Origin of the sequence: Tepidibacter mesophilus, from assembly GCF_002724055.1 — a bacterium.
Taxonomy (GTDB): domain Bacteria; phylum Bacillota; class Clostridia; order Peptostreptococcales; family Peptostreptococcaceae; genus Tepidibacter_A; species Tepidibacter_A mesophilus.
Map to the genome: position 1 here is coordinate 1 of NZ_BDQY01000005.1, position 115,343 is coordinate 115,343.

General features: G+C 29.3%; 108 protein-coding genes, 3 riboswitches and 1 other annotated feature (1 of these 112 running past the window's edge). Of the genes, 14 read left to right on the top strand and 94 right to left on the bottom strand.

Features of this window, described 5'->3' with window-relative positions; translation table 11 throughout:
• Positions 1-356: 356 nt before the first annotated feature.
• Positions 357-1,490, bottom strand: coding sequence for an amidohydrolase (locus Tmeso_RS04950; protein WP_099188863.1), 1,134 nt, complete (start codon positions 1,488-1,490; stop codon positions 357-359).
• 150 nt (positions 1,491-1,640) lie between these two features.
• Between Tmeso_RS04950 and Tmeso_RS04955 the strand changes: the two genes are divergently transcribed.
• The 4 genes from Tmeso_RS04955 (at position 1,641) to dapD (ending at position 5,138) form a co-directional block, all read left to right on the top strand.
• A complete protein-coding gene (locus Tmeso_RS04955; protein ID WP_099188864.1) occupies positions 1,641-2,639 on the top strand; it encodes an aspartate-semialdehyde dehydrogenase in 999 nt (332 codons plus the stop codon).
• A gap of 14 nt (positions 2,640-2,653) precedes the next feature.
• Complete coding sequence (dapA, locus tag Tmeso_RS04960; RefSeq protein WP_099188865.1) at positions 2,654-3,532, top strand: 4-hydroxy-tetrahydrodipicolinate synthase; 879 nt, start codon at positions 2,654-2,656, stop codon at positions 3,530-3,532.
• 127 nt (positions 3,533-3,659) lie between these two features.
• On the top strand, positions 3,660-4,406 hold the full coding sequence (dapB, locus tag Tmeso_RS04965; RefSeq protein WP_099188866.1) for a 4-hydroxy-tetrahydrodipicolinate reductase: 747 nt from the start codon (positions 3,660-3,662) through the stop codon (positions 4,404-4,406).
• Positions 4,407-4,430: 24 nt separating this feature from the next.
• Positions 4,431-5,138, top strand: coding sequence for a 2,3,4,5-tetrahydropyridine-2,6-dicarboxylate N-acetyltransferase (dapD, locus tag Tmeso_RS04970; protein ID WP_099188867.1), 708 nt, complete (start codon positions 4,431-4,433; stop codon positions 5,136-5,138).
• A gap of 28 nt (positions 5,139-5,166) precedes the next feature.
• Here the strand turns inward: dapD and hpt are convergent, their stop codons facing one another.
• The 16 genes from hpt to pdaB all read right to left on the bottom strand — a co-directional run bounded on the left by hpt (position 5,167) and on the right by pdaB (position 21,657).
• Complete coding sequence (hpt, locus tag Tmeso_RS04975) at positions 5,167-5,706, bottom strand: hypoxanthine phosphoribosyltransferase (RefSeq protein ID WP_099188868.1); 540 nt, start codon at positions 5,704-5,706, stop codon at positions 5,167-5,169.
• A gap of 75 nt (positions 5,707-5,781) precedes the next feature.
• A complete protein-coding gene (locus tag Tmeso_RS04980) occupies positions 5,782-7,068 on the bottom strand; it encodes an L-cysteine desulfidase family protein (RefSeq protein ID WP_099188869.1) in 1,287 nt (428 codons plus the stop codon).
• Between the two features lie 181 nt (positions 7,069-7,249).
• Positions 7,250-9,019: a sigma-54 interaction domain-containing protein gene (locus tag Tmeso_RS04985; protein ID WP_099188870.1), complete on the bottom strand. Its 1,770-nt coding sequence runs from the start codon at positions 9,017-9,019 to the stop codon at positions 7,250-7,252.
• A 1-nt stretch (position 9,020) separates the two neighbouring features.
• Positions 9,021-9,164 carry a hypothetical protein gene (locus Tmeso_RS16345; protein WP_187296232.1) on the bottom strand — a complete coding sequence of 48 codons (144 nt, stop codon included), beginning with the start codon at positions 9,162-9,164 and terminating at the stop codon, positions 9,021-9,023.
• Between the two features lie 66 nt (positions 9,165-9,230).
• Entirely contained in the window at positions 9,231-9,809 is a 579-nt protein-coding gene (locus tag Tmeso_RS04990) for a class I SAM-dependent methyltransferase (RefSeq protein WP_187296233.1), read from the bottom strand.
• A gap of 266 nt (positions 9,810-10,075) precedes the next feature.
• A complete protein-coding gene (locus Tmeso_RS04995; protein WP_099188872.1) occupies positions 10,076-10,711 on the bottom strand; it encodes a single-stranded DNA-binding protein in 636 nt (211 codons plus the stop codon).
• Between the two features lie 296 nt (positions 10,712-11,007).
• Positions 11,008-11,880: a sulfite exporter TauE/SafE family protein gene (locus tag Tmeso_RS05000; protein WP_099188873.1), complete on the bottom strand. Its 873-nt coding sequence runs from the start codon at positions 11,878-11,880 to the stop codon at positions 11,008-11,010.
• A gap of 152 nt (positions 11,881-12,032) precedes the next feature.
• The gene (locus Tmeso_RS05005; protein ID WP_099188874.1) at positions 12,033-13,040 is read right to left on the bottom strand and encodes a proline racemase; all 1,008 of its coding nucleotides are present in this window, start codon (positions 13,038-13,040) and stop codon (positions 12,033-12,035) included.
• Position 13,041: 1 nt separating this feature from the next.
• Positions 13,042-13,512, bottom strand: coding sequence for a glycine/sarcosine/betaine reductase component B subunit (locus Tmeso_RS05010; RefSeq protein WP_099188876.1), 471 nt, complete (start codon positions 13,510-13,512; stop codon positions 13,042-13,044).
• 12 nt (positions 13,513-13,524) lie between these two features.
• Complete coding sequence (gene prdD, locus Tmeso_RS05015) at positions 13,525-14,286, bottom strand: proline reductase cluster protein PrdD (RefSeq protein ID WP_099188878.1); 762 nt, start codon at positions 14,284-14,286, stop codon at positions 13,525-13,527.
• A gap of 73 nt (positions 14,287-14,359) precedes the next feature.
• The gene (gene prdB / locus Tmeso_RS05020) at positions 14,360-15,085 is read right to left on the bottom strand and encodes a D-proline reductase (dithiol) protein PrdB (protein WP_099188880.1); all 726 of its coding nucleotides are present in this window, start codon (positions 15,083-15,085) and stop codon (positions 14,360-14,362) included.
• 25 nt (positions 15,086-15,110) lie between these two features.
• Positions 15,111-15,380 carry a CBO2463/CBO2479 domain-containing protein gene (locus Tmeso_RS05025; protein ID WP_099188881.1) on the bottom strand — a complete coding sequence of 90 codons (270 nt, stop codon included), beginning with the start codon at positions 15,378-15,380 and terminating at the stop codon, positions 15,111-15,113.
• Between the two features lie 22 nt (positions 15,381-15,402).
• Positions 15,403-17,262, bottom strand: coding sequence for a D-proline reductase (dithiol) proprotein PrdA (gene prdA, locus Tmeso_RS05030; protein WP_099188882.1), 1,860 nt, complete (start codon positions 17,260-17,262; stop codon positions 15,403-15,405).
• 14 nt (positions 17,263-17,276) lie between these two features.
• Complete coding sequence (gene prdC, locus Tmeso_RS05035; protein WP_187296234.1) at positions 17,277-18,578, bottom strand: proline reductase-associated electron transfer protein PrdC; 1,302 nt, start codon at positions 18,576-18,578, stop codon at positions 17,277-17,279.
• A 307-nt stretch (positions 18,579-18,885) separates the two neighbouring features.
• Positions 18,886-20,631, bottom strand: coding sequence for a sigma-54 dependent transcriptional regulator PrdR (gene prdR / locus Tmeso_RS05040; protein ID WP_099188884.1), 1,746 nt, complete (start codon positions 20,629-20,631; stop codon positions 18,886-18,888).
• A gap of 261 nt (positions 20,632-20,892) precedes the next feature.
• Positions 20,893-21,657 (bottom strand): polysaccharide deacetylase family sporulation protein PdaB, encoded by a 765-nt coding sequence (pdaB, locus tag Tmeso_RS05045; RefSeq protein ID WP_099188885.1) that lies wholly within the window; start codon positions 21,655-21,657, stop codon positions 20,893-20,895.
• A gap of 113 nt (positions 21,658-21,770) precedes the next feature.
• Between pdaB and Tmeso_RS16350 the strand changes: the two genes are divergently transcribed.
• From Tmeso_RS16350 to Tmeso_RS05055, 3 genes are all read left to right on the top strand, one after another.
• On the top strand, positions 21,771-21,935 hold the full coding sequence (locus Tmeso_RS16350; protein ID WP_187296235.1) for a hypothetical protein: 165 nt from the start codon (positions 21,771-21,773) through the stop codon (positions 21,933-21,935).
• A gap of 111 nt (positions 21,936-22,046) precedes the next feature.
• Positions 22,047-22,253 carry an alpha/beta-type small acid-soluble spore protein gene (locus Tmeso_RS05050; RefSeq protein WP_099188886.1) on the top strand — a complete coding sequence of 69 codons (207 nt, stop codon included), beginning with the start codon at positions 22,047-22,049 and terminating at the stop codon, positions 22,251-22,253.
• Between the two features lie 117 nt (positions 22,254-22,370).
• On the top strand, positions 22,371-22,904 hold the full coding sequence (locus Tmeso_RS05055) for a DUF4364 family protein (protein ID WP_099188887.1): 534 nt from the start codon (positions 22,371-22,373) through the stop codon (positions 22,902-22,904).
• Positions 22,905-22,913: 9 nt separating this feature from the next.
• Here the strand turns inward: Tmeso_RS05055 and Tmeso_RS05060 are convergent, their stop codons facing one another.
• Positions 22,914-23,780 (bottom strand): YncE family protein, encoded by an 867-nt coding sequence (locus tag Tmeso_RS05060; RefSeq protein ID WP_099188888.1) that lies wholly within the window; start codon positions 23,778-23,780, stop codon positions 22,914-22,916.
• A 151-nt stretch (positions 23,781-23,931) separates the two neighbouring features.
• Here Tmeso_RS05060 and Tmeso_RS05065 point away from each other — a divergent pair, with 151 nt between their 5' ends.
• Entirely contained in the window at positions 23,932-24,186 is a 255-nt protein-coding gene (locus tag Tmeso_RS05065; RefSeq protein WP_099188889.1) for a TIGR03905 family TSCPD domain-containing protein, read from the top strand.
• A 26-nt stretch (positions 24,187-24,212) separates the two neighbouring features.
• Here the strand turns inward: Tmeso_RS05065 and Tmeso_RS05070 are convergent, their stop codons facing one another.
• Both Tmeso_RS05070 and Tmeso_RS05075 read right to left on the bottom strand, forming a co-directional pair.
• A complete protein-coding gene (locus tag Tmeso_RS05070; RefSeq protein WP_099188890.1) occupies positions 24,213-25,514 on the bottom strand; it encodes a bifunctional folylpolyglutamate synthase/dihydrofolate synthase in 1,302 nt (433 codons plus the stop codon).
• A 133-nt stretch (positions 25,515-25,647) separates the two neighbouring features.
• Positions 25,648-28,314, bottom strand: a complete 2,667-nt coding sequence (locus Tmeso_RS05075) for a valine--tRNA ligase (protein ID WP_099188891.1) — start codon at positions 28,312-28,314, stop codon at positions 25,648-25,650.
• Positions 28,315-28,379: 65 nt separating this feature from the next.
• Positions 28,380-28,592 (bottom strand) — a binding site (T-box leader).
• 213 nt (positions 28,593-28,805) lie between these two features.
• Between Tmeso_RS05075 and Tmeso_RS05080 the strand changes: the two genes are divergently transcribed.
• Positions 28,806-29,696 (top strand): LysM peptidoglycan-binding domain-containing protein, encoded by an 891-nt coding sequence (locus tag Tmeso_RS05080; protein ID WP_099188892.1) that lies wholly within the window; start codon positions 28,806-28,808, stop codon positions 29,694-29,696.
• A gap of 16 nt (positions 29,697-29,712) precedes the next feature.
• Here Tmeso_RS05080 and Tmeso_RS05085 read toward each other — a convergent pair whose 3' ends face one another.
• From Tmeso_RS05085 to Tmeso_RS05095, 3 genes are all read right to left on the bottom strand, one after another.
• Positions 29,713-30,123, bottom strand: coding sequence for an FMN-binding protein (locus Tmeso_RS05085; RefSeq protein ID WP_099188893.1), 411 nt, complete (start codon positions 30,121-30,123; stop codon positions 29,713-29,715).
• A 12-nt stretch (positions 30,124-30,135) separates the two neighbouring features.
• On the bottom strand, positions 30,136-31,020 hold the full coding sequence (locus Tmeso_RS05090; RefSeq protein ID WP_099188894.1) for an aromatic acid exporter family protein: 885 nt from the start codon (positions 31,018-31,020) through the stop codon (positions 30,136-30,138).
• Between the two features lie 78 nt (positions 31,021-31,098).
• Positions 31,099-31,491: a hypothetical protein gene (locus Tmeso_RS05095; protein WP_099188895.1), complete on the bottom strand. Its 393-nt coding sequence runs from the start codon at positions 31,489-31,491 to the stop codon at positions 31,099-31,101.
• 272 nt (positions 31,492-31,763) lie between these two features.
• Between Tmeso_RS05095 and Tmeso_RS05100 the strand changes: the two genes are divergently transcribed.
• A complete protein-coding gene (locus Tmeso_RS05100; RefSeq protein WP_099188896.1) occupies positions 31,764-32,771 on the top strand; it encodes an ABC transporter substrate-binding protein in 1,008 nt (335 codons plus the stop codon).
• Between the two features lie 207 nt (positions 32,772-32,978).
• Positions 32,979-34,670, top strand: coding sequence for a SulP family inorganic anion transporter (locus Tmeso_RS05105; RefSeq protein WP_099188897.1), 1,692 nt, complete (start codon positions 32,979-32,981; stop codon positions 34,668-34,670).
• 47 nt (positions 34,671-34,717) lie between these two features.
• Here Tmeso_RS05105 and gdhA read toward each other — a convergent pair whose 3' ends face one another.
• The 7 genes from gdhA to Tmeso_RS05140 form a co-directional block, all read right to left on the bottom strand.
• Entirely contained in the window at positions 34,718-36,055 is a 1,338-nt protein-coding gene (gene gdhA / locus Tmeso_RS05110; RefSeq protein ID WP_099188898.1) for an NADP-specific glutamate dehydrogenase, read from the bottom strand.
• A gap of 196 nt (positions 36,056-36,251) precedes the next feature.
• Positions 36,252-36,905 (bottom strand): phosphate signaling complex protein PhoU, encoded by a 654-nt coding sequence (gene phoU / locus Tmeso_RS05115; protein WP_099188899.1) that lies wholly within the window; start codon positions 36,903-36,905, stop codon positions 36,252-36,254.
• 10 nt (positions 36,906-36,915) lie between these two features.
• Positions 36,916-37,671 carry a phosphate ABC transporter ATP-binding protein PstB gene (gene pstB, locus Tmeso_RS05120; protein ID WP_099188900.1) on the bottom strand — a complete coding sequence of 252 codons (756 nt, stop codon included), beginning with the start codon at positions 37,669-37,671 and terminating at the stop codon, positions 36,916-36,918.
• Positions 37,672-37,683: 12 nt separating this feature from the next.
• Positions 37,684-38,595: a phosphate ABC transporter permease PstA gene (pstA, locus tag Tmeso_RS05125; protein WP_099188901.1), complete on the bottom strand. Its 912-nt coding sequence runs from the start codon at positions 38,593-38,595 to the stop codon at positions 37,684-37,686.
• Complete coding sequence (gene pstC, locus Tmeso_RS05130; protein WP_099188902.1) at positions 38,595-39,470, bottom strand: phosphate ABC transporter permease subunit PstC; 876 nt, start codon at positions 39,468-39,470, stop codon at positions 38,595-38,597. The genes pstA and pstC overlap by 1 nt, the downstream gene beginning before the upstream one ends.
• A gap of 148 nt (positions 39,471-39,618) precedes the next feature.
• Positions 39,619-41,433, bottom strand: a complete 1,815-nt coding sequence (locus tag Tmeso_RS05135) for a methyl-accepting chemotaxis protein (protein ID WP_099188903.1) — start codon at positions 41,431-41,433, stop codon at positions 39,619-39,621.
• A 99-nt stretch (positions 41,434-41,532) separates the two neighbouring features.
• Positions 41,533-42,480 (bottom strand): PstS family phosphate ABC transporter substrate-binding protein, encoded by a 948-nt coding sequence (locus tag Tmeso_RS05140; RefSeq protein WP_207653826.1) that lies wholly within the window; start codon positions 42,478-42,480, stop codon positions 41,533-41,535.
• Between the two features lie 208 nt (positions 42,481-42,688).
• Between Tmeso_RS05140 and typA the strand changes: the two genes are divergently transcribed.
• Entirely contained in the window at positions 42,689-44,506 is a 1,818-nt protein-coding gene (gene typA / locus Tmeso_RS05145; protein WP_099188905.1) for a translational GTPase TypA, read from the top strand.
• Between the two features lie 165 nt (positions 44,507-44,671).
• Here the strand turns inward: typA and Tmeso_RS05150 are convergent, their stop codons facing one another.
• The 7 genes from Tmeso_RS05150 to Tmeso_RS05180 form a co-directional block, all read right to left on the bottom strand.
• Positions 44,672-45,946 carry a dicarboxylate/amino acid:cation symporter gene (locus tag Tmeso_RS05150; protein WP_099188907.1) on the bottom strand — a complete coding sequence of 425 codons (1,275 nt, stop codon included), beginning with the start codon at positions 45,944-45,946 and terminating at the stop codon, positions 44,672-44,674.
• 113 nt (positions 45,947-46,059) lie between these two features.
• Complete coding sequence (locus tag Tmeso_RS05155) at positions 46,060-46,896, bottom strand: response regulator (RefSeq protein ID WP_099188909.1); 837 nt, start codon at positions 46,894-46,896, stop codon at positions 46,060-46,062.
• Positions 46,897-46,900: 4 nt separating this feature from the next.
• On the bottom strand, positions 46,901-48,151 hold the full coding sequence (locus Tmeso_RS05160; RefSeq protein WP_099188911.1) for a sensor histidine kinase: 1,251 nt from the start codon (positions 48,149-48,151) through the stop codon (positions 46,901-46,903).
• Positions 48,152-48,162: 11 nt separating this feature from the next.
• A complete protein-coding gene (locus Tmeso_RS05165) occupies positions 48,163-49,260 on the bottom strand; it encodes an HD-GYP domain-containing protein (RefSeq protein ID WP_099188913.1) in 1,098 nt (365 codons plus the stop codon).
• A gap of 144 nt (positions 49,261-49,404) precedes the next feature.
• Positions 49,405-51,189, bottom strand: coding sequence for an oligoendopeptidase F (gene pepF / locus Tmeso_RS05170; RefSeq protein WP_099188915.1), 1,785 nt, complete (start codon positions 51,187-51,189; stop codon positions 49,405-49,407).
• A 19-nt stretch (positions 51,190-51,208) separates the two neighbouring features.
• Positions 51,209-52,048 (bottom strand): DegV family protein, encoded by an 840-nt coding sequence (locus Tmeso_RS05175; RefSeq protein ID WP_187296236.1) that lies wholly within the window; start codon positions 52,046-52,048, stop codon positions 51,209-51,211.
• 73 nt (positions 52,049-52,121) lie between these two features.
• Positions 52,122-52,778, bottom strand: a complete 657-nt coding sequence (locus tag Tmeso_RS05180; RefSeq protein ID WP_242967873.1) for an MgtC/SapB family protein — start codon at positions 52,776-52,778, stop codon at positions 52,122-52,124.
• 179 nt (positions 52,779-52,957) lie between these two features.
• Positions 52,958-53,141: riboswitch (cobalamin riboswitch) on the bottom strand.
• Between the two features lie 160 nt (positions 53,142-53,301).
• Between Tmeso_RS05180 and Tmeso_RS05185 the strand changes: the two genes are divergently transcribed.
• Complete coding sequence (locus Tmeso_RS05185) at positions 53,302-54,882, top strand: DUF342 domain-containing protein (protein WP_099188919.1); 1,581 nt, start codon at positions 53,302-53,304, stop codon at positions 54,880-54,882.
• A gap of 61 nt (positions 54,883-54,943) precedes the next feature.
• Here the strand turns inward: Tmeso_RS05185 and Tmeso_RS05190 are convergent, their stop codons facing one another.
• The 4 genes from Tmeso_RS05190 to Tmeso_RS05205 form a co-directional block, all read right to left on the bottom strand.
• Positions 54,944-55,777 (bottom strand): mechanosensitive ion channel family protein, encoded by an 834-nt coding sequence (locus Tmeso_RS05190; RefSeq protein WP_187296237.1) that lies wholly within the window; start codon positions 55,775-55,777, stop codon positions 54,944-54,946.
• Between the two features lie 116 nt (positions 55,778-55,893).
• Positions 55,894-56,055: an aspartyl-phosphate phosphatase Spo0E family protein gene (locus Tmeso_RS05195; RefSeq protein ID WP_099188923.1), complete on the bottom strand. Its 162-nt coding sequence runs from the start codon at positions 56,053-56,055 to the stop codon at positions 55,894-55,896.
• A 147-nt stretch (positions 56,056-56,202) separates the two neighbouring features.
• Entirely contained in the window at positions 56,203-57,120 is a 918-nt protein-coding gene (locus Tmeso_RS17035) for a Gx transporter family protein (protein ID WP_099188925.1), read from the bottom strand.
• Positions 57,121-57,261: 141 nt separating this feature from the next.
• The gene (locus Tmeso_RS05205; protein WP_099188927.1) at positions 57,262-58,302 is read right to left on the bottom strand and encodes a PTS sugar transporter subunit IIC; all 1,041 of its coding nucleotides are present in this window, start codon (positions 58,300-58,302) and stop codon (positions 57,262-57,264) included.
• Between the two features lie 424 nt (positions 58,303-58,726).
• Here Tmeso_RS05205 and Tmeso_RS05210 point away from each other — a divergent pair, with 424 nt between their 5' ends.
• Positions 58,727-59,260 (top strand): helix-turn-helix domain-containing protein, encoded by a 534-nt coding sequence (locus Tmeso_RS05210; protein ID WP_099188929.1) that lies wholly within the window; start codon positions 58,727-58,729, stop codon positions 59,258-59,260.
• A gap of 46 nt (positions 59,261-59,306) precedes the next feature.
• Here Tmeso_RS05210 and ptsG read toward each other — a convergent pair whose 3' ends face one another.
• The 53 genes from ptsG to Tmeso_RS05485 all read right to left on the bottom strand — a co-directional run.
• Positions 59,307-61,322 (bottom strand): glucose-specific PTS transporter subunit IIBC, encoded by a 2,016-nt coding sequence (gene ptsG, locus Tmeso_RS05215; RefSeq protein ID WP_099188931.1) that lies wholly within the window; start codon positions 61,320-61,322, stop codon positions 59,307-59,309.
• 298 nt (positions 61,323-61,620) lie between these two features.
• Entirely contained in the window at positions 61,621-62,574 is a 954-nt protein-coding gene (locus tag Tmeso_RS05220) for a carbohydrate kinase family protein (protein ID WP_099188933.1), read from the bottom strand.
• Positions 62,575-62,784: 210 nt separating this feature from the next.
• On the bottom strand, positions 62,785-63,756 hold the full coding sequence (locus tag Tmeso_RS05225) for an alpha/beta hydrolase (protein WP_099188935.1): 972 nt from the start codon (positions 63,754-63,756) through the stop codon (positions 62,785-62,787).
• A gap of 128 nt (positions 63,757-63,884) precedes the next feature.
• The gene (locus Tmeso_RS05230) at positions 63,885-64,799 is read right to left on the bottom strand and encodes a glycoside hydrolase family 73 protein (RefSeq protein ID WP_242967874.1); all 915 of its coding nucleotides are present in this window, start codon (positions 64,797-64,799) and stop codon (positions 63,885-63,887) included.
• A gap of 194 nt (positions 64,800-64,993) precedes the next feature.
• On the bottom strand, positions 64,994-66,856 hold the full coding sequence (locus Tmeso_RS05235; RefSeq protein WP_099188939.1) for a PTS fructose transporter subunit IIABC: 1,863 nt from the start codon (positions 66,854-66,856) through the stop codon (positions 64,994-64,996).
• Positions 66,857-66,872: 16 nt separating this feature from the next.
• Positions 66,873-67,787: a 1-phosphofructokinase gene (gene pfkB / locus Tmeso_RS05240; RefSeq protein ID WP_099188941.1), complete on the bottom strand. Its 915-nt coding sequence runs from the start codon at positions 67,785-67,787 to the stop codon at positions 66,873-66,875.
• Positions 67,787-68,536, bottom strand: coding sequence for a DeoR/GlpR family DNA-binding transcription regulator (locus tag Tmeso_RS05245; protein WP_099188943.1), 750 nt, complete (start codon positions 68,534-68,536; stop codon positions 67,787-67,789). The genes pfkB and Tmeso_RS05245 overlap by 1 nt, the downstream gene beginning before the upstream one ends.
• 153 nt (positions 68,537-68,689) lie before the next feature.
• Complete coding sequence (locus Tmeso_RS05250) at positions 68,690-70,444, bottom strand: GGDEF domain-containing protein (RefSeq protein ID WP_099188945.1); 1,755 nt, start codon at positions 70,442-70,444, stop codon at positions 68,690-68,692.
• Between the two features lie 298 nt (positions 70,445-70,742).
• Positions 70,743-71,735 carry a sulfite reductase subunit C gene (asrC, locus tag Tmeso_RS05255; RefSeq protein ID WP_099188947.1) on the bottom strand — a complete coding sequence of 331 codons (993 nt, stop codon included), beginning with the start codon at positions 71,733-71,735 and terminating at the stop codon, positions 70,743-70,745.
• A gap of 17 nt (positions 71,736-71,752) precedes the next feature.
• Positions 71,753-72,544 carry an anaerobic sulfite reductase subunit AsrB gene (asrB, locus tag Tmeso_RS05260; protein ID WP_099188949.1) on the bottom strand — a complete coding sequence of 264 codons (792 nt, stop codon included), beginning with the start codon at positions 72,542-72,544 and terminating at the stop codon, positions 71,753-71,755.
• Entirely contained in the window at positions 72,537-73,562 is a 1,026-nt protein-coding gene (gene asrA / locus Tmeso_RS05265; protein ID WP_099188951.1) for an anaerobic sulfite reductase subunit AsrA, read from the bottom strand. The genes asrB and asrA overlap by 8 nt, the downstream gene beginning before the upstream one ends.
• A 2-nt stretch (positions 73,563-73,564) precedes the next feature.
• A complete protein-coding gene (locus tag Tmeso_RS05270) occupies positions 73,565-74,344 on the bottom strand; it encodes a formate/nitrite transporter family protein (RefSeq protein WP_099188953.1) in 780 nt (259 codons plus the stop codon).
• 101 nt (positions 74,345-74,445) lie between these two features.
• Complete coding sequence (locus Tmeso_RS05275; RefSeq protein WP_099188954.1) at positions 74,446-75,117, bottom strand: Crp/Fnr family transcriptional regulator; 672 nt, start codon at positions 75,115-75,117, stop codon at positions 74,446-74,448.
• Positions 75,118-75,213: 96 nt separating this feature from the next.
• Positions 75,214-76,362 (bottom strand): double-cubane-cluster-containing anaerobic reductase, encoded by a 1,149-nt coding sequence (locus tag Tmeso_RS05280; protein ID WP_099188956.1) that lies wholly within the window; start codon positions 76,360-76,362, stop codon positions 75,214-75,216.
• Positions 76,363-76,384: 22 nt separating this feature from the next.
• Entirely contained in the window at positions 76,385-77,041 is a 657-nt protein-coding gene (gene saoL / locus Tmeso_RS05290) for a MerB-like organometallic lyase SaoL (RefSeq protein WP_242967880.1), read from the bottom strand.
• 42 nt (positions 77,042-77,083) lie between these two features.
• Entirely contained in the window at positions 77,084-77,836 is a 753-nt protein-coding gene (gene saoA, locus Tmeso_RS05295; RefSeq protein ID WP_099188962.1) for an ABC transporter ATP-binding protein SaoA, read from the bottom strand.
• Entirely contained in the window at positions 77,836-78,654 is an 819-nt protein-coding gene (saoP, locus tag Tmeso_RS05305) for an ABC transporter permease subunit SaoP (protein WP_239591055.1), read from the bottom strand. Before saoP ends, saoA begins: the two co-directional genes overlap by 1 nt.
• Positions 78,612-79,433, bottom strand: coding sequence for an ABC transporter substrate-binding (seleno)protein SaoB (gene saoB / locus Tmeso_RS05310; protein WP_408646050.1), 822 nt, complete (start codon positions 79,431-79,433; stop codon positions 78,612-78,614). Before saoB ends, saoP begins: the two co-directional genes overlap by 43 nt.
• A complete protein-coding gene (gene saoX, locus Tmeso_RS05320) occupies positions 79,393-80,484 on the bottom strand; it encodes an ABC transporter substrate-binding subunit SaoX (RefSeq protein ID WP_099188973.1) in 1,092 nt (363 codons plus the stop codon). Before saoX ends, saoB begins: the two co-directional genes overlap by 41 nt.
• 39 nt (positions 80,485-80,523) lie before the next feature.
• Positions 80,524-80,982 carry a Cys-Cys-COOH (seleno)protein SaoC gene (gene saoC, locus Tmeso_RS05325; RefSeq protein WP_099188975.1) on the bottom strand — a complete coding sequence of 153 codons (459 nt, stop codon included), beginning with the start codon at positions 80,980-80,982 and terminating at the stop codon, positions 80,524-80,526.
• Positions 80,983-81,003: 21 nt separating this feature from the next.
• Positions 81,004-82,098 (bottom strand): efflux transporter SaoE, encoded by a 1,095-nt coding sequence (gene saoE, locus Tmeso_RS05330; RefSeq protein ID WP_330400302.1) that lies wholly within the window; start codon positions 82,096-82,098, stop codon positions 81,004-81,006.
• Positions 82,085-82,348 (bottom strand): thioredoxin-like (seleno)protein SaoT, encoded by a 264-nt coding sequence (gene saoT / locus Tmeso_RS05335; RefSeq protein ID WP_252342676.1) that lies wholly within the window; start codon positions 82,346-82,348, stop codon positions 82,085-82,087. Before saoT ends, saoE begins: the two co-directional genes overlap by 14 nt.
• 304 nt (positions 82,349-82,652) lie before the next feature.
• Entirely contained in the window at positions 82,653-84,632 is a 1,980-nt protein-coding gene (locus Tmeso_RS05340) for a methyl-accepting chemotaxis protein (RefSeq protein WP_099188977.1), read from the bottom strand.
• A 447-nt stretch (positions 84,633-85,079) separates the two neighbouring features.
• Entirely contained in the window at positions 85,080-85,727 is a 648-nt protein-coding gene (locus tag Tmeso_RS05345) for a hypothetical protein (RefSeq protein WP_099188979.1), read from the bottom strand.
• Between the two features lie 297 nt (positions 85,728-86,024).
• Complete coding sequence (locus Tmeso_RS16355) at positions 86,025-86,171, bottom strand: hypothetical protein (RefSeq protein WP_187296240.1); 147 nt, start codon at positions 86,169-86,171, stop codon at positions 86,025-86,027.
• Between the two features lie 15 nt (positions 86,172-86,186).
• Positions 86,187-86,756, bottom strand: a complete 570-nt coding sequence (gene phnD, locus Tmeso_RS05350) for a phosphate/phosphite/phosphonate ABC transporter substrate-binding protein (RefSeq protein ID WP_099188981.1) — start codon at positions 86,754-86,756, stop codon at positions 86,187-86,189.
• Between the two features lie 202 nt (positions 86,757-86,958).
• Positions 86,959-88,068: a sodium ion-translocating decarboxylase subunit beta gene (locus Tmeso_RS05355; RefSeq protein ID WP_099188983.1), complete on the bottom strand. Its 1,110-nt coding sequence runs from the start codon at positions 88,066-88,068 to the stop codon at positions 86,959-86,961.
• A 26-nt stretch (positions 88,069-88,094) separates the two neighbouring features.
• The gene (locus Tmeso_RS05360) at positions 88,095-88,466 is read right to left on the bottom strand and encodes a biotin/lipoyl-containing protein (protein ID WP_099188985.1); all 372 of its coding nucleotides are present in this window, start codon (positions 88,464-88,466) and stop codon (positions 88,095-88,097) included.
• A gap of 12 nt (positions 88,467-88,478) precedes the next feature.
• Positions 88,479-88,784 (bottom strand): OadG family protein, encoded by a 306-nt coding sequence (locus Tmeso_RS05365; RefSeq protein WP_099188987.1) that lies wholly within the window; start codon positions 88,782-88,784, stop codon positions 88,479-88,481.
• Positions 88,785-88,797: 13 nt separating this feature from the next.
• On the bottom strand, positions 88,798-90,165 hold the full coding sequence (locus Tmeso_RS05370) for an oxaloacetate decarboxylase subunit alpha (protein WP_099188989.1): 1,368 nt from the start codon (positions 90,163-90,165) through the stop codon (positions 88,798-88,800).
• 13 nt (positions 90,166-90,178) lie between these two features.
• A complete protein-coding gene (locus tag Tmeso_RS05375; RefSeq protein WP_099189106.1) occupies positions 90,179-91,366 on the bottom strand; it encodes a pyridoxal phosphate-dependent aminotransferase in 1,188 nt (395 codons plus the stop codon).
• Between the two features lie 110 nt (positions 91,367-91,476).
• Positions 91,477-92,535, bottom strand: a complete 1,059-nt coding sequence (locus tag Tmeso_RS05380) for an asparaginase (RefSeq protein ID WP_099188991.1) — start codon at positions 92,533-92,535, stop codon at positions 91,477-91,479.
• Between the two features lie 36 nt (positions 92,536-92,571).
• Positions 92,572-93,996 (bottom strand): Na+/H+ antiporter NhaC, encoded by a 1,425-nt coding sequence (gene nhaC, locus Tmeso_RS05385; RefSeq protein WP_099188993.1) that lies wholly within the window; start codon positions 93,994-93,996, stop codon positions 92,572-92,574.
• 258 nt (positions 93,997-94,254) lie between these two features.
• A complete protein-coding gene (locus Tmeso_RS05390; protein ID WP_099188995.1) occupies positions 94,255-95,616 on the bottom strand; it encodes a sigma-54-dependent transcriptional regulator in 1,362 nt (453 codons plus the stop codon).
• Complete coding sequence (locus Tmeso_RS05395) at positions 95,600-97,633, bottom strand: transporter substrate-binding domain-containing protein (protein WP_099188997.1); 2,034 nt, start codon at positions 97,631-97,633, stop codon at positions 95,600-95,602. The genes Tmeso_RS05390 and Tmeso_RS05395 overlap by 17 nt, the downstream gene beginning before the upstream one ends.
• A 137-nt stretch (positions 97,634-97,770) precedes the next feature.
• Complete coding sequence (locus tag Tmeso_RS05400) at positions 97,771-98,574, bottom strand: histidinol-phosphatase HisJ family protein (RefSeq protein ID WP_099188999.1); 804 nt, start codon at positions 98,572-98,574, stop codon at positions 97,771-97,773.
• Positions 98,574-99,197, bottom strand: coding sequence for a bifunctional phosphoribosyl-AMP cyclohydrolase/phosphoribosyl-ATP diphosphatase HisIE (hisIE, locus tag Tmeso_RS05405; protein ID WP_099189001.1), 624 nt, complete (start codon positions 99,195-99,197; stop codon positions 98,574-98,576). Before hisIE ends, Tmeso_RS05400 begins: the two co-directional genes overlap by 1 nt.
• Before the next feature lie 11 nt (positions 99,198-99,208).
• Entirely contained in the window at positions 99,209-99,967 is a 759-nt protein-coding gene (gene hisF, locus Tmeso_RS05410; RefSeq protein ID WP_099189003.1) for an imidazole glycerol phosphate synthase subunit HisF, read from the bottom strand.
• Complete coding sequence (gene hisA, locus Tmeso_RS05415; RefSeq protein WP_099189005.1) at positions 99,949-100,668, bottom strand: 1-(5-phosphoribosyl)-5-[(5-phosphoribosylamino)methylideneamino]imidazole-4-carboxamide isomerase; 720 nt, start codon at positions 100,666-100,668, stop codon at positions 99,949-99,951. Before hisA ends, hisF begins: the two co-directional genes overlap by 19 nt.
• On the bottom strand, positions 100,665-101,267 hold the full coding sequence (gene hisH, locus Tmeso_RS05420) for an imidazole glycerol phosphate synthase subunit HisH (protein ID WP_099189007.1): 603 nt from the start codon (positions 101,265-101,267) through the stop codon (positions 100,665-100,667). The genes hisA and hisH overlap by 4 nt, the downstream gene beginning before the upstream one ends.
• The gene (hisB, locus tag Tmeso_RS05425; protein WP_099189009.1) at positions 101,268-101,846 is read right to left on the bottom strand and encodes an imidazoleglycerol-phosphate dehydratase HisB; all 579 of its coding nucleotides are present in this window, start codon (positions 101,844-101,846) and stop codon (positions 101,268-101,270) included.
• Positions 101,833-102,885 carry a histidinol-phosphate transaminase gene (hisC, locus tag Tmeso_RS05430; protein ID WP_099189011.1) on the bottom strand — a complete coding sequence of 351 codons (1,053 nt, stop codon included), beginning with the start codon at positions 102,883-102,885 and terminating at the stop codon, positions 101,833-101,835. Before hisC ends, hisB begins: the two co-directional genes overlap by 14 nt.
• An 11-nt stretch (positions 102,886-102,896) precedes the next feature.
• Positions 102,897-104,177, bottom strand: coding sequence for a histidinol dehydrogenase (gene hisD, locus Tmeso_RS05435; protein WP_099189013.1), 1,281 nt, complete (start codon positions 104,175-104,177; stop codon positions 102,897-102,899).
• A gap of 1 nt (position 104,178) precedes the next feature.
• Positions 104,179-104,808 carry an ATP phosphoribosyltransferase gene (gene hisG / locus Tmeso_RS05440; protein WP_099189015.1) on the bottom strand — a complete coding sequence of 210 codons (630 nt, stop codon included), beginning with the start codon at positions 104,806-104,808 and terminating at the stop codon, positions 104,179-104,181.
• On the bottom strand, positions 104,796-105,770 hold the full coding sequence (locus tag Tmeso_RS05445) for an ATP phosphoribosyltransferase regulatory subunit (protein ID WP_099189017.1): 975 nt from the start codon (positions 105,768-105,770) through the stop codon (positions 104,796-104,798). Before Tmeso_RS05445 ends, hisG begins: the two co-directional genes overlap by 13 nt.
• A 422-nt stretch (positions 105,771-106,192) precedes the next feature.
• Positions 106,193-106,939 carry a 4-hydroxy-tetrahydrodipicolinate reductase gene (gene dapB / locus Tmeso_RS05450; RefSeq protein ID WP_099189019.1) on the bottom strand — a complete coding sequence of 249 codons (747 nt, stop codon included), beginning with the start codon at positions 106,937-106,939 and terminating at the stop codon, positions 106,193-106,195.
• Between the two features lie 13 nt (positions 106,940-106,952).
• Positions 106,953-107,951, bottom strand: coding sequence for an aspartate-semialdehyde dehydrogenase (locus Tmeso_RS05455; protein ID WP_099189021.1), 999 nt, complete (start codon positions 107,949-107,951; stop codon positions 106,953-106,955).
• Positions 107,952-108,002: 51 nt separating this feature from the next.
• Positions 108,003-109,208, bottom strand: a complete 1,206-nt coding sequence (locus tag Tmeso_RS05460) for an aspartate kinase (RefSeq protein WP_099189023.1) — start codon at positions 109,206-109,208, stop codon at positions 108,003-108,005.
• A 20-nt stretch (positions 109,209-109,228) separates the two neighbouring features.
• Positions 109,229-110,530: a diaminopimelate decarboxylase gene (lysA, locus tag Tmeso_RS05465; protein WP_099189025.1), complete on the bottom strand. Its 1,302-nt coding sequence runs from the start codon at positions 110,528-110,530 to the stop codon at positions 109,229-109,231.
• Between the two features lie 143 nt (positions 110,531-110,673).
• A riboswitch (Lysine riboswitch) is annotated at positions 110,674-110,839 on the bottom strand.
• A 119-nt stretch (positions 110,840-110,958) separates the two neighbouring features.
• Positions 110,959-111,121, bottom strand: a riboswitch (Lysine riboswitch).
• Between the two features lie 223 nt (positions 111,122-111,344).
• On the bottom strand, positions 111,345-112,022 hold the full coding sequence (locus tag Tmeso_RS05470) for an ABC transporter ATP-binding protein (protein ID WP_099189027.1): 678 nt from the start codon (positions 112,020-112,022) through the stop codon (positions 111,345-111,347).
• Positions 112,022-113,659: an ABC transporter permease gene (locus Tmeso_RS05475; protein WP_242967876.1), complete on the bottom strand. Its 1,638-nt coding sequence runs from the start codon at positions 113,657-113,659 to the stop codon at positions 112,022-112,024. Before Tmeso_RS05475 ends, Tmeso_RS05470 begins: the two co-directional genes overlap by 1 nt.
• Positions 113,660-113,731: 72 nt before the next feature.
• Positions 113,732-114,784 carry a Fe(3+) ABC transporter substrate-binding protein gene (locus tag Tmeso_RS05480; RefSeq protein WP_099189029.1) on the bottom strand — a complete coding sequence of 351 codons (1,053 nt, stop codon included), beginning with the start codon at positions 114,782-114,784 and terminating at the stop codon, positions 113,732-113,734.
• Positions 114,785-114,985: 201 nt separating this feature from the next.
• Positions 114,986-115,343: the 3' portion of a GNAT family N-acetyltransferase gene (locus Tmeso_RS05485; RefSeq protein ID WP_099189031.1), read on the bottom strand. It continues 86 nt past the right edge of the window; 358 of the gene's 444 nt are visible here — the last part of the coding sequence; its start codon lies beyond the right edge, outside the window — the gene reads right to left on this strand; it ends in the stop codon at positions 114,986-114,988.

Below are 115,343 nucleotides of genomic sequence, written 5' to 3' on the forward strand. Positions count from 1 at the left end.
AAATGTTAGCTACTTTTGATTAATCTTTTACTATGAAACTTAGGTTGTATCGTTTAAATATCCGTTAAGAAACTTCGTTGTTTGACCGTAAGGGAGTTTAAGAAGTTTTAGGATATTTAATAAGATATAATCTGTAGTTTTATTAAAAGATTAATTAAGTAGCGGTATTTCAATTATCTTCATTTTCGCTTAAACACCTTTTTTAAGAAATTAAGCCCTAACTAGTACAATAAATCAACTTATCATTTATGATTATGGACAAAAAAAGAGATGTTAATTACTTGAAATTAACATCTCTTTGTCAACAGTCTGAGAGGTCAGCTAAATAGCTGACCTCTTTTTCGTATACCCATAAATTATATGATTTTCAAAACACCTTTATACTCTAACAATTCTACATATGCATTTATACCATTTAACAGTACCTTCTCATCAAAGTTAAACTTTATATTGTGGAGTCCATTTACAAATTCTTTATCAGTATTTCTAGATCCCAACATAAAAAACAACCCTTTTACATGCTGTTGATAATACGAGAAATCCTCAGATATCATCAAAGGCTCTAGTATTTTTATATATTTATTATTAATAGCTTCTTTGAATTCATTGAATAGTTCTTCATCATTGTTAACTGCTGGGTAGTCATCCTTTATATTGATATTTATATTACAGTTGAAAGATTTTTCAAATCCGCATGCAATATCACAAACTCTTTTCTTTATTTCGTCGTACACATCTTGCTTAAACGCCCTTATAGTACCTTCAAGTTTCACACTCTCAGCTATTATATTTCTTCTACTTCCGCCCTCCATTTTTCCAATGCTTAAAACACCTGCATCTAGAGGTCTTATATTTCTAGATATTATACTTTGTATAGAGTTTACGAAATTTGCAGCTATGATTATTGAATCAATAGAGTTTTGAGGCATAGCTCCATGGCCTCCCTTTCCTATTATTTCAATATCTATTTCTCCTGTTTGAGCTAAAAAATGATTCGGTTTAACTCCAACAAATCCTTCTTCTATATCCGGAAATATATGAAGTCCATATATTTCATCAACTTTATATTTTTCTAAAATTCCTTCTTTTATTAAAGGAAGTGCTCCACCAGGAGATTCTTCTGCTGGTTGAAAAATAAAAACTATATCATCTAACAATTTATCTTTATTAATAGTTAAATACTCTATAAGACCCAAAAGTATACTCATATGACCATCATGACCACAAAGATGCTTTATTTGTCCATCTATATTCAAAGCGTCCATATCTGCTCTAAATGCTATATTCTTTTTAGATTTTTTCCCTTTTATAATACCTACTACTGCGGTTTCTAGATATTCTTCATATTCTACTCCCAAAACATCTAGATATGTTTTTATATACTTAGATGTTTTATATTCCTTCATACCCAATTCTGCTAGGTTATTCAATTTATTTCTGTGATTATATACAATGTCTTTTAACACCCTAACGTCTGTTCTTATATCCATTTATATCTCCTTTCAAAAAACAATTATCACAACATCATATTTTGTTGAATATATTTATATTGAATGGTACTATATATTAAATAAAGTATTTATTTTTGCTTCATTATAAAATTTATAATATCATATATTTATGATAAAGGGGGTTTATCTATGAAAAAAGTAAACGTTGCTATAGTTGGTGCAACAGGAATGGTAGGAAGAACATTTTTGGAAATTCTAAAAGAAAGAAATTTTCCTATAGAAAACCTGTATTTATTTGCATCAAAAAAATCAGCTGGAGATGTTATAACCTTTAATGAAAAAGACTACATAATAGAAGAACTAACACAAAATTCTTTTGATAAAGATATAGATATAGCTTTATTCTCTGCTGGCGGAGAAATTAGTAAGACATTTGCTCCAATAGCTAAGGACAAAGGAGTTATAGTAGTAGACAATAGTAGCATGTGGAGAATGTATGACGATGTTCCTTTAGTTGTTCCAGAAGTTAATCCTGAAGATGTAAAAAAACATAACGGTATAATAGCAAATCCAAACTGCTCTACTATTCAAGCAGTAGTACCTTTAAAAATTCTTCACGATAAATTCGGTATAAGAAGAATAGTATACTCAACATATCAAGCAGTTTCAGGATCTGGTGTTAAAGGTATATCCGATTTAAAAGAAGGTATTAAAGGAAATGAAAATAAATTATATCCTCATCCTATAGCTTATAATGCTTTACCTCATATAGATGTATTCCTAGATAATGGTTATACAAAAGAAGAAATGAAAATGATAGATGAAACTAAAAAAATATTAAATGATCATACTATAAAAATAACAGCTACAACTGTAAGAATACCAGTAATGTATTCTCATAGTGAATCTGTAAACATTGAATTCGAAAAAGAATTTGATATTAAAGAAGTATTTGATATTTTAAATGATGCAGATGGAGTTGTCGTTGTAGATGATCCTAAAAACAATGTATATCCACTTGCATTAGATGCTGCAGGAAAAGACGAGGTATTTGTTGGAAGAATAAGAAGAGACTTTAGTTTAGATAATGGTATCAATATGTGGGTTGTTGCTGATAATATAAGAAAAGGAGCTGCAACTAACACAGTTCAAATAGCTGAACTTTTATTAAAATATAATTTAGTATAGAGAGGATGATTTTAATGCTATTTAAAGGTTCTGGTGTTGCTTTAGTTACCCCATTTAAAAATGGAAAAATAAACTTTGAAAAATTAGGAGAAATTATAGAATACCATATCAAAGAGGGAACAGATGCATTTATAGTATGTGGAACTACTGGTGAAGCATCTACAATGACTGATGAAGAGCAAATAGAAACTATAAAATTTGTGATAGATAAAACAAATAAAAGAATACCAGTTATAGCAGGAACTGGTTCTAATAATACTGCACATTCTATACACCTTAGCCAAAAAGCTGAAGAATTAGGAGCAGATGGACTTTTAGTTATAACTCCTTATTACAATAAGTCTACTCAAAAAGGTCTTATTTCTCACTTTAATGCTATAGCTGATGCTGTTAATATTCCTATAATAGTTTATAACGTTCCAGGAAGAACTGGAGTTAATATAAAACCTTCTACTCTAGCTCAAATAGCTAGGCATAAAAACATAGTAGCAGTTAAAGAAGCTAGTGGAGATATATCTCAAGTTGCTGAGATGGCAAGAGTTTGTCCTGATGGATTTGGAATATACTCTGGAAATGATGATATGATTCTACCTCTATTATCTCTTGGAGGATGCGGTGTTATATCAGTTGTTGCTAATATATGTCCAAAAGATACTCACGACTTAGTATACAAATATTTCGAAGGAGATATTGCGGGTTCTAGAAAACTTCAATTAGATATGAAACCTTTGATAGATTCATTATTTATAGAAGTAAATCCTATTCCAGTTAAAACAGCTATGAATTTATTAGGATTTAACATGGGTGAACTTAGACTTCCACTTGTAGATATGGATGATTGCAATTTAAGCGTATTAAAGAAAGAATTAACAAACTACGGATTCAAATTATAGTTTTTTATCCAAAAGCTAAAAATTCACTTGGAGTACGAACTTCATCTGAATTAAGTTTTACTTTATAAAATCCTATACTACATATGTGGTATAGGATTTTAAATAGCTTTATTATAGGAGGTGTAACATGATTAAAGTTATAGTTAATGGATGTCTTGGCAAAATGGGAAAAGTTTTGACAAAGTCTATATGCAATGATGACGCTTTTAAACTTGTAGCAGGTGTTTCTAGAGAAATTAATGAGACTACTGAATATAATGTATACCCTAACATACTAGATATTAATGAGAAAGCCGATGTTATAATAGATTTTTCTAATCCAACTACATTAAACGATATGCTATATTATTCTAAAAAAACTAAAACCCCGTTAGTTATAGCAACAACTGGGTATACTAATGAAGAACTCGATATGATAAGCGAGCACTCTAAAGAAGTTGCTGTATTTCATAGCTCAAATATGTCACTTGGAGTAAACTTACTTTTAAAACTTGTTGAAATATCAGCTAAAGCTCTAAATAATTTCGATATAGAAATAATTGAAAAACACCATAACAAAAAAGTTGATGCTCCTAGCGGTACCGCTTTGATGCTTGCAAATGAAATTCAAGCTATTTTAGATAATGAATTTAACTTTGGTAGACATGGTAAAAATGCAAAGAGAAAAGAAAATGAGATAGGTATTCACGCAGTACGTGGTGGAACTATAGTTGGAGATCACAGTGTTATATTTGCAGGTAAAGATGAAATAGTAGAGTTGAATCATATAGCCTTATCAAAAGAAATATTTGCTCAAGGATCTCTTCAAGCAGCTAAATTTATAATGAACAAAGAAAATGGATACTATAATATGAAAAACATAGTATCTTTATAATAACACTTAGGAGGTAATTTACTAATGATGAAATTAACAGACCCATATGAAATAGCAAAATTTATAAAGAATTCAACTAAGAAAACACCAGTTAAAGTATATTTAAACGGAACACTAAAAAATAAAGATTACGAGAACGTAAAAATATTTGGTAGTGATAATAGTTATATTTTAATAGGAGAGCAATCATCGATTAAAGATATTTTAGATGATAATAAAGAAACCATAACAGATTATCACTTAGAATTCGATAGAAGAAATTCTGCTATACCTACTTATAACTATTTACATGAAGATGCTAGAATCGAACCAGGAGCTATTATAAGGGATATGGTTTCTATTGGGAAAAACGCAGTTATAATGATGGGCGCAGTTATCAATATAGGAGCTGAAATCGGAGAAGGCTCTATGATAGATATGAACGCTGTTATAGGTGCACGAGGAACTATAGGTAAGAATGTACATCTTGGAGCTGGAGCTGTAGTTGCAGGTGTACTTGAACCCCCTTCTGCTACACCCGTCATACTAGAAGATGATGTTCTTGTAGGCGCAAATGCTGTAATATTAGAAGGAGTTGTAGTTGGGAAAGGTGCTGTTGTAGCAGCAGGTGCTGTTGTAACTCAAAACGTACCCGAAGGGGCTGTTGTAGCTGGATCTCCTGCTAAGATTATAAAAATGAAAGATGAAAAAACTAAAGAAAAAACTAAACTTATGGAAGATTTGAGAGGATAAAAAAAAGATGGCTAGTCAGCCATCTTTTTTATCTATCTTGATCAGTTACATTAAATACATATGGAACGTTTCTATAATAATCTCCATAGTTTAGTCCGTATCCAACTACGAATTTATCATCTATCTCAAATCCTACATAATTAGGAACTAAATCTACTTTTCTTCTAACTGGTTTATCTAATAATACACAACATTTAACACTTGCAGGATTTTTTTGTTTTAAATGATTCATAACAAAACTCATAGTAAGAGCCGAATCTGTGATATCATCAACTACTAAAACATCGTATCCAGAGATATCATCATTTATATCTGCAAGAACATTTATTTTCCCACTCGACTCTTCTGAATGCCCATAGCTAGATGTCGTCATAAATCCTAATTTAACTGGGATGTCTATCTTTCTCACAAGATCAGCAGTGAATATAAAGCTTCCTTTTAAAAGAGATATAACGAATAATTTCTTATCTTTATAATCCTCAGATATCTGCTTTCCAAGTTCAACAGTTCTTCTAGCTATATCTTCTTCAGAGCATAATGTTTCCCATACTTTAGTTTCTATATCCATTTATAATAAACCTCCTAGAGTAATTGTATTTTAAACTCTATTTTAATTAAAAAGTAGATTTTTGTCAACATTACTTTAGTTGTTATTCATACCATCCATAACTTTTATTATAACCTCATCTGTTATAGTCATTCCTTGTGCACTAACTTTTCCTAAATTTCTTATACTTTCTTCAACTTTATTTCCCACTATTCCATTAAGAGCCGGTACTATACAGTTATATTTTGCTATTACAGCACTTTGTACAGCAGCAGATGCAGCAGATGCAAGTTTTAGTGCACATCCAGCCTTTGCACCATCACATATCATACCACTTAAGTTTGCAATCATATTTTCAATGGCTCCATCTATTTGCTCATAAGTTCCATCCATAAGCCAAGTTATAGCTGCTGCTGAACCTGTTGATGCTGCTACTCCACATCCACAAACAGCAGATAATCTTCCTGTATAATTCTTTATATAGCCTGTAACTAAATGACTTATAGCTAATGCTTTTGATAATTTTTCTTTTGTTTGAGGATACATTTCATTATAAGCAGCTATTGGAAGTATAGCTGTAAGTCCATGATTTCCACTTCCATTAGAACTCATAACAGGCTTATTGACTCCGCTCATTCTAGCATCAGAGGCTGCTGCTGTTAACATCATAGCTTTGTTCATAAGGTCATCTGAAAGCATTTTATCATCCATAGCTTTCTTTATTCCATATCCTACACCAATACCAACCTTATTATCTATAGCAACGTTTGCCATATCTAGATTCATATCTATTCCTTCTAATAAAAATTCTAAATCAGATTCATCCATTTTTTCTATTTCTTGAATCAATTCTTTGATTGTAAGTTTAGCTGTTGGGCTATCAACATGTGTATATTCTACATCTAAGCTTATCTCTCCATTCAATATTACAGAATCATTCTTTTGAATATGAACAAAGTTATCATGCTTAGTCATTATTATAGTCTTTGACGTATTCTCTTTTCCTTTTAAGTTAACTTCTATGTAAACCTTTTCAGTAGTTTCTATAGGTGATATTTTAACCATATTTTGGTCCATGAATTTTTCTGATAAAACAACTTCTTCTTCTCCTAATTTTTCTAATACTCTAAGTCCGAGTTCAGAATCCCCTCCATTAAGTCCCATAGAAGCTGCTATTTTAAGACCTAATCTCGTTGTTCCAGGTATTCCAACACACATACCATTTTTATATACATTAGGGCTTACAAATATATTACATTCAACTATTTCTTCTCCTAATAATTCCTTAGCTTTAGCACAAGCTAGTGCTACTGCAACTGGCTCTGTACATCCTAAAGCTGGCTTTACTTCTGCTTTTAACATATCTACAAGTATTTTTTTCATTTTAAAACCCCCAATTCAATTTTATATCATTTATATATAGCACAAACTATGCCAACTTTTAAAAACCAGTTTTCCCAATACTTGTAGTTTATTATTTATCAATTTCATAGTTTATAAATCCCTGTTTGTATCTTTTTGAAATAAAATAATCTCAAATTGAGACTTACGTCTCAATTTGAGATTATTTTATTTCATATTCTTTCATTTTTCTATAAAGTGTTGCTCTAGATATCCCAAGAGCCTCACAAGCTCTTTCTTTGTCTTTCTTGTAGTCTTTAAACTTATGCAAAGCTTTAATTATTTCTTGTTTTTCTACTTCTTTAAGAGTAGTTATATCATCATTCATATCATATTTAAATTTTTTATTTTTCTTTATTATTTTTTGGGGTAAATTTTCATATTTTATAGTAGCTGAATCTGACATGTTTATACTGTACTCTATTACATTTTGAAGTTGTCTAACATTCCCTGGCCACGGGTAGTCCAATATTTTTCTTATTGCATCTTCTTCTATTTCATTTATATTTTTATTTAATTTTTTAGAATAATCTTTAATTATATTATCTACAAGTAGTACTATATCTTCTTTTCTATCTCTTAAGGGAGGTATATATATAGGGATAACATTTAATCTATAATATAAATCTTCCCTAAATTCACCTTTTTCAACCATCTTTTCTAAATCTCTATTTGTTGCAGCTATTATTCTAACGTCAACTTGTATATTTATTTTTCCTCCTATTTTTTCAACTTCTCTTTCCTGTAATACTCTAAGTAGCTTTCCCTGTAAATGTATACTCATATCTCCTATTTCATCAAGGAATATAGTTCCTCTATTAGCAAGTTCAAATTTTCCTACTTTACCTCCCTTTTTAGCCCCCGTAAATGCACCTTCTTCATATCCAAACAATTCACTCTCAAGTAGATTATCAGGGATTGCAGCACAGTTAATAGCTATAAATGAATGCTTACATCTACTACTATTATTGTGTATAGCCCTTGCAAACAACTCTTTTCCTGTACCACTTTCTCCAGTTATTAATACAGTAGATGATGTTTTTGATGCAACTCTAGCTTCATTCTTGACATTTTCCATAGACAAACTATCTCCTATTATGTTATTAAACCCTATATTATAGTTTGTCCCAGTTATTTCGTTAAAATTTTCTATAGCTGAAGAGTTATCTATAAAGTCAAATACATATCCTTTTATATCTCCATCTATTATTATTTTATTCGTATTGTATATACCTCTTAACGTATAATAGTTCTTTTTATAAGTGAATGATGTGCTTTTATACCTTTTTTCTACAGTTTTTATTTCATTTTTATTTATGAATTTAAGTATATCAAATATATTATTTTTATCTATTTTATCATCTAGTTTAAATATATTTTTGAATTTATCATTGTATTTATCTATGTTTCCATAAACATCGGTGGATACTACTGCCTTATCCATATTATTGAGAAGCATCTCTAATCTCTTTGCTTGTATTTTTATTTCATAAGACTTATTCTCTACCTTTATCTTACTTGATATTAAATCTGCCATTTTTGTTAAAAAACTCATCAATTGACTTTTGTTATTTTTTATATTATCACTTTGTTCTTGAGTAAATGCTATAAGACCTATAACTCCGTATATTTTTTCTTCTAATTCTATAGGACAGCATACCTCTGCAAATTCTTTACATTGATTTTTATCCTTACACATTTTGCATATTTTATCTTCTCTTGGATTTTCGATTATAAAACTTTCACCTGTATCTAGAGAATTCTTAAATGCAGAGTACAAACTTATCTTCTCTCCGATTTTATTCGCATACTTTCCAGTTCCTGCAATTCTTATCAAATTTTGATCAACTATAGTAACATCTACATTCAACACAGAAGATATAACATCTGCTGTATTTTTTATATCTTCTTTTATAAGCATTAAATCAACCATATTATAACCTGTCTTTCATTCTAAGTTGTACCAATACTTCTTTTATATCTCTTAGCAAAATAATAATTTTATTTATAGAGTACTGAATAGACATAAGTATAATAATAACTATCATCCAAACTATAGGTTCATAATAAATTTTCATTTTTTCCTCCTTTTTAGAAAAAAATTCGCTTCATCTTAGAGAAAAAAGACTAGGTGACCCTAGTCTTTAATCTGTTTTAATACCCATATAAATATAATTTTCACTGTCTATTTCTTTAAAAGTTCCACAAAATCCACTTTCATCAAATATCTTTACTATTTCTGTAGGTCTATAAAATTTACCATTATATCCTTTTATTTTATTTTGAAGTGATTTCAATTTTACAGATAAATTTTTAGGATTTTTATTCTCTATTATTACCTTTCCTTTATATTTCAAAACTCTATACAATTCACTTAAAGCATTTTTTTCATTCTCAAAGCAATTAAAATAATTTAAAAATATTACTTTATCAAAATAATTATCTTTAAATGGCATATATTCAACTGAGCCTTGAATTATGTTACAATTCCCATTATCCACAATCGCAGAACTGGTAACATATTTATCGTTTTCAAGTATAATAACTTCTACCCCTAGCTTTTTTAAGTACTTTCCATAGTTAGATATGTTCCCTAAAAGCAGGACTTTATCTCCAACAGAGCAATTTATGGTATCTAAGAAGTTATTTATATTATTTTGTTTTTTATTAGGACTTATACTACCTCTTATATAATAAGATGTATCTACACATATTTTTTCCAAGTAAATTCACCTTCTGTCTATTCTTTAGTTATCACTTATCTATTATAATAAATATAATTCCATTATTCAATATAAATACTCTTATTAATATATAAAAAATTTACCTATTTGCTACACACTGACTCATATTCTCAATGATCCCTACATTCTTTATTGCTCTAAATGGTTGCAAGTTCAGTTCTTCCATCAATATTATCTATAATTTAATAAGAATTTAATTTGCTTAAATGTATAAGATATTATTAGTAATACTGTTTTTTTATTTATTACTTAGCATTATTTTCTGATAATTTTTTCATTTTAGATACAGAAACCTCATATGCCACCTTTAAATCAACTTCTCCTTCTTCAACTTTTTTTTCATATTGCCTACTTTGAATTCGTCCCCATAATTGAACTCTATCCCCTATCTTTAGATTCTTACAAAACTTTGCATTTCTTCCCCAAGCTATAGATGGTATATAATCAGACTTATTATAAGCTCTATTCACTGCAAGCAATAAATCCGTGATTTCTCTTCCTAGAGGAGTTTTTCTATAAATAGGGTTCTTGCATACATATCCATCTAGAAATATGTTATTAGGATCTTTATTTTCTTCTTCTACAAAAACTAATTCCCTTGCAAATATAGTTAATATAAGTTTATTTTTCCCATCAATAACCTTATTGTATGATCTCAGCTGTCCTGACACTTCAACCTTTTTGCCAATATCCATATCTAAGTCTACAATCAGTCTTTCAGATACTGTAATAGGTAGTATATCTTGTGAATCACTAAGCCTTTTTATTTTTATTTTTGTAGTATAAAATTTTTCTCCAAATATTTCATGACTTACCTTAAGTTCTTCTGCAATCTCTCCTAACATATTCACAACATTCGTATCTTCTTTTATATTGATCATCATCTTACCCTCCATGTTCTTATGTATTATCTATATAAATATATTAGAATACAGCTTATTTTATTCAGGTTTTCAAAAAGAATTTAAGCATAAAACTCACATTTTTTCTATAACTTATGTTCATCTTATAATTAGATTTAAGAATTAAATTTATGTAAATATATTATATTTTTGTATTTTTTTGTTAATTACTTAACATATAGTAGGTTCATTTTTTCTGTATATTTAAAATCTTTATAATTTTTTAAATAAAAAAACTGTCGATATATATCGACAGTTTTTTTATTTAAACTTATTTATTCTGTTATTTCTTTATTCTTAGAAGCTGATTTTAACATAGTAGCAGCTGTGTAGAATATAACAGCTATAACTAACCAAGTTAATATTTTAATAGGTAAAGATTTTACAAGGTAAGCAGCTATTAAAACTCCTATAGTACCTCCTATAGTTATACCCATAGCAGCTCTTCTATCTATAGCTTCTTCTTTAACAAACTTAACTGATGCAACTGGCATTAAGAATGCACAAGAACCCATCATTATAGGGAATGCAACTTTTGGAGACATACCTAATAAGTAAACAAGCGCCATACATGGTGCGTAAAGACCTATTCCTGCAGTCATTAAAGCTCCTAATATGAAGTTTCCAACTACTGCGATTATAAGCTTAGATCCTGATAATCCAACAGCCTCTCCTCCACCTGGCATTAAGTTTAACTGACCTGCAAGCATTAGGAAAGCTGTAATAAATAAAGCAACTGCCATTGTTTTTTGAACCTTTTGTTCTGGAAGTTTAGAAACTATTCCAGCTCCAACATAAGCTCCTATAGTTGCTGCTGCAAGCATAGCTATTAATGTTGTAGGGTCCATGTTTATAACTGTTATAAATATGAAAGCTTCAAGTACAACTGGTATAGTATGAGAAGCATTTAATGTTCCTGGTAAAAGTCTATCTTGAGTTTGTTTCATACCTTTAAGTAGTGCTGTTGTAGGTGCAAATGAACCTATTCCTAAAGTATCGAAGAAATCTGTTATAAATCCGATGAAAAGAACTTTTCCCCAAGTATTATGTGTTTCTAAGTTATTTCTATGCTTCATAAAGTCCGATATAAATACTACTGCAAACCAAAGAGTTAAAACGCCTAAAACACCTAAGACTATGTTTATCATTATTTGTACCCTCCTTATTTTTTTATTTACATTTTATCATTACTTTGATAAAAAGTAAACAATTCGCATCAATTTCCAAAGTTATATATTTTTTTGTATATATTGTTATAGTAATTATTAATAATTACTATAACAATATATGTATATTCTTTTTATTTTAATATAAATCCATGCTTTAATGGATCTTCAGGATCTATTACAAAATGATTAAATCCTGTTATATAAGCTGATGCTGTTATTTCAGGAATTATAGCATTGTACTCAGCAACCTTATCAGTTCCAACTACTCTACCTTTGAATAGAGTTCCTAATATACTTTCGTATACGAATAGTTCTCCTTCTTTTAACTCTCCTTTAGAGTGAAGAGTTGCCATTTTAGCACTTGTTCCTGTTCCACAAGGAGATCTATCTACTTGTCCTTGTCCAAATACAACTACATTCTTATAAGTTGCTTCTGGATGAGATGGAGCATCATAGATTTCAACTAAATCAACAGTGTTTATATGAGATAAAGTTGGATGTTGTATCTCTACATCTTTGTTGATTATATCCCTTATTTTAAGACCTAAATCAGTTAATTTTTGAGCATTTTTAGGCTCAACTGAAAGTCCTAATTGATTAGCATGTATTATAGCAAAGAAACTTCCTCCAAAAGATATATCAAATGTTATTTTTCCTATTTCAGGAACTTCGATTTCTACATCCTTCTTGTAATGAAAAGCTGGGACATTAACTATAGATACTTCTTTAACTTTTCCATTTTCAACTTTAGCTTTAGATCTTATTATTCCAGCAGGAGTATCCATTACAACTTCTGTAATAGGTTCCTTAGGTTCAACCATACCAGTTTCTATCGCTACAGTTATAGCTCCTATAGATCCGTGACCACACATATTTAAATATCCGCCACCATCCATAAAAATTATTCCAAAATCAGCTTCTTCATTTACTGGAGCTGTTAATATAGAACCAAACATATCATTGTGTCCTCTTGGCTCAAGCATAGTAGCAGTTCTTAATGTATCCATATTTTTTTCTAAATATTCTTTTTTCTCAGCCATAGTTTTGCCTGGTATATTAGGTACTCCACCAACTATTATTCTTGTTGGCTCTCCCATAGTGTGCGAATCAACAGCGTGAATACTTCTTATAGCTTTCATATTATTTTCCCTCTTTTCTCATTTTTAATTTTAAAAACGCAAGTGCTTTTTTGGCATCCAAAACATCTACGTTGTTTTCTCCAACAACTTGTGTTTCTATACCTTCTTTAGATTTATTAAAATCTACAATTGTGTCCATATAATTATTAGTTACTACGAATTTTGCTTGAGTTCCTACAAAGCTAAGTCCTACTACAGGTATTCCTCTTTTTCCTATTTCTTCTATTGTATTTGCATAATCTACATGAGAGTTTCCCCATCCGTCAACCGAGATAATTACACCATCGGCTCTCATAGCTTCAGCCCAGGCTGCTGCTCTTTGCCCTACAAAATACTTTTCTTTATTATCTTGAGGTGTTCCTACTACCATGATACCTAAAAGATCCACATCTTTATCTCCACTTACAATATCAAGTAGCGGATCTCTAAAATGATGAAGAGATGTTTCTTTAGTTGATGGTCCTATACCCATAATATCACCGCCTTACGTCATGGCTCTTAAAGCGCCATCTCTGTATTCATTAGGAGATATTATCATAGGAACATTACCCATGTCTATAATAGATTTACCTCCTGAAACTCCACTTGGTTCATCTGAAAAAAGTTGGTTATCATACATGGCACCCTGACCTGCTATTTGTTTTACTATTACAACTTTTTTAGAATTAGGCCTTATTCTGTCTAGATATTCATGAGCCTCTGTTGAATCTCTTCCATCTAGTTCTTTTAAAACACATCTCATTCCTTGTATAAATTTATCACATGCCCTAAAAGCTGATAATGGAAGTTTTCTTTCATATGGAATATCTGACTTTAAAGTTACATCAAAATGAATTATGTAATCATCCTTAGATGGAGTACCTGCTTTTCCTAACACAAGCTGTTCTTTTAAAAGTCCTTCAGATGATCCAAATTCATGCATCTGCTTTCCTTTACTATCAGCTCCCGTTACCATAACATAAACTCCAGTCAAAGTGTGAGTTATACCTTCTCCTATTTTACCAAGTACCTTTGTAGATATTGGTACGATGTCCATAATAGTGTTTACATAAATATCATGTTGTCCAGGATTTATTATATTGATATTTATATCTTCTATCAATTCCTCACTATTGACTAAATGTTTTGACATTTCTTTGTCAATCGTAAGCAAACGATTACATATTGAGTTTTTTTGGCCAAATTTAACTTTATCTATATGAAAAGCTTTTATTACTAATCTTCTTAGAATTTTATCTTTATTCATATACATCACCTTTTGAAGGTATTTTTTGTTTTATAAAACTTCCCTCTTTGTTCAAAGAGGGAAGTTTTTTAAATTATATTTGAGCTACGTACTCATATGGTAAAGGTATTATTTTACCTGCACTTGGTATTTCTATAAGTTTAGTTAAAGTATCCTTTAATATATTAGTCTGCATATCAACATTATTTGGCTCACCTGCATTTGCTCCCATTGGAACTAACGGAGCAACTGCTCTTGGAGTACCATTTTGTCTTACTACTGGAGGAAGGGCTGCTATCATTATAGTAGGTATACCTATTTCCTCAATCGCTCTCTGCACGATCACGGCAGAGCGGTGGCAAGTACCTCAGCCAGCTGTTAAGACAACTGCGTCTACGCCTTCTTCTTTTAATTGTCTAGCTATTTCTGGACCAGTTTCGTCAGTGAATTTTTGTTGATCTCCACCGCCGCCCATGAATCCAAAGTGTGATGGAGCTACGTCTTTAATAAATCCAGCTTCTGCAAGCTCTCTTAATCTATCTATAGGGAACATACAGTTTATATCTTTATTAACATCTGCATTATCGTATCCACCATGTGATACCATCATGTCGCTAACTGGAGCATCTCCTGGAATTACTCTGAATCCAAAATCTCCTGCTAAGTTAAATCTCTTATCTGATTTTAAGTGCACACCAGCAGCTGTAGCTAAAGCTATTTTCATATCTTTTAATTCTTTAGTTACAGGTGTCCATACCGGTGGAGGTGTTATTGGTACAAATATTTCTGATTGAAGTCCTTTTATTACTGTAAGACTCATATTTATTACCTCTCTTTCCTGTTAGTTATTTATTTTTTTCTTGCTCTCGTCTTTGATTTTCTGCTATTATTTCAGCATATTTTTCATTAACTTCAGGTCCTAATACTTCAGGATAGCTTAATAAAAATCCAACTTCCATGCCAAGTTTTAATTCATAATCAGTGATTAACATTCTCTTTGGCATTTTAAATTGACCAAGTCTTCCTTTTAAATCAATAGTAACGCCACCATCTGTTATCTTAACTATTACACCTTCATACATTCTTTCTGTAGAAGAATATTTTAATCTATCCATTTATATCACCTTTTCGGGGATTTTATTTTTCGTAAATTTCTTTTCTTTTTTTACTTAATTCTAATGATTGCTCATTTTCAAGAAGTTCTACTTTCATTCCAGTTTCTTTTTCTATAAGCTCAACATTGTTTAATTTAACATTGTTGTTCCATTTTCTTTCTGCAGCTTTTATTTCTTCTCCACCCATAACAGATTTAACCATAGCTAATGCTCTTACTGCATCTTCTTTACACAACGTATTATTTGAAAGTATTTCATTTTCAATACCTTGCTTAGATTTGTTGTTGTCTATCATGTTTGTCATGTATTTATTACCAACAACTAGAGCTCCTTGAACTGCAGAGAAAGTACATCCAACTACTGCAACTCCTCTTTTACCTATTTGCTCATGGTGAGATGCAAAATCTATATGGTTGTTTCCGAATCCTTCTGTAGTTATTATAGCTCCGTCTACATCCATAGCTTCTACTATCATACCTAATCTATTAGATACATAGAATTTTTCAGAGTTAACTTGAGGAGATCCTACAAATATAACACCTGCTAAATCTATCTCTTCATCATTCATAGCTTCTATTACTAGAGGCTCTCTGTAGTAATGTCTTGAGTTTTCCTTAGAAGCAGGTCCTATACAAGTTAATGCATGGATTCCTCCATCTAATACTTCAAGTGGAGATAACATAACTGGAACGTTTCCAAGGTCAACGTTAGGCTTAGCTCCTAATGTTCCTACTGGCTCCATTGGTAATATTAAGTTATCGTGCATTGCACCTTGTCCCATTATTTCTTTAACTATAACTACTTTTTTCTTTCCAGGTCTTCTGTATTGAGTTAATTCTTCAGTTTCAACAACTAAAGACTCATCAGCAGTCTTTAAAGCTTCTCTTATTTCTTGAGTTATAACATCTGTAGCCATATGAGCTGCAAGAGGTCCTGGTCTTTCCATATTCATTCCAGCTTTAACTGTAACTTGAGTCTTTATGAATATGTCTCCTTTATCTGGAGCTCCTGGTCTTCCCCACATGATGTTCTTATCTAAGTCACCTTCAGAAGAACCAAATTCACCTATTTGAACTCCGTTTTCATCAGTTCCTGTTACCATAACGATAACACCATCTATTATTCTAGTTATACCTTCTCCTAGTTCTCCCTCTTCTTTAGTAGCTATAGGTTGAACATCCATTATAGTTTCACTGTAAGTGTTATACTTATCAGGAGTTATTATTTCTAATTTCATATCTACTACTAATTCTTGGCTTGATATTGCTTCAGGACAAATATCTTTTCTTATATAAAGAGTTGTTCCTTCTATTTTAGTTTCATCAGCAAGTTCAACTTTTTCTATTTTAAAGTGCTTCTTAGCTAATGATCTGATAGCCTTAGCTTCTTTAACTTCAGCAACTGGTGCAGCTACTGGAGCAACAGTTTGAGCTACTGGAGTAGCTATTGGAGCAAGGCCCATAGAAGCAGCTACATTTAAAGGTATTTCTAAGTCTATGTTTCTTCCTTCGCCTATGTGTATCTTAACAGATCCACCTGCAACTGGAGTAACAGCTGTTACAGGAGCAACAGTTTCAACTGGAGCTACCTCTTTAGCTTCTTCTTTAACTTCTTCAGCTTTTTCTACCTTATTAACACCTTCTAATAAATCAGCTGTAAGTGGAGTTAAAGCATCTACAGTTTTAGTTAATTTAGCTCCTAAAACCTCTTCAATAGTTAAACAATCTGCAGATATTTCTAATAATCCTGAATCCTCTAAATCAGCAAATATTGCTGGATCCTCTAAATTTGATGTTTCAATTACAGTACCAGCTTCGAATCTGCAGCAACAAACTGCTGGATCTTTAGCGTGAGCTTTAGCTGTTTCTGGAGTAATTGACATATAAATCGCCTCCCTTATTTTTTTCTTCTATATATTTTATGTCCTGCACCTCTTAAAACATGGTCTGTACTATGATATACTGGCACTCCTAACCTAGGAGCTACGTTCATGACTGTGTTAGTTCAGTCCTCACATGTTCCAGTAATAACTACTTCTGCACCTTGTTTTTTAAGGTATAAAACTTTTTCTGCTTGTCCTGGACACATACCAGGTAAATCACATCTATATCTTCCATTAGATTCTGTCATTCTCTTACACTTAGTCTCCGCTACAACTTCAGCGCCCATTCCAGCTGCTATTTCTTTAAGTCTATCTTCTTGCGCACCACATTCACACGCAATTATACCAACTTTTCTGCTTTCATTAGGGAATGGCATTGATACTAATATACCACCTAAAGTCTTAGTAACTGGAGAATCTTCTTCTCCACTACGACCTGTGAAAGGTCCTCCTATTACTATTTCTCCATATGGTAACTCATACCCACCACATTCTTGTATATAGTGTTTAATAGGCATACCTATTGGAACATCCAAGAAGCACTTTCCATCTTTAGCGTTTTTAACTCTTCCACCAACTGTAATATCTTTAGTTATAACAGGTTTTCTATCTTCTATGGCTAATACGATATTTTTTAATGTTTCAGTGTTACAAACTACAGCACCTGCTTCAAGTGGTAATTGTCCAGGCTTTAATTCTACGTTAAGTAGTTCTCTTATTATAACCCTTTCATCACCTGCTGGGTACATATCTGGTAAGTATTTGACTTCTATTTTTTCTTCATTTTTGCAAGCCTTACCAAGAGCTATTATAGCTTTTTTGTACTTTGGCTTTATAGCTATATATCCTTTAGAAGCGTTAGTCATTTCAACAACATATTTAAGACCCTTTACAATAATTTCTGGATTTTCCTCCATTACTGTAACGTTATGAGAAAGTACTGGTTCACATTCAGCTGCATTTGCTATAACATATCCACCTTTTAAATCTACATTTAGTTTAATATGAGTAGGAAATCCAGCTCCACCAGCACCAACTATACCAGCCTCTTTAACAGCCTCTAAATGATTTTCTGTTTCTTTTATTTGAACATATTCATTTGGTTGATTTTCATCAGCTTCTATGATTATATCAGTATCAGTTATTTCTGCTATTTTTCCATATACACTTGCATGTATATTAGCACCTAGTCCATTAGGTTCAGCTATTAACTGTCCCTTCTTAACTTCATCACCTATATTAACGATAGGTTTGCATGGTGCTCCAACGTGTTGTTTTAAACTTATAGTTAAATTCACATTCTCACCTCCTACCATTTTTTCTTCTCGCCATTAATTAAAGCAAGTAGTATGCCAATTTTTATTTTAATCGACATTTTTTTATTTTTTTTTTTGTAACGATTGGTTTACCTAGTATTTAATTTTTTTATATGTCATATATTTTGATTTTATTTTTTCTATATTAAATCTGTTAAGGTGCATGTGTCAATTTTTCGACTGTTACTTTTTTAATTCTATTAACTTATTAACCGTTACAACTCTCTTATTATCTACTGTTAAACTAAATTCCATTCATGAAAATGTTTTCCGTCAGTTTTTTGACACGCGTCTGTTTTCCGACGTCTTATTTAATTTTATACTGTTCCATCTTATAATATAGAGTACTCCTAGGTATGTTTAAGTACTTAGCAGCCTTCGCTTTATTACCATTTGACATATTCAAGGCTTTTTTTATTGTGTCTTGTTCAAGTTTTGATATCGCCTGATTTAAATCCATAGGATAAGTTTTACAATCAGTAGTTTTATTAACATTGTCAAGTATATATTTAGGAACTAGTTCTTTTTTTATACTTTCATCCTTGCTAAGTACAACTAAATGTTCTACTGTGTTTTTAAGTTCTCTTATATTACCCTTCCATTTATAGTTTCTGAGTATGTCCATAACTTCTTGATCTATTTCAGGCACAGGTTTAGAGTTTTGAGTACATATATCTTTTAAGAATTTGTGTATTAATATAACTATATCTCCATGTCTATCTCTTAACGGAGGAAGATTAAGCTCAACTACATTTAGTCTATAGTATAAATCTTCCCTAAATTCTTCTTTTTCAATCATATCTTTTAGGTCTTTATTCGTAGCAGATATCACTCTTACATTTACATTTATAGTTTTTTCTCCACCTACTCTTCTCACTTCTTTTTCTTGAAGCACTCTTAAAAGTTTAGCTTGCATTTGCATAGGCAGATCTGCAATTTCATCTAAAAATACTGTTCCATTATTAGCAAGTTCAAATATACCCATTTTCCCTTTTCTATTGGCTCCTGTAAAAGCACCCGCTTCATACCCAAAGAATTCACTTTCAAATAATTCACTAGGTATGGCACTGCAGTTTACAGGTACAAACAACCCTTCTCTTTGACTATAATCATGTATTGACCTTGAAAATACTTCTTTTCCCGTACCACTTTCTCCAAGTATCAATATGCTAGCATTAGTTTTAGCTACCTGCCTTGCTGTTTGAATAGCTTTTGTAAGTTTTTCACTTTTTCCAATTATATTTCCAAAATCATCACTTGAAAATTTCTTAACTTCATTTTCCAAAAATTTCAAAGTGTCATTAGCTTTTTGAAGCTGATTAGATAATTTTTTAACCTCCATTATATCTCTATCAGTAGATACGCCACCTGCAAACTCTCCATCTATAAATATTGGTTGAGCAGTAACTATTACATCGGTATCTTTTCTTGGTGGAGAATGATATACATCATCTACAGCTTTTTTAGTTTTTAAAACTTTTAATAATATTGCCTTTGGAAAAAAATCTTCTAACTTTTTTCCGACTATAATTTCAGATTTTACATTATACAGCTTTTCTGAGTTTTTATTCCATACTATAACATAACCTTCTGTATCTACTACACAAACAGCTTCATATATATTATCTATAATGTGATTAAGTTTACTACCTATTTCCTCCATTCTCATATAAAAATAATCTCTTATTTGTTCACTTCGTACGACTCCAATCAAATATCCATTTTCCACAACCGGAAGCCTTGCAATCTTATTCTTAATCATCATATTTCTACAATCAAGTAAGGATACATTTTTTGATATAGTATTTATATCCTTTATCATAAAATTTTTGATTGGATTACCATCATTTAAATCAGATTTTTTAGTTTTTGATATATCTGTTAAAGATAGTAACCCTATTAATTTTTTGTGCTCATCCAAAATGTATATATCATCTAAATTATTTTTTAACATTTTATCTAAACATACAGATAGTTCTTCTTCGTAGTTAACCTGTATATATTTATCACTCATAGCTTCTTTTACCAATATCTTCTTTGGTATTAAAAACACATAATCACCTCTTATCAAATTTATAAACAATATATATGATAACACAAAAAATTTGCTTCATGCTACCTCATGTTCTCAACAACTCATCTATACTCAAATTCTCAAAAGAACTGTAATTACAGTTCTTTTATTACCATTCCTTTATTACTTATAATATTTAAAATAATATACTTTTCTTACACATTAAAAATGATGCTCATAAAAATAACATTATATAACATTATTTTTATAAGCATCATTTTTTTTAATTAAACCTTTAAATTAATTATTCTTTTTTTGTCTTCCTGTTGAATCCATATTAAAATTTTCTTTATATATAAGTTCAGATACAGGAACTATTTCATAACCCTGTGATTTTAACTTTTTTAAAATCAAAGGCAAATATTCGCTTACGTATTTGGCATTATTATGAAAAAGTACTACCGATCCATTTTTTGTATTTTTAATTACTCTATCAACAACGTGTTCAACTCCAATTTCCTTCCAATCAAGAGAATCTACATCCCATTGTATTGTATAGTAATTTAAACTTGATGCTGTATCTATCAAAGTATCATTATAATCACCAAAAGGAGGTCTAAAAACTACAGGTCTTTTATTTATTATTTTTTCTATTTTGTCAGATGTAGTTTCAAGCTCTTCTTTGATTTGTTCTTTGCTTAAAAGACTCATTTTAGGATGTGTAGTCGAGTGATTTCCAATTTCATGACCTCTATCAGATATCTCTTTCACTAAGTCAGGGTGCTTATCCACCCAAAATCCAACTAGAAAAAAAGTTGTCTTAACATCATATTTATCTAACGTATCTAATATGTTTTTTGTATAAGCATCTCCCCAAGCAGCGTCAAAACTTATAGCTATTTTTTTTTCTTGTGTATCAACACAGTAAATAGGAAGTTTTTTTTCTGGAATTTGTGCCATAGCGTCTTTAATAACATAACAAGAGCACATAAGTACAGTAGAACATATAGCAAATAATACAATGCTTAATAAAAATTTTTTTATAGATATAATAATTACTCTCATATTTCCCTCCTTTAATAATAATGTTTATAATTAATTATATTTTTTTGTTTTTCAAAAAATTACTAGAAGATTTAATTTCTTAAATGGGAAAATTATTTTTAGGAGGTGATTTGATGTCTAATATAAGAAGTCATTACTCTAATTTAAACGGAAAAATAATAGAATCATCAAGAGAAACCTTAAAACTAGAACCTAGACATTATTTAAGAGAGTCTCACGCTGTAAGAGAAACCGATACAACAAAAAATATTAAAATAAAAATGCACAAAAAATATTAATAACCATAAATTAACATAATATTTTTTAAAATAATGGTTAAATTAATATTACAACATCTTACAGATGTTAGTACTCAAAATTTCAAAGACATTAAAGAGGAGGAATATACTATGGCAAGCAGAAATTCTAAAGTAGTTCCAGAGGCAAAAGCAGCTTTAAATCAAATGAAATTAGAGACAGCAAATGAATTAGGTTTATCTAACTATGAAGGCATGGACAAAGGAAACTTAACTGCAAGACAAAATGGTTATGTGGGTGGATACATGACTAAAAAGTTAGTTGAAATGGCAGAAAACCAAATAGCAGGAAAAAAATAAAAGTATAAAATAAAAAGGATATTCTAAATTCAGAATATCCTTTTTATTTTATACTTTTATTTTTCTTGTAAATAGTTTAATATATATGTAGATATATTTTGCGGAGGATGATGTATTATGTTTGAAAACTCATCTGAAGAGTTAGCGGTTAATAAATTAGTTTTATTATATATTTTGAAAAAAATAGAAATAGATTTAACTAATTCTCAGATTACTCAAGTTGTAATGGAAAACGAAATAATGAACTACTTTTCTCTTCAACAATTTTTATCAGAGCTTATTCAATCCAATTTTTTAAAAACCTATAAAGAGGACTTTAAAGAGTATTATTCATTGACTAAAAAAAGCGTACAAACTCTTGAGTATTTTATTTCTAGAATACCATCTGATTTAAAAGAAAATTTAGATAAGTACATATCTACTAACAAGGAAAAAGTTTTGAAAGAAACACAAGTTAAGTGCAATTATTCTAAATTATCAGATAATGAATTTATAGTAAATTTAAAAGTTATAGAAAATCAAATCCCCCTTATAAATATAGATTTAAATGTAGCTTCTACTAAACAAGCTAAACTCATATGTGATAATTGGAAAAAAAATGCACCTAATTTATACGGAGATATAATACAGGTTTTGATAAAAAAACCTTAGATAAAGAGCCTATCTACATATTACAGTAGTAGGCTCTTTATCTACCTTTATACTCTTTATTAATTCTAACGAGCTAGTTTCAAATACTTTTATTAGGTTGTTTTTTACATCTGATACAAATAATCTACTTTCGTCCTTTGATATATCTACACCTAAAGGTCTGCCTTCTATACTAACGCTTTTTATATGTTCATTAGTTTTATAGTTTAGCACCTCTATACTTTTATTACAAAAATCCGTTACATATATTTCTTTTTTTAAATAACTAATGCTTATCTCTACAGGAAATTTAAAACCTTTCAATACGTTCACTATTTCAAATTTAAACCTATCTAATAATATTATATTTCCGCTTTTATCTACTATATATATAATGTTTTCTTCTTTATTTATTTTTAAATGCCATGGCGCAAAATTTAATTTTATATTTTTCACAATACTTTTACTAACAATATCTATTACTAATAACGAATTCAAACAGGGAACATATAGTTTTCTTTGCTCTTCGTCAATGATTATCCCATGAGGCATACTATCTACGCAAATAAGACCTACAGGATTATTATTTTTTACATCTATTATATATATACTATTAGAATCTTCATTCGCTATATACAACTCTTCATCCGAATACAATGCAACCTGACTTAAATTTCCTCCTATTGAAATAGAATCTATGATAGATTTATCCTTTATATTCACGACATACAGTATCCCATTGAGTCCAGTAGGAATATATATTTTTTCATATTTTTCATCAATACAAAAATGATGAACGTGCATATTATCATCTAAACATATCTTATCTTCAATTTCTAACTGTTCATTTATAATAGATATATTATTTGACCCAAAATTAGAAACATAGATTTTCAATTTTATCCCTCCTTTCATTCACATTTTACCAAACTACTTATACTATAATAATATATTATTATTTACGGTATTGTGATACATTTTCATTGACTTTTTTTATATCCTATACTATAGTAGGGTATAGTTATTAGACTATAAGGAGGACTTTAATATGTATGTTTTTAAAACTTCTGGCGTTTGTGCTAAAGAGATAAGATTCGAAATCGAAGAAGACGTTATTAAATCCGTAGAATTCGTGGGAGGATGTCCAGGAAATTTAATCGGAATAAAAAGTCTTGTAGAAGGTTCCACAGTAGATGATGTAATCGAAAAACTAAAAGGTATAGGCTGTGGAGTAAAATCAACTTCATGTCCAGATCAATTTACTAAAGCTTTAGAACTTTATAAGAAAAAACAAAAAGCTTAGTATATTTTAATAAATAAAAAAGGTGATTAAAAATCACCTTTTTTCACTATTTTCCTAATATCTCCTATCATATATAATGATCCAGCACATATTATAACTGAATTCTTACCAGTTTTTTTAACAGCTAATTCCACAGCCTTTTTTATATCATCACAACTCGTACACTCTTTATTCAAATCATTTATTATTTCTTTTAATTCATCTGATTTCATACTTCTAGGATTATTGGGCTTTGTTGTAATTATATTTTTACATCTAGGTATTAATATTTCACAAACAGACTTTACATCCTTATCTTTAAGCATACCTAATACCAAAGTTATATCCTTATCACCCATATAATTATCTATTGTATTACATAAAGAATTAGCTCCATCTTCATTATGCGCTCCATCAATTATGAACAAAGGATCTTTTGTCAGAACCTCAATCCTACCAGCCCATTTAGTATTTTTAAGACCATTAAATACATTTTCATCACTTATTTTAAAACCATATTTATCCTTCAATATACTAATTACATTAAGAGCAACTATGGCATTATTAACTTGATGCTTTCCTATCAACTGTATTTTTAGATTTTTATATTCTTTATCTTTAACCTTGCAATTAAAGACTTGTCCCAAAACATCCATTTGAGTTATCTCTGCACATTCTATATCTGCTCTAGTAAGAGTACAGTTTTTATTCTTAACAATTTCCTCTATAACAGCTTCAGACTCTTTATTTTGAGGATACATAACAACTTCACAATTATCTTTTATTATTCCACCTTTTTCATAAGCAATCTTTTCCAAAGTATCACCTAGATAATCAGTATGATCTATACTAATAGGCGTTATAACATTTATAAGCGGTTTTTTTATAACGTTTGTCGCATCAAACCTGCCACCCAGCCCAACTTCTAATACAACAAAATCTACATTTTTTTCTTTATAATAATAAAAAGCCACAGCAGTTACTATCTCAAATTCAGTAGGATGATTAAACCCACTTTTAACCATATCATCCACCTTAGTTTTTACTATCTCAGTGACCCTTGCAAGTTCATCTTCTTCTATATTTTCAGAATTGATTCTTATTCTCTCAGTAAAAGTTTCTAAATAAGGCGAAGTATATAATCCAACCTTATAGCCCCCACTAATAAGCATCGAATTTATAAATGAACAAGTAGATCCTTTTCCATTAGTTCCGGCAACATGGATTATATTCAAATCATCCTGAGGATTATCAAGCAAGCTTAAAAGCTTAGTTATATTATCAAGGCCTAATACCCTTCCAAACTTATAAGTACCATGTATGTATTCTAGTGCTTCGTTATAATTCATCTAAATCCCCCATTCCCAACTTTTTTATTCTAGTATACCATTTATCATCACTGATTTGTGTAATTTTTAACACAATTTCCTTATAAATATAAATATCCAAGTTCAAAATGAACTTGGATATTTATAACAAACTCTATTTTAATTTAGACTGTAATTTTTCTAATCTTTCAACTACAGTTTTCATCATTTCTTCATACTTATCTTTTTTAGCTTTCTCTTCTTCTATTAAAGATTCTGGTGCTTTAGCTAAAAATCCTTGGTTAGATAATTTTCCAGATACTCTTTTTAATTCGCCTTCAATCTTTGATTTTTCCTTTTGAAGTCTTTCTATTTCTTTTTCAAAATCAACTAACTCATCAAGAGGTATATAGATTTGAGCTCCTTCTATAACAGTTGACATAGCATCTTCAGGAATCCCAACCTTATCCTTCAATATTTCAACTTCCGATGCAGATGCTAATGTTTCGAAATAATCTTTACCTTCTTCAATAGTGGATATTTTGTCCTCAGATGCAACTATTATAACCTTAGCCTTTTTAGAAGGTATAACATTCATTTCAGCTCTTATATTTCTTATATTTCTTATTCCTTCCATTATTAAACTCATCTTCTCTTCTTCTTCCTTCATACTATCTTCTTCTTTATATTTAGGCCAAGAAGCTAAAACTATACTTCCATCTACAGTTGGTAGATATTGATATATCTCTTCAGTTATAAATGGCATATACGGATGAAGGAGCTTTAATACATTCTCAAGTACATAAGTTAAAGTATATAAAGCAGATTTTTTAGCATCTAAATCTTCTCCATAAAGTCTAGGCTTAACCATTTCTATATACCAGTCACAGTACTCTGACCATGTGAAATCATAAACTTTTTGACTAGCCATTCCAAGCTCAAATTTCTCCATATTATCAGTTACATCTTTAGCTAAATCGTTAACTCTTGATATAACCCACTTATCTGCAAGAGTTAAATTACTTTTAACTGATTCTCTATTTAAACCTTCAACTAAATCTTCACTTAAATTCATGAACACAAATCTAGATGCATTCCAAAGCTTATTAGCAAAGTTTCTAGCAGATTCTACTCTTTCAATATAAAATCTCATATCATTTCCTGGAGTATTTCCAGTAGCTAATGTAAATCTTAATGCATCAGCTCCATACTGCTCTATTATTTCAAGAGGATCTATTCCATTTCCTAAAGACTTACTCATCTTTCTTCCTTCAGAATCTCTAACAAGTCCATGTATTAAAACATGCTTAAATGGAATTTCATCCATACAGTAAAGTCCTGAGAATACCATTCTTATAACCCAGAAGAATATAATATCGTATCCTGTAACTAAAACATCAGTCTTGTAGAAGAAATCCAATTCTTTAGTCTTCTCAGGCCATCCAAGTGTTGAGAAAGGCCATAGAGCTGATGAGAACCAAGTATCTAGTACATCTTCATCTTGCTTTAAGTTAGTAGAATTACACTTAGGACACTTACTTGGCATTTCTTTTGAAACAATAGTTTCCTCACAATCTTGACAATAATAAGCTGGTATTCTATGTCCCCACCATAATTGCCTTGATATACACCAATCTCTTATATTCTCTAACCAGTGATAATAAATCTTATTGAATCTTTCTGGAACAAGCTTTATTTTTCCATCTTTAACAGCATCTATAGCAGGTCCTGCAAGTTCATCCATCTTAACAAACCATTGCTTCGATACCATAGGCTCAATTATTGTATTACATCTATAACAGTGTCCTACATTATGAGTATGATCTTTTATATGAACTAAATATCCTTCTTTATCTAAATCTTCAACAAGACGTTTTCTACACTCATATCTGTCCATACCTTCGTATTTACCAGCTTTAGAGTTCATGGTTCCATCTTCATTCATAACTACCATTTTTTCAAGATTATGTCTTTCCCCAATTTCAAAATCATTAGGATCATGTGCCGGAGTTATTTTAACAGCTCCTGTTCCAAAATCCATTTCAACATAATCATCTGCAATTATAGGAATTTCTCTTCCTACTAAAGGTAATATAAGATTTTTTCCTATTAAATTCTTATATCTTTCATCATCTGGATTAACAGCAACAGCAGTATCTCCTAGTATAGTCTCTGGTCTTGTAGTTGCTATTTCTAAGAACTCATCAGACTCCTTAACCTGATATTTAACATGGTAGAAATGTCCTCCATGCTCCTCATGCTCAACCTCTGCATCTGATAAAGATGTTTTACAATCAGGGCACCAGTTTATTATTCTATTTCCTCTGTATATATGTCCATCGTTATATAACCTTACGAAAAATTCTGTAACAGCTTTATTACATCCCTCATCCATAGTGAATCTTTCTTTTTCCCAATCGCAAGAATCTCCAAGTTTTTGCATTTGCTCCACTATTTTTCTTCCGTATATGTTTCTCCATTCCCAAGCTCTTTTTAAGAACTCTTCTCTTCCAATCTCATACTTGCTCTTACCTTCATCATTTTTAATCTTCTCAACAACCTTAACCTCTGTTGCAATACTTGCATGATCAGTCCCAGGTTGCCATAAAGTAGCATGTCCATCCATTCTTTTCCATCTAACAAGTATGTCTTGAAGAGTATGGTCTAGTGCATGTCCCATATGCAGTTGCCCTGTTATATTAGGCGGAGGAAGCATTATAGAATAAGACTTTTTAGACTCATCAACTTCTCCTTTGAAATATCCTCTTTCTAACCATCCACTATAAAGTCTTTCTTCAAATTCTTTAGGGTCATAATTTTTAGGTAAATTTTTGATTTCCATATTAAATCCTCCTATATTTAAATTTATATAATTTCCTTAATAATAAAAAAAGAGCCCTTCATCCCTAAAAGGACGAAAAACTCGCGGTACCACCTTATTTTCAGAATAAATCTGACTCTCTTTATCTTTAACGACAATTTGCCGACCAAGTCTACTATTACTTCAACTCAGAAGCTCCAAAGCTACCTTCCAAAAGCTCATTCCTAGAAAACCTTTCAGCCACGGATTTTCTTCTCTAATAGTGAAACTTTTGTACTCCTCTTTTTCACAGCCTTTATCTATATTTAACTTACATCATTTTAATATATTATATATTTTTTTCAAGTTTTGTCAATATCATTATTATATCATTTAAATAAATATTTATTCAAACTTATCAAAATTACGCCTGTATAAAATCAAAAAAATATTGAAATTTATGTTATTTGTGGAACCACAACTTTTTAAGTTGAATAATATAAATTAGATTAATTAAGAAAGGGGATAAAAACATGCTTTATTATGTAAGAAGATTTGATACACTTCAAAGAATATCAAATAGATTTAATGTACCTAGCGAAGCTATAATTAAAGCTAATGTAATTTGCGACCCTAACTATATAACAGTTAACACTCCACTTATAATTCCCGAACCAAACATATCTCTCCCAAAATCACAAGGTCAACCACCTTATTATATAGTTCAATTCAGAGATACTTTTTTGTGTTTATCAAAGGAATTCAAGACTACAGTTAACAATCTAATCTATATGAATAGATTAAACCCTAATATGATTCCTACAGGTTATGAAATACTTATAGGCGACTATCTTCAAAACCCAGATGAATTAAGTAAATTATGGGAAGATACAGGAAATTCTAAGTGTGATGAATTATCACCAGACCAAGTTTATAATATATATTATAATGGCTCTTTTACATGGGAAGCTTTAGGAAGACAATCTATACCTTATCTAATGAGACTAATAAATAATCCTTGCGATATCGTTAAATACTATTCTATCGTAAGCCTAGGCAGAATAGGTTCTAACAACAACAAAGTAATAGGCGAACTCACAAAATTTATAGATTACGAAAATGAATTAATATCAAATGCAGCTAGATGGACATTGCTTAGAATAAGTCTTGTAAGAGATCATTCAAAACGAATGCATGTTACAACAGTAGAAAATAGAATATACGATAGTCCAGATTTAAATTCAAATTCATTCACAGTTCCAGCTGGAAGCCAAGTAATGTCTTTAAATTGGTCAATTCCAAGTCCTACAAATGAAAAGAATATATTCGGAGAAACACTCTTATATGACAGGGTTAGATTTTTTACAACAGGTCAAGATGGCTATTTGCCTAGACTTGGATTTAATGAAATTAATGTGATATAAGAAACCTTATATCGCATTAATTTTTAGCTTTTTCTAAAGCTCTTTCAACTGCTATTTTCCAATTTTCAGTAGTAACCGTAGCTCCAGATATAGAGTCAACCTCATATGTTTGCTTTTCAATCATTTCATCTTTCATACTAATTCTATATTTTTTTAGATTAGGAAATACCTTTCCATCTACATTCTGCCCAGTCCACATATTATAATCTACTTCATCTCCATTTTGGTCTAATCTTTTTAAGTTTATATTTTTTATCTTATGGTTTTCAATAGTAACAACAGCCTCTTCGCTTCCATATTCCCATTTATCTCCACTAGCTTTATAAACACCATTTTTGTATGTAATCTCTAAGTTAGCCTCTTTGGCACATCCAGCAAAAAACATAAGGCTCAATCCCAAAACTACTGTAAATATTAATTTTTTCATAATAATCACTCCTTAATTATGTATTTTGATATCATCGTTAAAATATATAATATCCTTCCCATATCCATCAATATTACTTATTGTTTTTCTCAAATGATAATTATATACAATTTCATTTTCCTTATGTTTTAGATGCTTTATTCTATCAAATTTTCCATATCTATTTATTAATTCTATATAATTCATATTGTTTAATGTATAATTTCGATTCATATTATCCATAATTTTTAAATTCAAACAGGCACTCTCGTAATTTCTTAATATACATTTAAATCTTTTTATCTTATCTTGATTCTTATAATTAATATATATATTATCTATATCTTTTTCAAACTTAAATATAGCATCCTCAACTTTTTTTAAATCTATATTTAAATTTTTAACTACTTTATTCTCTAATAATTTATTTAAATCATTTCCAATTTGAATAAGATTGTCCTCTATTTTATTATAATTATCCATAGGTGTTATTAAATAATTAACTAAAACAGCTATTATAATTCCTATAAACGTATCAATTGTTCTATTTATTGCATAAAAAACAGGATTTCTTCCATCTAAATTACTCATTATTACACAAAATACAATCCCAGCTATACTTATTGATTTATTCCATCTAAATAGATTACATATATATATAACTATCATTATCCCTATCCCCATAATAATTACACTACTTGGATTTATAACATAAAACACAACACCAACTACAGCTCCCAGTATAGTTCCAAGTATTCTATTTCTTCCAACTTTAAAGGATTCTCCTACAGTTGTTTGCATAGATATAATAGCTGCTATTGCTGCATAGAAAGGATATTCCATATTAAAAAAACGAGAAACAGCAACAGATAACGATACAGCTATTGCGGTTTTTATATTCCTCATGCCAACCTTCATAATAATCCCCCCCTAATTACATTATACCTCAATATTCTTCATATAAAAAAAAACTTGGCGATTAATCGCCAAGTTTTTTTAATAATAACCGTAATAATCAAATATTCTTCTTCTCCTTCTTCTTCTTCTCCTTTGAGGTACTCTTCTTCTATCCAAAAGTTCTCTAAGTAATAATATACTTATTATATCTCTTCCATATCTTCTTCTTCTAATCCTCATGAGATCTTCTTCGTCGCAATCTTCATCTCTACATAAACAACTTTTAGTATATTCTTCATATATATTGTCAACAATTTTTTCTATTTTTTTCTTACTTGGAAATGGATTCATATCAGGATTATCTTCTAAATCATACTTTTCACAATATCTGCATACATATGGATATACCTCATTATATATTTCAGGATACGATTTTTTAGCCTGATTATAACAATAATTCATATAATAGTTATTCATATAATAATTATACATATACTTCACCCCTTCACATTATAATATGTATATTCATCCCATTTCGTTATAACAAATAGACAATTTTTTACCACTAAGAATTATAATATTTTGGTTTTGTGGATACGTTTGGAAAAAATCTACACCTGCAACTGGTTTTGAGCAACGAAGCCCATAGGGATCGTTGGCGACATGAGTCACCCAGTTAGCGAGTAGACGAATTTTGTAACCATTCTTTTTTATGGTGAATATATTAAAAATACAACCAATCTTATGTTAAGGGGTGATATTTTATGAATATACGCAAAAACCTAGCACTAATATTATCATCACTAATGATATTAATGCTAGTTACTTCAGGTTGTTCAAATGATAATTTGACTAAAATAACACTTGCAGAGGTTACTCATTCAACATTCTATGCACCTCAGTATGTAGCTCTTACTGAAGGCTTTTTTAAAGAAGAAGGTCTAGATGTTGAGATAATAAATACAAAAGGCGCCGATAAAACTATGGCAGCTATTCTTTCAAACGAAGCTGATATAGGTCTTATGGGGCCAGAAGCTTCTATTTATGTTTACAACCAGGAAAAAGAAGATTATGCAATAAACTTCGCTCAATTAACCCAAAGAGATGGAAGTTTTTTAATCGGTAGAGAAAAAGATAACAACTTTACATTTGATAAATTAAAAGGAAAAAGCATATTAGGAGGAAGAAAAGGCGGGGTTCCTGAAATGACACTTGAATATGTTCTTAAAAAGAATGACCTAGACTTACAAAAAGATGTTAACATAAGAACAGATATACAATTTTCTGTAATGGCGGGAGCATTTGCAAGCGGAACAGGAGATTACGTAACATTATTCGAACCAATAGCTTCGTCTTTAGAAAAAGAAGGTAAGGGATATATAGTAGCATCTATAGGTAAAGAATCTGGGTATCTACCATATACTTGTTATAGTTCTAAAAAATCTTATATAGAAAAGAACCCAGATATAATTCAAAAATTCACAAATTCTATATACAAAAGCCAACAATGGGTAAAAACTCACTCTTCACAAGAAATAGCTCGTTCTATATCACCTGAGTTTCCAGATACTGATATAGAAGCTTTAACTATAGTTGTTGAAAGATATAAATCACAAGATACATGGTCAGAGACTACAATTTTGGAAGAGGAGAGTTTAAATCACTTAATGGATATAATAGATTTAGCTGGGGAACTTGATAAAAGAGCTCCATACAATAAGATAGTAACTACTGAATTTTCTCAAAATGCTATAGAAAATTTAGATAAATAAGTTAAGTTATTAAAAATATATCTGTGAATATATTAATATATTCACAGATATATTTTTGATTGACCTCAAATCTTTTGTTTTAATTTTCAATGAATTCCAAATCTATTATTTATATATAATTACCATAGACATATCTTTATCTTAGGTGTATGATTATATGTTGTATACAATATATAACAATATTTCAACGTCAAAGGGATGGTGTTTATGTTTATTCCAAAACTATTTACTTGTCTTAAATCATACAGCAAGGAACAATTCACAAAAGACCTTATATCAGGAGTAATAGTAGCAATTATAGCTCTACCACTTTCAATAGCTCTAGCTATTGCATCTGGTGTATCACCCGAGAAAGGTCTTTATACTGCAATTATAGCAGGATTTTTAATTTCCTTACTAGGAGGAAGTAAAGTTCAAATAGGGGGGCCAACAGGAGCTTTTGTTGTAATAGTATACGGTATTATACAAAAGTACGGAATAGAAGGGCTAACTATTGCAACTCTTATGGCAGGATTCTTTCTTCTTTTAATGGGTATTCTTAAATGTGGTAATATGATAAAGTACATACCTTATCCTATAACAACAGGATTTACAAGCGGTATCGCTATAACTATTTTCTCAACACAAATAAAAGATTTTTTAGGACTTAATATTGATGTTCCATCAGAGTTTATGGGTAAATGGATAGTATATTTCCAAAATCTAAACTCCATTAACACTCAAAGCTTATTAATAGGTTTAATATCTATACTATTAATAGTAATACTGCCTAAAATAAATAAAAAAATTCCACCTACACTTATTGCTATAATACTTTCTACATTCGCAACAATATATTTTAATTTGAATATAGATACAATTGGAAGTAAGTTTAGTAATATACCTTCTACGCTTCCTAGTATTCATATTCCAAACTTAGATATGAATATGATAATAACTCTTATTCCATCAGCCATAACAATAGCTATTCTTGCAGGTATAGAGTCTTTATTATCAGCAGTAGTAGCAGATGGTATGGTAGGTTCAAATCATCGCTCTAACATGGAGTTAGTAGCTCAAGGTATAGCTAATATAGGTTCTGCATTATTCGGTGGAATTCCGGCAACAGGCGCTATAGCAAGAACTGCAGCTAATATAAAAAATGGAGGCAGAACACCTATATCAGGTATAGTTCACTCAATTACTTTAATATTGTTTATGATGATTTTAATGCCTTATATAAAGTTAGTTCCAATGGCATCACTTTCAGCCATTCTAATAGTTGTTTCTTATAACATGGGAGAATGGGATGCTTTTAAAAGAATACATAAGTTCCCAAAGAGTGATTCTTTGGTATTTTTAACAGTATTTATATTAACTGTTTTCTTTGATCTTGTAATAGCTATATGTGTTGGAATTGTACTTTCTTCTTTCTTATTTATGAAGAGAATGGCAGATGTTACAGATATAAAACCGGTATCTTATACTTACGAACAAGTAGATGACAGTGAATTTGAATATAAAGTTCAAATTCCTAAGGATATTTATATATATGAGATAAACGGAGCCTTCTTCTTCGGAGCTACAGATAAATTTATAAAAACTATGAAAAATATCAATAATCTTCCTAAGGTATTGATATTAAAGATGAGCAATGTATTAGCAATGGATGCTACCGCATATAATGCCTTAGAATCAACTCAAGATTTATGCGATAAAAACGGAATAAAACTTTTAATATTAGATATTCAATATCAGCCACTTAAATTGTTAAAAAAGTGTGGATTTATAACTAATAAAAATCAAGATATACTGTTTAAAGACTTCGATAGTGTGTTTAATAAAGCCTTAAATATAGTAAATACTTATTATGATAGGCAAAAGGATATACCCGAGATACCAAAAACCCACACAGCATAGTTCAAATAAAAAAATACTGGAGATTTCTCCAGTATTTTTTATGTATATTAAACTATTCCTTGAGCCATCATAGCATCGGCAACTTTTAAGAAACCAGCTATATTAGCTCCAGCTACGTAATTTCCTTCCATTCCATATTCTTTAGCAGCTTCTTTAGATGCTTTGAATATGTTTACCATTATACCGTGAAGTTTAGTATCAACTTCTTCAAATGTCCAATGAAGTCTCATGCTATTTTGAGACATTTCAAGAGCTGAAGTTGCAACTCCACCAGCATTAGCAGCCTTAGCTGGAGCAACTAATATTTTCTTATCTAAGAATAAGTTAACAGCTTCATTTGTACAAGGCATATTAGCTCCCTCTCCCATAGCTATTACTCCATTGTCAATTAACTGCTGAGCTTCTTTAACATCTATATCATTTTGAGTTGCACAAGGAAGAGCTACATCACACTTAATAGTCCAAATACCTTTTTGACCATCATGATATTCTGCTTCTGGATGATCCTTTACATACTCACTAATTCTTTTTCTTTCAACCTCTTTAATTCTCTTAACTGTATCAAGTTTTATTCCATCTTTATCATATATGTATCCTGTAGAGTCACACATAGCAATTACTTTAGCTCCTAACGATTGAGCCTTTTCACAAGCATATATAGCAACATTTCCAGATCCAGAGATTACTACAGTTTTACCATCAAAACTATGTCCATGCTCTTTTAGCATTTCTTGTGTAAAGTAAACAAGGCCAAATCCTGTAGCTTGCGTTCTTGCAAGTGATCCACCATATGTAAGCCCTTTACCAGTAAGTACTCCACCTTCATATGCATTCTTAACTCTTTTATATTGTCCAAATAAGTATCCTATTTCTCTTCCTCCAACTCCTATATCTCCAGCTGGAACATCTAAATCGTGTCCTATATGTCTGTATAGTTCAGTCATAAAGCTTTGACAAAATCTCATTATTTCATTGTCGGATTTCCCCTTAGGATTGAAATCTGATCCACCTTTTCCTCCACCTATTGGAAGTCCAGTTAATGAATTTTTAAGTATTTGTTCAAATCCTAAGAACTTTATAATTCCAAGATACACAGACGGATGGAATCTTAATCCCCCTTTGTAAGGTCCTATAGCGCTGTTAAATTGTACTCTAAAACCTCTGTTAACTTGAGTCTTTCCATTATCATCTAACCAAGGTACTCTAAACATAATTTGTCTTTCTGGCTCTACGAATCTTTCTAAAAGACCAGCTTCTACAAACTCAGGGTGTTTTTCTATAACAGGCTCTAAAGAATGTAAAACCTCTTCTACTGCTTGGTGGAATTCTACTTCACCAGGATTTCTTTTTTTAACTTGTTCTAGAATATTTTCCATAACTGACATATAATATACCCCCAAATCAATTTTTTAATTTTTAATACCTTTTTCAATACCCCTTTGTCTTTAATTATACAACTTGTGAAATAATTTTCAACCTAAAAAATGCATATTTTAGCAAACTTGACTATATTCAGAATTTTCAAAATTATACACAGAATAAAAAGGTGTTAATACATAACCAAATGTATTAACACCTTTTTTAATTTATTTCTATTCTTTCTCCTTTTGAAATATATATTATCCTCTCACATATATTAGTTATATGGTCTGCTATTCTCTCTAAATATCTTCCTACAAAGAGTAATTTTGTACCTTGATTTGTATACTCTGTACTTTTATGTATCATATTTAAAATATCTACATATATATCTTTATACAAATCATCTACAAGTTCATCCTCTTGTCCTACTTCAAAAGCTATCTCGGCATCTTCTAATCTGAAACTTATTTTTACATTTTTCATCATACTAATAATTATTTCTTTAATTTTAGGGATATCTACAAGTTGTTTTATATGTTCTTCTTTTCCTATTTTTATAGTTTCTCTAGATATATTTACGCAAAAATCTCCAATACGTTCAAGGTCAGTTATTATCTTAGACACAGAAAATATAATTCTAAGATCTCTTGCCATAGGTTGTTGAAGAGCTATAAGATTTATAGCCTTTTCCTCTATTTCATACATACAATTATCTATTTCATCATCTAGTTTTATTATGCTTCTTGCAAGCTCTAAATCTTTATTGACAAGTGCATCAACAGATTTTTCTATCAAACTTTCTACCCTATCCATCATAAAAATAACATCTTCTTTTAATTCATTTAACTCAGTTTTGAAATTTTCTCTAACCATAGTATACCTCCTACCCAAATCTTCCCGTTATATAATCTTCCGTTCTCTTATACTGGGGATTTGTAAATATCTTATTAGTTTCTCCAAATTCAACAATTTCTCCCATTAAAAAAAACGCTGTGTTGTCAGATATTCTAGCAGCTTGCTGCATAGAGTGAGTAACAATAACTATAGTGTAGTCCTTTTTTAATTCTTGTATAAGATCTTCTACCTTAGATGTCGCTATCGGATCAAGTGCAGATGTAGGTTCATCCATTAAAATAACTTCAGGCTCCATAGCTATAGCTCTTGCTATACATAGCCTTTGCTGTTGTCCTCCAGATAGACTATATGCCGATTTATCTAGTCTATCTTTCACCTCATCCCACAAAGCTGCACCTCTAAGACTTTTTTCAACGACTTCATCTAACTTTTTTTTATCCCTAATACCTTGTTTTCTAAGTCCATATACTATATTTTCATATATAGATTTTGGAAAAGGATTGGGTTTTTGAAATACCATACCAACTCTTTTTCTTAAATCTTCTACCTCAATAATATTTGAATATATATCATCTCCATCTAATACAATCTCACCACTTAATTTTGTTCCTTCTATTAAATCATTCATTCTATTTAACGTTCTCAAGAATGTAGACTTTCCGCATCCTGATGGACCTATAAAAGCAGTTACTTTTTTTTCTTCTATATCTATGTTTATATTTTTTAAAGCTTTAAAATCTCCATAGTGAAAATCTAAATTATTTACTTTTATTTTAACTGCCATTTTATTTACCTCCTACTGTTTTATCCTATCTTGGTACTTATTTCTCAAAAGTATTGCTACTAAATTTATTAATATTAAAACTATAAGTAAAACTAATATTCCTGCAGATGCAACATTTTGAAATTCTGCTTGAGGCTTTGATGCCCAGTTATATATTTGAAGAGGTAATGTTGTAAATTCATCAAATATTCCTTTTGGAGAAAACCAAATTCCAGCAGCTCCCCCAACAACTACAAGTGGTGCCGCTTCTCCTATAGCTCTTGATACAGCTAGTATTGTACCTGTTAATATACCTGGCATAGCATAAGGAATAATAGCCCCAGTTATTGTCCCCCACTTAGTAGCCCCCAGTGCATAAGATGCTTCCTTCAGCTCCTTAGGTACCGTTTTTAAAGCTTCTCGAGATGAAACTATTATTATCGGAAGTATTAGTAATGCCATAGTTAAAGATGCAGATAAAATACTTCTTCCAAGTCCAAAAGTTCTAACAAATAACGAAAGTCCTAATATTCCATATACAATAGATGGAACTCCTGCTAAATTACTTATATTAACTTGTATTATATTTGTCAATTTATTTTTAGGTGCATATTCCTCTAAATATATTGCTGATCCAAGTCCTAATGGAAATGCAATTAATAAAGTTAGTATATTCACCCATAAAGATCCAAGTATAGACGCTCTTATTCCTGATTTACTAGCTATTCTAGATGTATAATTTAAAAAGAAATCAATATTTACATAGGAAATTCCTTTTTTAAAAACATCCGAGAAAAGAGCTACTAATATTATTATGCTAAACGATATAGATGATAATAATATAACATGAAAAATTTTATTTATTAATTTTCTCTTTTTTAAGTTAATATTATAATTAAAATCTCTATTTATAATTTCTTTATTTTTCAAATCAACTGTATTCATTAATATTCCTCCCTAAACCTATTAGCAACATACCTAGATAACATATTCATAACTAATGTCATAACAAACAAAAGCATAGCAACCGCATATAAAGTTTGAGCCTCTATTGTACCTTTTGCTATATCTCCTTGACTTACCTGAACTATAAATCCCGTCATAGTTTGGATACTCTCAAGAGGATTTAAAGTAAGCTTAGGAGTTGATCCTGCTGCAAGTGCTACTATCATAGTTTCTCCTACAGCTCTTGATATAGCTAATATAAAAGATGATATTATTCCTGATATAGACGCAGGAATTACTACTCCAAATACAACTTCTAACCTTGTAAGCCCTAGAGCATAAGCACCTTCTCTTAAAGCTTTAGGTACCGCTTGCATGGAATCTTCACTTAAAGATAGTACCATTGGTATCGTCATTATACCAACCGCTATAGCTGCACTAAGCGCATTATAAATATTTGTTTGAGGTATTAAATTTTTAAGTATAGGTGTAATAATGTTGAGTGCAAAAAAACCATAAACTATAGAAGGTATTCCTGCTAATACTTCCAATATAGGTTTTATTATTTTTCTCAGTTTTTTATTTGAATATTCACTCAAGTATATGGCACTTAATAATCCTATAGGTATTGAAATTATAGACGAAAAAAACACTATTAAAAAAGTTCCACTTACTAATGGTAGTATTCCAAAATGTTGTGGTTTTAAAAGAGGAGTCCATTGCTTTCCTGTAAAAAATTCCATAGGGGATACCTCAGCAAAAAACAATGCACTTTCTTTAAACAAAATAAACAATATACTAATAGTTATAAATATAGATATCATTCCAAATCCAAATAAAATATGTTTTATTATCTTTTCGTTTAATTTTTTCATATTAAAACCTCCCAATTCCAATAATAAATAACTAAAATAAAAAACTCGATTTTTAGCTTTTTATTATTATTCATAACATATATAGAATACTATTTATTTGTTATGCTAATGTTAACTGCACATTATCTATTTGTTAATTTCGTTAACTTTATGTAAACTGATTTGTTTTGAACTTTTCAACCAAATCATTAAGGTGAGAAGACATATTGATGATTTCAGAAGAAGAACTAGATAATTCCTCAAATATTTTAGATTGATTTTCGATATTATTGCCTATACTTATCATCTCTTCTCCAGTCCACCTTATACCATCTATGATAGATGTAGTAGAACTTGATATTTCTTCGGTACTAGCTGCTTGTTCATTAGCTACACTAGATATTTCTTCAATTTTATACGATACTCCAACTATTGAATTTATTATTTCTAATATGCTATTTTTTACTTTTTCAGCTCTACTTACACTTTCGTTAACCTTTCCATCTACATTAGATGTTTGAATTACTACTTTTTGTATTTCACTTTTAAATTCTTTTATTATTTCAGAAATACTTTGAGCAGAGTTATTAGTTTCATCAGCAAGTTTTCTAATTTCCTTAGCTACTACATCAAACCCTCTTCCTTCTTCTCCTGCTCTAGCTGCTTCAATAGATGCATTTAATGCCAATAGATTTGTTTGTCTTGAAATATTACTTATAACTTGTACTATCTGAACGATTTTTTCAGATGATAAATTTAATTTTTCTAATACATCTACCAAATTATTAGTAAGTAATTTTATATCATTCACTGAATATACTATTTCTTTTATATTAGTTTCTCCTTTTTTAGTTTCTATTTTTAAATCTTCATATATTTTATGTACATCTTCAATAGAAACAGCTGTAGACTGTGAATTTTGAGATATATTTTCTATAGAATTTTCTATTTGATTAATATAATCTATATTTTCTTCGGATTTAGAGCTTATTCCACTTGAAACAGCGTATATTTGCTGCATAGATGCATTAGATACATCAATAGATGTTGCTATTTCATTATTAAAAGAAGACAGTTTTTGTGCAGACATCTTTATATCAGAAATCAAATCATTTAGATTATCTAAAAAATTATTAAACTCTTTACTCAACTGACCTATCTCATCTTTTGTATGTATATTAAGTCTTCTAGTTAAATCGCCTTTTCCATTTGCCATTTCTTTAAGTTGAGATTTAATACTAATTATTGGATTTGTTATTCTTTTAGAAATGAACCCTATAATCATTATTGATATAGCTAATAAAACAGATGATATTAATAAAGTATAATAAATAACAGAGTTTATTTTTTCTTCAATAGGTGTTTTATCAACTCCCATGTAGAGCATACCTATTACATTCCCATCTTTATCACTTAAAGGCTTATATAAAATCTCATAATTTTTACCTTCTATAATTGATTCTTCTATGTAAACTTCTTCTTTTTTTAAAACTTTATCTACTACTTTTTTAGGTGCTTTAACTCCAACATTTCTTGATCCCTTTACACGAACAGTAGTAGATACAATTGTATCACCTTTAAAAATAGATACTATGTTACCAGTCTTATCAGACAAAATATCTACTAAAGTGTAATTGCCTTCAACTTGGATATCCCCTTTATGTAAATTTCCATTTTCTATATGCCAATCGCCTTGTATTATAAATCCCATAAGATCTTCAGTTGTTTGTAGATTCGATTCAAGCTTTTCTTCTATTAAATAAGAACTTATATCTTTTAGACTTGATATCGTAACAGCTGTACACCCTGCAACTATAAGTAATAATACTGGAAGTATGCTTACTGTTATTTTAAATCTCAGGGTATCAAATTTTATTTTTTTAAAATTAATTCTTTTACAAGTATTTTTTTTCATTTTATTAAATTTAAACTTTTTTAACATGATTGTATTTTTTAATATTTTTTTCTGTATATTGAATTTCATGATTTTCCCCCTTAATCCAACTAATATACTAAATTAATTCAAAAAAAAAACAAACATTCATATTCAACTTTCCCATTTGAATGTTTGTTTTTTAATCTATTATTTTTCTATTTGAGAAAGTTGCTTATCATAATCTGCTTGAGGTAACTTTACGTATCCAATTTCAGGAACTAATTCTTTACCTTCTGTTAAATAATAAGTTATAAACTTTTTAACTTCTTCTCTTTCTAAAGCTTCTTTGTTAACATATAAGAATAAAGGTCTTGATAAAGGAGAATACGTTCCATTTTCTACAGTTTCAGCAGTAGGTTCTATAGGTCCATTTCCAGAATCTATAGGAACTACTTTCAACTTATCCTTATTCTCTATATAATATGCATACCCAAAGAATCCTATAGAATTTTTATCTCCTGCTATCCCATTTACAAGTACGTTATCATCTTCACTTGCAGTATAATCCACTCTTATAGCTCCTGCCTCACCATTTACTTCTTCTGTAAAGTATTCAAATGTCCCTGAATCACTTCCAGGTCCGTAAAGTTTTATAGGCTCAGCTGGCCACTCATCTCTTACATCTTTCCATGTCTTTACAGTACTGTTAGGTTCCCATATTTTCTTTAATTCTTCTAAAGTTAAATACTCTACATATTCATTATCTTTATTTACTACAACTGATAATCCATCATACGCAACTTTAAGTTCTAAATAATCAATTCCAGCCTCTTTAGCTTTATTTATTTCTTTATCTTTTATAGGTCTTGATGCATCATTTATATCTGTTTCTTTAACTAAGAACTTTTCGAATCCTCCACCTGTTCCAGAAAAGTTAACAGTAACCTTAACTCCCTGATTCATCTTCTGAAATTCTTCTGCAACAGCCTCACTTATAGGATATACAGTACTCGAGCCATCTATTGCTATAGCTCCACTTAGTCCTGTTTGAGTTTCTTGAGTTTCTCCTCCGCATCCTGTTAACATTCCGATTGACAAAGCCCCTATTACACCAAGAGATAAAAGCTTTTTCATTTTAGTTTTAATAATTCCCATAAAACATTCTCCTTTCAGATTTCAGAACTTATTTTTCCCACATATTCAGAATACTATTCCTTTGTTATGTCAATGTTAAATAGATGTTATAGCTTAGTTAAATATGTTAATAATTTGTAAATAATAGTATTTTAGAAACTTTATTTGATTATTCATCAATTTAAGTGTACAATATAAGAATGCGATTTTTAAAGAAAGGGAGTTTATTATGTCGAAAAAACAAGATATTGTAAATATAGCAGTTATTGCCCACGTTGATGCAGGAAAATCTACTCTAGTAGATGCATTTTTAAGTCAAAGTGGTGTTTTTAGAGAGAATCAAGAAGTTGTTGATTGTGTAATGGATAGTAATGACTTAGAGCGTGAAAGAGGTATAACTATATACTCTAAAAACTGTTCTATCCAATACAAAGGAGTAAAAGTAAATATAGTTGATACACCTGGTCACTCGGATTTTTCATCTGAAGTCGAAAGAGTTATAAAAACTGTTGATACAGTTATACTACTTGTAGATTCAAGCGAAGGTCCTATGCCTCAAACTAGATTCGTTCTTCAAAAATCTTTAGAACTTGGAATCAGACCAATACTATTTATAAATAAAATAGATAAGAAAGATCAAAGAGCGGAAGAAGTTGTAGATATGGTATTCGATTTATTCGTAGATTTAAATGCTAATGATGAGCAATTAGAGTTTCCAATTATATACGGTATTGCTAAAGAGGGTATTGCAAAGAGGGAATTAGATGATGATAGCACTGATTTATCGCCTTTATTCGAAACAATACTTGAGCATATAGATGTATATCCTGATTACGATAGTGAACCTCTTCAAATGCAAGTATCGGCTCTTGGTTATGATGATTATATAGGCCGACTTGGTATAGGAAGAATTTATAAAGGTACTTTAAATGAAGGTCAAACAGTTGCTATAACGAAAAGAGATGGTTCTGTTGGCAAAGGTAAAGTAGCTAGAATGTTTGCATACGAAGGTTTGAATCAAGTTCCTAAGAAAGAAGCTAAAAGTGGAGATATAGTAGTTATATCTGGTATACCTGATATATCTATAGGAGAAACTCTTTGTAACGAAGCTAATATATTACCTATGGAAATGATAACTATAGAAGAGCCTACACTTTCTATGAACTTCTACGTTAATGATTCTCCATTCGTTGGGCAAAGTGGTAAGTTCTTGACTACTAGACACTTAAAAGACAGATTAGAAAAAGAACTTGAAGTAAATGTAGGTTTAAGAGTAGATCCTTTAGATACTACTGATGGATACAAGGTATCTGGTAGAGGAGAACTTCATTTATCTATACTTATAGAAAGCATGAGAAGAGAAGGATATGAACTTGCAGTTTCAAAACCGGAAGTTTTAATGCATAAAGAAGATGGTGTTTTACTTGAGCCAGTTGAACGAGTTATTTTAAATGTTCCTGACGAATATTCTGGAACAGTAATTTCTAAGCTTAATTTAAGAAAAGGGCTTATGGAAGGTATGTCATCTGAAAACAATTATACAAAACTTGAATATATAGTTCCTACAAGAGGTCTTATAGGTTATAGAAGTGAATTTATAAACGATACTAGAGGAGAAGGTACTATAGTACGTTCATTTGCGAGATTCGAAGAGTACAAAGGTGAAATACCTCAAAGATTAAACGGAGTTTTAATATCTCAAGTTAAAGGTGTTGCTATGGCTTACTCTTTATTCAACCTAAGCGACAGAGCAACAATGTTTATACCTGCTACTACAGAAGTTTACGAAGGTATGATTATAGGTATGAATTCTAGAAAAGAAGATATGACAGTTAACCCTTGTAAGAATAAGAAACTAACTAATACAAGATCTTCTGGATCTGATGATGCTCTTAAATTAACACCTCCTAGAACATTCACTCTAGAAGAGGCATTAGAGTTCATAGCTGATGATGAGCTTGTAGAAATTACTCCTGATGCTATAAGACTTAGAAAGAAAGTATTAAATGAAAACGATAGAATAAAATATAATAAAAACAGAAAATAGATAAAAAATAAAGGGCTTAAGCCCTTTATTTTTTATCTATTTAGTAAACTATAGGATTGTTATTATATATAACTCATTAAGATAGGTAACCTTTCATCTATTTTGAGCAACGGATCCAGTAGGACTCGTTGGCGACATGAGCTATGTGGTAGCATAAAGCGAATTTTAATTTAAAACTTCTTCTACTACTTTCTGGTTATAATACATTTCTTCACTAAATTCACCTTCAGTTTTAGCTACAACTATTGTACATACTGAGTCTCCAGTTATATTTACAACAGTTCTAGACATATCTAATACTCTATCTATACCAATTATAAGAGCTATACCTTCAACAGGAAGACCTACCGATTGTAAAACCATAGATAATGTAATCATCCCAACCCCAGGTACTCCGGCAGTTCCAACAGATGCAAGTGTAGCCGTTGCTATTATAGTTAAAAGTGCTTGAAGACTTAAATCAATTCCATATATCTGGGATATAAATACACAGGCAACTCCTTGCATTATAGCAGTTCCATCCATGTTTATAGTAGCACCTAGAGGAAGTGTGAATGATGCAACATTTTTAGATACTCCCATATTCTCAACAGCTTCTATAGTAACGGGTAGTGTTGCATTACTTGAGGAAGTCGAGAAAGCCACCCCAGCTACTGGTAAAAACTTTTTAAAGAATACTATAGGATTTAATTTACCTACGACTGTAAGTATTCCCATATAAGTACATGTTGCATGTATAATTAATGCTAATATAACTGCCAACATGTATTTTCCTAAGTTTGCCATTGCAGATAATCCAACATTAGCGAATGTATTAGCTATAAGAGCAAATACTCCAATAGGTGCAAACTCCATAACAACCATAACCATCTTCATTACTATTTCATTTAAAGATTCAAATATACCAATTACAGGTTTTGCTTTTTCTCCAACCAAAGCCATACTTATTCCCATAAGCAAAGAGAAAACTATTATAGGAAGCATATCTCCTTCTGCCATTGAAGCTATAGGATTTGTAGGTACCATAGCTATAATAACATCAACAAGCGGTTTAGACTCTCCAATAGTAGGTTCTTGCTTTACTATATTAGATAAATCAAGTCCAATACCAGGATTCATAAACTTACCGATTAATAAAGCTATACTTATAGCAAGAGCAGTAGTAAGCATATAGAAAACAAGAGTTTTAACCCCAACTCTTCCCAACTTCTTAACGTCCCCAATTGCAGATGCTCCACAAATCAAAGATACAGCCACAAGTGGCACTACAAGCATTTTTATTGCATTTATAAATACCTTACCACAAAGTTTGAATATTCCGTCTATTAATAATATGTCTTTTACATATCCTGATGGCATAGAATTCAGTATCAGTCCCATTATTAGTCCTAGCCCCAAAGCTATAAATATTTTCATTGTTAAACTAAGCTTTTTTTTCATATATTCCCCTCCTAATTTTTATATTATAATAACATAATACAAGAGGAATACAAAAAAATACTGAAATATTCAAAATAATACATTTCATTTTTCAGTAAAATGCAATATCGTAATTATTCAATTTCATTTTGTATCAATAATCCTTCTATAAATTTTTTAACACTTATTTTCCCACAAAGCGTATTTTTACCTCTTATATAATCCATTTGAGCTCTTACATCTTCAAAATTAAATACCAAATTTGAATATGTCGAAAAATCATCGTTCATGTAATCTTCAATTCCCAAGCTAGCTATATTATTTAAAGCTTTATTTATGGCTCTCCTTATCCTTTGCTCCATAGCTTTAGGATTATTGCTAAGCTTTTTACATATCTCACTAACCTTATAATTCAAATGTTTATCACCTTTTAATATAAGATATTCACATATATTTATTATATCTTTACTTCCTATCTCTCCTATTATTCCTAATTTCGAAAGAGAATACTTAATTTTTGCAATTTCCGACTTTTTACTTGCAACCTTATCATTAGAATCTAAATTTTTAAACATTCCTTTTATGCTATTTAAAGTAGCTTGCATTTCAATTTTTTCTTTTATATTATTTATAATATTTTCAACCTCTATTATATTTATAGGTTTATTTATAAAAAACTCTATTCCCTGATTATAAGCCTTAGCTATCATATCCTTAGATGATACCTGAGATACCATGACAAACTTAATATCCGGTTTGATACTCTTAACTGCCTTTACAACCTCTATCCCATTTTTACACGGCATCAATAAATCAACCATAACTATATTTGGATGTTTTACTAGTATTTCTTTTATACACTCTTCTCCACTCAAAGAATGCCCTATCACTTCCCCTAAATTTTTATACTCTATTATATTCTCCAAAACTTTTACAACACTTATATCATCATCGACTATATAAAATTTCATTCAATCACCCTTCTAATTTTTCTTTATCTATTATTATCTCAAATGTAGTGCCTTTATCATATTCAGATTCAACACTTATACATCCATTAAAATGTCCTTCAACCATACCTTTCACAATAGTAAGTCCTATACCTCTATTTATATCCCCTGTATCCATATTAAACTTAGTAGAGAAACCAGGATTAAATATGTAACTTTTATCAGAATCCTTTATTCCATTTCCATTGTCAGATACTCTAAAAATAAATTTCTCATCCTTATAAAAATAGCTAACATCGACAACACCATTTTTACTGTTTATAGATTCTATAGAGTTATTTATTAAGTTTCTAAGTATAGATATTAAAATATAATGGTCCTTAACCTTTATGTCACGCGCAGTATTAAAATTGACTTTTATACTAGAATTTATCGAATCTATATACTTAATCGTACTATCTTCAAGTATATTAAATATATAAACCAAACTCATTTCTTTGTGCTTTCCCTTTATATTAGTAACCTCTTCTATCCCTTTTATAACCCTTATATAATCTTTTTTTATTTCATGTATATCTTTAGTTATTGAAAGAGATATAGACTTTATATTATAATCTATATCCATTGAATCTAACTTTTCATACAATTTAAACGAATTACTCATAACCCCTTCTATATTATCCATATTTTTATTCATAAAATATATTTCTGTTTTCAGACTAGATATTAAAAATAATAGTTTTCTATATCTTTCATCATGTTCTTCTTTTTCTATTAAAATATTATATTCTTTTATTATATTTATAAATATAATAGTAATAGAACTCCGAACTAGACAAACAATAATCAAAACCTTTATATTGTGTATATCAAAATCAACATTATATCTAAATACAGTTTCGACCATATTGCCAACAAATTCGCTCATGCATAGTGATGCAAATAAAAAATATATATTCTTTCGATATCTAATATTCAGCAAATTAAATATCATCCCAAAACTCAAATAAAAAAATACTACAGGATAATTAACTCCCATAGAATAATAAAAACTATTTCCATCAAAATAAGATATAATAACTCTCAAAAAAAATACTACATTTGCCGTTAATATACTAGTTATTAGTATATCTACATTTTTAAAGAATATAAAAATAATAGACAAGAATATTATTCCGCTAGATACTCTAAAAGCATCATTAAATATATTTATATATATTTGAGACACAAAAGCTATAATTAAACTTATAAGTATATATTTTTTTAACTCTTTCACATTTTATCTCCTTAATTAGAAAATATATTTTCTAATTGTTTCTCTATAAACAAAGTGTTTTCCTCTATTAAATCTATAAATATATTTTTATGATTAACATTTTTACCATTTTTGTCTACAACCAATCTTAGAATAGGTCTGTCTAGCATATGCTTATTTTGATTGTATACGATTCCCTTAGAACTATCAGATAATTTAACTATAGACCCTTCTTTAAATTTTACTATTCTAGACAAAAACAATTTAACTATATCAAAATCAAAGTCATTGTGGCCCAAACTATATATATACTCAGAAGCTTTATATATAGGCATCTTTTTTCTATATGGTCTATCACTAGTTAAAGCATCAAAAACATCTGCCACAGAACATATTCTAGCTAACTCGTATATACTATCACCTCCCAATTGATTTGGGTATCCTTTCCCATTCCATTTTTCATGATGCTGTAAAATAATTTGCTTACTCATAGAAGATATTTCATTTCCATAATTATCACTTAAATATCTATATCCAAGTTCAGGATGTTTCTCAATTTCAATTCTTTCTTCAAACGTCAACTTTCCTGGCTTATTTAGAATTTCAGTATCTACAAAAACCTTTCCAATATCATGCAACAGAGCTCCTAAGGCCAATTTTTGAAGTTTAATTCTATCATATTGCATAAGAATACCAGTATAAAGACACGAAACCATAACATTTAAACTATGCTCATATAAATAATCATCTACCATTCTAATTTCATTTATACTATAAGATATATCTCTTTTAGATGTTATTACATCTAACAATTCAGATATAGTATTATTTATCATATTCATATTAAGCCCTATATCTTTACCCTTCTTAGCCATATTAAATTGATCTTTTATAACTTCTTTTACTTCTCTATATTTTTCAAGCGATATTGTATCACTAGGATCTATCCCTTCTGATATTTCATCATTTATATAAATATATTGTATGTTTTTTGAATTAAGTTGCGTAATATAATTAATATTTAACTTAACATTTTCCTGAAGTAACACTATGCCATTTGAATATATAGGTTTAGCTACATAATATTCATATTTTTCAACATCTATATAGTTAACATTTACAAGTCTCATCCTATCCACCCCACAAATTTTTCTACATTTATTATAAGTTCCAATATATATATTATCAAAGTATATTTTCTATATCAATGAGGATAAAGTCTTCATTTTAACTAAAAAAGAGAAATCAATTGATTTCTCTTTTTTAATTAACATCTATTTAGATTTTTCCAACTCATTTACTAATTCTTCAAAGGTATCAAGCGCTGTTTGTATTGCCTTTTCATCTTCCATATCAACACCAGCTTTTTTAAGTTGATTTAAAGGGTAATCAGACCCTCCACTTTTTAAGAATTCCAGGTATCTTTCTATAGCTTTAGAATCTCCATTCAATATATTGTGACTAAGAGCCGCAGCAGCAGAGAATCCAGTAGCATATTTATATACATAAAAATTAGAATAAAAATGAGGTACTCTAGCCCACTCCATACTAATCTCATCATCAATACATACGCCTTTTCCGTAGTACTTAACATTTAAATCATAATATATATCACAAAAATCTTCATTAGTAAGTGCTTTTTGGTTTTCAGATTTTTCATGTATTATTTTTTCAAATTCAGCAAACATAGTTTGTCTATATACAGTAGTTCTAAACTGTTCTAAATAATAGTTTAATATATATAATTTTTCATCATCGGTCTTACTATTTTTAAGCATATAATCCATAAGTAGCTGTTCATTTAAAGTAGATGCAACTTCAGCTACAAATATCTTATAATGTGAATATAGGTAAGGTTGATTTTTTCTTGAATAATAACTATGCATAGAATGCCCAAGTTCATGAACCAATGTGAATAAAGAATTCAAGTCATCTTTATAATTAAGAAGTATAAATGGGTGAGAATCATAACTTCCCCATGAATAAGCTCCTCCTTTTTTACCTTCATTTTCATAAACATCTATCCATCTTTCATCAAAAGCCCTTTTTATCAACTCTATATACTCATTTCCTAATGGCTTTAAAGCTTTAAGTATTATTTCTTTAGCTTCTTCATAAGGTATTTTTATATCCAACTTTTCAACTAACGGAGTATACATATCATACATATGTATTTCATCCAACCCTAGAAATTCTTTTTTTAATTCTAAATATCTATGCATAGTATCTAAGTTTTTTTCTATAACACCTATCAAATTATCATAAACATTTAATTTTATATCATCCTCAAATAAAGACGCTTTTATAGCAGAATCATAATTTCTTGCTTTTGCATAAAAAATCTCTCTTTTAACACTTCCTTCTAGTGTAGCTGCAAATGTATTTTTATACTTACTATAGGTATCATACATATTTTTAAAAGCATTTTTTCTAACTTCTCTGTTTTTACTTTGCAAGAACTTAGAAAAATTCCCATGAGTAAGCCTGATCTTATCTCCTTTTTCATCTTCTATTTCAGGAAATTTAATATCTGCAAAGGATAGCATATCAAATGCATTTTCAGCAACATTTGCAACATCAGAGCTCATGGCTAAAATTTCTTCTTCTTTTGAAGATAATGTATAAGGCTTTTTTCTTAAAATCTGATTTATAAGCTTTTTATACGGATTCAATTTATCACTATTTAAATAGCTATTCATCTTATCTTCATCTATACTTATTATCTCCGGAATCATAAAAGATGTAACAGTTCCTATTTGAGTTGAGAGCATATCTGATTTTCCAGATAAAGACTGTTGCTTCGTATTTGTTGTATCTTCATGTTGTTTCATATGTGAGTATACATACGTATTTTCAGCTAATCTAGATATTTGTTCATACAAATTCAAAGTTTTATATAAATTATCTTCCGATTGACCTAAAATACCTTTGTATTTTTTTATATTTTCTAAAAGGTCTTTAATTTTTTCAAAATCTTTATTAAGTTCATCTTCATTCATATATATACTTTCTAAATCCCACTTAAACTCATCTTTAATCTCATTTCTACTATTTGACATATATTCCTCCTTATTTTATCTAAAAACTAATTAATAAAGCTCCTTCTGATGCATAAGAACCTATAGTTGCTCCTATTTCAGATACTATTATTTCCTTAAAGTTATACTTATTATTAACCATTTCTTTGAATTTTAAAGCTTTATCCAGTGCATTCGAATGACATATTGCCAATATTTTGTCAGAGATGTTAATTCCATCCGCTTCTATAAAATTAATTAATTTATTTAAACTTTTTTTGTCTCCTCTAGCCTTACTGAATATATTAACAAGACCATCTTCAACTTTTACTGTTATTTTTAAATTTAAGACTTGAACTATTTTTTCTTTAAAAGAACTTATTCTGCCAGCCTTAGCCGCATTTTCTATTGTCTCAAGTACAACGTAAGTCGAAATATCTTTTACATCTTTTTTTATCTTATCCACTATATAATCTATGCTTTTTCCATTTTCAATCATCCTAGCAGCATCTAAAACCAACAATCCAACTCCCATAGATCCATTTTTAGAATCTATTATCTCTATCCTTTTCTCAGCATCCTCTTCTAAGTACATATTTTTACCTATTAAAGCATTATTATACGTACTAGACATCCCAGAAGATAAAGATATAACAATAATATTATCTTGTTCACATTGAAATTCTTTTACAAATCTATTTGGAGATGGACTAGATGTTTTTGGAAGATTAGGTTCATTTCTCATTTTTTCGTAAAATTCTTTTTTAGTTATATCTACCCCATCCAAATATGAATCTTCATCAAATAAAATATTTAAAGGAATAACAGATATATTATATTTTTTTATTATATATTCAGGTAAATCGCACGAACTATCAGTTATTAATTTTATATTATTCAAAACACAACACATCCTTATACGTTTATTTAATAGTAGAATTAATCCAATTATATTTTTTATAAATAAAAATACTCTATTCATATCCAACTTTTATAACATTATCCACATCCAAAATATTCTTTACAACTTCCTTAAGTTCTATTTTACTATTATACACTACAGTAATTTTCATATCCCAATACTTATATTCATCATGAGATATATCTATATTTTTTATAAAAATCTTATTACCTTCTACAATATCTATAACCTCTGATGTTACATTTGAAATATTTTTTGTGTTAATATACAAGGTGCTAGTTTTACTAAGTAATATTTTCTTATCTATAAATTTCAAAGTATATAATGTCATAACAAGCAAAAAACAAGACACAAATCCTAAATAATAATACCCAAAGCCAATAGCTATCCCTATACAAGCAGTCACCCAAATACCAGCTGCAGTAGTAAGCCCTCTTATACTATCTGATGTTTTAAGTATCGCTCCAGCTCCTAAAAATCCAATACCGGAAAGTACTTGAGCTGGCATTCTAGCAGGATCTAGATTTACATATTGTATATATTCTTTAAATAACATCAAAGATGTAACCGCAACAACACAAGAACCTATCGAAACCAATATATGAGTTCTAAACCCAGCCCATTGATGAGATTTTTCCCTTTCAACGCCAACTATCCCCCCTATAAAAAGCGCAAGTAATAACCTAAATATCATTTCTTTATGCGTCATTGAATCACCTCTTTTTTTATTATATTATCATTTAAATTCATATATATCAAAAAAAACAGGCCTAATACAGGCCTGGGGCGAAAAAAAAATATTTAGGGAAAGAAAAATATATAAAAACCTGCCTAAGCGACGTACTAGGACAGGAATAATCTCTTTTTTCCTGACCCTTCCCTCCGAAGGCTGAAAACTTTATACAGGTAGGTCTCCTGACTTATGATTCATCTTACTCCCTATCCTTCCCGCAGAATAATCCACAGTGGTTTTATAGGCTTCATCATCAATTACAGTAGCGGGGGCTGCGACGGATTCTAACCGCTCTTCCCTGTTATCCTTTAAATAAGGACCTGTATACTTTGTTAAGTTTTCTTAATTATTATAATAACATATATTTTTTTCCTTTACAATATATGTAAGCATTATTTTTCCCACTTTCATTACTTTCAAAAAAATGTTATATTTAACTAAATATATAATTATTATTATCCGATATATTATATATGCTCAAATTAATACGAGGTGATTTATGTACATAATACAAAATGAATTTTTTGATATTTTTGAAGATAACGACAAGGTTTATATAAAGACAAAAAAACAAGGGTTTGATATTTCAAACTTTTCAGCTCTATTAACCTCACATCCACAAATCAGTATAACATATTTTTTAAACCTCAAAAACGCTTTAGAAAACAATTTAGATGATAATATAGAGATAGGTGTATTAAAGCCTAAAATAGAATTAAATGTATCACCAGATGATAGCGAAGCGTATTTTAAATTAAACATCTCACAGGATGAATTCAAAAATAATAAACAACAAATAGTCCAATCTATATTATCCGAGCTAGAATCAAACAATATAGTACATGGAGTAATTTACACTGTACTTGATGAAGATATAAAAACACAAGAAAATATCCTAATAGCAAAATCAACACCAGCTGTAAATGGGCAAGACGCTATAATAAAATATTTAGATTTGCCAGATAAAAAGCCAGATGTACGAGAAGACGGTTCAACTAATTATTATGAGATGAACCTAATATATGAAATAAATAAAAACGACTACTTAGGAGAAAAAATACCAGCCACTGAAGGTATAGATGGTTTAAATATAAAAGGCAATGTAATACCGTCAAAACCCGGAAAAGATAAAAGATTAAGTTATGATAGAAAAACAGTTGCAGAATTTGATGAAGATAGCAAAATAGTATTGAGATCCTTAACACATGGTGCTCTTTCTCACAACCATGGAAAAGTATCTGTTATAAAACACCTAGTAATCGATAGTGATGTTGGCTATGAAACAGGTAATATTTTTTTCGATGGATCAGTTACAATTAAAGGAACCGTTTGTGATGATTTTAAAGTTATAGCAACAGAAGATATTTCTATAGACAGCATAATGGGAATAGGAGCTGCCGAAAAGATAGTATCTACAAACGGAGATATCTATATAAAAGGAGGAGTTTGCGGAAAAGGAAAAACTTTAATTCATTCTAAAAAAAGTGTTTTTGTTAAATATGCTAATTCATGTACAATAATAGCTGAAGATACTATAAATATAGGGTTTTATTCCCTAGACAGTACTCTGGAATCTAAAAGTATACTCTTAAACCCCGAAAAAGGTAGAATAATAGGTGGAAAAATTAGCGCATATGCAAAAATAGTAACAGGTGCAATCGGAAACACTTCTGAAAGAAAAACAATAATAAACGTTAAAGGCTTCGATAGAAAAAAGATAAAGCACGAGTTAGATGAACTTTTAATAAAATATAAAAATTGCTTATTAGAGGTAGAGAAAAATAAAAAAGAAATGAAAGTTTTTGAAGGCAGAGTTGAAAACTTTGCTGAGTTAATAAAAATCAAAGAATACGAATATTACTACAATATACACGAAAAATTAATGGAAGAGTTGTCAGATTTAGAACAAAGACGAAAATATCTTTCTGACTATCTACATTCAAAAGGTGAAGGTGAGGTATCCATACTGAAAAACGCTTATCCTCAAACTTTCTTAGAAATAAAAAACCTTCAAAAAATAATAACAAAAAAAACTTCAGGAACTTTTTATGCACAAGACAATACCCTTCATTCAAAGTAAACATTCGATTCATGCCAAAAAAATTCAGATGGAGCAAATCTTCATCTGAATTTTACTATATCTATATATAACTTTCATATTCATCGGCATCTATGTTAATTCTCTTAGGATAAGCTATTTTAATTCCCTTTTCTCTAAATTTAACCAAAATCATTAATCTAGCGTTCTTTGCTATAGAAAAGTACTTAAAAGGAGCTACAACACCAGTAATAGTGTACTTAGCACCTACACTACTAGATTCTATATCAGTTATGCCATATACAGAAAATGGGCGAGATGGTTCATTCATTATATTATTAATTAAAAATTCTTTATATTTTTCATTTAACATTTGACATATTTCATCTAAAGTTTGTATAACAAGGTCAGGATCACATTCATATGAAACTCTAACATGAACTATCACTCTCATTTTTTTTCTACTATAATTCATAATAGATCTTATTTCACCATTTGGAAGACTTATTCTTCTCAAATTCCAATCTCTTATACTCGTACTTCTAAGTCCTATTTCTTCTACAGTTCCTCTAAAATCTCCATTTATATAAACATAATCTCCTACCTTCATCTGCTTTTCAAATAGTATAAAAAAGCCATTCAGTACATCCTTTATAAGATTCTGAGATGCAAATCCAGCTATAACTCCAAATATACCAGCTCCAGTTAGTATAGTTGACTGATTCAAATCAATTATTCCAAATTCTTTTAATACCAATATACAAGCTGTAAAAAACGATAAATAATAAGATATAGATACTATTATACTCCTCAACGTATTTTCTCTTTGAATGTCAAATTTAGTTATATCAAATACTTTTTTAGTTATATACTTTATAATTTTCATAAATACGTAACTAGATATTATTATCAATATAGAATTTATAAACCTAATCATACACATTCTCCTTAACCTTATATCTGTTGATTAATATTTAAATTATCTCCATATATAATAATCAATATACTTTTATTATAAACAAAAAGAAGCGACATTCATCGCTTCTTTTTCATTTAAAAATTTTGTAGTTTTAAATATTCATTTATGCATATATCTATCTTCTGACTTGTACTTAATATTTCATCTCTAAAAATATCTGGATATTCTATATATCTATTTATCTCTTCTCTTAATTCCTCTATATCTTTTTTTAATTCTTTTAATTTTTTTTCCATCTAATTATCACCACTTATTCCAGAATATTTAAACCCCTTACACCTTGATTCTATCAAAAAAATAGATTATATGTCAATATGCAACATAATAATTATTCATCATTTAGAATAATTGAAAATATAATGTATTATATTGAAGTTATATTTCTAATAAGACACGTTGTCTATTTGCGAATCTTCACCCAAAATTTTAACATACAATCTGCGAGGAAGGCAAGCTATCATCTGACCCCGCCTATCTATGAAACCAGTTCTAACGCAAACCTCATCATGACAGTCAGCTTCTTTAATTTCTACACCTCCATCATGTATATAAATATAATTATATCCTTTCTCAGTTTCAATTTTTATAGTTTTTTTATAATCTTCATTAGTTATAACAATGTCTTCATATATTTTATTATCAACAACCACTTGTATCCTTTTGTAACCAGTATCATTATTGTCAATATTATTAAAATACAATACTCCTATACTCAAAACTAAAGTTATTAATATTATTATATAGTCTCCTCTTTGGAATTTTATTATAGTATAGTCAGTATTGTTTATATTCATATATTTATATATATTTTTATTCTGTACAAGATATCTGCATACAATCCCTATAAACATTCCCGTAGGTATAGATGTAAATAAAAGTATAGGCATATATATAAATATACCAATATTATGTATTATTATAGATGCCATTATCAATTGCCCTATATTATGGAATACAGCTCCTATTATACTTACCCCTACTAGACTAGACTTCTTTTTGCTAAATATATTAAATATATACATAAATATCAAACTTAATACTCCACCTGCTGCACTATATAAAAACGCTGAAAAACCACCACCAAGTATAGATGATATTATCACTCTCGCAATCAATATAACAAAAGTATCTTTAAATCCTAAAAAAATCAAAGATATTAACGTAATTATATTAGAAAGACCAAGTTTTGCACCAGGCGCTATAAATACAAGAGGATTCGCTATATATGTCTCTATTATATACATAACCAGACTCTGGGATATCAGTATAGACATAAATACCATTTTTTTTGTTTTATTCATAATCTCCTCCTATTTCCATAATAAAATAAACTCAATCAAAACATAGTTTTTCAAAATTAGATTTAATCATACATTATATTATACTTTAAAATGAAAAAAAGACAATGCTAGTTAGCATTGTCTTTTAGTTTTCATTTTATATTATGCAGCTTTTTCTTCTGTATTAACTTCTCCTCTTATTTCTGCAACAGTTCTTATCCTGTAGTTTTTGAACATTATAGAACCAACTAAGCCAGATAACGCTCCTGCAAGTGCACAAAGTACAGCCGCTATAGTAACCGTCTTAGCATTATTAAATCCATACATTACCATAAGACCAGCTATGGGAGTTGCTGTTCCTGGCGCATTGTTTACTAGTCCAAATGCAGAAACTATCATACCTGCCAGACCTCCACCTAAGAAGTTAGTAATATAAACTGGTATTGGATTTGCAGATATTACATCCGCTTGAGTTAAAGGCTCTATGGCAACTGATATAGTTGTACTTCTATCTCCAAATTTCATTCTATCAAAGAATATAAAATTCATAAAAGATGATCCCATAACCGATAAAGCTCCTATAGCCATTGGAAGACCTGTAAGTCCGAGCATTGCCGTTAAAGCCATAGAACTAAGTGGCGCTGTTGCAACCACAGTTATAACTCCTCCTAATATGAATCCCATAGTCATAGGATTTCCATTAGCAGCTGTAGTTATTATGCCTCCTATATTAAGTAATGTAGAGGTTACTACAGGATCAGCAGCAGTAGCTATTAGCCTAGCAAGAGGTGCTATAAAAGCAACACATACTATTAAATCTAATCCCGCTGGTACCTTTTTTTCTATTTTCGGAACTATAAAAGAAAGAATATAACCCGCTATAAATCCTGGTAATATACCCATACCTGCAACAGAACATCCTATTAATACTGCGTAAACAGGGCTAACACCTAATGCTAACGGCACTAAAATACCAGCAGCAGCTCCACCCATGCCACCTGCAGCTAATCCAGTATCTTTTAATAATTGAATATGTAACATATCTCCACCAACATAACTTTGAAAAGCTTCTACTAAGAAACTTGCTACCGCAGCATCTGCTAATGCTCCCATAGCCTTCATTCCCTTTGGCATTTTTAAACTAAATAAAGTAAAAAGTGATAAACAGAATAATAACAACATTGTACCTTTAATTAACTCCATTGATTTACCTCCTAAAATTTTGTAAACTTAGTATTTATAATTTATTTTATAAATATTTTCGGTATTTATATTTTAAATACATTTCTTAGTATACCAAATTTCAGAATAATGTCTATAGTTTTTTTCACTTTTTCATTATTTTTTTCACGATTTTAAAGCGTTTTCTTATTTTTTTGCATTTAACGTCATAAATTAGTATTAATATACTATTTTATGAATACTAATTTCAATATTTTGTATATTGAATTAAAATTCAAATCTTATTTTTTTTATTCGCATTATATTTTTTTCATTTTTTTATTCATTTTATTCATTTTTTTCTTTTCCACATTTGTATATTTGTCGTAAAAAATATAATTTATTTAAATAAATTATATTTTTTATGTTATAATTTATTAAATGATTATTATATGAGGAGAGAGATATGGAATTAGGTGCAAAAATAAAACACTTTAGGAAAAGAAAAGGATTGACAATAAAAGAATTGTCTAATCTTACCAATCTATCAATAGGATTTATCAGTAATCTAGAAAGAAATCTCAATAGCCCTTCTGTGAGTAACCTTCAGCATATATGTGAAGTATTAGGAATAAACTTAATGGACATATTGCAATCTTCTAGCGAAAAGGATTTTATCGTTAGACAAGATGAAAGAAAGGAAATATTCACAACGGAAGACAATAACATAAAGTTCGAAATGCTTACAAACGGTAATAAGAACTTAAATTCAATAGCTATAACAATAGATGGAAATAGTGAGTATAGTGACGTTTCATGGGGACATAACTACGATGAGTTAGGTATAGTTATAAAAGGTTGTTTAGAAATACAAGTAGATAACGAAACGTATTTGTTACACGAGGGAGACAGTATATACATAAGTAAATTTTCTCCCCATACTTATAAAAACCCATCTAGTGAAAAAAATATAACTCATTGGTTTTCTATAAAAGAATAAAGGCCACTGCCTAAGCAGTAGCCTTTATTTTTTATATCCAATTAACCTATTTTACAGTAATTATATTTGTATCTCCTGCTTTAACCATTTTACCTATTTGAGCACTTACCTGTTGACCTTCTTCAAGGTTAGTAAATACTATAGGAGTTATAAGTGATGGTACTGATTTTTCAACTTTTTGTAAATCAACTTTAAGAACAGGTTGACCGGCTTTAACTTTATCGCCTTCTTTAGCTAAAGCTTCAAATCCTTCCCCTTTTAAGTTTACAGTGTCTATTCCAAAATGAACTAATACTTCTTGTCCATTATCTGCCGTAAATCCTAGTGCATGCTTTGTTTTAAAAAATGTAGTTATAATCCCATCTACAGGAGATACAACTTCTCCATTTGTAGGTTCTATAGCAAATCCATCTCCCATTATTTTTTGAGAGAATACCTTATCAGGTACATCTGTTATATCTAATACCTTACCATTTAAAGGTGCTACAAAATTTAATTCTTTACTAGAATCCTTAGCTACAGTCTTCTTTTCTACGTCTTCTATAACAGGAGTCTTACCATTCATTATATCTTTTATTTGACCTTTTAAAGTCTCTGATCTTGGTCCGAATATAGCTTGTAAGTTGTTACCTACTTCCATAACACCGGCCGCTCCTAAAGCTTTTAATTCATTTTTATCTACATTTTTAATATCATTAACACTTATTCTAAGTCTTGTTATACAAGCATCTAACTTAGTTACGTTTTCTTTTCCACCTAAAGCTTTTAATATACCTTGAGCAAGTTCTGCTCCTTTAGTATTCTTAGTTTCTACTACATCTTCCTCATCTTCTCTACCAGGAGTTTTTAAGTTGAACTTTCTAATAGCGAATCTAAATCCAAAGTAATATAAAGCTGCGAATCCAACTCCCACTAATATTACTAACCACCAAGCAGTTCTCCCCGGCATAACTCCGAATAACAGGAAGTCTATAATTCCACCAGAGAACGTCATACCTATTTTAACATTTAATATTTGCATCAACATAAATGATAAACCTGCGAATATACAGTGAATTCCGTATAATATTGGTGCTACGAATAAGAATGTAAATTCTATTGGCTCTGTAATACCTGTTAAAAAAGATGTAAGTGCTGCTGATGCCATTATTCCCCCAACTAAAGCCTTCTTTTCAGGCTTTGCTTCATGATACATAGCAAGTGCTGCTGCTGGAAGCCCAAACATCATGAACGGGAATTTACCAGTCATAAATGTACCAGCTGTAAGTCTTGCTCCATCTTTCAATTGCGCAAAGAACATAGTTTGATCTCCTCTTACTAGTTCTCCAGCTTTGTTCGTGTACTCTCCAAATTCAAACCAGAACGGTGAATAGAATATATGATGAAGGCCAAATGGTATTAATGATCTTTCTATTACCCCGAATATAAATGCTGCTAAAGTTCTGTTAGCATCTATTAAGCTGTGTGAGAACCAGTTAAGTCCACCTTGCACAGGAGGCCATACAACCAACATAGCGAATCCTAATATTAAAGCACATACAGAAGTTATAATTGGAACAAATCTTTTTCCTGCAAAGAATCCTAAATAGGGAGGAAGTTCCATATTATAGTATCTTTTATACATAGTTGCTGCTAAAACCCCTACTATAAGTCCTCCAAATACTCCAGTTTGAAGTGTTGGTATGCCTAAAACACTTGCATAAGCTGGATTATTTCCTACCATATCTGCTGTTATGTTAGCAGCAGTTCCCATAGTAACATTCATTATTAAAAATCCTATAATAGCTGCAATACCTGCAACTCCTTCTCCATCTGCAAGCCCTACTGCTACACCTACTGCAAATAATAACGCAAGATTTGCAAATACAACATTACCTGCTTGCTCCATTATTTTAGCAACATGTTGAATCCAAGGTGATGTTAAAAATGTAAGTTTTTGAAGTGTTGCTGGATTTTGAAATGCATTACCAAATGCAAGTAACAAACCAGCAGCTGGTAATATTGCAACCGGAAGCATTAAAGCTTTACCAATTTGTTGTAAGATTCCGAATATTTTTTTCATAGTTTCTTTCTCCTCTCATATTTTTATTTAATAAGTAAAAATGATTAAGTAGTATATTACAAAATAAAAAGGCATAAGCAAAGTCATAAATATTATTGCCTAAAACAATAATGTTTATAACTTTCGCTCATGCCTAATCAAGTTAGTAACACACAAAGTTATTAAAAAATATTAATTTTTATTTTATAAACACATAATAACATAATAATTAATGACCTGCAACCGTTTTCACGTATTTTCTACATATTTTTTTGTATTTTATTATATTTTTTTGTGTTTTTATGAATTTTCTGTATTATTATAATTGTATTTTTTCCCAATTAGTATTTTTAATTACCTTTTGTACCAATTCTTTACTCATTCTTGGATTAATAGTTTCTTCATGAGATATAGTTATTATAGACATAGCTATGGAAAATTTAACCATTTCTTCCATAGACATATTATTCATATACCCATATCCAAGACCTGCTACAAAAGAATCTCCTGCCCCAGTTACATTATTCACTTCAACATCATTAGCCTTAATTCTTCCACATTCCGATTTATTGCAATAATAGATACCATCAGCATCAAGGCTTATAAATACATTTTCTATTCCCAGAGATAAGAAATAAACTCCTGCCTTTTTTAAATCTTCATCATTTTTTATTTTAAAACCAGCCAAAATTTCCGCTTCATGTCTATTAGGCTTTATTGTATGAAATTTATTTATTAAATGTTTTATATTCTCAGCCTTAGCAGCAGATATAGGATCTAGTATAAACCTTGTTTTACCTTTAAATTTATTAAGTATGTATTCAAGTTTTTCAGGATCATCTGCATCTAAGCAAATATACTCAGAATTATTTATAATCTCTTCTTTAGAATCAATAAAATCAAAGTCCATTTTATCTATAACCTTCATATCTGCAATACCAGATACCATTTCTCCATTTTCATTTAAAATAGCCATATAAGTAGGTGTTCCTTCATTTTCAAGTACTAATGATTCACTCATATCATAACCTATAACTTTTGAATGTTCCATCATACTACGACCTTTTGAATCATCACCTAGTATAGATATAAATTTTGTATTTACACCCACTCTAGCCATATTCTCAGCAATATTTCTACATACTCCTCCAAATGATATTTTTATATTTCCAGGTGTCGAGTTATAAGGTTTATAACAAGAACTACAAAATCCAAATATATCAACAACAGAGGCTCCAAATACTAAAATATATGGTTGGTTCTTTTTATTCATCTTCATCTCTCCTTCTAATAGTCAACCATGTTATTTTATCATATTTTATCGTTTTTTGTATCATTATTAAAAAAACAGCCTGCACTATTAATCTATTTGAATTTTTTTTCAAAAAGTTCTCTCTTTAGTTATATTCACATTATTTTGTTCTACTAAAAAAAGTCCTATATTATCAACCTTTTTAAATTAAATAACATAGGACTTCACTATTTAATTATCATTTTTGAACTTATCTTCTATAAATAATATAACCTTATTAGTTATATCATTTAATGATGGGTTAATTTCTCCAACTGTAGAAATAAGGCCATGGCTAGCATTTTTCACACAAACAAATTCAATATCTACGCCTAGACTCTTAGCCTTATTATATAAAGCCTGAGATTGAGAAATAGGAACTATGATATCTTTTTCTCCATGAATTAATAATATCGGAGGAGTATTTTCAGACAAGTAATGCATAGGACTTGCATTTACGTAAATTTCTCTCATATCATCTATAGTTCCTCCTATAAAATTTTTAGTAGTTGCTGTATATTTTTTACCTTTTACTAAACTCAAATCAGTTGGTCCAAAAAACGATATTATAAAATTAACTTTAGATGATATATTTTTTAAATCTTCATTACCTAAGTACATACTATCTTCTGTAAGACCCTCTAGTAAAGCTAAATGTCCTCCTGCTGAATTTCCGCATATTCCTATTTTATTTTCATCTATATTATAATTAACAGCATTTTTTCTAATCCATCTAATAGCATCTTTTACATCTTTAACAGGCTCTGGAAATTTAATATTTTTATTAGCTAATCTATAGTCTATACTTATAAACGTAAACCCTTTATTGTTTAAAATATTAATTAAATCTTTAAAATATGGAATTTCTGCTTTTTTATTACCAAATGCCCAAAATCCTCCGTGCACATAAACAATAGCAGGTTTTTTTTCATTGCTTATTGAATTCGCCATATAAATGTCTAACTTTAATTCTTGTCCATCTACTGATTTATAAGTTATATCTTCAAGTACATTACTTTCTTTGTATTTATTTTGATTATTTTTCAATAAAATTTCTTGTTTGTATTTTCCCATTTCTTTAAGAGTGGCTTTATTCATACTGCAACCACTAATAAAAGCAATAGTAAAGACTACACTTATGATAAATGTCAAAATCCTTTTCATATCACTCCCCCCTTCAAAATACTTATTACTTATTTTATCATAAGTTCTTATAGTATATTATTGAATTTCCATCTAATATTGCAATAATAAATTTATTTTTTCCTTTTTAAAAAGTATGTAATCCTTTTTTATATATTAATCTGAATTTGACTATCTATAAGTTGAAGATTATACTGTCTTATTAAATCTATTAGTAAATCTGCATAAATTCTTTCTCCATTTTCATTTTCCTTTGTACTATAACCTGCATCCTCTAATGCCTGCGCTTGTTCTACATAATAGGTTGCATCAAATACTCCATTTTTTCTGTATCTTTTATTTTCATAAATAAATTCACCATGATTTTGTAAAGATTCACTTTTATTTTCATACATCCTAAACTGAGCAGTAGTATTTTCATTATAAAATTCGGATGTATTCATATTTATAGTTTTTCCATTCCAACTTGTATCCGCCTTTATTCCAAATAAATTATTAGCTTCTCTACTCAGCTCTGATTTTCCCCAACCAGATTCTAAGATAGCTTGAGCTATAATTATAGATGGTAGAATCTTATATTTCTTGTACATAATTATGGCTTCATCTGAAATTTCATCAATGAATTTTACGTACTCAGAATCTTCATTTAATCTAGAACTTACTATCCCTTCATGTTTCAAATCTTCTAAGTACTTGTACACACTTTCCTTTTCTTTATCCTCAAATTCTAATTCAGCTAAAACTTCATCTATATCTTTCAATCTATATTTTTTATCACTACCTAATATATTTTGTTCTTCAGTAAACATATAACCTAAATTTTTCAAACTTTCTTTACTTATTTTGGAGAAATCATTTTTATATCTAACTCCATCAATAGCCGCTAAATACTTCCAATTAACTTGAATTCTTCCTTTGCTAACCTCATCTGCACCTTCGATATAAAACCTAATATTTAAATCTTCTAAATTAATATGATCATTTATAGATTTAAAATAATTCAATACATTTATTGATATTATTATAAAAAATATAACCACTATATACTTTAATAATTTTTTCACTTTTATCCCCCTTATAATTTGAAACATTTACAATGCTCTGATTGTATTTTCTCAACAATATATTCTATTTATCTACATAGTTTGTAATATTAATATACAATTTATTTGTTACATTAATGTTACAAATAAATTCGCTTTATTCTAACGCAAAAAAATATAGAGCCAATTCTGGCTCTACATTTTTAAATTTAATTTTATTCTTGTATAGGCTTCTTTAGTAACCCTAACATAAATGCTGTCACAAATGATCCAGCTAATATAGCAACAACATATAACCCAGGATTAGTAGTTACAGGTATAACAAATGCCCCACCATGAGGCGCTGGCAACATAACATTAAACATCATAGTTAATGCTCCAGCAAGAGCTGATCCAACTATAGCAGATAGAAGTACTCTTGCAGGGTCCGCTGCCGCAAAAGGTATAGCTCCCTCTGTAATAAATGATGCTCCCATTATATAACAAGTTTTCCCTGCTTCTCTTTCACTCTTAGTAAATCTATTTTTAAATATTGTTGTAGCTATTGCTATTCCAAGAGGAGGAACCATTCCACCAGCCATTACCGCAGCATGAGGTGCAAAATTTCCTGCATCAATCATTGCTATTCCAAATGTAAATGCTGCTTTATTTATAGGACCACCCATGTCTACTGCCATCATACCTCCAAGCACTAATCCAAGTATTACTTTGTTAGCTGTTCCCATAGAACTTAACCAATTTTGCATAGCTAAATTTAAGGCTTGAACAGGACCAACAACTACCAACAGCATTATTGCTCCGGTTAAAAACATTCCAAATAAAGGATATATCAGTACCGGCTTTATACCTTCAAGTGATGATGGAAGATTAGAGAATGCTTTCTTTAAGAATAGTATTACATATCCACCTAAGAATCCTGCTATAAGTCCCCCTAAGAACCCTGCACCATTACTATTAGCTATAAGTCCACCTACCATAGCAGGCGCAAATCCGGGTCTATCAGCTATACTCATACCAATAAATCCTGCAAGTACAGGTATCATAAGTCCAAATGCACCAGATCCGCCACCTATATCCATAAGTAATTTAGCAAAGGCGTTGTACTGAGGGTCACTCGGATCAAATGCCTTTATCCCAAACATAAAAGATATAGCAATTAATATACCTCCACCTACAACGAATGGTAACATATTTGAAACTCCATTCATAAGGTGTTTATAAAAACCAGTTCTTTCAGTCTTATCATTGGCTTTTGTTGTTCCTGAATGTTTATAAACAGGAGCATCTTCATTTAAAGCTTTATTTATAAGGTTCTCAGCATCTTTTATTCCTTTTGCAACTGGTACCTGAATTACTTTTTTACCATCGAATCTTGCCATTTCAATCTTCTTATCAGCTGCAACTATTATTGCCTTAGAATTTTTAATATCATCGTCTGTAAGTTCATTTTTAACTCCAGTTGATCCGTTGGTTTCAACCTTTATATTTACATTCATATCCTTTGCTTTATTCTTAAGAGCATCTGCTGCCATATAAGTATGAGCTATGCCAGTTGGGCAAGCAGTTACTGCTAAAATCAAATCATCGCTACTAGTTTGAGTATCTTTATTTTCTGTTAAATATTCTTCTTCTTGTTTATCTATTATTTTTAATAATTCATCTTCACTTTTAGCATTAATAAGTTTTTCTTTAAAACCATCAACAATAAGCATAGATGATAACCTAGATAAAGTATCTAAATGCTCATTACTAGCACTATCCTTACCTGCTATCATAAAGAATATATGTGCAGGTTTGTTGTCCATAGAATCATAGTCTATACCTTCTTTTGAATACCCAAATGCTAATGATGAAGTTTTAACAGCACTGGTCTTAGCATGAGGTATTGCTATTCCTTCACCTACACCAGTTGAAAATTGTTTTTCTCTATCTAGTATAGCCTTTTTAAATTCATCTTTATAAGATAGTCTACCTGCTTTATTTAATTTATTTACAAGTTCGTCTATAACTGACTCTTTAGTTTTAGACTTTAAATCCAGAATAATTGTATCTTTCTTCAAAAGATCTGTTATTTTCATATGACTGTCATCTCCTTTAGCTTATTTTTTTTATGTCAACTTGATTTAGCAAACTCATAGCGTGTTCTTTTGTACACAAATCAAGAGAAAAGGCTGTCGCACTACCAGTTGCTATTCCAAACTTAAAAGCTTTTAAAATATCTTTTTCCTCATAATAGCTAGCTAAAAATCCACCTATAAGGGAATCTCCTGCTCCAACAGAATTTTTAACCTTTCCATTTGGAGTTGTAGCCTTATATATACCTTTATCACAGATAAGTAATGCTCCATCACCAGCCATTGATATTATTACATTTTGTGCCCCCATATCTATAAGTTTCTTTCCGTAGTGTATAGTTTCATCTATATTATCTATATCTACATTTAGCATTTCACTAAGTTCGTGATTGTTTGGCTTTATTAAAAAAGGTTTGTTCTTTAAAGTATTCAACAACGATTCACCCGTAGTATCTACTACTACTTTCACATTATTTTGAACACATATATTCTGTATTTGAGCATATATGTCTCTTGGAACACTTTTTTGAGCATTACCTGCAAGAACTAATATATCTTCATTACTTAATTTTTTTATTTTATCGAATAAAGAATTTAAATTTTCTTGCGTTATAGTGGGTCCATATCCATTTATCTCTGTTTCTTCATTAGATTTCAACTTAATGTTTATCCTTGTGTCTTCTTCAACCTTTATGAAATCAGTTTTTACTCCTTCATCTTCTATATAGGTCTTTATAAAATTTCCTGTAAATCCACCTATAAAACCTAATGCTATTGTATCTACACCCAAGTTATTAAGAACTCTAGATACATTAATTCCCTTTCCTCCAGGATATTTAATATCATTATTAGATCTATTAACTTCTCCTGTTTTAAAATCATTCACATTCACTATATAATCTATTGCTGGATTGAATGTTACTGTATATATCATTACTTCTTCACAACCTTTATTTTAGTTTTTTCTAAATACTTATCATAATCCTCAAACTTAGAATCAGTTATTATACTGGCCTTATCAAAACTAGCTACCTTTACAAATGCAATTTCTCCAAATTTAGAGTTATCAGCTAATATAAATGCTTCTCTTGAGTAGTTTATAGCCCTTTCTTTAAGTATTGCTTCTTCCGAGTCTGGAGTTGTAAATCCATAATCAATATGAATTGCATTAATACCGATAAAAGCTTTATCAAACATAAACTTTTCTAAGTTCTTCAGTGCATCTGTTCCTATAACCGCCCTAGTTCTTGACTTTACCTTACCACCTAGAATATAAGCATTGATATCGTTTTCCATAAGTTCATTGATATGCTTAAGTCCATTAGTAACTATAACAACATCTTTTTTATCTATATATTTAATCATCTCAAACGTAGTAGTTCCTGCATCAAGGTATATGCAATCTCCTTGTTCTATAAGACTTGCTGCATATTTTGCTATCTCAGTTTTTTCACTTATACTTTGTACCTCTTTTTCTTTATAGCTTGGTTCATTAAATCTTCCTTTAAGTAAAGTAGCTCCCCCATGAACTCTTTTTAAAGTATTTATGCTTTCTAAAAAGGTAAGATCTCTTCTTATGGTAGATTCTGACGCATTTGTAATTTCTACCAATTCGTTAATTTTGATAGATCCTTTCTCTTTCAAAGCATCTAATATCAATTCATGTCTTTCTTCAGTTAACAATTTAATCACCTCTTTATATAATCATTATAATTCAGAACATTTCAAAAATCAATCATTTTATACCAAAATCAATCAAAGTTATTCATTTTCATTAAAATTCATTCATATTCAGTCTATAAATTTAAATAAAATAGGAACGACATAAAATCGTTCCTATTTTTCAATAATATAACTACTATGAGGAATTTTTTTCACTTTCTTTTTTATAACACTCATATATTTAGCAAGAGAATCAGCATCTTTAAAGTTATATAAATTTTTATATAATCCAGCTATAGAAATAGATGTTAAATTGAAAATCGTTTTTTTCCCATTCCTATCTTCAGATTCTATGCTCATATTATTTTTATCTTTTTCAGAAAAGAAATCTAATATATTTTTATCAAATTCAAAAATAATATTTTTACAAAGAATTTCACAGTCATCTCTAGAAGCTTCTACAACTGATACAAAATCATCTCCTCCAATATGCCCTACAAAACTATTAAGAGGAAATAAAGTTTTAATATTTTTTTTTATTATATTTGCAGTTAATTTTATAATATTATCTCCATTTTCAAATCCATATATATCATTATATATTTTAAAATTATCTAAATCAAAATAAAAAACATAAGCATTATTATTATATGTAATAGTATCTGTTAATACTCTATTGATAATTGCATTTCCAGGAAGACCGGTCAGAGGATTTAGTTCTCTTGCATAATTCTTTTCTAAAGCATTAGAATATTTAACCAGCTCTCTTATTGAAACAATTCCTCCATAATTTGAACCTTTTGTTACAATAATATTGTCATATACTTTATTATCATCTCTTGCCATGGCAACTTCTAAAACCTTATTTATAGGAGTGTAATAATCAACAATAAGCGGACTTTTATCCATAGTAAGTTTAACAGGTCTTTTAGAATACATAGCAAACCCATATTGTTTTGCAAGGATTGAATTTAAGTTATTTTTCATCATTAAACCTACAGGATAATTATCTTCAACTATACATACACCCTCTACAGAATGATTATCAAAATACTCTTTAATTTTTTCACAAGACGTTGAAATATCAAAGATTATAGTTTCTTCCATTACATCGCCTATATAATTATGGCTGTTTCTACAATCAAAAAATCCATTTGGTTTATCATTGTATTTATTTATAATATGTTTTATATTCTCACATATATCTAAAAATGTATCAGCTGGTTTTTGCAAAAAATATCCTTGTCCACTATATACCCCTAATTTTATTAAGCATTGAAGTTCTTCTTTTGTTTCAATCCCCTCAGCTATTAACTTTGTATTAGTTGTATTTGCTAAATCAACCAAAGATTTAATTAAAGCTTGTTTAAATAAATCTTTATCTATATCCCTAATAAGCTCCATATCTATTTTTATATAATGAGGTCTTGTTTGGCTAATTGTTTTCAGTCCAGAGTAACCTGCCCCTGCATCATCAACTGCAATTTTATATCCTTGATCCACATAATGCTTTAGTACCTTAGTAAAGCTTTTATAATCTTCAATAGCAGTTCTTTCTGTAATTTCAAATATAACATATTCTGGAGATATATTGTATTTTCTTAAAAATTCTTTAGTAAATCCTTTTTTAAATTTATCATCTCGTATAATATTGGGATCTACATTTAAAAATAACAATTTACTTTTATCAATATTTTGTGCTTTTTCTATCGCCTTTGTACGAAACAAAAGTTCAAGTTCCCACGTTTTATTCTGCTGTTCAGCCATTTTAAGTAACTCTATAGGTGAAGAAAAAATAGAGTCCCTAGGACCTCTACTTAAGGCCTCATATCCTATTATTTCTCCATCTTTTAAATTTATAATTGGTTGAAATAATGTAGTTATACTTCCGTTTTTGATTATATTTTCAAATTCATTAACTACCTTCATAATTTCACCTCAAGTCATGTAAAAAATTCATATACTTCAAGTATATGATATAACATTTCAATCCAAATGAATATATGTATTAAGTTAAGAATTTGTTAATTTTTTACTAGAATAAAAAATTCGCTTTATGCTAACGCATAGCTCATGTCGCCAACGAGTCCTACAGGCTCTGTTGCTCAAAATAGTTGATGCTGTAGTACTTTAATCAATGTTATCCATACATTAAAAAATCATGTAGTTTAATATAACGTAAAAAAAGACAATATCTTCTTCGATATCGTCTTCTTTGTATTTTAATCTATTCTATATTATCCATAAAAGCATCTTTTTCGTATTTATACCCACCAAAATCTATAAATTCAGCAACCTTAACTTCAGGGCCAAGATTAGTTCCTCTTAGAGCATACTCTTTAAATATAGGGTAACCTGTTCTATCAACAATATAACCTATATGCTCTTTTGGTAAAGATCTATCTATATACTCATCTATATAGTCATAAGTATTAAGTATAACCTTAATTATAGTTTCTTCATCTACCCATTCCATGAAAGGCATTGCTATTCTAGGATTTTTCTTTCCCGTTCTACCCATTATAACTAATTTATATTTTTTTTGAGGATTTCTAGACCAAGCACTAGTAGGGCATTTAAGAGCACATTCTCCACAACCTATACATCTTCTACTATCTCTTTTTACCTTTCCATCCTTCATAGTAAGTGCACCTGTTGCTCTTTTTTTACAGTTTTTAACACAGGCCTCACAACCTATACATCTATCCATATCATACTCTACATCTGCCATTCCTATTATTCCAAAATCTTGCATATGAGCCTTTATACAGTCGTTTGGACATCCTGTTAAAGCAATTTTAACATGGTGATCATTTGGGAATATTGCCTTTTCTATTTTTTTTGCAAACTCAGTAGTATTATAGTTTGCAAATGGACAGACCTTATTTCCTATACATGCAGACACATTTCTAGTTCCTGCTGCTGGATAACCACTTTTAGGATCTACAGCATTTATTTCAAGACCTTCTATTAAAGATTTTGCCATAAGGTTTACTTCATCTACTTTATCAAAAGGTATACCCATTATTTCAAAGCCTTGTCTTGTAGTTATATGAATTTTTCCGTTTCCATATTCATTTGCTATATCATTAACTATACTTAAAAGATCTGCACTTATCTCTCCTCCAGGTACACGAACACGAAGAGATGTAGTGTTCCTATGTTTAGTTATTCTATATGCGTTTTTCTTTATTTTCTTAACATTTAAATCTAATGACAATTTATTCCCCTCCCCATCTAGTCTATTAATTCTTCACCTTTTGTATAATTAAACACGGGTCCTTCAAGGCACACATAAGTCTCATCTATTTTACAATGCCCACATTTACCTATTGCACAAGACATCTTTCTTTCAAAAGAAACCCATATTTGTTCTTTAGGAACCCCAAGTTTTAAGAATTCTAGAGCTGTGAATTTCATCATTACAGGGGGGCCAACTATTACAACCTGAACATCTCCCATATTCTCTATTTCTACATTGGGTACAAATGTTGTAATAAGGCCTGAATTTCCAGTCCAATCTTCATCCGCATTATCTACTGTTAAAGTTAGATTTATATTCTTTTTCCAGTTTTCAATTTCATCTTTGAACAGTATATCTTTAGGCGATTTAAATCCTAATAACAAATCAAATTTCTTAACCTTATTTATATTTGTATTAAAATGATTAACTATATTCTTAACAGGAGCAAGTCCAGTTCCTCCAGCAGCTATTATCAAATGCTTATTTTCATACTTTTCTATTGGAAAACCATTTCCATAAGGACCCCTTAAATACATGTAATCTCCTGGCTGTAGATTATATATTTCGTCAGTTAATTTTCCTACTTTTCTTATAGTCATTTCAATATATCCATCACCAAAATCACTAACAGATATAGGAGCCTCTCCAATTCTAGGAATAGATACCTGAACAAATTGCCCACCTTTTAGTTGTTGATCAAATTCAACCTTGTATGTTATATCTATATCCGTTTGTGCTATTACATCTAATACCTTCTTTTTTTGAGGAATAAAAGGATTATTCATTAGTAGCCTCTCCCTTCTTTAAAGTCTCACTTACCTTATTAATACATTTTGCAAAAGATATATATTGTGGACATTGATCATCACATCTACCACATCCAACACACATATTTTCACCAAAACGTTTGTTATAGTCATATATTTTATGCATTGTCTTAAAACGCATTCTAGATCCATAATCTTTTCTAAACTCATGTCCACCTGCCATGTTAGTGAATTTATCTATATGACATCCAGCCCATACCCTTCTTCTTTCTCCACTATTTCTATTTTCTTCATAAGCGATATCTTGAGTAGTAAAACAACTACAAGTCATACATACTGTATTACATCTACCACAAGCTATACATCTCTTTGAATATTCTTCCCATATCTTATTATTGAAAAATTCAACACTCAAATCATCTTTATTTGGAACTTCTACTTTAAATTTATTTTCTTTAACATACTCCATTTCAAATTCAACTTCATCTCCAACAGTTTGGAATACTTTTTTTAATTCATCATCTTTAACTTCACAAGTAACTTTGCCATCTCCAAATCTTATACCTATATCGTAGTTATCTGTCTTGTTCGAATTCATAGATACACAAAAACAATTCTCAAAGCTTTCACTACACTCTATAAGAACGAATTTAACTTTTTCTCTAAGCCTTTGATAGTATACATCTTTATATGGTCCATTTTCTAAAAATATTGTATCAAGTCTTCTCATTCCATTTATATCACATGCTCTTAAAAATATTAATATTTTCTTTTCACTTACAGTAGATTCTCTAAATTCATCTTCGTTGAAATAAAATAAAGTTTGAGTTATAGGATATACAACTTCTTTAGGTGAGTATTGTGATTTTTCCTTATACTCTATTTCCTCTACATTATTTATTTCATCATATCTTATTAAATCAGTATCTGAAAAACGTCCTCTTTTAGAAAACCTCTTTGGTGCATATATCTTATATTCAGCTTTTAAAGATTCTAATATCTTGTTAAAATCCTTATTATTAATTTCAAATCCCATATCTATTTACCCCCTTTTTCATTTCCAACATAAAAGTACATAGCTCCTATTACGACTGCTCCTCCTACCATATTTCCAAGTGTTACAGGTATTAAATTATGAGCAAACCCTGCCCAAGATATTAAGCTAGGATCATGTGGAATAAATAAACCCATTCCAAGAAGTGTCATATTGGCTACACTATGCTCAAATCCAGATCCTATAAAAGCAAATAAGCACAAGAATATTAATGCAATTTTTGCTATATCTTCCTTAGTTCTTGTAGCCATCCATATTGATAAACATACCAACATATTACATAATATACCCCTAAAGAATAGTTCCATAGATGGTGCTCCCATCTTACCAGCACTTGCTCCTAAGACAAAATCACTTAATGGAGCTTTAGATATAAGTCCTGTTTGAACTAATGTCCACGCCATTAATAAAGAACCAGCTAAATTACCAAAATAACTTACAACCCATATTTTTATAGCATCTATCCATGTTACTTTCTTTGATAAGGCACCTATTGTCATTACCATATTATTTCCTGTAAAGAGTTCTGATCCAGCAAATATGACTAATGTTAATGCAATTGCAAAACTCACTCCCATTAAAGCCTTAAGTCCCGGAGAACCTGCAGCTTTAAGTGGTGCTCCTACAGAAAAAATAAGCATAATTCCGAATCCAACATAAATCCCAGCCATCATTGAAAGTATAAAATATTTAATAAAACTATCATTTAAAAGCTTCTTTTTTACCGTTGCTGCAACAGACAACTTTTCTAAGTTTTCTTTCATAAATTCTTTCATCTCCTTAGATTGATATTTTTTAGTTATTAATATTTTAACAATATACTAATTTAAAATCTGTGACATTTATCACATATAAAAAAAATCCCTTATGAAAGGGATTTAGTATAGTCTTCAAGTTTGCTTAAACTACATATTATTATCTTTTGATTTTTTTGCTTTATTATGTTCTTTCTTTCTATATTTTTTAAAAATCTACTTACTGATTCTCTAGAAGTACCAACCATAGATGCAAGTTGAGAATGAGTCATATTTATATCTATATGTATATTTTCATCACTTGAATATCCGTAGTCTCTAGCAAGTTTCCAAAGTCTTGCTGCTATTCTATAGTTAGTTTTTTTAAGACTTAAATTCTTTATCTGTCTAAAAGATCTTCTAAGCTTGTTACTTAGTGAATTCATAATTATCATGTTAAAATTAAAATCTCTTCTCATCCAAGAAATGATATCATTCTTTGAAAAACATATTATTTTACTATTATCCATAACTTTAGCATTAGCTGATGTTTTTTTATCATCTATACAAAGTTCATTTAAAAAATCTCCTTTTGATAATATGTATATGATTTTTTCATCACCTTCTTCTGATGATTTATAAAGTATTATCTTTCCTTGGCATATTAAATACACATAATTTTGTTCTTCAGCCTCACTAAATATTATTTCATCTTTTTCATAAATCTTTATAAGTCCTCTATATTTCATCTCTTCTATAATTTCTTTATCTATATTTGAGAAAATATCCATGTTTTCAAACAATATAATCACACCCTTCTAAATAGAAAAATAGATATGTATTAGATATTATACTCTTTTTTCATATATTTAAAAAGATTTTAAATAAGGACTTTATTTTTAAAGCATCTCTATAAATGCACCTATACGAGTGTTTATCTGACCTATATCAGTTTGAGAGTAATCAGTCTCTAAAGCCATATAAGGTATCTTTTTATCGTTATTTATAAATTTCTTAACATTATATGTCTCTACATTGTATGTATGACAAGCTTGAAGAACTACTTCAATTACACCATCAACTTTGTACTCATCTACAAGTCTTGATAATAAATCTAACCTATCGTTATTAGGAGTCATACAAGAACACGGAATATTTAGATAGTGCTTTGTTAAAGCCTCCATAGGATCAATAGTTTCATCTACTAAATTTTCAATTGATTTAGCTCCTCCACAGTTTTCAAAGCATACAACTACTCCGTTATTTTCTTCTATAGTTTTAATTATTTTTTCAGCAACACCACCGATTGGACATCCTGTTATTAGTATTCTTTTTAAATCTTTTGATATTCTCTTGTTCTCATCTTTATAATCAGATTTAACTTTATCTATCAAATCTCTTAATTCTTTTACATACTCTTTTTTATCTAGTTTAAAGCTAGTACCTTCCAATACTTTTATAAGATCAAATCCCTTTATAGCAGGAGGACACAATGAGCTTAACTGATAAAATTCTTTTAATAGTTTTCTTTCTTCATTACACAACTTTATAGCTTCTTTTAATTTATCTTCTGTAATTTCAACTTCAAATTCAGACTCTAATCTATCCTTTAAAAGAATTAATTCTTTATGCCATGAATTTATAGAATCCTCTGTCTTATAGTTTTGAGGAAGATACATAATATGCATAGGCTTTATTTCAGATAAAAGTTCATACATTTTTTTCTTTCCATCACACGTAGTCTCTCCAACTAGTAGATCGGAGAAATAAAAATATGGACATTTATCCGTTATGCTAAATCCATAGCTTGATTTAATTAAAGGACATAAATTTCTAGGAAGATGCTTTTCTGCATCTTTAATAGGTTCTTCACTAGTTCCACATAAAGATACAGGTATAGCACCCGATGCCACAATTACCTCTTTTGGTGTATATGCACAGTATACTCCTACTATCTTATTTCCATCTTCTTTTAATTTTTTTATTTTCAAAAATCCATCTCTTCTAGCTTCACTAAATTCATCAAATATTTGAGGTAAATCCTTCATAATATTGCCCTCCCACTCTAAATTATTCAACATTGAATATCATATAAGCTACATTTAAAGCTTCACGTGCACTTAAGCAAAATATATTGTCTTCTGATAAATTCATATTATTTACCCACTCATCATAATGATTCTTCGTACAGAAGAAATTCATTATATTTCAACAGTTTCCCGACCAGTTTTGATTTTTATTTAAGTCTACGTGAAGTACATGTGTGCTATAAGGAACCAAATTTACAATCTCCCTATTTTTAATTTCTACAAATATTTCTTCTCCACATAAACTACACTTAGATTGTATTTCTATATCCTGTTTAAATGTAAAAGAACTTCCCATGGCATCAACAGCACACATCGCATTAAATACACTTTCATCTTCAAGCTTTACTTTATGATTAGTTTCAAGCGCAGATACAGGATATATAAAGTTTACATTGTCATTTTCATCAACTACTAAAGCTTTTTTTTGAATCAAATTTTTTATAACTTTATTTAAATCATATTTTTTAATATTTATTCTACTCTGTATCTCTTCATAAGACTCTTCTAAATTATAAGCCTTATTATTATCTATCATATATTTCATTATATTAATTCTAATATCATTTTCCTCTTTAGTAAGCCTTGAGTATATACTATCTATAATTAGTTTTTCTACAGGATAGTATTTAAATGACATCTCACATGTATTATACATCTAATTTCACACCCATTCTATTAACTACTTCTTATTACATTTTTTCAATATATCTGTAAGTTTTATTTTACACTCTAGATAAAATTTTGAATCTCTATTTCTAGGCCTATCAATATCTATATAAATATCCTCTAAGATCTTACCTTTATTAGTTCCCATTACAATCACTCTATCACTCAAATAAACCGCTTCATCTACATCATGAGTAACCATCAAAACAGTAGTCTTATCTTTTAACCATAAGCTTTCTAATTCTTCCTGAAGATTTTGTCTCATCTGAAAATCTATTGCCCCTAGCGGTTCATCCATAAGTAAAACTTCAGGACTGCACGCAAGAGCTCTAACCACTGCACATCTTTGCTTCATTCCTCCTGAAATTTGATGAGGGTACAATTTATCTTTACCAGTCAATTGAGCCATTTCTAATAATTCATTAAGTCTCTCTTCTCTTTGTTTCTTAGCTATCTTCTGCTGTTTCATAGGATATCTAATATTGTCTCCTACATTCATCCAAGGGAAAAGTGCATAGTTTTGAAATACAAAAGCTCTATCTGGACCAGGCTTACTTACCATTTTAGAATTAACTATGATTTCTCCACTATCACATGACTGAAATCCTGCCACTATAGTAAGTAATGTCGTTTTTCCACATCCAGAAGGTCCAAGAATTGATACAAACTGTCCTTTTTCAATATCAATACTTATATCTTTTAACACATGGTGCTCTTCATTATCATTATTAAAAATTTTATTTATATTATTAATCTTAAGTTTCATTAATCAGCAATCCTCCATCGAGTTAAAGATTTGTTGATAGATTGAATTATTTTATCAATCCCAAACCCTACTAAAGCTGCAAAAAACATTAAAGCAACTAGCATCTCTGTTTGCATTCTAGTTTGGGCTTGTACCATAGAGTAACCAAGACCGGCACTCGTAGCTATAAACTCAGCTCAGATTACAGACATCCAGCCACTACTTATTGCAATTCTAGCTCCTGTCAATATATATGGTATCGATGCCGGAACTATAATATGTATAAAAATACTAAGTTTACTCGCTCCCATACTTTCAGCAGCATTATAGTAATCTTTTGATATATTTCTTACCCCTTGTATTGTATTTAATATTATAGGAAATACTCCTGAAAATGCAATCAAAAATATAGTAGGTCCATCCCCTATTCCAAACCATACAATAGTCAAAGGTACCCATGCCATGATAGGAACTTGTCTTATAGAATCGATAAAACTTCCTAAAAGTTTTTGGGCAAGTTTGGAAAAGCCCATTAAAAATCCTATAGGAAGTCCAAATAACATAGCGTATACAAAACCTTTTAATACACGCTGTAATGTAATTAAAATATTGATAACAGTTTCTTTGTCTGTTATACAGTATATAAACGCTTTTAAAGTATCTATTGGATACGGCATCAAAAGTCCATTGTCAAAATGCATAGCACTAATCTGCCATATAAATAATAAAATAATTATCATAATAAACTTATATATAAAGTCCTTGATATTTTGCTTACTTAAATCTTTGTTCCTTATTATCGAATTATAGGCTCTAGTTTTACATTCAACTTTTTCCATTCTCGAACCTCCTCATCTGAAATAGTAGTATCTATATAACTACTAAGGTGTTTTTTTAATAATTTTTCACTTTTTAAATCAATTATTGATTCATTGTAACTCTTTATAAATTTCTTATATAAATCTTTTTTTTCAAAATCTTTATTTACTACCATTACATATGTAATATAGTCTTTATCGTAATTAGATATTTCTTTTTTACCATTTAATTTCCAACTTTTTAAAGCATCTATCAATATAGCATCTAATGTATTGTTTTCAAGTGCATATCCTAAAGCAGTAGCTGTCATAGGATATACCTCACAGCTACTGCCAAATTTAGATTTTACTAATTCTTTTTGATATTTTCTATTTTGTGCTATACCTATTTTTTTAGGAATTTTATTATCTTTTAATATAAATACGTCTGAGTTTTTTACACAACTTCCAACTATTTTAAATTCATTATTATTTTTTACAAAATTCTTAGCAGCATCTTCACATATAATAGCTAAATCCATTTGATTCGAACTCAATGCCCATTGAGTAGAACTTCCTCAACAATCCCTTATTGAAAATGATTCAAAGTTATTTTCTAAAGATGCATTTAATTCTTTTTCTTTTATCATATAATCTACTACAAAACCAGAAATATCATCAGATACTCCAATTCTTATATTTTCACTTTTTTGCTCAGTAGGAAGATATATGTATAGTAAAAATAAAATAGTTATACCAGCAAATAAAATAACTATTTTTTTATTTATCAACTTCAAATGCTTTTTCTTTCCAATCCTCATAGCTCATTCCAACAGGGAATACTGGATCTACTTTTTCTTTTATAAATTGGTCAAAATCATCTGCTCCTGAATTCTCTAAATAACTTGCATCTACTATGTCCTCGTATTTTAAAGATTCATCTGCAAATCCATGTTCTTTTTTCCATTTCATTTCGCGATTTATCTCTTCAGGATTTATCTTCCAAGTAAGTGTTCTTCCTTCCTCAACAGTTTTTTTGTATATAGTCATTAAAGCAACTTCCTCTGGAACATCATAATTATTTGCAAATATTTTAGCTGATTTTACAGGGTTAGTATATATATACTCCATAGCTTTTGTATGAGCTAAAACTAGTTTTTCAGCAAGTTCTTTGTGATCCTTCACAAAGTTTTTATTTAAAGAAAATGTACAACAAACGCCCCATTCACCTTCTAATTTTGAATTAACAGCTAATATATGTCCTGTTTTTTCATACTCTGCCATAGAACCCCAAGGGTCACAGCAAGTGTATCCATCTATTTGTCCTGTTTTTAAAGCAAGGTATGCATCTTTGTCAGATCCAAAATCAACACATTCATAATTACTACCCTCTACAGGTATATTTAATTCTTTAGCAAATTGTATCCAAGCTTCACTGTTTTCTTCTGGTTTAGTTCCTATGCCAAGTTTTTTACCTATTAAATCTTTAGGCTCTTTTATATCATCTGAAACCACTAGATAATAAGCCCCTCCTTTATGATTATTAGCCCCAACTAATATAGGAGCTCCTTTTGTAGAAGATGACATAAGTCCGTTAATTCCTATATATCCTGCATCCATTTGTCCTGCTGCCATGGCTTGTGGAACCTTACCATTTCCTGTTACCTCTACATCCAGACCCAAATCTTCATATATTCCAGCATCCTTTGCAATAGGTCCTGCTGTCATATGATCACAATTGTAATATCCCAGACTTATCTTATAATCATCCTCATTCTTTGCAGTTTCCTTAGTACTTCCACACCCTGCTAAAGAAAAAGCGAGCATCCCTGATACTAATATACATAATAGCTTTTTATTAAATCTTCTCATGTTTTTAGTCTCCTTTTTTATATGTATTAAAATTTTTAATTAACAGCAATCTTCCATATCTTGACCAAATAAATTTATAATCTTCATATCCACTACTCTAAAAATTGCATATCCAACAGCTCCATTTTTAGATCCAGATACTATTATTTCTATTTGATCTTTAGCATCTATATTTTTGAATTTTATATTTTGATTTTCACGTGGTGCATCCACTTCTTCTGTAAATTCGTACTTTCCATTGTTATCTATGACGATTTTCATCTTATTTTTATCTTTAGAAACGCTGTATACAACAACTAAATCCTTAGTATTATTATTATCAACATCTTCATAAGCACACTTTATAACCATGTTATCTGGATTCCATTCTTCAAAGTAATTAAGTAGAGGATTATCTTTTTCAATCCCTATGTCATTTTCTTTTACTTCAGAACATCCCCCTAAAATTATTAAAATTAAAACCATAAATACTATATTTAAAGTGATTTTTTTAGTCATAATATATAAGTTCCTCCAATTCTATAATTCAACTTTTTGTTTTAAAAATATTTTATTTAGATTTGGAATTATAGATTTAACAAAAAATAAAAATATAATGAATGAGCATAAATATTTTAATGGTTGCGGTGCTGAAAATATAAGTTTATTTGCTACATTTATAGAATTGTTCACTTTATCAAAATCCAAAACAGGATTAAAATTTGGCATCAGAATTAGGTTAGTTATATATCCAACACATAAAGAAAATAAAATAGTAGTAGTAGTGTAAATAATTACTGTTCTCTTACCTATAATATTATAAATACTTATGAGTTCAGGAAGGTTAGTAGCTGTTCCTGCTATTAAAAATGTAATTGCAACACCAGGAGCTGCTCCACTTGCAACAAGTGCTGCTATAAACGGAATATGACCTACAGCACAGACATACATACAACTTGCCAAAATTGCAATACTTCCCAAAGATATAACACTAGGATTTCCCAAGTACATTTGAATATATTGTTGTGGTAGTAAAGTTAATAATATACCTGCAATAAACATTCCAGGTATAACATATTTACTAACAGACAGTGCCAAATCATTTATAGACCATCTAAGTCCAGAAACAAACTTTTGTTTTAAAGTTCTATTATCTTCTAAACTCAAGGCCTTCTGATTTATATTTTCTTCAACACCATATGCTTTTATTTCATCTCCTCCGAATGTATTTGCCAATATTCCAACAAATAATGGAAGTACAAAACCTGTAATTAAATAAATAATACTGATTTTCCACCCCAAAAGCCCGAAACACATTATCATAGCAATAGGATTTATAATAGGGGTTGCACACATAAAAGCAAGCGTTGGCCCTAAATAAGCTCCAGAATAATAAAGACTTAAGCCTAAAGGAATTACACCACAACTACATATAGGAAGAAACATACCAGATAATGTACTCTTAAATAGAGATGATAACTTCTTATTTCCAAGCATTTTCTGTAATCTATCAGGAGATAATACATCGTGCATTATTCCAGCCAATACAAAACTTGCAACCAACCATACAGAAGCTCCATTTAATATATTAATACCAGCCATAATACTATTTTTTATGTAATCAACTATAATCATTAAGCTTTTCCACTTCCTCTTTGACAGCATTTAAAATATTTGTTTCAGATAAATCATTTAACCTTTTCTCTTCATTAATAATAACTGTACTCTTTGTAATCATTCCGTATTTTTTTATATAATCAAAATCCTTTCCTACGTTATATACTTTGACTTTTACATTATCAAACTCATCACTCAAAGCTTTAACAAAGCCTTCATACTTATTACATCATGCACATGCATTTATAAATTCTACAAAAACAAACATTTTGCATCCCCCTTTTACGTCAATCCACTACATATTTTACCATGTTTGTATTTATTTTAATATATTTACATTTTTCTCATAAAATATTTTTATATAGTCAATTTTGATTATAGATTTTTTTAATAAAAAATCCGTCTACTGGCTATCGCACTGACTCATATCGCCAACGATTCTTACAGTCTCCGTTGCTCAAAATAGTTGCAAGTGTAGATCTCCCATCAATATTATGCACAAAGCGAAAATTTTATAATCTTTTAGTATATAAAAAAAGACAACACTTAAATTTAAGTGTTGTCTTTTTTCTTTATACTTCAAAAATATTCATAGAATTTGATAAATCTGCAATCATATCTTTTAAATTTTCTACAGATTGAAGCACTTCTTCTAAAGATGCACTTTGCTCCTCTGTCGATGCGCTAATCTCCTGTGTAGCTGCTGCTGCCTCACCTGAAACAGAAGATATATTATTTGTAGACTGTAAAACAGATTCTTTTGATTCATTAATTTCCATAATATTCTGACTTAACATTTCAATTTGATGCATTACTTCCTCTGCGGAAGATGATATATCATTAAAATTTGTATTCGCTTGTTTTAAATATCTATTCGAATTTTCTACAGTATTGTTCGCGTCTTGCATAGTACTACTTGTTTTATCAATTACATTTGTTATATCTGTGATTATATGCTGTATTTCTTCTGTAGAGTGACTAGTTTGCTCTGCTAGTTTTCTTACTTCATCTGCAACCACTGCAAATCCTCTTCCGTGTTCCCCCGCTCTAGCTGCTTCAATGGCTGCATTTAAAGCTAGTAAGTTAGTTTGCTCTGCTATATTTTTAATTGTATCTATAATTAAACCAATAGACTTTGAGTTTTTTGCAAGATTTCCCACATCATCTCCTACAGCTCTAATAATATTAATATTTTTTTCAAATTCATGATCTAATTCAATCATCGCTTTTATACCAGTTTCATTTTTATTTTTCATTTTTATTGCTTCTTCATTTGCCATAGCCATTCTATTTGCCATATTTTGAACTTTTTCATCTAGTTCATCTGTTATTTTTACACTTTTTTCTGCTTCTAAAGCTTGTTCACTTGCTCCAATTGCAACTTCCTCGATAGTTTTAGCAATTTCTTCACTAGCAACACTTACTTCACTTACAGTAGTAGTAATACTCTCAGATGTATTCATTATACTTTCTGTCATTTGTTGATTTTTCACAATTAAATTTCTGATTTTTTCTACCATATCATTAAATACAGAAGATAGTGTTGCAATTTCATCTTTTCCATGTACATCTACTTTAATAGTCAAATTTCCATTTCCTATTTTTTTAGCATTTTCTGTTAAGTTTATAATAGGTTTTGTTAACATAGATGCTACAAATGAAGTAAATAAAATCATCAAAGCAATTGCTATTATATTTATAATAAGAAGTGTTGACATAAGAGTCTCTAGAGGCTTATAAACTTCACTTTTGGTAAGAGTTACAGCTAAAATCCATCCCACAGATGGAATCTCTTGATATACCATAATTTTATCTTCATCATTCAAAGTATAATTTATTTTTCCATTTTTTTTAGAAAGCATTTCTTCTCCTAAAGATTTTAAATCTTTATTCTCTAGAAGATTTGTATTTAAGAGTTCTTTACTTGGATGAGAAAGAACCATACCATTATTGTCCATTAAAAAACCATATCCTTTTCCTTTCATGTCTATCTTGCTGACTACCTCCGTTAACTTATCTAGTGCAATATCCCCACCAATAACACCATGTCCTCCAGATCCAATAAATTGAGCTGGTGCAACAACAGATACAACATTTCCTCCTGTTATTGAATCTACATAAACATCAGAAAATGTTACGTCACCTACTGACATAGCCTTTTTATACCATCCTTTTTGCGTAGGATCATGGCCTTCTGGTTGAATCCATCCTGTACCTGCAATGAACTTTTTATTTTCAAACCCAACATAAATTTCAGAAATGTGCGAATCCTGGTTATAAACTTGCAGATATTTCATTAATTCTTCATTAGTAATAGGTTGATCGCCAGAAACATTTTTTAAAATAACATTAATTGTATCTAATACTTTTGTTTTAGAAATCAACCATCCATCTAATTCTTTATTACCTGCACTTACAATCGCTTTCATCTCCTCATCGATTCCATCGGAAACAAGTTTCTTTGTAAAAGAATAAATAACACTTGAAACAATTAATAGTACTACACATGCCATAATAGAAAATCGAATTATCATTTTAGACTTCAAATTCATAATGTTTTCTCCTTTACTATCCTACTTTAGATGCATTCTTCCTAATTTATGTATTCTATTTTTTAATAATTACTATATATATCTACCCTCCTTCCACGTATGTTTGTATGTTTCAATTTATTCAAAGGTATTATCCGGGATTATAATTCTTCTATTTTAATTTAAATCACAATTTAATCCACAATGTTTTGTTATATACTCACATTAAGTAACATGTAGTTATCAGCAATTCAATATAAATAGAGTGTGAAATCGATTTCCTATTTGCGATATTATCATTTTGATATTTTATTTAATTATATTTCATTTTTCGACCTTTTTCAAGAAAATATTTGTTAAATTCTGAATTTAGATTATAAAGGTTTCACTTAAAGCCTTCACAATATTTTCATTTAACGACAAACATAAAAAGTCTGCTGATTTTGAGTCAGCAGACTTTAAGTTTAATTATCTTTTTATTTCATGAACCATTATTCCATCTTCTATCTTAAATTCATATCTATAATCTTCATTTGCATTTTGTACGAAATTTCCAACCCATATTTTACGAAGTTCATATAATAAATCTGTACTCGCTCCTACCTTTTCCCAATAACCTTTATGAAGACATCTTCCAACTTTCCACTCAAGTCTATCTTCTTCAGTAACAGTTATATTGTTCACATTATCACACGGCATACCATCTAATATATAATTGTTTAAAGATTTGTATATAGCTTCTGGACTCGATACATCAGAATTTAATTTCGCATCCTCAGCACACTTTATAGCTTGATTTTTGTAAGTTTCTTTTATAACATCAAAACCCTTATCTTTAAATTTGTCTACTATATTTTTTATAACATATGCTTGTCTTGTTTCAACTAGCGTTATTTTATCTTGAAGCCAGCCATGGATATTATCCGTGTCTATTATTTCTTCAAGATTTTTATCTTCCATAATATCTGCTATTTTAGTTCTTGAATCTGTCACTATATCATCAATATTTACATTTAGTTTAGTTTGAACATTATCTATAATATTAAGTTCTAACTCCTCATTTGATTTAATCTTATTAAATAACCAATGGTGTATCGGTCCTAAAAATCTACTCATATTATCGTCTCCTTTTATATATTGTTTTTAATTTATTCTCATCCTCATTATGTTTATCTTATATCTATATATTAATACATTAATTTTAATTATTCTGTATCATAAGTTACAAAATAATAAAAAAACAGCCATTCTATAGAACTACTTATGACTGGTTTTTTAACTAAGTATTTACTTTATATTGCTGATAGCTTATTTTCTATTCCTTGATAAATCTGAACTACTTCTCTATATGTCTACTGATACTTTTTCATACTGAAATATTTTAAAATGAATACTTAAAAAGGGTATAAGAAACTATTTATTTATAAATTCTATGGTATTCCCTATATCTTTAAAAAGCAGTGGGTTAAAATTACTACCCACTGCACTCCAAATAAACACAATACTAAATATTATCCAAAACCATTTGTTTTGTTTTTCATCTTTTATTGACTTATCCATTATATCAACACCTAACTATATTCTTCCATCTGATTTAGCTGCATCTCTTATTGATTCATAATCAGATTCTTTAGCTTTTGTAAAACCATCATCCCCAAATATATCCAATATTTCTTTATCTGTTATACTAAGAAAAGCTTTCTGTAATTTTTCTTTTAACTCCTTAGGAGTATCTTTTTTTACAGCCGATGGATACTGGAATAACTTATCTAATTCCCATATCACTTTAAATTTATCTTCGTCAACAACTTTATTTTTCTTCATTGATTTAAATATAGCACTATCAATTGCTCCAGCATCTACTTTTTTATTTTGAACTGCTAATGCTATTGAATCATATCCACCAGTATAAGTTACTTGTTTAAAGTCATGTTCTTGTTCATTTTCAAATACGTCCTTTTCCTTTAATAATATCCCTGGAATTAATGATCCTGATGTAGAGTTTATATCTACAAATACAAAGTGTAAATCTTTGGCATTATTAATTAAATCATCTAAATTATTTAATTTTGAATCATTCGGAGCTATTATATAAGAATGATAATATGTTTCTCCATTTACTAACATAGTGACAATTCTTTTCATATTTAACCTTCATATTTGAAATAAATTAATTTTCGGTATTAATTGCCAAGCTTTGTCATAATAATCACACTATAATTTTGATATGTGTGTAAAATAGTATTTTTCTATATTTATATCATTTGGATATAATTTTTCGATATAACAAAACAATAAAAATTTTGTCAATTATTACCAACATTTTTTTATATATATTTAGTATTTATTAGAACATATTAAGAAGTATCCCCGCGGCAACAGCAGATCCAATAACTCCAGCTACATTAGGCCCCATAGCGTGCATTAGAAGGAAGTTCGAAGGATTCTCCTCTACACCCATCTTTTGTACAACTCTTGCTGACATTGGCACAGCAGAAACTCCTGCTGCTCCTATCATAGGATTTATTTTCCCTTTAGTTAATTTATACATAATTTTTCCAAATATAACTCCACATGCAGTTCCAATAGAAAAAGCTGCAAGCCCAAGTGCTATTATTCCAAGTGTTTGAACGGTAAGAAAAGTGTTTGCATCTGCTTTTGCTCCAACTGTAAGACCTAATATAATAGTAATCATATACATCATAGAATTTTGAGCAGTTTCAACAAGCTTTGGAACCATTTCTGATTCTTTAATTAAATTTCCGAACATAAGCATACCTATTAAAGGTGCAGCAGATGGTAAAAGTAAAATTGTAAAAACAGCTACTATAATTGGAAATATTACTTTTTCCTTTTTAGATACAGGTCTTAACTGCTCCATTTTAACCATTCTTTCTTCTTTTGTAGTTAAAAGTCTTATAATAGGAGGTTGAATAATAGGAACTAAAGCCATATATGAATAAGCGGCAAGCGCTATAGGTCCTAAAAGATCTTTTGCTAACTGATTAGTAAGATATATAGCTGTAGGTCCATCAGCTCCTCCTATTATGCCAATTGATGCAGCTTCAGGTCCAGTAAATCCAAGCAATATTGCTCCTATAAATGCAAAGAATATCCCAAATTGTGCTGCCGCTCCTAGAAGAATACATTTCGGATTTGCAATAAGTGGTCCAAAATCAGTACTTGCTCCAACACATAAGAATATTAATGGTGGATAAATCCCAAGCTTTGTTCCCATATATAAATAATGTAGTAGCCCAGTATCGCTCATTAAATCAGCCTTTGGTAAGTTTACTAAAAGCATTCCAAATGATATTGGAATTAATAAATACGGTTCATAACCTTTTTTTATAGCTAAATAAAGAAATATAAATGATATCATAATCATAATAAATTCTTTATAAGTAATAGCTGAAAATCCAGTAGAAAACCAAAAATCTTGCAGCATGTTTAGCATATTAATCACGTCCTTTCTAGCTGTATCTATCCGATAGTAATTAAAGTATCTCCACCAGCTACACTTGCTCCCTTTGATGTATTTACTGAAGTTATTTTTCCATCGACCGGAGCAACTATTTCATTTTCCATTTTCATAGCTTCTAAAACAAGTAATACATCTCCTGCTTTAACATTATCTTCTTCATTTGCTTTAACAGAAACAATCGTTCCTGGCATAGGTGCTTTTACCTCTTCACCCTTAGTAGTAGTTTTGTCTGCAGGAACAGACTTTACCTTTTCTACTTTTTTAAAATCAGATTTGGATTCTGTTTTAGTTTTACTACCATCTGATTCAGTAATTTCTTCTACTTCAACCTCATATGATTTCCCATTTAAATTTATTTTATATTTTTTCATAGAAAGACCTCCTTATGCTACTTTTTTTATGCTATTAATTCTAATCTTTGAATTATTTTTATTATTGCTTACTAAAATTGTAGCTGTAATTGCTGCTATAATATCTATTTCTTCATCTAATTCATTAATTTCTTTATATTCATTGTTTTTAGATGCAATAACTGCCGTTTCTAATTTTTTTTCTCTTTTTAAATCTTTTTTATAGAAAATGACTTTAAATAGTTCTAAAATCTGAGAAATTATAAAAAGACTTATGAATACTACGCTCATACTTAAAAAAGTGATTTTAATACCTTCTAAAATAGTTATATGTTCCATAATACTGCCCTCCTTACATAATAACTTCTATATTACAAATATCATCTTTTTTATTTTCTAAGAAATCTTTAGCAACCTGAGGAAAAAGAGCGAATGATAAAATATCTTCTTCACTTTTATATAAACCTTTTATCTCTTTTTTAATATCTTCAAATCCAGGTTTTAAAAGATCTGCTGGTCTTATAGTTATAACTTCTTCATTTCCTATAATTTTTTGCTTTATTTCTTCTTTTATAGGGGCTGGTGATTTTCCATAAAGACCTTTTACATAATCTTTTATCTCTTTAGGTACCATTTTATATCTTTCTCCTGTTAAAACATTAAATACTGCTTGAGTTCCTACCATTTGACTAAGTGGAGTTACAAGTGGTGGAAATCCTAAGTCTTCTCTAACTCTCGGAACTTCAGCTAAAACTTCTTCATATTTATCTTCTGCATTTTGCATTTTAAGTTGAGATAAAAGATTTGAAAGCATTCCTCCTGGAACTTTATAGCTTAAAGTCTTAGGTTCAGTATTTAATACTTTAGGATTTAAAACTTTATTTTCTAAGTATTTTTCTTTTATAGGTTTGAAATACGATGCTATTTCATTTAAAGCTTTTATATTAAGCTTAGGGTCTCTTTCACTTTCTGAAAATGCTATAGCCAAAGACTCAGTAGCTGGTTGAGAAGTTCCTCCTGAAAAAGGAGATATAGCAGTATCTATAATATCAACTCCAGCTTCTACAGCCTTCATATATGTCATTGATGCTATTCCACTAGTAGCATGAGTATGAAGTTCTATAGGAAGTTTTGTATTCTTCTTTATTTCATTTATAAGTTCATATGTGCTGTAAGGAGTAAGTATACCTGCCATATCCTTTATACATATAGAATCTGCCCCTATACTTTCCATTTGTTTTACTAAATTTATATAATAATCTAGTGTATGAACTTTACTTGTTGTATAAGATATAGCGCACTGACAATGAGCTTTTTCTTTTTTTATAGCTTTTACTGAAGTTTCTAAATTTCTTGTATCATTTAAAGCATCAAATACACGAATTATATCTATCCCATTTTCTATAGATTTTTGTATGAATTTTTCAACTATGTCATCAGGATAATGCTTATATCCTAACAGATTTTGACCTCTTAAAAGCATTTGAAGCTTTGTATTTTTTACTCTTTTTCTTATTTCTCTTAATCTTTGCCATGGATCTTCATTTAAAAATCTAAGACATGAATCAAATGTTGCTCCGCCCCAAACCTCCATAGCATAATAATTAGCTTTATCCATAACCTCAAGTATTGGAAGTATTTCGTCAGTTGTAAGCCTTGTTGCTATAAGTGATTGGTGTCCATCCCTTAATGCAGTTTCCGTTATTTTAAGCCTATCCACGATATTCACCTCTTTATTTAATCGCATTTTCAATTCTTTCAAGTCCTTCTTTTATATTATCAATAGAAGTTGCATAAGAAAGTCTTATATAATTTTCAACTCCAAACCCAATACCAGGAACAACCGCTACCTTAGTTTTATCAAGAAGATAATCAGCAAAATCCATCGAGTTATTTATTTTTACTCCATTAAATTCTTTTCCTATTATTTTAGATATATTTACCATTACATAAAATGCACCTTTAGGTTCTTTACATGATAAATTAGAAATACAGTTTATCTTATCTACCATATATTTTCTTCTTTCATTAAAAGCTTTTACCATGACATTCACCATATCTTGATCTCCTTTTAAAGCTTCAATCGTTGCATATTGAGCAATTGTATTAGGATTTGATGTAGCATGACTTTGAAGATTTGTCATTATATTACTTATTTCTTTATTAGCTGCAGTATATCCTATTCTCCAGCCTGTCATAGCATAGCCTTTTGAAACTCCATTTATAATTATTGTTAAATCTTTTATTTCTTCTCCAAATGATGCTACACTAACGTGTTTTCCTTCATAAATAAGTTTTTCATAAATTTCATCAGATATTACATAAATGTTATTATCAACTGCTATTTTAGCTATTTCTCTTAATTCATCCTTAGTATAAACTGCTCCAGTTGGGTTATTTGGACTATTTAATATTATTGCTTTAGTCTTTTCATTTATTGCTTTTAAAAGATTTTCTTTAGTATATTTAAATCCATCTTTTTCTAATGCTTCAACAAATACTGGTACAGCATCTGCTAGTTTTACAAGTTCTGGATAACTAACCCAGTATGGAAGAGGAACTATTACTTCATCTCCGGGATTACATATAGCTTGTAGTGCATTAAATAGTGAATGCTTCGCTCCATTAGACACAACTATATTTTCTGAAATATATTCTAGATTATTATCCTTTTTAAATTTCTCACATATAGCTTCTCTAAGTTCAGGAAGTCCTGATGCTGCAGTATATCCTATATTTCCATTTGCAATAACATGAATTGCTGCATTTCTTATATAATCTGGAGTTTTAAAATCTGGTTCTCCAGCTCCAAAGCTTATTACATTTTCACCATCTGCTTTCATTTTTTTTGCTTTTGCTGTAATATCTAAAGTTACTGACGGTGAAATTGCTATATTTTTTTCTGATAATTTTTTATTCATCATTATTCTTCTCCTTTATATATGAAATAGAAACTACAAGACTTATGAAAAGAGGAATATAAATGTATAAAGACTAATCTCTTATTCATAATGTCTTAGTTTCTTACTCTCTAAGCCATTTTTTGATTGTCTAAATCATTATTATCAATACCTACGTTTCCTACGAAAGGCTTTTCAACTAAATTCTTCACTTCATTCATATTATCTGATTTTGCAAGTGCCCACATGAGTTTTGGTACCAACGCTTCTGTATTCATATCCTTTGCATATATAATCTTATTTTGAGCAAGTTTTTTTCCAACCTCATAAATGTCAAAATCAACACCTTCCTCCATACATTGTGTTGTTACAACTACTGCAATATTTGAGTCTGTCAATTCCTTTACTTTTAATGTAATATCATAATTTTCAAAAGGAATTCCACCAATTCCATAACTTTCTATAATAACTCCCTTGTAATTATCTTTTATATAATCAAATATCTTTGAATCTATTCCTGGAAATAACTTCAAAACCAATATTTTTTCACAAAGATTATTATTAAATTTTATTTGTTCTTGTTGTTTTACATAGTAATTTTGTCTCTGTTGTTTTACATAATAATTCATAACTGAATAATTGTAATTAATCTTACCATGCTTTATAGTTGCTATATATGGAAAATTAACACTTTCAAAAGCATCGAAACTACGTGTTTTCATTTTAACAGCTCTTGTTCCATTTATTAATTTTCCATCAAATACTACAAATACTCCCGATATATCTTCCATTGCAAACATTATTGCATCACTTAAATTCTGACAAGCATCCGTTCCAAATTCTTCTATAGAATATTGAGATCCTGTTACTACTACAGGTTTATTAACCCCTTGAAGCATATACGTCAAAGCTGCTGATGTATATGCCATTGTATCTGTTCCATGTGTGATTACAAATCCGTCATATTTATCATAATTTGCATATACACATTCAGCTATGTGAATCCACCTAGAAGGATTCATATTAGTGCTATCGATATTCATTATAAGTTCGCCTGATATATTGCAAAGTTTAGATACATTTGGTATATATTCTAAAAGTTCGTTTACATCATAGCTCGGAGCAAGTCCATCTCCTTTATCTGATGATGCTATTGTTCCCCCTGTTGCAATTATTAGTATATTTTTCATATGAACACTCCTATACAAATAAAATTAATTTTGCTCTTATGCTTCCATTTCTTGATTATTATCATAATTTGTAAACTCAACTTTTTCTCCAATCCATTGATATTTACCCATATAACCATAAATTATTGTAATTGCTAAACATGTGAATGCAAGCCACATATAAGGCAAATATTGAAGTGTAGGAACACCTAATATACCAGCCATAAATATACCATTATCACTCCAAGGAACCATACCAGCTGTTAATGTTCCTCCAAATTCTGTATTTCTTGAAAGAACTCTTCTGTGAACTTTTAATTCATCATAATTTTTTGCCATAATTTTTGGAGTGAGTATTAAAGGAACATACATTGCACTTCCGAATACATTACCCAGTACTGAGATTCCTACTGTTGCTGTAGCAAGTCTTCCTGTGTTTGTAGTCCAGTTCTCAAACTTTTTAGCTATAACTTCAAGTAATCCAATTTTATCTAGAAGCCCTCCAACTCCAAGACCAAATATGATAATTACTATAGATCCAAGCATAGAAGAAATTCCTCCACGACCTAGTATATTATCAACAAAATCAACTCCAGTACTTATATCAAATGGATTATATAATGTTGCTAAAGCCGAAACGGGATCCATTCCTTGAAATATTACTGCCCAAAGAGCTCCTAAAAATGCTCCAAATGCAATAACAGGAAGAGAAGGCTTTCTCTTTGCAAGAAGCGCAATTATTATAAGCATAGGTAAAAAACAAAATACACTAATATTAAAATTGCTATTTAACGCATTCATAAACATTTCGATTCTGCCAAGATCTACATTCTGTCCTCCATACTTTAAACCAGTAATAGTAAAAAGAATACATGTAATTAAAAAACCAGGAATACTAGCTGGAGCCATACCTTTTATATGATCCATAACATCAATACCTGACATTGAAGCAGTAAGAACAGTACTATCTGATAATGGTGATATCTTATCTCCAAAATACGAACCTGATAATACAGCACCTGCAACAAGTGGAAGAGGAATTCCAAGACCTTGGCCAATACCCATCATGGCAATCCCTGCAGTTCCTGCAGTTCCCCATGAAGTTCCAGTTGCAATAGATGTTAACGCACATATGAAAAGAGTAGCTAATAAGAAAATTTTAGGACTTATTACTTTTAAACCATAATAGATAAGACTTGGTACAATACCTCCTGCAATCCAAGTTCCAACCAATGCACCAACTGCTATAAGAATCAATATTGCATCCATACCATTATATATGCCCTTTGCTATAGAATGTTCAAGATCCTTGTAGCTGTGACCTAACTTAATTCCAAGACCAATTATAACAAACCATGAAATAAATAATGCTAACTGTATTGGTAATTCAAATACAGTAGTAAATGAAAAAGCAAGTGCAAGGAAAATACTTAGTACAACACTCACCTGAAACATAGATGGTAATTTTATTTTTTTCTTCATAAAACTTTAGCCCTCCCTTAATAAGATGATTTTTATAGAAATGTAATAACTAGCATTTCATTATTAATTATTAGCAATTTCCATGCCGTTTTTGCAAAATATTTTGAAATTATACGAAACGACCAATGAAAACGTTGTCCTAGTTGAGTTTTTAAAATATTCAAAAAAAAGATAAGTCCTCTTTCTTGACTTATCTTTCTCTTAAATATTTAATACATGGAAATAAATTTCCACGTTAGTGTGAAATTTATTTCCACATTATTTTAAATTATATTCTGTTAGTTTATTAAAAAGCTGTCTTCTACTTATATCCATAACTTTTGCAGCCTGTGAAATATTGTATTCGCATTTTTCTAAGACTTGTTCAATATATTTTTTTTCAGCCTCTTTTCTTATATCTTTTAAAGACTTTATATTTTCTTTTGTTTCAACTTCTTTTTTCTTAACTTTATACTTTGGTATATCCATTTCTCTTATAACACCATTTTCAGATAAAACAACTAATCTTTCAACTATATTTTTAAGTTCTCTAATATTTCCGGGATAATCATATGAAAGTAAAAAATCCATTACTTCCTTTTCAATTTTATTTACATACTTTTTCAATTCAACTTTTGATTTTTCTAAAAAGAAATCAATAAGAATTGGCAAATCTTCTTGTCTATCTCTTAAAGGAGGAATTTCTATAGTTATTGTACTTATCCTATAAAATAAATCCTCTCTAAATTCTCCATCTTCTATGGCTTTCTCCAAATCCTTATTAGTAGCACAAATCAACCTAAAATTAGCATCTATTGACTTATTACTTCCTAATCTCTCAATTGTTCTTTCCTCAATTGCTCTTAAAAGTTTAACCTGTGTGCTTAAAGAAGTATCTCCTAACTCATCCATAAATAAAGTACCATTGTGCGCTGCTTCAAACTTTCCTTTTCTTCTTTCTAAAGCACCCGTGAATGCACCTTTTTCATGACCAAATAATTCAGATTCTAAAAGACTAGGAGAAAGAGCATGGCAGTTAACGGGAATAAAATGTTTATCTTTTCTATCACTACAATTATGAATATATCTTGAAAATACTTCTTTTCCAACTCCTGATTCTCCTAAAATCAAAATATTGACATTACTATTTGCCGCCTTTTTTCCTATATCTAATATCTTTGTGAACTTTTTATTATTTGTTTTTAGCATAAATTTTGAATATTTTTGTTCATTTTTTAAAACCTCATTATCTTTTTCAAGAGTTTCTATTTTCTTTAGTTTTTCAATCTCAATTAGAAGTTCCTCTGGATCATGACTTTTTACAAAGTATGAAAATGCACCTTTTTTCATAGCCTCTACTGCATTTTTCACACTCCCATATCCTGTTATTATTATAACTTCTATATCAGAAATTTCTTTTTTTATTTCTTCAATAAGCTTTATCCCATCCATTCCTTTCATTATAAGATCTGTTAAGACAAGATTATAGCTTTTTTTTTCTAATATTTTTAAAGCTTCCTCCCCGCTTTGAGCATCGTCTACATAATATCCCTTACTCTCAAGTATCATCCTAATAACTTCCCTGTATTCTTCTTCATCATCTACAACAAGTATCTTAAAATGACTATTGTTTTTGTCCATTTTCTTCAACTCCCCTCAAAGGCAAAATTATTTTAAAAGTTGTCCCTTGTCCTATTTGACTAGATACCTTTATTTCTCCACCAAATTTTTTAATCTCATTGTAAGTTATAAATAACCCTAAACCAGTACCCTCACCCGCACATTTTGTTGTAAAAAAAGGATTAAATATATTTTCAATATCTTCTTTTTTTATTCCATGCCCAGTATCTGAAAATAAAATTGTAATAGAATCATCAGTTTCTAAACATGATATACTAAGAACTCCACTATTAGGCATTGCATCTATTGCATTTGATATAAGATTTATTAATATATGTTTAAGAGACTCTTCATTAAAGTAAATTTTTAGTCCATATTCACATTCTACTTTATAATTAATATTTTGTTTTTCCATTTTTTTTAAATTTAATTCAAGCATATTGTCTATAATGCTCCTCAAATCAATATTCTCAATATTATTATTAGATATTCTAGAAAAGTTTAAAAGATTATCTATTATATTACTAGCTTTTTCAACTGATTTTTCCATAACTTTTATTGATTTACCCATCTTTTCTATATCGTCATTTATATTATTTTTTAGAACATAGCAATGACTTCTTATTAATCCCAGAGGATTTCTAATTTCATGAGCAACTCCAGCTGCAAGCTGACCTACTGCAGACATCTTATTTGAATGGAGTAGCTGCCTTTCACTTATTCTAATTTTTGTAATATCCCTTATCATTACAAGAACCCTGTGTATTGAATTTGTGTCATCTACAAGATGAAATGTATTAATTTCATAAATATTTTTTTTATAATTAAACTCCATATTATAATTTTTTCCTTCTTCAAAAGTCTTTTTTATTATACAGCTTCCACATTCCATGCTCAATATTCCAGGATAATCTTTACAGTATGTTCCTATTATATTTTCTTTATTAGAATTAATATAATTACTAAAGGACTTATTAACATTTACTATTCTGCACTCATTATTAAGTACTATCATAAAATGAGATAATCCATCAAATGTAATCTCAAGATCATTTCTGCTTATATAAAGTTCTTTTGTTCTTTTATCTACTTCTTTTTTTAGTTCCTTATTCCAAGAAAAAAATAAATATGAAGCTATAAATATTATTAATATAAAAAATAAAACAATAAGTCCATATCTTTCTTTTGTAGTTTCCTTTATTATTGGGGTTGAAATTCCAAACCATTTTTGCTGTATTTTGATCATTGTATTTTTCTTTTTTAAATTGTAAATACCTTTATTCAATATTCCTAGAAGAATTTTTTCAGACTTTGGAACTGCAAGTACAGACTCTTTTTCATAAAGCGGTTTATCAAGTATTTTATAGTCGTCTTTTAAATTTAGAACTTCCATAAAATAACTTATAACAGACTCATCTCCAACCATTGCATCCACTTGTTCCTCTTTAAGTAGATTCATTCCTTCGAAATAATCTCTAGTTAAATTGTAATCTATTTTTCCCGACTTAGAAGAAAGAAATTCTATTACATAATCCCCCTCTTGTGCAGTCACTTTTTTCCCTACTAAATCTATATAATTTTTTATATTTTTTTCATTTTTAGGAACTACTATAACCGCTCTTTGGTAATATATAGGATTAGAAAGAAGATATTTTTTTGATCTTTCTTCAGATGGATACATATCACAAATATCAGTTTCACTTTTTTGAAGACTTTCAAGAGCCTTATTCCAAACAAGAGGTTCAAACTTTATCTCAGTTTCAAGTTCAATTGAAAGAGCTCTTAAATAATCAATTACAAGACCTTGATACTGCTTACTTTCTTCATCAACATATCTAAGAGGTGGAGAATTATTATCTGCACCATAAATTATTGGTCCATGCTTCTTAAGCCATTCTTTTTCTTCTTTCGTTATCTGATTTGAGTGTTTAAAATATTCATAAAGATTTATATCATATTCTATTCTCATATAGCTTTCAATAAAAAAAATTATGAGTAATATCATTACTAATGAAGCTACTATGATTTTTCTTTTCATCCGAAAGTTCCTCCGTCAAACATATTCCTATTATAATCAATAAGTACTTTTATTATATCATTAAATTATTATATTAACCTTAAATAACCTCTTTACAAAAGTTATACAACTCTTGTAAAGAGGTTTTATATGAGTTTTTAAATTTCAATAAAACTCGGTATTCTATTTTTAAATTGTGCAATTTTCTTTACTCCTATAGATTTAAGTGTTTTTATAGTTTGCTCAAAAGCTCTACATATATCTTCAACTTTATGTGCATCTGACCCTATTGTTATAACAGTTCCTCCCATTTCAATATACCTTTTTAATATATTTGTATTAGGATGAGTTGTTTTAAGATTATATCTAAAACCTGCGGTATTGACTTCAATACCTTTTCCTTTTTGAATAATCAGACCTAAAATTTCATCTATAATTTCTTTAAAATCTTCATATTTCAACTCTTTATTATCGAAATTTCCATACCTAACTATATAATCTAAGTGTCCATAAACATCATAATTATCATAAGTTTCTATACAATACTTTATACTTTCAAAATATCTCATATAACTCTGTCTTTGAGTTTTTCCGTTAAAAAAGTCACCATTATATAAGTCTAATCCTTCACATGAATGCATAGAACATATTACGAAATCAAAAGGATATGATTTTATAAATTGGTCTAACCTGTTATTCAAATGAGGTTGATATCCTATTTCTACACCCATTAAAATTTCAATTTCTTTATATTTATCTTTTAAGTATTTTATTTCTTTCATGTATTCACTATAATCAATTTCTCGGTCAAAAAGTTCATCCGGGCTATCGTAATCCACATGATCTGTAAAAATAATTTTTTTTAACCCTAATTCAACAGCTTTTATAACAATGTCTTCCATTTTAGCTTCACAATCAGGTGAATATTCCGTATGAATATGGCTATCTATTATAAATTTCATTATTCTTTTCTCTTTTCAAGTTCATTTTTTATATCTTCAATAGTAACTTCTTCATTTACCATAAGTACTAACATATGATATATCAAATCACTTATTTCATAAACTAATTCTTCCTTATTTTGATTCTTAGCACCTATTATAACTTCACTAGTCTCTTCTCCAACCTTTTTTAATATCTTATCTAATCCTTTTTCAAATAAATAATTAGTATAAGAACCTTCCTTAGGATTATTTTTTCTTTCTTTTATAAGTGAATATAAATCCTTTAAAACCTCATTTTTACTTTTTTCATTTTTTATTACTTCATTGAAAAAGCATGTATAACTTCCTGTATGACATGCTACTCCTATTTGTTCTACATAAATAAGAATAGTATCCTTATCACAGTCATAATAAAATCCCTTTAATTTCTGTATATTTCCTGATGTTTCTCCTTTTTTCCAAAGTTCTTGTCTGCTTCTACTATAATAGTAAGCTACTTTTTCGTCTAAAGTTTTTCTAATAGATTCTTCATTCATATATGCAAGCATTAAAACCTTATTAGTATTTACATCTTGTACTACTACGGGGACTAATCCTTTATTATCAAATTTCATTTCCTTTACTACATTATCAACATTCATAAATCTCACTCCTAAATTCTAATTTCTATCCTTTTATCTTTTAAATATTTCTTAAGATCTTTTATTTTAATTTCTCCAAAGTGAAATACAGAAGCTGCTAGTATTCCATCAACATTTGCGTATTCTACAGCATCATAAAAGTCCTTCATATTACCAGCTCCTCCTGATGCAATTACAGGTACATTTACTACACTAGTAATTCTTTTTAAAAGTTCAATATCATATCCATTTTTCATTCCATCTTCATCTATACTATTTACAACTATTTCTCCCGCTCCAAGTTCAACTCCTTTTATAGCCCAATTTACTGCATCTAAATCTGTTTTTTCTCTTCCACCCTTTATATATACGTTCCAAGAATTTTTTTCATTTTTCTTAACATCCATAGATAAAACAACACATTGTGCACCAAATTTCAAAGAGGCTTCTTTAATTAAATCTGGATTTTTAACAGCCGAAGAATTAATAGATACTTTATCTGCTCCTCTTCTTAATATATCTGTGAAATCATCAATTGAAGATACTCCTCCACCTACACAAAATGGAATATTTATATTCTTAGCAACCTTTGATACAAATTCTAAAGACGTTTTTCTTTCTTCATTTGATGCTGTTATATCATAAAATACAAGTTCATCAGCTCCACAATCGCTATAATATTTACCTAGAATCTCTGGACTATCTACATCTACTATATTTTCAAACTTTTTACCCTTAACTACTCTTCCACTTCTTACATCTAAGCAAGGTATTATTCTTCTTGTGAGCATTCCAAGGCCTCCTTAAGTTCTATTTTGTTATCATAAAGAGCTTTTCCTGTTATAGCTCCATATATATTCATATTCTTAAGCTTTTTTATATCATCAATTGAACTTATACCTCCAGAAGCTATTATTTCTAAAGACGTTTGTTCAGATAATAATTTATATATTTCAAAATTAGGACCTTCAAGCATCCCATCTTTAGATATATCTGTATATACTATTGTTTTCACACCTATTTCTTCAAGTTCTTTACATAAATCTATAGAATCTACATCACTTACTACTTCCCACCCTCTAAGAGCAACTTTACCATTTTTAGCATCTATAGAAACTACTATTTTTTCTTTATATTTAGAAACTAAGTTTTTAAGAAGTTCTTTATTTTCAACTGCAATAGTTCCAACTATTACCCTTTCTACTCCTATATCAATTAAACTTTTAACCTTTTCTTCACTTCTTACTCCTCCACCTACTTGTACTGGTATTCCTATATTTTTAGCTATTTTTTCTATAGATTCTTTATTAATAATTTCTTCACTTCTAGCTCCATCTAAATCCACTAAATGTAAAAATGAAGCTCCTTCATTTTCCCACTTAACTGCCATATCAAATGGCTCATTAGAATATATATTAACTTTGTCAAAATTCCCTTGAGAAAGTCTTACACATTTATTATCCTTTATATCTATTGCCGGAAAAATTATCATTTTATCATCTCCCCATATGCTTTTAGTATATTTGCACCCACTTCAGAACTTTTTTCTGGATGAAATTGAATACCATAAATATTATTTTTTCTAACTATAGAAGGAATAGTTGTTCCATAGTCTGTGTATGCTACAAGTTCTTCATTTGAAGAATTAACATAATAAGAATGTACAAAATACACATAATCATCTTCATTTATATATTTTAATATTTCATCATTTTTATTAAACTTTATATTATTCCAACCCATATGAGGAACTTTTAAATCTATATCTAATTTTTTAACATTTCCTTTTATAAAACCTAACCCTTCATATTCTCCATTCTCATAGCTTTTTTCATAAAGAAGCTGCATTCCAAGACATATACCTATTAAAAACTTTCCTTTATCTACATGCTCTTTTATTACTGGTATTAATTCCATATTTTTAAGTGAATTTATAGCATCTCTAAAGGCTCCAACTCCAGGCAAAATAATTGAGTTGGCATTATTTATTTCATCTATATTATTTGAAATTTTTGTTTCTACTCCTACCATTTTAAATGCCCTAGATATAGAGTCTAAATTTCCAAGTCCATAATCAATTATTATATTCAACTATAAAACCCCCTTTGATGATGATACTTTGTCAGAAAGTATTTGCACGCCTTCATTTAATGCTCTTGCAAATGCCTTAAATACCGCTTCTATCTTATGATGGTCATTTTCACCGTATAGAACATCGATATGAAGCGTTACTTTAGCTTCATTTATGAAAGCCTTAAAAAATTCTTTGAAATTCTGAGTATCCATACTTCCAAGCTTTTCTCTTTTAAAATCAACATCAAATACTAAATAAGGTCGATTGCTTATATCTAAAGCTATACGACATAAGCTCTCATCCATTGGAATATAAATACTTGAATATCTTTTTATTCCTTTTTTATCACCTAAAGCCTTAATAAAAGCTTCCCCTAATACTATTCCTATATCCTCTACTGTATGGTGATCATCAACATATATATCTCCACTACACTTTACTTTCAAATCAAAACTACCGTGAAAAGCCATCAAAGTAAGCATATGATCTAAAAATCCTATACCTGTATCAATATCACTTTTTCCACTTCCATCTAAATCTATTTCTACCAAAACTTCAGTTTCAAGAGTTTTTCTTTGTACTTTAGCTTTTCTCATTTGACATTATCTCCTTTAATATTTTGATAAACATTCTATTCTCATTTTTAGTTCCTACACTAACTCTGTAATAGCCTTCTAGTTCATCAGAAAATTTTCTTATTAGTATTCCATAATCTATAAGCTTTTTATATAAATCGTTTATATCTGATTTGAAAAATATAAAGTTTGCATAAGATTTATAGGCTTTTATTTTCATATCATCTAACTCTTTATGTAAAAGTTCTCTTTCTTCTTTTACTTCTTTGATGTATTCAAAAATTTTATCTTTATTTTCAAGAGCCTTTACTCCTATATATTGAGAAATAGAGTTTAGATTGTAAGGTGATTTAACCTTATTTATAAGATTTATTATCCTTTGATTAGCTATCATATATCCAAGCCTTATACCTGCAAGTCCTAATGCCTTTGATAATGTTCTTAAAACTATTAAATTTTCATAATTTAAAATTTCATCAACCATTGATCCATCTGCAAATTCCATATAAGCTTCATCTATAACTACTAATCCATTTGTATTTTCCAAAAGCTTTTTGATATCATTTTTATTTATTAAGTTTCCTGTTGGATTATTTGGATTGCATATAACTATAACTTTAGGATTTGTTTCTTTTGCTTTTTTTATTAACTTATCTATATCTACCCCAAAGTCTTCATTACTTTTAACTCCTACAAATTCTGCTGAATATATTTGACTATATACTGAGTACATACTAAATGTAGGAATGTGGCTTAAAATAATTTCACCCTTATCTACAAAAGTCTTTATCACAAGTTCTATCATCTCACTTGAACCATTTCCAACTATAATATTTGAGATATCCACATTTAAATATTTCTTTATTTCTTGTTTTAGAAGATATGAATCATTATCAGGATAAAAATTTAGGTTAAAATCTTCATCAAATTTGATTCCTTCTTTATATATGTCTTGTAATAAAATATTTTTACCTTCATTAGCATCGAGCTTTATTTTAAAATCAATCTTATTCGTCTTATATTCTTTCAGATTTTTTATATTTTCTTTTACTAATTCCATATTAATACCCCCTATTCAAATCTTACTTTTATGGAATTGGCATGTGCTGTTAATCCCTCATCCTCCGCAATTCTTATAATAGAATCTTTTGACTTCATTAAAGCTTCTTTGCTGTAATATATTAAAGAAGTTTTCTTTAAGAAATCCTCAACTCCTAAAGGTGATGCAAATTTAGAAGTTGAACTAGTAGGCAACGTATGATTTGGTCCTGCAAAATAATCTCCTAATGGTTCTGGAGAGAATTCTCCAAGAAATATTGCTCCAGCATTTTTTATTTGTTTGTATAAGTCAAAAGGATTTCTTGTAAGTATTTCTAAATGTTCTGGTGCTACTTCATTAGCTATTTTTATTGATTCATTAATAGAACTTGTTATTATTATTGCTCCATAATTTTCAAGAGATTTTTTTATTATTTCTTTTCTTTCAAGCATTTCAACTTGTATTTTCAATTCTTCGTTTACTTTTTTTGCTGTTTTCGGAGAATCTGTAACAAGTATTGATGCTGCCATTTCATCGTGCTCTGCTTGAGATATTAAATCAGCAGCTATATATTTTGGATTTGCGTATTCATCTGCAATTATTAAAATTTCACTAGGTCCTGCAATCATGTCTATTCCTACATATCCTGAAACTTTCTTTTTAGCCATGGCAACATATATATTTCCAGGCCCAACTATTTTAGATACCTTAGGTACACTTTCTGTTCCAAAAGCAAGTGCCCCTATTCCCTGAGCTCCTCCTACCTTGTATATCTTATCTACCCCAGCTATAGAAGCTGCTACAAGAATAGAGTCTTTTAACTTTCCTTCTTTATTAGGTGGAGTTATCATAACTATTTCCTTAACTCCAGCTATTTTTGCAGGTACTGCATTCATTAAAACAGTAGATGGATATGCTGCACTTCCACCAGGAACATATATACCAACGGTTTCTATAGGTCTTATAATTTGACCTAAAATTACATTTTCTCCATCATGTAGTGTATACGAGGTTTTTAATTGCTTAGTGTGGTATTTTTCAATGTTTTCCTTAGACTTTAAAAGATCATTTTTTAAATTATCATCTATATTTTCAAATGCATTATCTATTTCTTCTTGAGACACTAAAAAATCATCTATTTTTACTTTGTCAAACTTTAATGTATATTCTTTTAAAGCTTCATCTTTTCTTTTTCTTACATCAAATAAAATTTCATCAACTACTTTATTTACTTCTTCAAATTCAAATTGACTTCTATCTAAAAGTTTTTTTAAAAAACCACTATCTTTTATTGAATCTATTATTCTTATCATATTATCCCTCCATATTTTCATTTAATGATTTAATAATATTTTGAATTCTATCAAACTTAAATCTATAACTTACTCTATTAGATATTAATCTTGCACTTATATTAAACATATCTTCTATTACCTCAAGCCCATTCGCTTTTAAAGTATTTCCCGTTTCAACCAAATCAACTATTACATCAGAAAGTCCTACTAAAGGTGCTAATTCTACAGAACCATTAAGCTTTATTATTTCTATTTTTTGCTGTCTTTCTTTAAAATATTTTTTAGCTATTTCAGTATACTTAGTTGCAACCTTTAAAATATAATCTTTCTTATATATCTTTTCCCCTTTTATACCCGCTATTGAAAATTTACACTTTCCAAATCCCAAATCAAAAACTTCATATACATTTGTATCACTTTCTAAAATTGTATCCTTACCTACTATACCTAAATCCGCGACTCCTTTTTCTACATATGTAACCACATCAGATGGTTTAACATATATGAAATTAATTTTATTTTTCTCATCCTTAAAAATAAGCTTTCTAGAATCTAAATCCATACAATCTCCTAATCCTATTTTTTTAAATAAATCATTAGCTTGTTTTTCTATTCTTCCTTTCGAAAGAGCTATAGTTATATAATCCAATCTCCATCACCTTTCTTATTTATAACTTTAATTAATTCATCTATATCTATTGAAAAACCTATTGCCGAAACTTTTTTCCCAAATACTTCTGTTAAAGAATCATATCTTCCTCCACTTATAATTTCTCTATATGAATTTGTATAATAGCCTTTGAATACTATACCTTCATAATAATCCAACTCTGAAACTATAGATAAATCAAAATGTATATTTTTTAAATATACATACTCTTTAATAAATCCATTCAAAACTCTAAGCTCATCTATAGATTTTCTCATTTCATAATTCATATAAAAGTTTTGAGCTTTTCTTATAATTTCTTCTATATTTCCCTGGAAATCTAAAATATTAGATAATAAATCATATATTTCTTTTTTTACATTTAAATTTGCGACATAATCTATTAGTTCAATCTTATTTTTTTTATAAATTAGACTTTTTAATTCTTTTTCAATACTTTCTTCTAACCCAGTAATTCTTAATAATTCATCAATATACTTGCTGTTTCCAATTTCTAAAATAAAATTATTGTTATATTTTTGTAAGACATTTAAAGCTAACCCAAGTACGTCTCTATCTGCTTTTATAGAGGATTCTCCTATATATTCAACTCCCATTTGTCTAAATTCTTTAATATTTGAATCAGTTTTATTTCTGAAAATTGTAGAATTATAAAACAATTTAAGTTTCAAATCATTTTCCCATCTTGGAATCAAATTTTTTATTATGTTCATTGTGATATCGGGTCTTAAAATTAAAATATCTGAATTTCCATTCAAAACTTTAACCATAGATTCTTTTTTTATTCTTTTGTTAACAAAAATAAAAGAATCATAGTCTTCAAAAATTGAAGGTTCTATATTAATACATCCATCATTCATAAACATATCTTCTATTTCTCTTGTTATTTTATATCTCTTATTTGAATAATCTATTTCATCTTTAACTTTTAAAAATTCCATTACAACCCCTACCTTTCCTTATAAATAAAAAAGCCATATAGGTATATACCTACATGGCTTTTTAATATTGTGAAGAATTATATTAAACCATCATAGATACAAATCCTGTATTTTTTGCAAAATAACTAGGACTTGTATCTATGAACTATTTTTAGCTCATTATTACAAACCCCACAAATCTATGATGATGTCTTAAGTTTAAATTCGACTTTTCTAAAACTAAATTTTTCATATTAAGTACCCCTTTCACAAAATATACTTTATCACTTTAATTCATTAAACCGCTAAATTATTATTCATATTATAACATCTTAATAAATTTTACACAACTACTTTTTTAACTTAAAATAAAAATCTGCTTCATTCTGTAGTTCACTTATATAAAAATAACCTTAGATTGTTCAGCCTAAAGTTATTTCAAGTTATATACTTATTACATCCTTCATATTGTAATACCCATTTTCTTTATTTACAATAAATTTAGCAGCTTTTAATGAGCCTTGTGCAAATATTTCTTTTGATAAAGCTATATGATTAACTTCTACTATTTCATCTTTACCAGCAAATATTATAGAGTGGTCTCCTGCTATAGTTCCACCTCTTACAGCATGTATTCCTATTTCATTTTCTTTTCTTTTTGCATTTTTACCATATCTTCCATAATTAAATTCATTATTTAAAACCTTTTGTATTTCATTCGCTATCATTAAAGCAGTCCCACTAGGAGCATCTACTTTCTTATTATGATGTTTTTCAATTATCTCTATATCAAAATCAGCTAAAGCCTTAGCTGAAATTTCTACCAGCTTTAATATTAGATTCACTCCAATTGACATATTAGAGCTGTGGAATATAGAAACTTCTTTAGATGTTTCTTCTATCATGTTCAGCTCTTCATCACTATATCCAGTAGTAGCGATCACTAAAGCAGTTTTTGTGTTTTTAGAATAAGACAATAAATCAATTAAGCTATCCGGTCTTGAAAAATCGATAACAACATCTGCTTTTTCTTTTACATCTAATATATTCGAGTATATAGGGTAATTTATATTATCATTTTTATACTTAGATACTCCTGCAACTAATTTAAAATCCTCATCTTCCATTATTAACTTTGTCAAAACTTCTCCCATTTTTCCAAGAGAACCATTAACTATAACTTTAATCATAAAAACATCCTTTCTATACTAAATTATATTTTACTAAAAGCTCAGCTATTTGAACTGTATTAGTTGCCGCACCTTTTCTTATGTTATCCGCAACCACCCACATATTAATTCCATTATCCACACTAAAATCTCTTCTAATCCTACCTACAAATACTTCATTTTTTCCTTCAACATCTAATGCTAGAGGATATTTGTTTTCTTTTGGATTGTCTACTAATACTACACCTTCAGTATTTTTTAAAGTATTAAATATTTCTTCAAGCTCAAATTCTTTTTCAAATTCTACATTAACAGATTCACTGTGACTATATAATACAGGAACCCTTACTGTTGTAGCTGTTATTTTAAGATCATAATTATTTAATATTTTCTTAGTTTCATCTATCATCTTCATTTCTTCTTTTGTATATCCATTATCCATAAAAACGTCTATATGCGGTAGAGCATTATAGGCTATAGGATGTGGATATAGTTTGTTCTCATTTCCTTTTAAGCCTTCTTCTAAATCCATAATACCTCTAACTCCAGATCCAGAAACAGCTTGATATGTTGAATAAACTATTCTTTTAATTTTAAATTTATCATGTAATGCTTTTAAAGGTACTACAGCTTGTATTGTAGAACAGTTAGGATTTGCTATTATTCCATTATGTTTTTTAACATCTTCTGGATTAACTTCAGGAACTACTAGTGGAATATCTTTATCCATTCTCCAAGCACTACTATTATCTACTACAACTACTCCTTTTTCTTTAGCTATTGGAGCATATTTTTTACTAAGGTCTCCACCAGCAGAAAATAGAGCAATATCTATATTCTTATCAAAAGAATTTTCATTTAGTTCTTCGATTATGTAATCTTTACCTTTAAAATTAACAATATTACCGGCTGATCTTTTTGATGCCATTAAGTATAGATTTTCTATAGGAAAATCTCTTTCTTCTAAAACTTTCAAAAATGTTCTTCCTACCATTCCAGTAGCTCCAACTACAGCAACATTGACTTTCTTCATAACCCTTCACCCCTATTAAAATTTATTTTAATTATAAATAATAGTTCTATTTTATAAATCAAATCCTTTTGCTATTACATTTATTGCTTTCCCTTTGTCCCTTGGATCTATAGTGTAGGATATGCTTATCTCCGAAGTTGTAACTTGCTTAAATTCAATATCATTGTCTGCAAATATTTTAAATACCTTAGCTGCAACTCCAGATTGATTCACCATGCCTATCCCAACAACAGATATCTTAGTTATATTATCTTCCTCGGATATTTCTATGTCTTGCATTTCTTTTTTCAATTCATTTATTACCTCATGAATAATATATATATCCTCTTTAGATGTAGTAAAAGAAACATTAACATATCCATCATTAGGTGCTGTTTGACTTATCATGTCTACATTAACATTATTTTTTGATAATTTATCAAATATAGTCGCTATATTTTTACAACTATATAAAACATTATTGATAGTAATCATCAAAACATCATCAGTAGTCGTTAGACCCGTTATTACTTTTTGCTCCATATTTTCATCATACTCCTTTATATAAGTTCCTTTTATATTTCCTTTATTTAGTGCTACATAAATAGGTATATTATACTTAAATCCAATTTCAACTGCTCTTGTCTCCATTACACCAGCTCCTAAACTTGACAATTCCATCATCTCCTCATAACTTATATAGTCTAATTTTTTAGCCGTTGGATAAGCTCTAGGATCAACTCCATAAATACCTTCTACATCAGTATATATTTGGCAAGTACAATTAAGTTTTGCAGCTAAAGCAACCGCTGTAGTGTCAGATCCTCCTCTTCCCAAAGTAGTTATATCTCCATTTTCATTTATACCTTGAAATCCTGCTACAACAACTATTTTTCCTTCTTCTAAATGTTTTTTTATAATATTAATATTAATTTCTGCAACACGATTTTTAGTATGAAGTCCTTCTGTTTTTATTCCTGCTTGAAAACCAGTTAGTGATATTGAATTGTGTCCTTGTTCTTTAAATATCATTGATAATAACGAAATAGAAACTTGTTCTCCCGTAGCCATCAGCATATCTAACTCTCTTTTGCATGGATTTTGTGAAATTTCTTTAGCCATTTCAACAAGTTTATCAGTGCTTTTCCCCATAGCAGAAACTACAACTACCACATCGTTTCCTTTTTCTCTTTCATCTATTACTCTTTTTGCAATATCTTTCATACTATCTATACTTCCTACAGAAGTTCCACCGTATTTTTGAACTATTATAGCCATATCAATTGCCCCCTTTAATTTTAAAATAATATATCATTTCTAATAAGATCTTCGTATGTTTCTCTCTTAACTGCAAGTCTTGATTGACCATCTCTAACGAACACTACCGATGGCTTTAAAATTCTATTATAATTGCTAGACATACTATAATTATATGCACCAGTGCTTAAAACAGCTAACACATCATTTCTTTCAACTTTTGGTAATTCAATATCTTTTATTATAATATCTCCAGATTCACAACATTTACCTCCAACAGTATATATTCCTTCATATTCGTAATTCATTTTATTGGCAACAACCGCTTCATATTTAGCATCATATAATGCTGTTCTTGGATTATCAGTCATACCTCCATCAACAAATATATATTCTTTTCCTGAATATGTTTTTTTAGTTCCTCCTATTTTATAGAGTGTAGTTCCTGCATTAGCTACTATTGCTCTTCCTGGTTCTATCATTATCTTTGGAAGCTTTATATTATTTTTTTGTGTTACATCTTTTATTAACAGAAGCATATTATTAAGACATTTTTTTATATCAATTTGCTCATTTTCATCAGTATAGTGTACCCCGAATCCTCCACCTAAATTTAATTCTTCAGTAGCAAAATCATTCTTATCCTTCATTTCTTTTATAAATTCAAACATAACTAATACACTTGAATAAAATGACTTTTCCTCAAAAATTTGAGAACCTATATGACAATGAAACCCCTTCAATTTCACTCTATCACTCATTTGAAATTTATTTATTATAAAATGAATTTCATCACTAAATATCGATTCCCCAAACTTTGAATCATTTTTAGAAGTCTGAATATACTCATGAGTATGTGCATCTATCCCGGGATTTACCCTTAATAATACATCTATTTTTTTATCTAATTCTTCACATAAATTTTCTAATAAGTCTAATTCTTGTCTATTATCTACTATTATTCTGCCTACACCCGATTTGATAGCCATAGTTAATTCTTCTTCTGTTTTATTATTTCCGTGCATATATATTTTATTTGGAGGAAAATTTGCTTTTAATGCTGTATATAGTTCTCCTCCAGATACAACATCTAAACTTAAGCCTTCATCTTTTATGATTTTGCATATAGCTAAATTTAAAAATGCTTTAGAAGCATATATTACTTCAGTATCAATTTCTTTGACTGAAAAACTTTCATTAAATAATTTACAATTATTTCTAACTAATTCTTCATCTACCACATATAATGGGGTTCCAAATTCTTTTACTAAATTAACAGCATCACAATTACCAATTTCTAAATTACCTTTGTTATTTATATTCATTGTTCCAAATAGTTCCATTATACAGTCACCTCTTTCATATATGTTTTCACTTTTCCTAATTCTTTATAAACAAAAAGCAGTTATGAGCAAAAGGCACTCATAACTGCTTTATACAAAACAAAAATTTATTTTATACAAAAACAATAATTCCTTTTGCCCCAACATGATAAGTCCTCCTTTAGAAAATTGGGCTATTTTCTAAAGACAGTACTATGCTTATTCAACATAGTCCCAATACATAAAATCATATGTATTTCGGCGGTTGGACCTTTCCTATGCATCTCTATGCACATAGTACTAATTACAACCGCGGCCTCTATATCATATTGTTTACATTATTTTATTTTTAGATATAAAAAAACAGTTATGAGCAAAAGGCACTCATAACTGTTTTATACAAAACTAAAATACTGTTTTATAAGAAAACATCTATTCCTTTTGCCCCAACATGATAAGTCCTCCTTTAGAAAATTGGGCTATTTCCTAAAGACAGTACTATGCTTATTCAACATAGTCCCAATACATAAATCTATGTATTTCGGCGGTTGTCCCTTTCCTGTATATAATTTATATACTTTACTCTTTACAACCGCGGCCTCTATATCACATTGTTTATATTATTTTTTATAATGAGTAGGAAATTATATTCCTATTTAAATTGCAGATAAATATAATTTACGTTACGAATTTCAAAAAAATTTACATTTAAAATCTTTCCAAGAAAATTTTTTATATTTTCTGATTAATTGCTTAAAAGAATTCTAACAGATATTATACCAAGAGTCAACAATATTTTTTAATTGTTTTATTAAATCTCTAATTTATAAATTGATTATAGTATATCTTCTGGACTTCCTATTTTAACAATCTCCCCTTCTTCTAAAAGTATTACTCTGTGAGCTATATTTATTGCATCTTCTTTGTCATGTGTAACAAAGATACATGTTATTCCTGATTTATCTATTATTTTTTTTAACTCTTTTCTTATTTTACTCTTCAAATCTGCATCTAAATTACTAAATGGTTCATCCATTAAAAGAAGAGATGGTTGTGGTGCTAAAGCTCTAGCTAATGCTATTCTTTGCTGTTGCCCTCCACTTAATTCATGCGGGTACCTTTTTTCGTAACCTTCCAACTCTACTAAATTTAAGACTTCTTTTACTCTTATTTCTTTTTCTTTTGATTGCATATTTTTAAGACCAAACTTTATATTTTGACCAACTGTCATATGAGGAAATAGAGCATAATCTTGAAATACCATTCCAACACCTCTTTTTTCTGGTTGTAGAAAATAATCTTTATCAACTAGAACCCTATCATCTACTTTTATATACCCTAAACTTGGAGTTTCAAGACCAGAAATCAATCTAAGAATTGTACTTTTTCCACTTCCACTTTGTCCTAAAATAGCAATTATTTCTCCTTTCTTTATACCTACACTAAAATTATCTATATTTTTTTCTTTTGAATTCTTATAATTAAAGTCTATATTTTTAATATCAATATACATTAGACACTCTCCTTATCCCCTATTTTATAAAATAAATAAATCGAAACAAAGCTGATTATAATTATTACAAGAGACGGTATAGATGATTCTGGAATCATTTCATCATTTGCATATTCAAAAACCTTTGTAGGTAATGTATTAAAATTAAAAGGTCTTAAAATCAAAGTAAGAGATAATTCTTTTAAAACATCTACAAAAACTAATAAAAAAGCACTAAGTACGGCCGGCTTTATCATTTTTAAATCAACCTTAAAAAAAGTTTGAGTTACACTCATTCCCAACATTCTAGATGCTTCAAAAAACTTCTTACCTATTTTTTCAAAACCAGACTCTATAGAATTATATCCAACAGCTAAAAACCTTATCATATAAGCAAATATAAGCATAACAAGGCTAGTACTTAGTAACATTTTTTTCGAATCACTATCTATTATTTTGTATATCCAGTAAAAATTATTATCTATTTTTATAAAAAACATTATTACACTTATAGCTATTACAGCAGCTGGTATAGAATAGCCTATTAGTGTAGCCTTTGAGTATACTTTCGAAATAAAATTTTCATTTATTCTACAGTAATTAGCTATTACTACAGCCATTGCAACAACAAGACTTGCAGAAATTACTGCTACTGAGAATGAATTAAATATAAGCGTTAAAAATTGAATATTTAATATTTTTTTATAAGTTAATCCACTCCAATAAATTAACTGGCTCGCAGGTATTAGAAAACCAATACTAAATATAAAAAAACAATATCCAAATGCTAAATTAGATTTAAATCCTTTAAGCCTTATTCTTGATATAGGTTTTATTTTAGTAGTTGTATAGCTGAATCTCTTATTTCCCCTTAAAAATTTTTCAGATACAAGTATGATTATAACTATTAACATCAATACACCAGATAATCTAATTGCAGAATCCGTATCTCCCATACCAAACCAAGTTTTGAATATAGCTGTACTGAATGTAGGTATTCCAAAGTATTGAACAACACCATAATCATTTAAAACTTCTAACACAACAAGACTTGTTCCACCTATTATAGCTCCTCTAGAAATAGGCATTACTACCAATAAAAAAATATCTATTAAATTTCTTCCTAGAACTCTAGAATTTTCTATTAAAGCTGCTGATTGTTTTTCTAAAAAAGATCTAGTAATTATATATACATACGGAAATAACGATACTGTAAATATAAATACGGCTCCTTTTATAGACATAATATCAAAGTATTTCTGATCTATTTGCATATTAAAACTATTTCTCAAAGATGTTTGAACAATACCTGTATAATTAAGTATTCCATTATAAGTATATGCTCCTATATAAGATGGTATTGAAAGAGGTAAAATAAGCCCCCATTTAAAAAATGATCTCATAGGAAATTCATATACTGATATAATCCATGCCAAACTTACTCCTATAATAACTGTAAATAAACCCGTAAAAATAACTAAAGTCATAGAATTTAAAATATAATCCTTCAACATATATTCTTTTATATGAAACCAATTTTCATTTGGTTTTTGAAAAATACTCATAAATATATTTATATTAGGCATTATAATCAAAGCTATGAATACAAAGCTTAATAACGACCATATATTGAGATTTTGCTTTCTGCATTTAATCAAATTAGCACACTTCCTTTTCACATATTATTAAAAGCCGCATATTGTAAAAAACAATATGCGGCTTTATATTAATTACTTCCAACTAATTTCATTAAATATCTCTACTGCTCTTTTATTGTTCTCTCCTAATTTATTCAAACTTATATCCTGAGTTTTAAACTCGCCCCATGATTTTAATAATTCTGAAGGCTCTACATTAGGATTTACAGGATATTCGTAGTTTGCTTCAGCAAATACACTTTGAGCTTTCTCTTGTGATAAAAATTCAATAAATTTAACTGCATTTTCTTTATTATTAGCATCTTTAGTAACTCCAGCACCACTTATATTTATATGAGTACCAGTAGTATCTTGATTTGGGAAGAACACACTCACTTGCTCTCCTACTTTTACTTCTTCTGGATCTGATGAATTTAGTAATTTACCTAAGTAATAAGTATTCATTATAGCTATATCACCTTCACCAGCTACAACTGCTTTAGCTTGATCTCTATCATTTCCTTCTGGCTCTCTTGCCATATTATCAACTAATCCTTTTGCCCATTCTTTAGCTTTATCTTCTCCATTTATTTCAATAAAAGATGCAAGTAAAGATTGGTTATAAGTATTTGATGATGATCTTACTAATATTTTCCCCTTCCATTTAGGGTTAGTTAAATCTTCATAAGTAGATAATTCTGATGGGTTAACTCTATCTTTAGAGTATACTATAACTCTTCCTCTTTTAGTCAATCCATACCACGAATTATCTTTATCTCTTAAATTTTCTGGAACATTCTTATTTAAAACTTCACTTTCTACAGACTGTAATAAGTCTTGAGATTTAGCTCTATGTAATCTTCCAGCATCTGCTACTATAAGTACATCAGCTTCTGTATCTTCACCTTCTCTATCAAGTCTTTCAATTAATTCGTCATCTTTTCCTTCAACAACATTTACCTTTATACCTGTCTCTTCTGTAAATAATTTATAAAGTTCTTTATCTGCGTCATAATGTCTAGATGTATATACATTAACTACTTTTTCTTCATTACCCCCTGTACTCTCTTGCTTCGTAGTACAACCTACAAGCAATACTATTGAAAATGCCACAGTTAAAAAAGTTAATAATAATTTCTTTTTCATACCTTAATTCCTCCTTAGTTTATGTAATTAGTATAGATAATTATTTTTAAGCGATATTAATTATCAATTTCCCTTTCATAATGATAATAACTCATTATCATTATGATGTCAACTTCATTTCTCATGTAATGTTTTCCCAATTCAAAATAATTTTAGTTTCCTCGCAAACTAAAAACCCGCTGTATAACAGCGGGTTTATATCTACTTACTATAAAGCATCTCTATATGTTCAATCTCATCTTCTAAGTAAACATCAGATACTTCTTTAAATCCTAAACATTTATAAAAATCAACCAAATACTTTTGTGCAGATATTCGTATAGATTTCTCTTTTAGTTTTGTCTCTATATAGTCAATGGCTATTAACATCATTTCTCTAGATAAACCTTTTTTTCGTCTATCTTTTGATACTAGAACTCTTCCTACAGATACCTCATCATAAGATATTCCTCTAGGTATTATTCTTAAATAACATAATATCTCTCCATTATCTTCTAAAAACAAATGATATGACTTTTCATCTTTCCCATCGCAATCTTGGTAAGGACATTGTTGTTCC

Excerpts from the sequence above, each read along its gene's own strand:
- dapB (WP_099189019.1), bottom strand. The coding sequence starts at position 106,939 with ATGATTAAAGTTATAGTTAATGGTTCTCTTGGAAAAATGGGAGAAGTT.
- ptsG (WP_099188931.1), bottom strand. The coding sequence starts at position 61,322 with ATGAAAAAAATATTCGGAATCTTACAACAAATTGGTAAAGCTTTAATG.
- hisB (WP_099189009.1), bottom strand. The coding sequence starts at position 101,846 with ATGAGAAAAGCTAAAGTACAAAGAAAAACTCTTGAAACTGAAGTTTTG.
- Tmeso_RS05460 (WP_099189023.1), bottom strand. The coding sequence starts at position 109,208 with ATGGCTATAATAGTTCAAAAATACGGTGGAACTTCTGTAGGAAGTATA.
- Tmeso_RS17035 (WP_099188925.1), bottom strand. The coding sequence starts at position 57,120 with ATGAATAAAACAAAAAAAATGGTATTTATGTCTATACTGATATCCCAG.
- Tmeso_RS05355 (WP_099188983.1), bottom strand. The coding sequence starts at position 88,068 with ATGCTAAACATGCTGCAAGATTTTTGGTTTTCTACTGGATTTTCAGCT.
- Tmeso_RS05220 (WP_099188933.1), bottom strand. The coding sequence starts at position 62,574 with ATGAATAAAAAGAACCAACCATATATTTTAGTATTTGGAGCCTCTGTT.
- saoA (WP_099188962.1), bottom strand. The coding sequence starts at position 77,836 with ATGAAACTTAAGATTAATAATATAAATAAAATTTTTAATAATGATAAT.
- saoX (WP_099188973.1), bottom strand. The coding sequence starts at position 80,484 with ATGAGAAGATTTAATAAAAAGCTATTATGTATATTAGTATCAGGGATG.
- Tmeso_RS05205 (WP_099188927.1), bottom strand. The coding sequence starts at position 58,302 with ATGGAGTTAATTAAAGGTACAATGTTGTTATTATTCTGTTTATCACTT.
- Tmeso_RS05190 (WP_187296237.1), bottom strand. The coding sequence starts at position 55,777 with ATGATTAGGTTTATAAATTCTATATTGATAATAATATCTAGTTACGTA.
- Tmeso_RS05140 (WP_207653826.1), bottom strand. The coding sequence starts at position 42,480 with ATGGGAATTATTAAAACTAAAATGAAAAAGCTTTTATCTCTTGGTGTA.
- Tmeso_RS16355 (WP_187296240.1), bottom strand. The coding sequence starts at position 86,171 with ATGGATAAGTCAATAAAAGATGAAAAACAAAACAAATGGTTTTGGATA.
- nhaC (WP_099188993.1), bottom strand. The coding sequence starts at position 93,996 with ATGAAGAAAAAAATAAAATTACCATCTATGTTTCAGGTGAGTGTTGTA.
- Tmeso_RS05090 (WP_099188894.1), bottom strand. The coding sequence starts at position 31,020 with ATGAAGGTTGGCATGAGGAATATAAAAACCGCAATAGCTGTATCGTTA.
- Tmeso_RS05100 (WP_099188896.1), top strand. The coding sequence starts at position 31,764 with ATGAATATACGCAAAAACCTAGCACTAATATTATCATCACTAATGATA.
- Tmeso_RS05065 (WP_099188889.1), top strand. The coding sequence starts at position 23,932 with ATGTATGTTTTTAAAACTTCTGGCGTTTGTGCTAAAGAGATAAGATTC.
- dapB (WP_099188866.1), top strand. The coding sequence starts at position 3,660 with ATGATTAAAGTTATAGTTAATGGATGTCTTGGCAAAATGGGAAAAGTT.
- Tmeso_RS05070 (WP_099188890.1), bottom strand. The coding sequence starts at position 25,514 with ATGAATTATAACGAAGCACTAGAATACATACATGGTACTTATAAGTTT.
- Tmeso_RS05365 (WP_099188987.1), bottom strand. The coding sequence starts at position 88,784 with ATGGAACATATAACTATTTTAGAAGGTATTAAAATCACTTTTTTAAGT.
- Tmeso_RS05480 (WP_099189029.1), bottom strand. The coding sequence starts at position 114,784 with ATGAAAAAGAAATTATTATTAACTTTTTTAACTGTGGCATTTTCAATA.
- Tmeso_RS05270 (WP_099188953.1), bottom strand. The coding sequence starts at position 74,344 with ATGAAAGAAAACTTAGAAAAGTTGTCTGTTGCAGCAACGGTAAAAAAG.
- hisD (WP_099189013.1), bottom strand. The coding sequence starts at position 104,177 with ATGATAAGAATAATAGATTCAATAAAAGATAGTGGTTTTTTAAAAAAA.
- Tmeso_RS05055 (WP_099188887.1), top strand. The coding sequence starts at position 22,371 with ATGTTTGAAAACTCATCTGAAGAGTTAGCGGTTAATAAATTAGTTTTA.
- Tmeso_RS05345 (WP_099188979.1), bottom strand. The coding sequence starts at position 85,727 with ATGAGTAGATTTTTAGGACCGATACACCATTGGTTATTTAATAAGATT.
- phnD (WP_099188981.1), bottom strand. The coding sequence starts at position 86,756 with ATGAAAAGAATTGTCACTATGTTAGTAAATGGAGAAACATATTATCAT.
- hisC (WP_099189011.1), bottom strand. The coding sequence starts at position 102,885 with ATGGAATTAGTAAAAGAAAATATAAAAAATCTGAAAGAATATAAGACG.
- dapA (WP_099188865.1), top strand. The coding sequence starts at position 2,654 with ATGCTATTTAAAGGTTCTGGTGTTGCTTTAGTTACCCCATTTAAAAAT.
- Tmeso_RS05005 (WP_099188874.1), bottom strand. The coding sequence starts at position 13,040 with ATGAAAGCTATAAGAAGTATTCACGCTGTTGATTCGCACACTATGGGA.
- Tmeso_RS05280 (WP_099188956.1), bottom strand. The coding sequence starts at position 76,362 with ATGAAGGATTTACCTCAAATATTTGATGAATTTAGTGAAGCTAGAAGA.
- prdD (WP_099188878.1), bottom strand. The coding sequence starts at position 14,286 with ATGAATAAAGATAAAATTCTAAGAAGATTAGTAATAAAAGCTTTTCAT.
- Tmeso_RS05165 (WP_099188913.1), bottom strand. The coding sequence starts at position 49,260 with ATGAGACTTGTAAATGTTAACTATATAGATGTTGAAAAATATGAATAT.
- hisIE (WP_099189001.1), bottom strand. The coding sequence starts at position 99,197 with ATGAATGTTGATAATGTAGTAAAGGAAATGAAATTTGATAATAAAGGA.
- Tmeso_RS04985 (WP_099188870.1), bottom strand. The coding sequence starts at position 9,019 with ATGGTTGATTTAATGCTTATAAAAGAAGATATAAAAAATACAGCAGAT.
- hisA (WP_099189005.1), bottom strand. The coding sequence starts at position 100,668 with ATGATAATTTTTCCGGCAATAGATATAAAGGATAATAAATGTGTAAGA.
- Tmeso_RS04995 (WP_099188872.1), bottom strand. The coding sequence starts at position 10,711 with ATGATCAATATAAAAGAAGATACGAATGTTGTGAATATGTTAGGAGAG.
- Tmeso_RS05135 (WP_099188903.1), bottom strand. The coding sequence starts at position 41,433 with ATGAAATTCAATATACAGAAAAAAATATTAAAAAATACAATCATGTTA.
- Tmeso_RS05470 (WP_099189027.1), bottom strand. The coding sequence starts at position 112,022 with ATGTATATTGATATTAAAAATATAGACTTTAATTATAAGAATTCAAAA.
- saoC (WP_099188975.1), bottom strand. The coding sequence starts at position 80,982 with ATGACTAAAAAAATCACTTTAAATATAGTATTTATGGTTTTAATTTTA.
- Tmeso_RS05375 (WP_099189106.1), bottom strand. The coding sequence starts at position 91,366 with ATGAATAAAAAATTATCAGAAAAAAATATAGCAATTTCACCGTCAGTA.
- Tmeso_RS05455 (WP_099189021.1), bottom strand. The coding sequence starts at position 107,951 with ATGAAGAAAGTCAATGTTGCTGTAGTTGGAGCTACTGGAATGGTAGGA.
- Tmeso_RS05155 (WP_099188909.1), bottom strand. The coding sequence starts at position 46,896 with ATGAAATTTTATATAGTCGATGATGATATAAGTGTTGTAAAAGTTTTG.
- hpt (WP_099188868.1), bottom strand. The coding sequence starts at position 5,706 with ATGGATATAGAAACTAAAGTATGGGAAACATTATGCTCTGAAGAAGAT.
- Tmeso_RS05380 (WP_099188991.1), bottom strand. The coding sequence starts at position 92,535 with ATGAAAAATATACTAATAATTGCAACAGGGGGAACAATAGCATCATCA.
- Tmeso_RS05105 (WP_099188897.1), top strand. The coding sequence starts at position 32,979 with ATGTTTATTCCAAAACTATTTACTTGTCTTAAATCATACAGCAAGGAA.
- Tmeso_RS05445 (WP_099189017.1), bottom strand. The coding sequence starts at position 105,770 with ATGGAATTTTTAAAAGTTAAAGATGAAATAGATTATTCAAATAAGAGA.
- Tmeso_RS05000 (WP_099188873.1), bottom strand. The coding sequence starts at position 11,880 with ATGATAAACATAGTCTTAGGTGTTTTAGGCGTTTTAACTCTTTGGTTT.
- pstA (WP_099188901.1), bottom strand. The coding sequence starts at position 38,595 with ATGAATACAGTTGATTTGAAAAATAAAGAAATTATAAATAGAGATTTT.
- Tmeso_RS05080 (WP_099188892.1), top strand. The coding sequence starts at position 28,806 with ATGCTTTATTATGTAAGAAGATTTGATACACTTCAAAGAATATCAAAT.
- Tmeso_RS05360 (WP_099188985.1), bottom strand. The coding sequence starts at position 88,466 with ATGAAAAAATATAAAATAAATTTAAATGGGAAATCATATGAGGTTGAA.
- Tmeso_RS16350 (WP_187296235.1), top strand. The coding sequence starts at position 21,771 with ATGTCTAATATAAGAAGTCATTACTCTAATTTAAACGGAAAAATAATA.
- dapD (WP_099188867.1), top strand. The coding sequence starts at position 4,431 with ATGATGAAATTAACAGACCCATATGAAATAGCAAAATTTATAAAGAAT.
- Tmeso_RS05180 (WP_242967873.1), bottom strand. The coding sequence starts at position 52,778 with ATGACGCATAAAGAAATGATATTTAGGTTATTACTTGCGCTTTTTATA.
- Tmeso_RS05150 (WP_099188907.1), bottom strand. The coding sequence starts at position 45,946 with ATGAAAAAAAAGCTTAGTTTAACAATGAAAATATTTATAGCTTTGGGG.
- pepF (WP_099188915.1), bottom strand. The coding sequence starts at position 51,189 with ATGTCAAATAGTAGAAATGAGATTAAAGATGAGTTTAAGTGGGATTTA.
- asrB (WP_099188949.1), bottom strand. The coding sequence starts at position 72,544 with ATGAATAATCCTTTTATTCCTCAAAAAAAGAAGGTATTAGATGTAATA.
- pstB (WP_099188900.1), bottom strand. The coding sequence starts at position 37,671 with ATGGCAGTTAAAATAAAAGTAAATAATTTAGATTTTCACTATGGAGAT.
- gdhA (WP_099188898.1), bottom strand. The coding sequence starts at position 36,055 with ATGTCAGTTATGGAAAATATTCTAGAACAAGTTAAAAAAAGAAATCCT.
- Tmeso_RS05340 (WP_099188977.1), bottom strand. The coding sequence starts at position 84,632 with ATGAATTTGAAGTCTAAAATGATAATTCGATTTTCTATTATGGCATGT.
- prdA (WP_099188882.1), bottom strand. The coding sequence starts at position 17,262 with ATGTCAATTACTCCAGAAACAGCTAAAGCTCACGCTAAAGATCCAGCA.
- Tmeso_RS05395 (WP_099188997.1), bottom strand. The coding sequence starts at position 97,633 with ATGAAAAGAAAAATCATAGTAGCTTCATTAGTAATGATATTACTCATA.
- Tmeso_RS05050 (WP_099188886.1), top strand. The coding sequence starts at position 22,047 with ATGGCAAGCAGAAATTCTAAAGTAGTTCCAGAGGCAAAAGCAGCTTTA.
- Tmeso_RS05400 (WP_099188999.1), bottom strand. The coding sequence starts at position 98,574 with ATGAAATTTATAATAGATAGCCATATTCATACGGAATATTCACCTGAT.
- Tmeso_RS16345 (WP_187296232.1), bottom strand. The coding sequence starts at position 9,164 with ATGAAAATTTATTATGAACCTATAGTTTGGATGATAGTTATTATTATA.
- Tmeso_RS05235 (WP_099188939.1), bottom strand. The coding sequence starts at position 66,856 with ATGAAAATAACAGATCTTTTGAAGAAAGATACAATTATTCTGGATTTA.
- Tmeso_RS05210 (WP_099188929.1), top strand. The coding sequence starts at position 58,727 with ATGGAATTAGGTGCAAAAATAAAACACTTTAGGAAAAGAAAAGGATTG.
- hisF (WP_099189003.1), bottom strand. The coding sequence starts at position 99,967 with ATGCTCACAAGAAGAATAATACCTTGCTTAGATGTAAGAAGTGGAAGA.
- Tmeso_RS05010 (WP_099188876.1), bottom strand. The coding sequence starts at position 13,512 with ATGGGTATAGGACCATCAACTAAAGAAACATCTCTTCATCATTTTAGA.
- Tmeso_RS05195 (WP_099188923.1), bottom strand. The coding sequence starts at position 56,055 with ATGGAAAAAAAATTAAAAGAATTAAAAAAAGATATAGAGGAATTAAGA.
- Tmeso_RS04955 (WP_099188864.1), top strand. The coding sequence starts at position 1,641 with ATGAAAAAAGTAAACGTTGCTATAGTTGGTGCAACAGGAATGGTAGGA.
- Tmeso_RS05185 (WP_099188919.1), top strand. The coding sequence starts at position 53,302 with ATGTACATAATACAAAATGAATTTTTTGATATTTTTGAAGATAACGAC.
- lysA (WP_099189025.1), bottom strand. The coding sequence starts at position 110,530 with ATGGAACTATTTGGAACAATGAATATAAATAACAAAGGTAATTTAGAA.
- saoE (WP_330400302.1), bottom strand. The coding sequence starts at position 82,098 with ATGATTATAGTTGATTACATAAAAAATAGTATTATGGCTGGTATTAAT.
- phoU (WP_099188899.1), bottom strand. The coding sequence starts at position 36,905 with ATGGTTAGAGAAAATTTCAAAACTGAGTTAAATGAATTAAAAGAAGAT.
- pstC (WP_099188902.1), bottom strand. The coding sequence starts at position 39,470 with ATGAAAAAATTAAACGAAAAGATAATAAAACATATTTTATTTGGATTT.
- pdaB (WP_099188885.1), bottom strand. The coding sequence starts at position 21,657 with ATGAGAGTAATTATTATATCTATAAAAAAATTTTTATTAAGCATTGTA.
- Tmeso_RS05025 (WP_099188881.1), bottom strand. The coding sequence starts at position 15,380 with ATGGATAGATTAAAATATTCTTCTACAGAAAGAATGTATGAAGGTGTA.
- Tmeso_RS05095 (WP_099188895.1), bottom strand. The coding sequence starts at position 31,491 with ATGTATAATTATTATATGAATAACTATTATATGAATTATTGTTATAAT.
- Tmeso_RS05250 (WP_099188945.1), bottom strand. The coding sequence starts at position 70,444 with ATGAAGGTAGTTAATGAATTTGAAAATATAATCAAAAACGGAAGTATA.
- Tmeso_RS05085 (WP_099188893.1), bottom strand. The coding sequence starts at position 30,123 with ATGAAAAAATTAATATTTACAGTAGTTTTGGGATTGAGCCTTATGTTT.
- asrA (WP_099188951.1), bottom strand. The coding sequence starts at position 73,562 with ATGGGATTTGAAATTAATAATAAGGATTTTAACAAGATATTAGAATCT.
- typA (WP_099188905.1), top strand. The coding sequence starts at position 42,689 with ATGTCGAAAAAACAAGATATTGTAAATATAGCAGTTATTGCCCACGTT.
- Tmeso_RS05390 (WP_099188995.1), bottom strand. The coding sequence starts at position 95,616 with ATGGACAAAAACAATAGTCATTTTAAGATACTTGTTGTAGATGATGAA.
- Tmeso_RS04980 (WP_099188869.1), bottom strand. The coding sequence starts at position 7,068 with ATGAAAAAAATACTTGTAGATATGTTAAAAGCAGAAGTAAAGCCAGCT.
- Tmeso_RS04950 (WP_099188863.1), bottom strand. The coding sequence starts at position 1,490 with ATGGATATAAGAACAGACGTTAGGGTGTTAAAAGACATTGTATATAAT.
- Tmeso_RS05225 (WP_099188935.1), bottom strand. The coding sequence starts at position 63,756 with ATGAAAAGGATTTTGACATTTATCATAAGTGTAGTCTTTACTATTGCT.
- pfkB (WP_099188941.1), bottom strand. The coding sequence starts at position 67,787 with ATGATATATACAGTAACATTCAATCCAGCAATAGATTATATAGTGAAT.
- Tmeso_RS05075 (WP_099188891.1), bottom strand. The coding sequence starts at position 28,314 with ATGGAAATCAAAAATTTACCTAAAAATTATGACCCTAAAGAATTTGAA.